Genomic DNA, 113869 nt, shown 5'->3' with positions numbered 1-113869 from the left:
CACCGAGGCGGTCCTGGCGCTGCGGGACTGGATGCGGGACGTGTACGCCCCGGCCGTCGCCGACGCCCCGAACACGGTGGGCCGCGAGCGCTACCAGCGCTGGACCCGCTACTTCAACGGCACCGACCTGGACCTCGACCAGGCGTACGCGTACGGCTGGACCGAGTACCACCGGCTGCTCGGCGAGATGCGGACCGAGGCCGAGCGGATCCTGCCGGGCGCCGGCCCCTGGGAGGCGCTCGCCCACCTCGACGAGCACGGCACCCATGTCGAGGGGGTCGACGAGGTCCGGGTCTGGCTCCAGCAGCTGATGGACGAGGCGATCGAGGCGCTCGACGGCACCCACTTCGAGCTCGCCGAGCGGGTACGGCGGGTGGAGTCCCGCATCGCCCCGGCGGGCGGCGCCGCCGCGCCGTACTACACCGGCCCGTCCGAGGACTTCTCCCGGCCCGGCCGTACGTGGCTCCCGGTGGACGGTACGACGCGCTTCCCGGTGTACGACCTGGTGTCGACCTGGTACCACGAGGGCGTACCCGGCCATCACCTCCAGCTCGCCCAGTGGGTGCACGTCGCCGACCGCCTCTCCCGCTACCAGGCGACCATCGGCAAGGTCAGCGCCAACTGCGAGGGCTGGGCGCTCTACGCGGAGCGCCTGATGGACGAACTCGGCTTCCTGCCCGACGCGGAGCGGCGCCTCGGCTACCTCGACGGACAGATGATGCGCGCGTGCCGGGTGATCGTGGACATCGGCATGCACCTGGGTCTGGAGATCCCGGCGGAATCGCCGTTCCACCCGGGCGAGCGGTGGACGCCCGAGCTCGCCCAGGAGTTCTTCCAGCGGCACAGCAGCCGCCCGCCGTCCTTCGTGGAGAGCGAGCTGACCCGCTATCTGTCGATGCCGGGCCAAGCCATCGGCTACAAGCTGGGCGAGCGCGCCTGGCTGCTCGGCCGCGCCAACGCGCGCGCGGCGCACGGTGACGCGTTCGACGCGAAGACCTGGCACATGGCGGCCCTCTCGCAGGGCCCGCTGGGCCTCGACGACCTGGTCGACGAGCTCTCGCGGCTGTGACGACCGAGCGCTGAGATCCCGGGCCGAACGCTGAGATTCCCCGGCCGAACGCTTGATCGGCCGGGGAATCCCCTGCTATCTCTCGTACATGACCTCCGAGTACACCCCCGATGCCACCGACTGGCGCATCCTCGAAGCCCTCCAGTCCGAGGGCCGCGCCAGCTTCGCCGAGCTCGCCCGTACGGTGTCGATGTCGCCGTCCGCGGTGACCGAGCGGGTGCGGCGCCTGGAGGAGGCCGGGGTGATCTGCGGGTACACGGCGATCGTCGACCAGGACCGGCTCGGGCTGCCGATCCTGGCGTTCGTCCGGCTGCGCTACCCCCACGGCAACTACAAGCCGTTCCACGATCTGCTCGGCGCCACGCCGGAGGTTCTGGAGGCGCACCACGTCACCGGCGACGACTGCTTCGTCCTCAAGGTCGCCGCGCGGTCCATGCGGCACCTGGAGGAGATCTCCGGGAAGATCGCCACGCTCGGCTCGGTGACCACCAGCGTGGTCTACTCCTCGCCGCTGCCGAGGCGTTCGCTCAGCCGCTGAGCGCGTCCCCGCCGGTGCGGAGCCGCACGGCCGAGCCGTGCCGCGCCTTGACGACCTCCAGTTGGGCAGGGATCCGGCGGCGCAGGTCGCCGACGTGGCTGACGATCCCGACGCTGCGGTCACGCTCGCGCAGCGAGTCGAGCACGTCGAGGACCTCGTCGAGCGTCTGCTCGTCGAGGCTGCCGAAGCCCTCGTCGATGAAGAGGGTGTCGAGCCGAACGCCGCCCGCCTCGTCCGTGACGACATCGGCGAGGCCGAGGGCGAGCGCGAGGGAGGCGAAGAAGGTCTCGCCGCCGGAGAGCGTGGCGGTGTCGCGCTCGTTGCCGGTCCAGGCGTCGACGACGTGCAGGCCGAGGCCGGCCCGCTTGCCGCCGGCCCGCGCGTCGGAGTGGACGAGGGTGTAGCGGCCGGAGGACATCCGCTGGAGCCGGGCGGTCGCGGCCGCCGCGACCTGTTCGAGCCGGGCGGCCAGGACGTACGACTCCAGGCGCATCCGCCGCTCGTTCTCGGCCGAGGTGCCGGCGGTGAGGGCGGCGAGGCGGGCCACCCGGTCGTACTCCTCGCGGAGCGGGCCGAGGCGACGGACCTCGGTGAGGGCCTGCCGGGAGAGTCCCGCGAGGCCGGTGGCCCGTTCCCGGGCGGCGGCCAGGACCGCATCGGCCTCGCGGAGCGCGCGTTCGGCCGCGGTGAGGGTGGCGCCCGCGGCCGCGGGGTCGGCCGGCGGAAGCGCGGCGGCGGCCGCGGTGCCGGGCTCGGCGAGCCGGTCCGCGACGGCGGCGGCCTCGGCCTGCCAGGCGTCCACGCGCTGCTGGTGGTCGCGGCGCTCGCCCTCCCGGAGGAGCGCCGCGGCGGCCTCGGCCGGGGTGGCGAAGCCCGCACGGTAGGCCGCGTCGGCCAGCCGGTCGTCGGCCTCCTTGAGGCGCTGGGCGGCGAGCTCGGCGGCCCGTACGGTGCCGGTGGCGTCGACCAGGAGGGCGATCCGCCGCTCCAGGCGGGTGGCGTGTTCGGCCACGGTGGCGAACGCGCCGCGTCCCCGGGTGAGTTCCTCGTCGAGCGCGACCTGTTCGCGGTCCAGGGCCTCGCGCCGCGAGGTCCGCGCGGCGACCCGCCGCTCGGCCTCCCGCTGGGCGGCGACCCGCTCCTCGTACTCGCGCTCGGCCCGCGCGAGCCGCTCCCGGGCGCTGTGGGTCTGTCCGGCGAGCGCGTGCGCCTCGGCGAGGAGTCCGGTCAACTCATCGACCTCATGGGCGAGTTCACCGACGGTGGGTTCGGGCGAGCCGGCCGGGGCACCCGCCTGCACCTCCGCGCGGGCCGTGGACCAGGACTCGTGGGTGACGGCGAGCGCACGCTCGGCAGCCGTACGGGCCTCCTCGGCGCCGGTGTAGACGGCGTAGGCGGTGTCCTCGGTGGCGCGGTCGACGTGGTCGGCGGTGGTGCGGGCGGGGGCCGGGTGGGCGGTGGAGCCGCAGACCTGGCAGGGGTCGCCCGGTGCGAGGGCGACCGCGAGTTCCGCGGCGATGCCCTCCAGACGGCGGGACTTGACGTCGAGCCAGCTCTCGTGGGCGGTGTTCCGGCGCTCCCGGGCGTCCGCGAGGCGCGCCTCGGCGGCGCGGGTGTCCTCGGCGAGGGCGTCACGGCGGCGGGCCGCGTCGCGGCGGCGGCGGGCGGGTTCGAGGCGGCCGGCGAGGTGCTCGGCGCGGGCGGCGGCGTCGCGGGCGGCCTCGAGGTGCTGGCTGAGCGCGGCGCGGCGCGGTTCCCAGCCGGCGAGCCAGTCGGCGGTGTCTCGGAGGACGTCGTCGTCGGCGCGTGCCTCGCGGGCGAGCGCGGCACGTTCGTCGGCGATCGTGGCGGCGCGGCGCTCGGCGCGGCGGGCGGCCTCCAGACCGCCGAGCTCCTCACGCAGCCGGTGTTCGAGGGCGGAGAGGTGCTCGGCCCCGGCGTCGGCGAGGTCGGCGGGCAGCTGGGCGCGGGAGCGGGCACGGGCGGCGTGCGCGGTGGTGTGCTCGCGCTCGGCGTCCTGGCGCAGTCCGAGCGCGGGGGCCACCCGGTCCGCCTTCAGGCTGCGGTCGAGGGCGGCCTGGAGGCGGTCCCGCTCGGGGGCGTGGGCGGTGAGCCGCTCGTGACGGAGGAGCGCGTCCGCGTGTCGGGCCTGGCGGGCGGCCAGGTCGTTCTCGGCGTCGAGCGCGGCGCGCGCCGCACCCTGCCGGGTCTCGGCCGCGTCGAGCCGTACGCGCGCGATGTCGAGCGCCTCGCGGGCCTCCGTACGGGCGACGGCGGCCCAGGTGAGGACGGCGTCGGCGACCCCGGGGTCGCCGGGCCGCCCGTCGACGGCGGTACGGGCGACGGCGAGGCCCCCGGCGGCCTGGCCCATCCGGTGGGCGAGGGCGAGGAGCCGCTCGTCGCCCTCCTCGACCTGCTGCTGTGCGGCGCGCCGCAGTTCGGCGAGCCGCTCCTCCACGGCCGCGAAGCGGCGGGTGTCGAAGAGCCGGCCGAGGAGCTTGCCTCGGGCCTCTGCGTCGGCGCGCAGGAAGCGGGCGAAGTCGCCCTGCGGAAGGAGGACGACCTGGCAGAACTGCTCGCGGCTCATGCCGACGAGCTGGGTGATCTCCTCCCCTATCTCCTGGTGGGAGCGGCTGACGCCGTTCCACGCGCGCGTGGCGGGGTCGTACTCGCGCAGCCAGGTCTGGGCCTTCTCGGTGGTGAAGCCGCCGCCGCGCTTCTTGGGGCGCTGCTGGGCCGGGCGCCGGGTGATCTCCAGGCGCCGCTCCCCCACGGTCAGTTCGAGCACGACCTCGGTGGAGGTGCCGACGGGTGCGTGGTCGCTGCGGAGCGAGGCGCCGGGGGTCTGCCGGACCCCGGGCACGCTCCCGTAGAGGGCGAAGCAGACCGCGTCGAGGACGGAGGTCTTGCCGGCGCCGGTCGGCCCGTGGAGGAGGAAGAGCCCGGCGGTGGAGAGGGCGTCGAAGTCGACGGTCTGCGTGCCGCCGAAGGGTCCGAACGCGGTGATCTCCAGACGGTGCAGCCTCACCGGCCCACCTCGCGCTCGGCCGTGTCGACCCGTACGTCGTCGAAGGCGCCGTAAAGGACGGTCCGCTCGGCGCCGTCGAGGGCCGAGCCGCCGCGCACATGGGCCACGAAGTCCTCCGCGATCTGCTGGTCGGTGCGGTCCCGGAGCCGTCGGGCGTAGGAGGCGCCGGGGTCGTCGCCCGTCCGCTCGGGGTCGAAGACCAGGTTCAGGGTGTGCGGGAAGCGTGCGGTGAGCCGGGCCATCGGCTCGGCGGGGCGCACCGGGTCGGTGAGGGTGGCCTCGACCCAGGACTGCTCGTGGCGCGCGTGCGCGGGGTCGGCGAGGAGGTCGTCGAGCCGCCCCCGGATCCGGGCGAGGGGACGCGGGACGGGGCAGTCGAGCCGCTCGGCGCCGGTGATCGCCCCGTCGGGGCCGGTCGGGCCCAGGTCGACGAGCCACATGGTCTTGCGGTGGTCGGCCTCGGAGAAGGAGTACGCGAGGGGGGAGCCGGAGTACCGGACGCGCGGGGTGACGGTCTGGCTGCCGTGGAGGTGGCCGAGGGCGACGTAGTCGACGCCGTCGAAGATCCCGGTGGGGACGGCCGCGACGCCGCCGACGGTGATGTCCCGCTCGCTGTCGCTGGGCGCGCCGCCCGCGACGAAGGCGTGGGCGAGGACCACGGAACGGGTGCCGGCGGGCCGGTCGGCGAGGTCGGCGCGGACCCGGCCCATGGCGGCGGCGAGCACGGCCTCGTGCCCGGCCTTCTCGGCGCCGAGCCGTTCCCGGACGAGGTGCGGTTCGAGGTAGGGCAGGCCGTAGAGCGCGACGTCGCCGTGGGCGTCGGTGAGGACGACGGGGGTGCCGATGCCGGCCGGGTCGGTACGCAGATGGATACCGGCGCGCTCCATGAGTCCGGCGCCGACGCCGAGGCGACGGGCCGAGTCGTGGTTGCCGGAGATCATCACCGTGGGCACCCCGGCCTCGGCGAGGCGGTGCAGCGCGGTGTCGAACAGCTCGACGGCGGGCAGCGGGGGCACGGCCCGGTCGTAGACGTCACCGGCGACGAGGACCGCGTCGACCTCGTACGCGTGGACGGTCGCCACGAGGTGATCGAGGAAGGCGGCCTGGGCGTCGAGAAGACCGACGCGGTGGAAGGACCGGCCGAGATGCCAGTCCGAGGTGTGCAGGAGCCTCACGATGCCGTCCCCACCCGCATGTGCGCCGCTCCTCGCCGCTGGTTCCCGTCCGGTGTGCGCCCACCACGCTATCCCGCCGGGGGGTGTGGTCGGGGCCGTACCGACCGCGCTCCCGAACTCCGTCCGGGCCTCCGCCTCAGGGGGCGAACGGGTCACGCGTCCCCGTACGCCTCGCCGCCCAGTTCGAAGGAGGCCGTTCCCGCCGTGGCGTCCGCGAGCCAGGCGCGGAAGGCGGGGACGTCCGAGTCCGGGAGGCCGATCTCGATCGTGACGGCGTCGGTGTAGCGCACGTCACGGACGGCGCGCCCGGTCGCCCGGAGGTCGTTCTCCAGCTTGCCCGCGCGCTGGTGGTCGACGGTGACGGTGGCGAGCCGGAAGCGCTGCCGGGTCACTGTGCCGAGCGTGTCGAGGGCCTCGCCGACCACCCCGCCGTACGCGCGGATGAGCCCGCCCGCGCCGAGCTTCACGCCGCCGTAGTAGCGGGTGACGACGGCGACGACGTATCGCATCTCACGGCGCAGGAGCATCTGCAGCATGGGGACACCGGCCGTGCCGCCGGGCTCGCCGTCGTCGCTCGCCTTCTGGACGGAGGCGTCGGCGCCGAGGACGTACGCGAAGCAGTTGTGGCTGGCGGTCGGGTGCTCCTTGCGGATGCGCGCGACGAACTCCTGCGCCTCCCGCTCGTCGGCGACGGGCGCGAGCGCGCAGAGGAAGCGCGAGCGGTTGATCTCGGACTCGTGCACGCCCTCGCGGGCCAAGGTGCGGTACTGCTCCTGCATCCGGCCAGCCTACGTTCCGTGGCGGGCACCCCACTCCGGCGGGCGCGGCGGCCCCCTCCGGCAGGCACGGCGGCCCCGCTACCTCGCTTCCGGCTCGCGCTCCCCGGCGGCCGGTTCGGGCGGGGTCGCGAGGCCCGCGTACGGCAGGGCGCGCAGGGCGAGGGCCCAGCCGAGCCGGGCCTCGCCCGACTCGCTGGACCGGCCGGTGAGCTCGGAGATGCGGCCGATGCGGTTGAGGACGGTGTTGCGGTGACAGTAGAGCTGGTCGGCGGCCCGCGAGGCCGAGCAGCCGTGGTCGAGCCAGGCGCGCAGGGTGGTGAGGAGCGCGGCCCGCTCGCCGCCGGTGGCGAGCACCGGACCGAGGTGGACGGTGACGATCCGCTCGGCGATGTCGGTTCGCCCGCTGAGGAGCACCTGGGCGAGCCGGTCGTCGAAGACGCCGACCTCGCCACTGCCGGCGGGGAGGGTACGGAGGGTCTGCTCGGCGAGTCGAAGTGCCCGCCCCGCCTGGGAGAGGCGGTCGAACTCCGGCGAGACCCCGGCGGTCGCCCCGGTCCGCTCGCGCAGGGCCGCGAGGAGCGCGCGGGTGGCCGGGTCGGCGCCGCCGCACGGGGCGGCGGCCGTGGCGCGCCCGGCGGGTCCGTCGCGGCGGGGCAGCCGGACGATGCCCGCGTACCGGCCGGAGCGGGGGCGCCAGTACGACCACATTCCCTGGGCCGCCAGGACCGGCGAGGGGTGCGGCGGGGCGGCCGGGTCCTGCGCGGCGACCACGACGACGTACCGGTCGACCGGGGGGACGCCGAGCGCGGCCGCGGCGGCCGAGGCGACGGCCGGGTCGTCGGCGCGCCCGTCGAGCAGCGCCTCGAAGAGGGCGACGCGCCGGGTGTCCTGGCGGCTCTGGAGCTCCAGCTGGGCGATCCGGTACGCATCGGCCATCACGACCGAGTAGCGGTCGATGGTCTCCCAGACGCCGCTCGCCATGTCGAGCTCGAGGTCCCGGCTGTCGGACTCGCGCCCGGCGCGGATCCGGAGGTACTCGGCCATGACCTGCCAGAGGACCCGGCCGCCGCGCCGGTAGGCCTGCAGCACGGTGTCGAGCGGCACGCCCTGTTCGGCGCGGCGGCGGCCGGTCTCGCGGGCCGCCCACTCGAAGTCGCCGCCGGTCGCGGCGAGCCCGCCGAAGTCCTCCAGGGCACGCAGCAGGTTGTCGCGGCAGATCTCCCAGAGGTCCTCGCGGGTGACGGGCGCGCCGGAGGCGTACGTACCGGAGTGGGCGCGGATGTCGTCGACGGCGCGGTCGGTGAGCCGGTCGATGTCGGCGAGCATCGCCGTGGCGAGCGCGCGGCGCAGCGCGCCGGAGCCGCCGGAGCCGCTCAGGGGCGTGTGGAACCCGCCGGCGCGGGGGGCGGAGCCGGAACCGGCGGGGGTCAGCGGCGGCCGAGGACCGCTGGAACCCGAGCCGGCCGCCGGCTGGCGCGGACCACCGGAACCCGAGCCGGACAGCGGCGGGGGCGGACCGGCGGAACCCGGCGCGGGCGCGCCGGGGCCGCCCGTGCGCCCGCGCCCCGGGGAGGTGCGGCTTCCGCCGGAGTGCGCCCCCGGGGGCTCTCCGGGTCCGGCCGAGCTGTGCGTCATGGCTCGCACCGTAGCGCCGGGATTTGGCGAATGCCACGGGTCGAGCGGGACGGCGGGGCCGCTGCCCAGCTCGGCGGGCCACATGGTGAGCATCTGCACATGGCGTCCGGGCGGGGCCACGGCGGATTCTGTGCCGTGTCACCGATCGTCAACAGAGCTGTTGACTCCGCGTCCCTGGAGCGTGTCATGTCACTGAGCGTCGCCGGCGTCCTCGGCGAGTCCGCCCGCCACTTCCCCGACCGGATCGCGGTCGTCGAGGGCGCGACCCGGCTCACCTACGGCGAACTGTGGACGGAGGCGCTGCGCTGCGCCGCCGGGCTGCGCGAGGCCGGGGTGAAGCCGGGCGACCGGCTCGCCGTCCTGCTGCCGAACACGATCGAGTTCCTACGGGTGTACTACGGCGCTCTCGCCGCCGGCGCGACGGTCGTCCCGGTGCACGCGCTGCTCGTCGCCGACGAGGTGCGGTACGTCCTGGAGCACAGCGGCGCGGTCGGCATCGTCAGCGGCGGGCCGCTGTGGGCGGTCGCCGACGAGGCGGCGCGCGCGGCCGGGGTGCGCGCCTTCCAGGGGGCGCCCTCGACGGCGCGGCCGCTGGCCGCCGCCGAGCCGGCGGCGCCCTCGGACACCGCGGTGATCCTCTACACGAGCGGGACGACGGGCCGCCCGAAGGGGGCCCTGCTCACCCATCTCAACATCGTCATGAACGCCTCGGTGACCTCGCAGGACCTGCTCGGGCTCGGCGCGGGCGACGTGGTCCTCGGCTGTCTGCCGCTCTTCCACAGCTACGGCCAGACCTGCGCGATGAACGGGACCCTCCGGCAGGGCGCGACGCTCGTGCTGATGCCCCGGTTCAGCGGTCCGGCCGCCCTGCGGGTGCTGGCCGACGAGGGCGTGACGGTCTTCATGGGCGTACCGACGATGTATCACGCCCTGGTGGAGGCGGCGGCGGGTTCCGACGTACGGCCGGAGGCCCTGCGCGCCGCCGTGTCGGGCGGCGCGGCGCTGCCGGTCGCCGTGCTCGAACGCTTCGAGGAGACGTTCCGTACGCAGGTCCTGGAGGGGTACGGCCTGACGGAGACCTCGCCGGTGGCGACGTTCAACCAGCCGCACATCGGCCGTCGGCCGGGCACGGTCGGGCACCCCGTGTGGGGTGTCGAGGTGGGCATCGCGGACGCGGCTGTGGACACGGAGATCCTGCTGCTCGCGGACGGCGAGATCGGGGAGGTGGTGGTGCGCGGGCACAACGTCTTCGCCGGCTACCTCGACAACCCGGAGGCGACGGCCGCGGCGATCGTGGACGGTTGGTTCCGCACCGGTGACCTGGGCGTACGGGACGAGGACGGCTTCCTGCGGATCGTGGACCGGAAGAAGGACCTGGTCATCCGCGGCGGCTTCAACATCTACCCGCGCGAGGTCGAGGAGGTGCTCGTACGCCACCCCGCGGTCTCGGAGGTCGCGGTGATCGGCGTCCCCGACGACGTGAAGGGCGAGGAGGTCTGCGCGGTGGTGGTACGCCGCGAGGGCACGGCCCCGCTCTCCGAGGACGAGCTGGTCGACTGGTCGCGGGAGCGGCTCGGCCGTCACAAGTACCCGCGGATCGTGCGTTTCGTCGAGGAGCTGCCGCTGGGTCCGACGGGCAAGGTCCTGAAGCGCGCGCTGGTGGCGCAGGCCGGGCCGCGGGCCTGATACTCCGACGTTCCGAGGAAGGGTGGCAGCGATGGTGGGGCGCGGACCCGAGGTCCTGACCCGGTACGGAGCCGTGCGCGGTTCCGCGAAGGGCGGGGTGGCCGCCTTCCTGGGCGTGCCGTACGCGCAGGCCCCGGTGGGCCCGCTGCGGTTCCGGCCGCCGGAGCCGGTCGAACCCTGGGACGGGGTGCGGGAGGCCACGGCCTTCGGGCCGACGGCGCCCAAGCGCCCGTACACCCCACCGCTCGACGCCCTGCTCCCCGACCCCGACATCGCGGGCGACGACTGCCTCAACCTGAATGTGTGGGCACCCTGGGACTACGCGGACGGCGCGGACCGCACAGACGGCACGGACGGCACGGACGGGGGTCCCGGTGAGGGCGGGCGCCCGGTGATGGTCTGGATCCACGGCGGTTCGCTCGTCCACGGCTCCTCGGCCGTCCCCGTCTACGACGGCACCGCCTTCGCCCGGGACGGAGTCGTCCTCGTCTCGGTCAACTACCGGTTGGGGATCGAGGGGTTCGGAGTCTTCCCCGACGCCCCCGCCAACCTCGGCCTGCGCGATCAGATCGCCGCGCTGACCTGGGTGCGGGACTCCGTCGCGGCCTTCGGCGGGGACCCGGAGCGGGTGACGGTCTTCGGCGAGTCGGCGGGCGCGATCTCGATCGCCGCGCTGCTCGCCTCGCCGCTCGCGAAGGGGCTGTTCCGCCGGGCCGTCGTGCAGAGCGGGGCCCCGATCGCCCAGCCGCTCGACCGGGCGCGCCGGACCACGGAGGCGGTGGCGGCCCGGCTGAAGATACCGGCCACGGCGGAGGCCTTCGCGCGCGTGGACCGGGACCGGCTGCTCGCGGCGCAGACGGAGGTGACCGGCAAGGGGTCGCCGCTGACCGGCGGGCACTCCTTCCAGATCGTCGTGGACGGCGAGGTGGTGCCGCGCGATCCGGCGGAGGCGCTCGCGGACGGGGCCTCGGCCGAGGTGGATCTGCTGATGGGCACGACCGCCGAGGAGTACCGGCTGTGGTTCGTGCCGAGCGGGGTCACGGACCGGATGGGCCCCGTGGTCCAGCGACTCCTGCTGTGGAGGACGAAGGTGCCGTCCCGGACGGCCCGGGTGTACCGCGCGGGCCGTCCGGGGGAGAAGCCGGGCGAGATCCTGGGCGCGCTCGCCACCGACAAGCTGCTGAGGATCCCGCTGAACACCCTCGCGGACGCCCGTCTCCGCCGCGGCGGTGGTGCGGGGACGGACGCGCGCCTGGGGTCGGACGCGCGCGTGGAGACAGACGCGCGCGTGGAGTCGGACGCGGGGACGTATCTGTACGAGTTCGGCTGGCCCTCCCCCGTCCTCGACCTCCGCGCCTGTCACGCGCTCGAACTCGGCTTCGTCTTCGACACGCTCGGCCTGCCGGAGACGCGCGCGCTGACGGGCCCGGACGCTCCCCAGGCGCTGGCCACGGCCATGCACGCGGCCTGGGTGTCCTTCGCCGCGACGGGCGACCCGGGCTGGCGCCGGTGGGATCCGGCCCGCCCGGTGATGACCTTCGGCCCGGGCCTCCCGTGCCTGGTCGAGGCCCCTCGTGAGGCGGAACGGCGCGCCTGGGACCGCTGAGGCCGGTGGCGGGAATCACGGTAGGTGGTGGCCGGTTGACGTGGGTGACGGGCCACACCGAAGAGAGGCAGCGAGCGCGATGAGCGTCGAGAGCACCACCGCCGAACCGACCGGCTACTCCGCGGAGGAGACGGTACGGCGGATCCTCACGTCCACCGGCGACACCTGGGCGGTGGTCGGCCTCTCCACGAACACACGGCGGGCCGCGTACGGCGTGGCGGCCGTCCTCCAGCGCTTCGGGAAGCGGATCGTCCCGGTCCACCCCAAGGCGGAGACCGTCCACGGCGAGCAGGGGTACGCGTCCCTCGCCGACATCCCGTTCCCGGTCGACGTCGTCGATGTGTTCGTCAACAGCGAGCAGGCGGGCGGAATCGCGGACGAGGCGGTCGCGATCGGCGCGAAGGCGGTCTGGTTCCAGCTGGACGTCATCGACGAGTCCGCCTTCGCCCGCACGCGCGCGGCGGGCGTGGACATGGTCATGGACCGCTGCCCGGCGATCGAGATCCCGCGCCTGGGCTGAGGCCCTCGGGGCCCTCGGGGCCCTCGGGGCCCTCGGGGCCCTCGGGCCCCTTCGGGGGCTCAGGCTACGGGGACACCGAGCCCCTCCAGGACGACGGCGCCCGGGAGTTGGGCGAAGGCCTTCCCCGGCAGGATGAGCTTGCCGCGCCTGCGGCCGCTGCCGACCAGGACCCACTCGGTGTCCACCACGGCGGCGTCCACGAGGAGGGGCCAGTCGGCCGGGAGGCCGATGGGGGTGATGCCGCCGTACTCCATGCCGGTCTCGCCGGTCGCGGTGTCCATCGGCGCGAACGAGGCCTTGCGGGCGCCGAGGTGCTTGCGTACGACCCCGTTGACGTCGACCCGCGTCGCGGACTTCACGACGCACGCGGCCAGGGTCGTCGTCTCGCCGCGCCTGCCCGCGACGACGACGCAGTTCGCGGACTCGTCGAGCAGCGCGGGCCCGTAGTGCTCGACGAAGACCGCGGTGTCGGCGATGGCCGGGTCGGTGTCCACGTACAGCAGCTGATCGGCCGGGACGGGCCCGGTCCAGGCCCGGACGGCGGCGGCGACGGGGCCGGTCAGCAGGTCCAGGCGGTCGGGGGCGGGCCGGGCGTCGTCGAAGGTTCCGATGGGTGCGCGCATACGCCTCACGCTAACAACGACCGCCCGGGGCCCGGCCGCTCGTCTCAGCGTACGGGCGGGATGGAGACGGCCATCGTCATCTCGGCGGGCTCGTCGCCGTCGTTGCGGTACTCGTGCCCCGTGTTGGCCTCGAAGACGGCGGAGGTGCCGGCCGGCAGGCGGTGTTCCTCGCCGTCGACGACCAGGGTGAGGACCCCCGCGGTGACGTTGAGGAGTTCGACCGTCCCGTCGGGGTGCGGGTCGGAGGCGCTGCCGTCGCCCGGCATGAGGGTCCAGGACCACAGCTCCAGGGGGCCGCGGGCCTCGGTGCCGACGAGCAGGGTGGTGTGGCTGCCGGTGGAGGTGGACCACATGCGGACGGCCTGGTCCGGCGGGACGAGCCGGACCTGGGGGCCCTGCTCGTAGTCGAGCAGCGTCGTGATGGAGACGCCGAGCGCGTCGGCGAGCTTCACGGTGGTGCCGACGCTGGGGTTCGTCCGGGCCTGTTCGATCTGGATGATCATGCCGCGGCTGACGCCCGCCCGCGCGGCGAGGGCGTCCAGGGTGAGTCCCCGCTCCTTGCGCCAGCGCTTCAGGTTCCGGGCGAGCGACTGCGTGAGCTGATCGAGGTCCGACACATTCCGTCCAATATTTTGGATGACAGAGTTCAATGCACTGAACTACGGTGGGGTGCACCCGATTGTTCACTGCACTGTACTGCCGTCCGTGACTGCGAGGACTCATGACCGCCCTGTTCGCCCTGGCCACCAGCCTTCTGTGGGGCCTCGCCGACTTCGGCGGCGGGCTCCTGACGCGCCGGATCCCCGCCCTCACGGTCGTCGTGGTCTCCCAGCTCCTCGCGGTCGTCGTCCTCGGCACCGTCGTCCTCGCGACCGGCGCGTGGAGCGAGGCGGGACCGCAGCTCTGGTACGCGGTCGGGGCGGGCGTCGTCGGCCCGGCCGCCATGCTCGCCTTCTACAAGGCGCTCGCGCTCGGCCCGATGGGCGTGGTCTCGCCGCTCGGTTCGCTCGGTGTCGTCGTCCCCGTCTCGGTCGGCCTGCTCGTCGGCGACCGGCCGGGGCTCGTCCAGTTCGCCGGGATCGGCGTGGCGATCCTCGGCGTGGTCCTCGCCGGCGGTCCGGAGCTGCGCGGGGCGCCCGTCCAGCGCCAGGCGGTCCTGCTCACCCTCGTCGCGGCCTTCGGCTTCGGCTCGGTGATGGCGCTGATCGCCGAGGCCTCCACGACGGTCACCGGCCTCTTCCTGGCGCTTTTCGTCCAGCGGGTCACGAACGTCCTGGTGGGCGGTGGAGCCCTGTACGCCTCCGTGAAGCGCGGGGGCCGGGCCCTGCCCGAGGGCGGCCCCCAGGTGATCCGCGCGGCCCTGCCTGCCCTCGCGTTCGTCGGCCTCGCGGACGTCGCCGCCAACGGTACGTACGCCATCGCCGCCCAGCAGGGCCCGGTCACCGTCGCCGCCGTGCTCGCCAGCCTCTACCCGGTGGTCACGGCCCTCGCGGCCTACGGCGTCCTCAAGGAACGCCTCCGCGCGATCCAGGCGGCGGGCGCGGGCCTCGCCCTGGTCGGCACGGTCCTGCTGGCGACGGGCTAGCAGCCGACGGGCCGGCAATCGACGGCCAGCGACCGACGGGCCGGCAGCCGTTCGCGACGAGCCGGCCCTAGCGCGCCTGCTCGACCTCCCACGCCGCGAGCGCCGCGAGCTGTTCCGAGGTCACGTGGTCCGGGATCGGAACGGGGGCCGGGGTCCGCAGCGGGGGCTGCCAGCCCTGCTCCTTGTCCCAGCTGCGGACGACCTTGGCCGGGGCGCCCGCGACCACCGAGTGGTCGGGCACCTCGCCGCGCACCACCGCGCCCGCGGCGACGACCACGTTCCGGCCGAGGCGGGCGCCGGGCAGAATCACGGAGCCCGTGCCGAGCCAGCAGCCGGGACCGATCGTGACGGGCTCGGAGCGGGGCCACTGGCGGCCGACCGGCTCCTCCGGGTCGTCGTAACTGTGGTTGGTCGAGGTGATGTAGACGTACGGACCGCAGTAGGTGTCCGAGCCGATGGTCACCTTCGCGTCGGCGATCACATGGCTGCCCCGGCCGAGGACGACGCCGTCGCCGAGCGTCAGCACCGTCTCGGTCCCCAGGTCGAGGCCCGGCAGCATCCCGGCCGTCAGCGTGACCTGCTCGGCGACGATGCAGCACTCGCCGATCTCGATCCACCGCTCGCCGAAGACCGTGCCCTGCGGGAAGGCGAGCCGGGTACCCGCGCCGAGCCGGCGGAAGCGGAGCTTCCCGGGGTGCTCGGCGGTGACGGATCCGGCCTCCTGCACCCAGCGCCAGCCGCCCTGCACGGCACGGTTGAGCATCCGGCGCCGCCAGGCGGCGAGGGATGAGAACGTGTTTCTGTTCCTGGGCACCCGGACACGGTAGTCGGCACCGTCGTGCCTGATCAGTGCGGTGCGCTGTGATGTCCGTCATGGGCACGGCATAGGCTGCGGCCGGGGGCAGCCCCGGGCGTGACATGACGGCTGACGATCAGGAGCGAACCATGACAGAGGCGTTGATCAAGGGTGTGGGCGGCAAGGAGCCGCAGATCGACCCGACCGCCTTCACCGCCCCGACCTCCGTGGTGCTCGGCGAGGTGACGCTCGGCGCCCGTGCCAGCGTCTGGTACCACGCGGTCCTGCGCGCGGACTGCGGCCCCATCGCGATCGGCGAGGACTCCAATATCCAGGACAACTGCACGGTCCACGTCGACCCCGGCTTCCCCGTCTCGATCGGTGACCGCGTGACCGTCGGCCACAACGCGACCGTGCACGGCTGTGTCATCGAGGACGACGTGCTCGTGGGCATGGGCGCGACCGTCCTCAACGGCGCGCGGGTCGGCGCCGGTTCGCTGATCGCCGCGCAGGCGCTCGTCCCGCAGGGGATGGAGATCCCGCCGGGCTCGCTCGTCGCGGGCGTCCCCGCGAAGGTCCGCCGCCCGCTGACCGAGGAGGAGCAGGCGGGCATCCGGCTGAACGCGGAGATGTACCTGCACCTCGCGAAGGGCCACGCCGAGGCCTTCGGGGGCTGAGCCCGGACGTACCAGGGGCTGAGTCCGGACGTACGCGGAGGAGGGCGGCACCCGTCATGGGTGCCGCCCTCCTCCACGTACGCGTACGGGCGGACCTCAGTCCGCGACCGCGACCGGCTCCGGCTCCCGCTCGGGGGTCTCGGACCGCTCCGCCGCCGCCTTCTTGGCGCGGTTCTTGATGATCAGCATCGAGGCGACGCCGATCAGCACTGCGAGGACGAGTCCCAGCCACGAGAAGCGCTTGAGCCAGGCCTCCGCGACGATGCCGACCGAGTAGATGACGGCCGTCGTGCCGCCGGCCCACAGGATGCCGCCGAAGACGTTGGCGATCAGGAACTTCCAGTACGGCATGTGCAGGACGCCCGCGAGCGGCCCGGCGAAGATGCGGAGCAGGGCGACGAAGCGGCCGAAGAACACCGCCCACATGCCCCACTTCTGGAAGGAGCGCTCGGCGAGCCCGATGTTGGCCTCGCTGAAGTGCTTGGGGAACTTCTTCCCCAGCCAAGCGAGCAGCGGCCGTCCGCCCCTGCGGCCGATCGCGTAACCGATCGAGTCACCGATGATCGCGCCGGCGGTGGCGCAGGCGCCGAGCACCCACGGATTGATGTCGCCGTGCTGCGAGGCGAGCAGCGCCGAACTCACGAGCACGATCTCGCCGGGCAGCGGGATGCCGAGGCTCTCCAGCCCGATCACCACCCCGACGAGGACGTAGACCGCGACCGCGGGGATCGTCTCCAGCCACTCCTGGACGTGCAACGCGGCTTCCTCCCGTTTCGACTGCCCTGCCGCGCCCGTCCCCTGGTCGGGGGCCCGTGGCGCCGGCGTGCACTGCGGCGGGCACGCCGGGGCAGCCTACCCGGTCGGGGTGGACGGCCCTCGCCGTCCGGCGACCGGAACGCGGTCGCCCCCGCACCCGGGAGGGGGTACGGGGGCGGTGCGCGACGTTCCCGGTCAGGCGGCGTTCGGGCGCAGGGTCCAGACGACGGTCATCTCGCCGGTCACGGCGCCGTCCTCGCGGGTGATGTCGATCCGCACCGGGAACTCCGGCCGCTCTCCGGCGTCGAGCTCGGCGACGACCTCGGCGGCCGGGCGGCCCAGGGTGGCGGTGGCCGTGACGACGCCCATCGCGAGCTTCTTGTAGCCGATCTCGGCCTTGACGGCGAGCGGGACGGCGCGGCTCAGCTGGTCGCCGAACGCGGCGAGCACGATGGCGCCGCTGGCGGACTCGGCGAGCGTGAACATCGCTCCGGCGTGCGGGCCGCCGACGTGGTTGTGGTAGGCGGGCTGGTCCGGCAGGCGCACGACGGCGCGCTCGGCGGTGGTCTCCAGGAACTCCAGGTTCAGGGTTCCGGCCATGGGCACTGTGGCGGCGAGCATCTCGCCGACGGTCATCTGGTCTGCGCTCATGGCCGTGATGTTACCCACGAGTAGCACGCTTGGCCATCCCCACGTGCCCACGGCCGAAGGGGGCGGGCGTGGTCGAGGTGCCTCCGCACCTCTATGGTTACTGGCCATGTGGCCAGGACAGCAGCCGCCCGGGGGCGAGCAGAACCCGCAGGACCAGAATCAGAACCCCTACCAGCAGTCGGGGTACCAGCAGCCGAACCCGTATCAGCAGCAGCCGCCTGCCCAGCCCGGGTACCCGCAGCAGCCGCCGACACAGCCCGGCTATCCGCAGCAGCCGCCGACGCAGCCCGGCTACGGGCAGCAGCCGCCCGCACCGCCCGGGTACCCGCAGCAGGGGTACGGCCAGCAGCCGGGGTACGGCCAGCCGAACCCGTATCAGCAGCCGACCGTTCAGCAGCAGTACGCGGTGCCGGGACCGGCGCAGCCCGGCGGGCCCGACGGCGGGAAGAAGAAGACGACCCTCGTGGCGATCGTCGCGGCGACCGCCGTGGTCGTCGCGGCCGGTGTCACCGGCTTCCTCGTTCTCGACAAGGACGACGACAAGAAGCCGCTCGCCGACCCGAAGCCGAGCACGACGCCCTCCGCGCCGGTGGACCCGTCCGCCGATCCGTCGACGATCCCTTCGACGGACCCGAGCGACACCCCGTCCGGGATCGCCAACCCGCGGGACGGCGCTGCCCAGCAGCCGACGATCCCCGGCTGGAAGGTCGTCTACAACCCGAAGTACGGCACCCTCTTCGACGTACCGCCGGAGTGGGAGGTGCTGAAGCCGGGCATGATCACCTTCTTCGAGGACGAGAAGAAGAACGACGGCAGCCCGCTCGTCACCATGTCGTCGCCCACGCGCCTCAAGAGCGAGTGGTGCACGTACGACACCGACAAGAACGGCTCCATGGAGACCTGGGGCCTGAGCACCGCCGGCACCAAGGGCGGCCAGGGCGCCAAGAACACCTCGGACGCCTCGCGCAGCGAAGCCGGCACCTGGGTGTGGGGCGGCTACGCCCAGCACATGCCGCAGAGCACCATCAAGATCACGAAGCCGGTGCCGTACAAGACGAAGTCCGGCCTCACCGGCCACATGGCGATGGCGACGGCGCCGGGCGTCAAGAAGCGCAACAAGTGCGAGTCGGACGGCAAGTCGATCGCCTTCACCTTCAAGAACGCCAAGGGCGACTTCTCGACCTGGGTGCTCTACGGGGCCGACGGCGTCAAGGACGAGCTGCCGGACGCCACCATCAAGCAGATCCTGTCGACGGTCCGGCTCGCGCCGGCGTCCTGACCGGAACCGATACGACGGGTCGACCCCGGCGCGTGGACCGTCCACGCGCCGGGGTCGACCCGTCCGTACCGCTCTCCGGCCCCCCAGGGCGTCCCGTCCGGATATCGGGTTGGCATACGAGCGGCCCGGCAGGGATAGTCCCGGGGTGAACAGTCCCGCCGCCGCTCCCCACCGCGCTCCCCTCGGCTCCCGCCGCCCCGAGTGGGCCGGGCGCAACTACGTCCTCCTCACCGCCGCCACCATCGTGACCAACCTCGGCACGCACGGCGCGCTGATCGCCACGACCTGGGCGGTGTTCGAGACCGGTGGCGACGCCGGCGACGTGGGACTCGTGGCGATGGCACGGTTCCTGCCGCTGGTCCTCTTCCTCCTGATCGGCGGCGCGGTCGCCGACCGGGTGCCCCGGCACCGGGTGATGGTCGCCGCGAACGTCCTCAACTGCGCCTCGCAGGCCGTCTTCGCCGCCCTCGTGCTCGCGGGTACGGCCCAGATCTGGCAGATGATGGTGCTCACCGCGCTCTGCGGCACCGGGCAGGCCTTCTTCAACCCGGCGGCCGAGGGCATGCTGATGTCCAGCGTCACCGGGGAGCAGGCGAGCCGCGCCTTCGCCGTCTACCGGATGGCCATGCACGGCGCGTCGATCGGCGGTGCGGCGCTCGGCGGCGCGCTCGTCGCGTTCGTCGGACCCGGCTGGGTCCTCCTGATCGACGCCATCGCCTTCGCGGTCGCGGGCGGGCTCCGCGCCTTCCTGGACGTCAGCGGCGTCCCCGAGCGCGCACCCGGCGGCGGGCTCTTCTCCGATCTGCGGGAGGGCTGGCAGGAGTTCATCGGCCGGCCCTGGCTGTGGTCGATCGTCGCCCAGTTCTCCGTCGTGGTGGGGCTGATCGGGGCCGTCGAGTCGGTGTACGGGCCGCTGGTCGCCAAGGCCGAGCTGGGCGGCGCGCGCCCCTGGGGCATCGCGCTCGCCGCGTACGGTGTGGGCACGCTCGCGGGCGCCTTCCTGATGGCCCGCTGGAAGCCGCGCCGTCTGCTGTTCGTCGGCACGCTCTGCGTGTTCCCGATCGCGCTGCCGTCGGCGGCACTCGCCGTGCCGCTCGACGCGGCGGGGCTCACGGCGGCGATGTTCGTCAGCGGTGTGGCCATCGAGGTGTTCGGCGTCTCGTGGATGACGACGATGCACCAGGAGATCCCGGAGGAGAAGCTGTCCCGGGTGTCGGCCTACGACTGGTTCGGTTCGACGGCCCTGCTGCCGCTGACGACGGCACTCGCGGGCCCGGCGGAGACCGCGTTCGGCCGGAGCACGGCGCTGTGGGGCGCGGCGGGGCTGATGGTGCTGGTCACCGCGCTCGTCCTGCTGGTGCCGGACGTACGGAATCTGACCCGGCGTCCGCACACGAAGGAGATCCCGGGCCCGAGCCCCTCCACGGCCCCGGCCCCCGTCCCGGCCTCCGTCCCGGCCGCCGCCTCGGCCTCCGTCCCGGCCCCCGCCTCGGCCTCCGTCCCGGCCCCCGCCTCAGCCTCAGCCGATGCCGAAGGCACCCTCCGGCGGAACGGGTGACGGTACGGCCCCGGCGTCGAGGACCGGTTCCGCGGCGCCGGTGAACCGCTTCAGGGTGTCCCCGTGCTCCACGCGCGCGGGGAACGCGTCCGCCGCCGCCCGGCGGGCGAGGCGGGCGGTGTCGATCTCACGGCCGGAGGCCACCAGGACGGCGTTCCCGAAACGGCGGCCGCGCAGGACGGCCGGTTCGGCGACCAGCGCGAGCTCGGGGAAGACGGTCGCGAAGGTGGCGAGCTGGGAGCGGAGGAAGGCGAAGGGCGCCCCGTCGGCCAGGTTGGCGGCGTAGACGCCGTCGGGACGCAGGACGCGCCGGATCTCGCGCGCGTACTCCACGGACGTGAGGTGGGCGGGCACGCGGGAGCCGCCGAAGACGTCGCCGACGACGAGATCCGCCGAGGCGGCGGGCGCGGCCTCGAGCCAGCGCCGGGCGTCCGCGCCGTGCACGGAGATCCCGGAGCCCTCGGGCAGCGGTAGGTGTTCGGCGACGAGCGCGAGCAGCCCCCGGTCGGCCTCGACCACGTCCTGGCGTGAGCCGGGACGGGTGACGGCCACGTAGCGGGGCAGGGAGAGCGCCCCGCCGCCGAGGTGCAGGACGTCGAGCGGTTCGCCGTCGTCGGCGGCGCCGTCGACGACATGGGCGAGCCGGCGCGCGTACTCGAACTCCAGGTACGCCGGGTCGTCGAGGTCGACGTACGACTGGGGTGCGCCGTCGACCGTCAGGAGCCAGGCCCGCTCCCGGTCCACATCGGGCATGAGGCGCGCGGTGCCCTGGTCGACCTCACGGATGACGGGAATCTGCTCGTTCACGCTCTCATTGTGCCGGTGGTGACCGCCTGGGCCGTCAGAGGTGCTTGAGGGCCTCGCGTACGGAGAGGGGCGAGAGCCGGGTGGTGTTCGCGGCGACGAAGGAGCGGACCTCGGCCGGGGCCGTCTTGGCGTACTCGCGCAGGCTCCAGCCGATGGCCTTGCGGAGGAAGAAGTCGGTGTCGGCGGCGCGGCGCAGACAGTGGGCGAACAGCCGGTCCGCGTCGGTGGCTTCCCTGAAGCGGAGCTGGTGGAGGATCGCCGTCCGGGCCACCCACGGGTCCTCGTCCTCGATCCACTCGTCCATCCGGTCCCCGAGGGCGGTATCGGCCGCGACCAGACCGCCGACGACATGGGCGGCGAGGTGGTCGACCGTGTCCCACCAGGAGACGGTGGTGACGAGCCGGCGGGCGACGGGCAGGAAGCCGGACGAGCAGCGCTTCACGTGGCGGCGCAGATAGTCGACGGCGAAGTAGTGGTACTCGCGCTCGGGCAGGGCGAAACAGCGCAGGGCGACGGCGGCGCAGTCGTGCTCGTCGGGGTGGGGAGTGCCGTCGAGGACGGTACGGGACAGGGCGCGGCGCTCGGGGGTGCGGAGCCCGAGGAAGGGCGCGACACCCTTCATGTACGCGACCATCTCCTGCGCCCGGAAGGGGTTCCCGGCGGCGGGGTAGACCGTGGTGAGCCGCTCGAGAACGGTGTCGGCGAGAGCACTGTCGGGGATGCCCGTCGGGCCGCTGCCCGCCGGCGCGGTCTCGTTCATGGGGCCCTCCCTGTCATGGGTGCTGCGGGGTCCGTTGCCCTGCGCGGCGTGTCGGGCCGGCCCGACACGCCGCCGACCCCGGCCGGGCCCAGCGGCTGCCCACCCGGGTGGACATGACGCGCATTACGGCGATCATACGGACGCGTCCGTTACTCTCCCCGAATGCTCGCTCCCGTGCCCCGGCCGCCGGGCTCTCTCGCCGTCCGCTGCTCCCGGGCCCTGCTCGCGCCCCGCGCACGGCTCTCGGCGCTCGCGCTGCTGCTGCTCACCGCGGCGGCCCTCGTCGTGCTGTACGAGCCGCAGCGGCTGCTCTCCTCGGGCTGGCCGCAGCAGACGGACGGCGCGGGCGCGGTGATGCTCTTCGGTCTTGCGTACGGTGTGTGCACGGCGGCGTTCGTCCCGCGTCCGGTGCTCAATCTGGCGGCGGGCGCGCTGTTCGGCTCGGCCTTCGGTCTGACGGCGGCGATCGCGGGGACGGTGCTCGGCGCCGGGATCTCCTTCACCCTCGGTCGTTTCCTGGGGCAGGAAGCGCTGCGGCCGATGCTGCGGGGCCGTTGGCTGACGGCGGCGGACGGGCAGCTCAGTCGGCACGGATTCCGTTCGATGCTGGCGATCCGGCTGTTTCCTGGGGTGCCGTTCGCGGCGGCCAACTACTGTGCCGCCGTCTCCCGGATGGGGTACGTGCCGTTCCTGGTGGCGACGGGGCTCGGCTCGGTGCCCAACACGGCGGCGTACGTCGTGGCGGGTGCGCAGGCGGACGAGCCCGGCTCCCCGGCGTTCCTGGTCTCTGCGGGCTTCATCGCGCTGTCCGCCTCGGCGGCCGCCGTGGTCGCCTGGCGCAAGCGGCACCATCTGCGGGCCCCGGCTCCGGCCGTGGCACCGGAGCCGGAGCAGACGCCCGAGACGGTGGGCATCCCCCGCTAGGGGTTTCCGAGCGGACGGGGTCGGAGTGGCCGGGGTGAGAGCGGCCGGGGACAGACCGGCCGGGGTCAGAGCGGCCGGGGTCAGAGCGGCCGGGGTCAGAGCGCCTCGACGATCATCGCGTTGGCCAGGCCGCCCGCCTCGCACATGGCCTGGAGTCCGTAGCGGCCACCCCGGGCCCGCAGTGCGTGGACGAGGGTGGTGGTGAGGCGGGTGCCGCTGGCGCCGAGGGGGTGTCCGAGGGCGATCGCGCCGCCGTGGACGTTGACCTTGGCCGGATCGGCGCCGGTCTCCTGCTGCCAGGCGAGGACGACACTGGCGAACGCCTCGTTGATCTCGAAGAGGTCGATGTCGGCGAGGGAGAGGCCCGAGCGCCGCAGCACCTTCTCGGTGGCGGGGATGACGCCGGTGAGCATCAGCAGCGGGTCGGAGCCGGTGACGGCGAAGCTGTGCAGCCGGGCGAGGGGCCGCAGGCCGAGGCGCTCGGCGGTGTCGGCGGCCATGACGAGGACGGCCGAGGCGCCGTCGTTGATCGGGCTGCTGTTGCCCGCGGTGACGGACCAGTCGATCTGCGGGAAGCGCTCGGCGTAGCCGGGGTCCTCGAAGGAGGGCCGGAGCCCGGCGAGGATCTCGGGGGTGGTCGACGGGCGCACCGACTCGTCGCGGCGGACGTCCTCGTACGGGGCGACCTCGGCGTCGAAGAGTCCGGCGGCCCACGCGCGTGCCGCCCGGGTGTGCGAGGCGGTGGCGAACGCGTCCATGGCCTCGCGGTCGATCGACCACTTCGCCGCGATGAGTTCGGCGCTGATGCCCTGCGGGACGAGGCCCTCGGGGTAGCGCTCGGCGACGCCGGGGCCGAAGGGGTCGGCGCCGGGCGGCACGTTGGACCACATGGGGACCCGGCTCATGGACTCGACGCCGCAGGCGACGGCGATGTCGTATGCCCCGGAGAGCACGCCCTGGGCGGCGAAGTGCACGGCCTGCTGGGAGGAGCCGCACTGCCGGTCGACGGTGGTGGCGGGCACGGACTCGGGGAATCCGGCACCCAGCCAGGCGTAGCGGGTGGTGTTCATGGCCTGCTCCCCGACCTGGTCGACGGTGCCGCCGATCACGTCGTCGACGAGGGCGGGGTCGATGCCGCTGCGCTCGATCAGGGCACGCAGGGTGTGGGAGAGCAGGGCGACGGGGTGGACGTGGGACAGGGCTCCGCCCGTCTTGCCCTTTCCTATCGGCGTCCGGACGGCTTCGACGATGACGGCGTCACGCATGACAGACTCCTGAGTTGGATAAATGGACCAACACTCATCGGTAACATAGCCCAGCAAGTTGGCTTTTCAAACCCACATGAAAGACTTAGTTGGTTTTCCAAACTGACCGAGCTCGCGCTGCCCTACCCTTGACCCCATGAAGGCCGCCCCCCGCCCCTGCTCGATCGCCGACACCCTGGCGCTCGTCGGCGAGAAGTACTCACTGCTCGTGCTCCGTGAGGTCTCCCTCGGTGTGCGCCGCTTCGACCGGATCGCCCGCAACACCGGCGCGCCCCGCGACATCCTCACCACGCGCCTCAAGCGGCTCGTCGAGGCCGGAATCCTGGAGAAGGTGCAGTACAGCGAACGCCCCCAGCGCTTCGAGTACCGGGCCACGACGGCCGGCGAGGAGCTCCAGCCGGTGCTGGTGACGCTGATGGCCTGGGGCGACCGCCACCTCAACGCCGACGACCGCCCGGTGGTACTCGAGCACCGGTGCGGCGAGGTCCTCAGCCCCCGGGTCGTCTGCGCCCACTGCGGGGACGAGGCCGACCGCGACAGCCTCACCGCCCACGTCCGGGCGCCCGGCTGGACGACGGCGGGCCCGACGGTCCCTCAGGAGGCCTGAGGGCGGGCCCGTCATCTGAGGACGGTACGCTGCGCACGACCTTCTGATCGCACACGTACATAACGGGACGGCCCTAGCCCCATGAGTTGGTTCGAATCGTTCATCCTCGGACTCGTCCAGGGGCTGACGGAGTTCCTTCCCATCTCCTCCAGCGCGCACCTCCGTCTCACGGCGGCGTTCGCGGGCTGGGAAGACCCGGGTGCGGCCTTCACCGCCATCACCCAGATCGGCACGGAGACCGCGGTACTGATCTACTTCCGCAAGGACATCGCCCGAATCGTCTCGGCCTGGTTCCGCTCCCTCACCGACAAGTCGATGCGCTCCGACCACGACGCCCAGATGGGCTGGCTGGTGATCGTCGGCTCGATCCCGATCGGTGTCCTCGGCATCACGCTCAAGGACCAGATCGAGGGCCCCTTCCGCGACCTGCGGCTGATCGCCACCACTCTGATCGTCATGGGCGTCGTCCTCGGCATCGCGGACCGGCTCGCCGCCCGCGACGAGATCGGCGGCCGCCACCGGGCGATCCGCGAGCGGAAGACGCTCAAGGAACTCGGCGTGAAGGACGGCCTGATCTTCGGCGTCTGCCAGGCGATGGCCCTGATCCCGGGCGTCTCGCGCTCGGGCGCGACGATCTCCGGCGGCCTGCTCATGGGCTACACCCGCGAGGCGGCCGCCCGCTACTCCTTCCTCCTCGCGATCCCGGCGGTGCTCGCCTCGGGCGCGTACGAACTGAAGGACGCGGGCGAGGGACACGTCTCCTGGGGCCCGACGATCTTCGCCACGATCATCGCCTTCGTGGTCGGGTACGCGGTGATCGCCTGGTTCATGAAGTTCATCACCACGAAGTCCTTCATGCCGTTCGTGATCTACCGGATCCTGCTCGGCATCCTGCTGTTCATCCTGGTCGGCACGGACACCCTGAGCCCGCACGCGGGCGAATCCGCCGACTGACCAGATGCACACATGTAGCGCTACCTAGCGCTTTCTAGCGTCGATCTGCATCAGCGCGTCATGATCGTCTCCCACTCTTCTCCCACTAATCTCCCACCCGGGAGACGGGAGACGCCCCACAATGGGGTGTGCATCCGCAAAGCGGAGATGACCTGTAAGGGCCCGCACAGCCTCCGCTGTGTGGGCCCTTCTCATGGCGGCCGGAGTGACCCAGGCCCCGTCACGGCGCGCGTTCGGGTCGGTCGTCCCCCTTGTGGCAGGCACGCCACAAGGTCTTCGAGCCGACCGCGCAGGCGATCGACGGACTGGAGCGGGCACTGGCCGGTCTCGGCCTGCTCGAGGAAGCTCTCTCTGGATCTGCGCCGACCCCAGGACTACTTCCAGCGCGTGTGGTCCACGGCCTTCCGGGCCTCAGACCTCGCCGCACTCGAATCGCCCGGCCAGGAGCCCTTGCCGGCTCTGCCCACGGAGGCATCGGCATGACCGCACCCGTTCCGCCCGCGCGCACCGCCCAGGCCCTGAAGGTCAGGCGAGACCGGAGCCGGCAGAAGATCGAGCACATCGGCGAGGCCCTGGAACGCGTGCTCAAGGCGCGCACGGCGATCACCGTGGCCGCATAGGAACGCAGCTGACTGCCGCCATCCGTGTGGTCTTCCCCCCAGCGGCTCCCACGCTGCCTCCCAGCTCGCGCTCAGCGTGCTGAGCTGAGCCGGTGCGCCATGCGCCGGGGCGTCAAGAAAGGGAGCGGATCGTGCTCAAAGGCTTCAAGAACTTCCTCATGCGCGGTGACATCATCACCATCGCCGTCGGACTGGTCATCGCGCTGGCCTTCTCGACGCTGATCAAAGCGTTCACCGACTATGTGATCAACCCGGTCGTCGCCCGGCTTCAGGGCGGCAAGTCCGTCGGGCTCGGGTGGCAGCTCGGCGAGGAGGGGAACGAAGCGACCTACCTCGACCTGGGCCAGTTCATCTCGGCCCTGATCTACTTCATCATCTTCATGGCGGTCATCTACTTCTGTGTCGTGGTGCCGTACAAGCACTACCAGGCCCGCCACGGCGTCACCGCCTTCGGGGAACCCGGTCCGGTCAAGACCTGTCCGGCCTGCCTCTCCGAGGATCTGCCCGCGGCGGCGAGCAAGTGCCGCTACTGCGCCACCGAGCAGCCCCCGACCGTCGGCGCCGGAGCTCAACGGGTGTAGAGAGGCGGGCCGGCCGGCCCACGCTTCCGCGGAGACCGTAGACAGGTACCGCTTCCCGCGGGTCGTGCGGGCTGATCTCCTCATTCCGGTCGTCGCCCTGCCGACCAACTCGTGGCGCCGGGCCACCGCGGCCACAGAACGCATCCCCGACCACCGCACCCAGGCGCCGACCACATCGGCCAAGGCCAGCTCGTCGCTCTCGGTTGAGCCCTGGACCTGTCACCGCTCACGCACCAGCCGCGGTGAGGATCGAACTCGAAAGTGCCGCCGTCTTCGAGCGCGCCACCCTCTCACGCGTCACGGCTGACGCCGATTGCACCCGTGCCCTGCGCCGCAGCGTCCAGACGATCCTGCGCGCACTCGCCGCGACAGTCGATGGGGGCGGGGTCCCGGTGGTTCTCGCCGAAAGAGCAACGCTAAGCGGTTGTGTCCCAGTTCAGGTAGCTCGGCGTCTGGTAGGCCCCGGGGCGTGGGCCTGATCACTCGCCGAGCGTGGTGACACGGTTCTCGTACTTACGGCGGGCCTTGCGCTGTACGGGACCTTCATGGAAAGGCCACCACATGCGGTCGAACAAGCTCGTGAAGGCACTCGCCACTGCCACGGCCCTGGCCGGTGTCACCGCCGGAAGCCTGGCAACCTCCGGTACCGCCTTCGCGGCAACGCCGGAGAGGTCCCAGAACGTGGTCTCCGGACCCGCCTCGGCCACCGAAGTGGTCAACCTCGGGCTGAGTACCTCGCAGGCGAAGAGGGTCCAGCTCTGGCTCGCCTACTCCTGGGGCTACACGGGAGCCCTCGACGGCCTGCTCGGCACCGGCAGCTGGCAGGCCATGCAGCGAATGCTGCGCCACTACGGCTACACCGGAGCCATCGACGGCATCGTGGGAACCGGGACGATCAAGGCCCTTCAGCAGTTCCTGAAGAACAACGGGTTCTACTCCGGAGCCATCGACGGCATCGCCGGGTCCGGGACCCAGGCCGCGTTCGCGGCGTTCGCCAACACGCTGCCCATGGACTAGCGGCGCAGGGGCCCACAGACGCCGAGGACCCCCGGGGCTGGTCCGCCGAAGTGCGGCCAGACCGGCCCCGCCTCGCTCTTTGCCAGGACGAGTACGGCCGCAGAGCGCGCACCGACCGCCTTCGCCCACCGCCCCCACAGCCGAACGGTCCTCCCGCGCCCGGTGCACAGCAGGAGATCGGCGGGGCCAGGGGCCTGGCCGCGCGCGTGCCACCACCAGCGCCGACCGCGTAGTCCCGGACCTATCAAGAAACGCTGCCCTTGCATTCGGCGCGGGGCTGGGCCCGCGCCCTGCGCTCAGCGGGTGGGCCAGGGGGATTGGCGGGCGAGGGGCGTCCATTCCTCGTCGTCCTGGCCGGGGATGAGGCGCCCGTCCGTCTGCCACTGCTGGGCGAGTTCGGCGTAGATCGGCTCCGGGGCCCGGCGGGGAACCGCTTCGCTGGCGTTTCGCTGCACGTTGACGGCGGGGGTGAGCCGCATCGTCGTGGTAGCCATGTCGGTTCAACGCCCCCGGGGCCGTCCGGGTTACCCACAACTGCCGTGTGGTCTGGGGTCCGTTATTCACAGTCGCTCCACCAGGCGCGATGAATGTTGTCAGCCCTCCGCCCGTAGCTGTCCAGGGTGATGTCGAACTCGACCCGCTCGCCAGGGTGCAGCGGCCACGCGCGACAGGCGTGAACAGCTGACTGTTCGATCGGGATGTCAGGTTCATCGCCTTCCTGGCGGATCAGCCCCGAACCGCGGTCAGGGTCGAACCACTGCACGACACCCTTGGGCACCACGACCACCCCCGTGAACGGCCACCCACGACTTGTCTCGCATCCCGAGACATGCACTGTCCGACCTGTCCCAACAGCGCGCAACGGCGCACGAGGGCGCGTGAAGGGAGGTGAAGCGTGAACGGAATCAGCATCCGCCGACGGATCTCGGTCGGCGGTGTCCTCGCCGTCATGGGGGTGATCGGCATCCGGTCCCGCGTCGAACGCGCCGGGGAAGTGGCCGGTCCATCGTCGGCCGCTTCCGTCGGGTCATTTCTCTTGTGACGAGATGACGTAGGGGACATCCGGGTGGATGTCCCCTTGTGTCGCAACTGTCCTCACTTCCCGAGCCGTCGTCCTTGGCAGTTGCACGACGACTGAGGAGGCACTCATGACTGGGTTCCAGGCGTTCGCCACGACTCCGACCGCGCTGTTGGATCTCGACCCGTACCGCTTCCCTGCCGTGTCCATCGACGACCGGCACGAGGAGACGTCGACGGCCCGCGGCACCATGGAGTTCGGCGACCACCCGCTGCCGGCGCCTGCGCCCTCGAGCCGCCTGCCCCTTCGTCTGGAGCCGGCCGACCGCCGCCGGCTGGAGCTGCACGCCGCTCTCACCGCGTCAGGTATCGCGCCCCTGCCGGGCGACCTCGACGCCATCGAGGCCCTGTGCACGCTCGACGACACCACTCATATCGCACTCAGGCGCTGGCTCAGCAGGGTTTGACAACCTCTGACACATCACAAGAGTCGGTCGGTTGAATCCGCCACGCTTCGCCTCCCTGCCCAGGCCGCTCTTGGCACGGGATAGTCGACCACTTCGTCGGCTGATCCCGGGAACGAGGTAGCAGATGAATCCCTCTTTGTGGTCGGCTCGGTGGCTGGCTTCTGCATGTGATGACCCCATCGCCTGTCTGCGTGAGTGGAGACTCAGCGAACGAGGTGTGGCACTGTTGCCGGCGGGCCGACTCTGGGACGCCCTGGCAGTCCCGGAGCCGCTGGGGCACAGCCTGCTGAACGCCTACTCCCGCTGCGGGCACCCCGCGACCGGCCCAGTGATTCGCGACAGCAGACGTCAGGAACTCGTACTCCTGATGACTCCAGGCAGCCCCGCAACGAGGCTGGAGCGGGCCGCTCGGTACCTGACGACCGGGACCTGGCTGGCGGTTCCCGACCCTGGCCGGAAAGTGGCCGGGCTTTCCTGGCTCGTCCCGCCCGACGGAAGCGGAACGCTCTTCTCACCAAGGGATGTATATCCCGCACTCGCGCCACGACCGTCAGCCAAATGAAGGAAGGAGCGAAGAAAGGGCGCGGCCGCGCATTTTCGAGACTCCCGAGGTTCCCCCACCTGCGGACTTACGGGTCTCGGCTGAGGGCTGCTCGTCTCGGATGCTTCTCCGCGCTCCTCCATACCCTGGTCTGGGGAGCCCGCCACGACGTCTACCGATTGAGAGGCCGGCTGCCTGACGCTTCAGAACCAGATGGCAAACGTTGCCGGATGCGGCACTAGAGCACTTCCGATACACGCCCTTGGAGAGCATCTGATCAACGTTCACGCCGTTGTGGGCGGGATATCCGTTTTCTCAGCCAGCCGAAGGTCCGCTCGATCACCCACCGCTTGGGCAGCGGCTGGAAGCCCTTCTCTTTCGGTCGGCGTTCTCTGGCACCGACCGCAGGGGGTGCGCTCCAGCTGGGGACCATGGCCTGCCGGGCGGGCGAGTCGGGCGGCTGACGAAGCCGCCGCACCTGGCCCACACCCAGCACCTCCGGTCAGGGCCGCTCGACCCGGAAGTCGCCGGCGGCCGGGTGGGGTTCCGCCAGGATGTCGCCCGAGGAGCCGAGTCTGGCCCGGAGGTGGAGGGTCGCCCCGAGCACCACGTCCTGGAGGAGCTCGCGCCGGATGCCGAGACTCAGCCGCGAGCCCATGAGGTTGGGTGAGATCAGGTCGGCCATGCCCGGTACGGGGAGTGAGGCGAGTACCTGACAGGTGGCGAGGTCCCACTCGTCCAGCCGTGGGTGGGTGGTCCGGGCGACGAGCCGGAGGGTGAGTGCGGTGAGGTTCTCGACGGCCTGGACCACGTGTTCACACCCCCACGGGAGCCGCGGCCCGGCGGCCGTCGAGGTACGCGACGAGCGCCGACGAGATGGACAGGCCGGTGTGCGCCTCGTAGTAGCTGTACGCCGGCATGGGGTTGACCTCGAAGCACACCCACGCGCCGTCGGGTGTGCGGCGCAGGTCGATGCCCGCGAGCGGCAGGTCGAGCGTGGCCGCGAGCTCCGCGCAGCGCCGCGCCGTGTCCGGGGGCAGGTCGTACGGGGCGAGCCGGGCGGACTCCCCGCTCTGTTCGGCGTAGCGGTAGTCGATCGCGTCGCTGTCGACGGCCGCGGCGTAGGTGTCCTCGCCGACGACGTGGACGCGTACGTCCTGGCCCGGCACGTAGGCCTGGAACTGCGTCGGGAGTCCGCGGACGAGGGCGAGGCGGTTCTCGTCGGCGGTGGTGAACTCCCTGACGATGGAGCGGATTCCGCTGACCGACTTGTAGACGATCCGGCCGTGCCGGGCGCGGAAGGCGAGAATCTCGTCGGGGTCGTCGCTGACCAGGGTCTCCGGTACGGCGAAGCCCGAGCGTCCGATGAGCTGGGCCTGGTACGGCTTGGAGGAGTTGGACTCCATGGCGCGCGGCCGGCTCACCACGACGGCCGGGGTCGTGTCGAGCCAGCCGACGAACCACTCCTGGAAGGCGGCCGCCCGCGCCCGGGCCGCCGGGTCCCCGTCGGCGGGCGGCTCCAGCGGCCGGGCGTACACGGCCGACACGTCGCCGAGCGGGACCCGCATCCCCTCGACGGTCAACCGGCCGTCCAGCGCGTCCGTTCCGACGACGAGGTCGTACCGGGCGGTGCGGGCCTGGTCGATCACCAGGTGCCGTAGACCGGCGTCCTGTGCGGCGCTGATCGCGCGGGTGAGGGGCGGGTCGTCCGTACGGCCGAAGAACAGGATCACTCGGGCCTCCTCGTGGACTGTTCGGCGACGGCCACCATGAGGGAGGCGGTGGCCTCGACGTGCAGTGGGTCGTGCAGGCTCGGGCACAGGTATACGTCCGTCACGACGGCGCCGGTCGCGCGGGGCGCGAACCGGAGCTCGAAGTGCCGTGTGCCGAGCGCGTCCGCGAGGCGTTCGCAGCTCTCGCCGTATTCGCCGGCTCGGGGGCCGATCACGCGGTCCCCGGCGACGAGCAGACTGTCGTGGTACGCCGTCGGCGCCTGGGGCAGCACGTCGACCGGGACCGGGGATCCGGGGCCGCCCGGCCACGCGAGGCGCGGCAGGTGCCGTTCCCCGGGTGCGGGCCGGCCCACCAGGCCGCCGCGCGTCGCCCCGCCCCGCCGGGCCACCGGCAGGCCGCACCGTTCGGCGTGGACGAGGGCCGTCGTGCGGGAGACGGTCCCGTGGGCGGTTCCGTACGCGTTGATCAGACCGATCACCCGGGGCGCGAGGGACAGCAACCAGCTGGCGACCAGGGCCTGCCGCTCGCTGTGCGTGTACAGGGCATCCTTGGCCCGAGGGCCGTTCTCTGCTCCCGTGGCGAGCGGCAGGCCCGGCAGGCGGTGCAGCACCGCGCCGATGGTCCGGTCGTCGAGGACCTGCCCGGTGGGCAGGGTGATCCGGGTGGACGCCTCTCCCCCGCCGTTCACCCGGTGGCTCCACCGGGCGCGGGCCAGGTCGGCGGGTGTGAGGGTCACGACGCCTCCGTGGCCGCCCCGGGGCGACAGCGCGCGGGCCACCGCCGCCGCGCCGCCGTCGCCGGGTGCGGCCAGGAGCAGGAGGGTTCCGCTCACTGCTGGGGGAGACTGTCGTACGACCGCTTGGCCTGCGCGTCGCCGCTCTCGACGGCTTCCCGCAGTGCGTCGGCGTCCGGTCCGTACTGCGGTCCGCCGATCAGGTCGGGCCGCAGTTCTGTACCGATGAACGGCTCGGCGTAGTCGCCCGCGCCGCCTGCCCCGCCCACGGTCTGCTCCAGCGTGGCGAGCCGGGTCTGCAGGTCCGCGATGGCGGCGGCGGTGGGGTCGCCCTCCCTGCCCGTCGGCCGCGTCGTCACGTCCGGAGGGTTGTCCCAGTCGTCCTTGATCTCCTTGTGCGGCGTCTTGTTCTCCCTCCGGTCCTTCAGGTCCTTGTGCTCCTTGAAGGGCTCCTTGGTCTTCACCTCCCCCTCCTTGCGGTCCTTGAAGTCCTTCACGTCCTTGGACGGTTCCTTCGACTCCTTGAACGGTTCCTTGCGGTCCTTGAAGTCCTTCACCTCCTTGGACGGGGTCTTTCCGCAGGAGACCGCCACCGAGGCCGTCATGGTGGCCGCCGACGGCGAGATCCGGGTGACGGAGACACAGGAACTGGCGCCCGCGTGGGACTTCGAGTCGGGTGCGCTGTTGGAGGTGAACGTGGTGTTGCCGCTGCTTCCGGGGTACGGATCGCCCTCGTCGCCACGGTTCTGGTGCAGTTCGAGGTTGCGCTGGTTGTCGGCCTGCACGAGGCCGACCTTGTAGTGGTTCTCGTCCCGGTTGTTCGGCTGACTCTCGTCGATGTGCCAGATCAGCAGCCCGTCTCCGGGCAGCGAGGCGTCGTACCCGGTCCGCTGGCGGTTCTCCAGGAGGAAGTACTCGCTGCCGCCCGCACCGTTCTTCCAGAGCCGGTGCACGGTGTGGCTGGATTTGACGTCCGGGAAGGACTCGTTGCCGCTGGTGGTGACGACCTTGGTCGTGGCCCAGCCCTGATTGACCTTGCACCAGGCGGACGGGTGCGTGGGGATGTCTCCGTCTCCGCCCCAGGAGCCGGCTCCCATCAGGCACCACGATCCGACGCCCTCGGAGCTGTCGTCCGTGTCGTAGAGGTCGGGGAAGCCGAAGAGCAGATGTCCGAGTTCGTGCGCGCAGACGCCGATCCTCGCGTCCTCGGAGATGGTCAGATAGCCGTAGACCCTGGTGCCGTCGGTCGAGTGCACGGCGGGCAGCGTCGCCTTGTGCGACCAGATGTGGGCGGGATTTCCGGTCTCGTCGGCGGCGGCCCCGGCGTGCACCACGATGAAGGCGTCGACGTAGCCGTTGCCGTCGTTGTCGAACGGCGCGAAGTTCACGCTCGGGTCCGCGGCCTCCACGGCGGACCTCGCCATCGCCGGTGACCGGAACGGCCCGCTGGGCCTGCCGATCCCGTAGTTGCCGGCCGCGTACCAGTCCATGGTCTCGGGCATGCGGTACGGGCCGTGGACCTCGCCGACAAGGTCCACCAGGCCGTTCGTGACCTCGCGGTAGTACTCGCGCACGCTGCCGTGCTGCATCACGCCGAGCGAGAAGAACAGCCTGTCGAGGTCGGCCACCGTCTTCGTCATCGGTTTGTCCGAGAAGTCGACCAGGATGACGACCGCCCTGATGGTGCCGCGCAGCGGCGCCCGGTCGGCCGCCGCCGCGCTGATGGTGTCGCGGGGGGTCCCGGGCGGAAACTCCTCCGGCGGGAAAATCGTTCCGTCGTCGAAGCCCAGGGGTGTGGGGGTGCTGGTGAAGCCGAGCAGGTTCGTGAGTTCGCTCGGACCACCGCGTACTCGGTCGAGTTCGTCCAGCATGCGCCGGCGTAGGTCCGGGCTGGGTGCGACGGCGCAGAACGAGGAAGAGACGGCGGCACGGTCGGCCATTTCGACTCCATGGAGTGATGATGTGTCGCTTACCGTAACCACGGTAGGCGCCGCCGGTTGAGGGTGCGCGTTGGACGAACCAGCCATCGGCATATGCGCTCCCCTGGGCGGCGCGCGCGGCACACGGGAACGCGCCCATGTGCGCCCTCGCGCCCCACGCGCCGAGCTGTACGCGGCCACTCGGCCACGCCGCCACGCGGCCACGCGGCCACGCGGCCACGCGGCCACAGCCTCATCGCGGCAGAGAGTCGTACGGGGCAGCCTGTTCGCAAAGCCCCCTCGTGGGCGAGGCTGACCACGAACTCTCCCGGCGCACACCCCTTGGCCCCTGACCCGACCTGCCCGACACTGATCCGATGACGCAGCGCGTGGACCTCGCGACCGTGATGGACCGACTCGCCGTCGACGACCTGATCACCGGGTACGCGGCGGCCGTGGACGACGCCGACTGGACCGCCTACCGAGCGCTGTTCGCCCCGGACGGCCGGGCCGACTACCGGGGCTCGGGCGGCGTCGAGGGGCCCGCGAGCGAGGTGGCCGACTGGCTCGCCGAGACGTTGACGCTCTTTCCCGTACGGCAGCACCTCATCGTGAACCGCCGCGTCCACTTCCGCGGGCCGGCCGGATACCCGGAGACCGGGGACACCGCGGACATCCGCGCCGACTACGTCAACCCGATGCGCTTCACCTCCGGCGAGGACTTCGTCTGCGGGGGCCGCTACGCGTTCGGGGCGGTACGGACCGTCGACGGCTGGCGGCTGACCTCGGTCGTGGTCGACGAACGGTGGCGTCGGCACAACTGACCGCCATGCCGGCGGCCACGCCGACGGCCACGAGCGGTTCCCCGAGCCGCGCCGAACCCGGTCACGCCCGACACTGAAGGCAAGGGCGGAGGCATGCCATGCGAAATCCGTTCGTACGACGGGACCGGAGCCAGGACCGGGGCCGAGGCCGAGGCAAGGACCGAGGCCAGGACCGGGCCCAAGGTCAGGGCCAGGACCCGGATCAGACACCGGGCCCTGGCCCCGCGCCTGCACCCGCCCGGGGCCCCGCCCGTCGGCGTACCCTCGGCCGTTCCCTGCTCGCCGTCGGCTGCGGCGCGCTGCCCGCGCTCGCCTTCCCCGCCCCCGGACTCTGGTGGTGGGCGTACCTGGCGCTCGTCCCCTGGCTTCTCCTGATCCGTACGGCTCCGGGAGGGCGTCGGGCCGCCCTGGACGGCTGGCTGGGCGGGATCGGCTTCGTGCTCGCCGTCCATCACTGGCTGCTGCCCAGCCTGCATGTCTTCCTCCTCCCGCTCTCTGCGCTGCTCGGCCTGCTGTGGCTGCCGTGGGCCTGGCTCGTGCGGTCCCTGCTCGGTGGTGCGCCGTCGGCGCTGCGGGCCACCGTCGCCCTGCTCGCGGTGCCCTCCGGCTGGCTGCTGATCGAGCTGGTGCGCTCCTGGGAGGGCCTGGGAGGACCCTGGGGGCTGCTCGGGACGAGCCAGTGGGAGGTGCCGGCGGCGCTGCGGCTCGCCTCGGTCGGCGGGGTCTGGCTGGTGACCCTGCTCGTGGTGGCGGCGAACACGGCCGTGGCCCTGCTGGTGGCCGCGCCGGGGCTGCGCGCCGTCGGGGTCGCGGGGATCACCGGCTGCGCGCTCGTGGCGGGTACCGCCGCCTGGGGGGTGGGGGCGCCGCGCGTGAGCGGGACGGTGCGGGTGGCCCTCGTACAGCCGGGGGTGCTCGACGGTGCGGACGGGGTGGAGCGGCGCTTCGACCGCGCCGAGGAGTTGACCCGTTCCCTCGCGGGGCAGCGCGTGGATCTGGTGGTCTGGGGTGAGAGCGGTGTCGGCGCCGACCCGGCGGGCCGTGCCGATCTGGCCGCCCGGCTCACCGACCTGTCACGGGCGGTCGACGCACCGCTCCTGGTCAATGTGGACGCGCGCCGGACCGACCGACCGGGCATCTTCAAGAGCGCCGTCCTGGTCGGCCCGGCAGGTCTCACCGCGGAGCGCTACGACAAGATGCGGCTCGTGCCGTTCGGCGAGTACATCCCCGCGCGCGGCGTCCTGGGCTGGGTGACGTCGTTCGGCAAGGCCGCCGCCGAGGACCGCCGGCGGGGCACCGCACCCGTCGTGATGACGCTGCCGGCCACGGGCGAGGGCAGCGGGGACAATACCGGCGGCAGCGCCCGGGGACCGCTGATCGGCCCGCTCATCTGCTTCGAGTCCGCCTTCCCCGACATGAGCCGGCACCTCGTGCGTGACGGGGCCGGGCTGCTCGTCGTCCAGTCGTCGACCAGCACCTTCCAGGAGAGCTGGGCGCCGGCCCAGCACGCGTCCCTGGCGGCGCTGCGGGCCGCGGAGACGGGCCGGCCCGTCGCACACGCGACGCTCACCGGGGTCAGCGCGGCGTACGGCCCCGACGGGCGCGGGATCGGGGCCGTGCTCGGTACGGACGTGAGCGCCGTCGCCGTCCGCGAACTGCCGCTCTCGGACACGACGACGGGCTACGTCCGCTGGGGCGACTGGCCCTTGTACGGGGCGCTCGCCGTGGTGGCCCTGGTGTGCGCCGCCGAGGGCGCGGGCGCGTTCAGGAGGCCTGGGTCAGCGCCTCGCGTACGACGCGCTCGCACAGCTCGTGGGTCAGCAGGGCGTCCCGGGCACTGAGCACCCGCCCGTCGCGTACGGCGTCGAGGAAGGCCAGTACGGCCTGCTCGATACCGCGTTGGCGGGGCACCGGCACCCAGTCGCCGCGCCGCCGCAGGGTCGGCTGGCCCTTGTGGTCGACGACCTCGGAGAGGTTGATGACCTGGCGCTTGGTGTCCTGCCCGGAGACCTCGAGGATCTCCTCGGTGGAGCCGTTCATCCGGTTCATCATGCCGATGGCGGTGAAGCCGTCGCCGGAGAGCTGGAGCACGACGTGGTGCATGAGCCCCCCGCGGATACGGGCCCGCACGTCGACGTGCTCGATCTCGCCGGGCAGGAGGAACCGCAGGGTGTCGACGACGTGGATGAAGTCGTCGAGGACGAAGGTGCGAGGGTCTTCGGGCAGACCGACGCGGTTCTTCTGGAGGAGGATCAGCTCGCGCGGATGCTCGGCGCACTGGGCGTACGAGGGGGCGAGGCGCCGGTTGAAGCCGACGGCGAGGCTGACCGAGCGCTTCTCGGCCAGTTCCACGATCTGCTCGGATTGGGCGTACTCGTAGGCGAGGGGCTTGTCGACGTACGTGGGGACGCCCGCGTCGAGGAGCCGGCCGGCGATCTCGGCGTGCGCGTCGGTCGGCGCGTGGACGAACGCGGCGTCGAGTCCGGCGGAGAGCAGCGAGTCGAGGTCGCCGTGGCGCTGTGCGGCGGGCAGGTGGAGGGTGTCGGCGACCCGGTCGAGCGTCGCGCGGGTGCGGGTCTGGAGGTGGAGTTCGACCCCGGGAAGGGTGGCGAGGACCGGAAGGTAGGCCTTCTGCGCGATGTCGCCGAGTCCGATGCAGCCAACCTTCACGGGTTCTCCCTTGTCGTGTCCACAGGCCCTGTACGGGGGGCCGTTCGCGCTGGTCAGCTTACGCGGACCGGGCCGGGGCCGACGGCGGCCGCCAGTCGGCGATGCCGTCGAAACCGCGCAGGACGAGCCCCGGACCGAACCGGGAGACCGCGCTGACGAGCGTGGAGCGCAGGGCGACGGCGGGGCGGGCCGAGAGCAGGGTGACGGCTCCGGTGCGGGCGGCCTTGCGGACGATGGCGGTGGTACGGGGAAGCCGGTCTGCGGTGTACGCGGCGAGGTCGCGGCCCGGGACGAAGGCGGGCTCGGGGCCGGTGCGGTGGCCGTCGGCCGCGGGGCCGATGTGGTGGGCGAGGACGACGGCGTCCTCGATCGCCTGGTTTCCGCCCTGCCCGAGGCTCGGCATCATCGCGTGCGCGGCGTCGCCGAGGAGGGCGACCCGGCCCCGGTGGAAGGCCGGCAGCGGGTCGGGCAGGTGGTGGACGTCGTGGCGGAGGACCTGCGCGGGGTCCACGGCGGCGAGGATCTCGGGGACGGGGTGGTGCCAGTCGCCGAAGAGGCGCAGGAGTTCGGCCTTCTCGTCGTCGGGCGCCCGGCCGTCGGCGGGGGCGGCGGCCATCGCGTACGCGTAGATCCTGCCGTCCTTGAGGGGCTGCGTCCCCCACAGGCGTCCGGCGCCCCAGGTCTCGTGCGGGGCGAACGGCCGCTCGGGGGCCGGGACGACGAGCCGCCAGGTGGTGCAGCCGGCGTACCGCGTCCCGGGGTGCCCGGGGAAGAGGGTGTGCCGCGTCGCGGAACGGATGCCGTCGGCGGCGACGACGAGGGCGGCCTCGATCTCGCCGTCGGGGGTGGTGAGACGGGCGGGGCGGTGGTCGTCGCCGGGGTCGACGAGCGTGGCGGCCGCTCCGGTGCGGACGGCTCCGTCGGGGAGGGCCGAGGTGAGGATGTCGACGAGGGTCGCCCGGTGGAGGAGGACGAGTGGCCCGCCGAAGCGCGCGGCGGCGGCCTTGGCGTTCGTACGGGCGAGCCAGCGGCCGTCGGGGGCGCGCATGCCGCCGTCGCCCTGCCAGGCGGCGAGGTCGCGGACGCGGTCGCCGAGGCCGATGACGTCCAGGGCGCGCTGGGCGTTGGGGGCGAGGCCGATGCCGGCACCGACGGGGGCGAGGTCGGGGGCCCGCTCCAGGACGGTGACCTGCCAGCCGTTGCGGTGGAGGGCGACGGCGGCGGTGAGTCCGCCGATGCCGGCTCCGACGACGACGGCGCGGTGCTGTTCCATGGCTTCTCCTCGGATCAGCGAACTACAGGTGTAGTTCGTCCGGTGTGGCGACCGTACTACAGATGTAGTGAGTCGGGAAGTGACGGCTGTAGGTTGTCCTCATGACCTCAGCGACGCCCTCCGCTGCCCCTCCCGGCTCCCCTGGCTCCCCTGGCTCCCCTGGCTCCCCTGGTTCCCTCGGCTCCCTCGACTCCCCCGCCTCCCGTGCGGACCGGATCGGCGACGCCGCCCTCGACCTCCTCGTGGAACGCGGCATGCGGGGCCTGACCCATCGGGCGGTGGACGAGCGGGCGGGGCTGCCGCAGGGGTCCACGTCGAACCACGCCCGCACCCGCCAGGCGCTCCTGGAGACGGCCGTACGACGTCAGGTACAGCTGGAGTCGCGGGTCCTGACCCCGGACGAACTGCCGGGCGCAGCCGGGCCGGGGGCACCGGAAGGGACGTCAGAAGGGACCCCCGACGGCGCGGTCATCGACACCGACGCCCTCGTGGACGCCCTCTCCCTCGCCCTCCACCGCTATCTCACCGACCACCGCGCCCTGCTCGTCTCCCGCTACGAGTTGGCCCTGGAGGCCACCCGGCGCCCCGAGCTCCGCGCCTTCTTCGACACCGCCGGTTCCGTCTTCCGCGGCCCCCTGGTCGCGATGACGGCGGCGGCCGGCTCACCCGAGCCCGAGCGACACGCGCTCTCCCTCATCGCCTGGTGCGAGGGGCTGATGTTCTCCTGCGCCGTCGGCTCCTTCCACGCGGCCGTGCCGAGCCGCGCGGAACTGCGCACCGGCTTCGACGAGTTGCTGCGGGGCATGCTCGACGGCGGCACCGGCCCGGGGTGCGGGGAAAGCAGTGGCACGGCCGGTGATCATGGGGGACGATGCCGCGCATGACCACCGAACGTACAGAAACCGCCCTCCGCGTGGACCCGTCCACCACCTCCGGCGAGCGCGAGGCGCTGGAGCAGTGGCTCGACTTCCATCGCGCGACCCTCGCGAGGAAGTGCGAGGGGCTCGACGACGCCCAGCTGCGCACCCCGTCCGCCCCTCCCTCGGAGCTCAGCCTGCTGGGCCTCGTCCGCCACATGGCGGAGGTCGAGAACGGCTGGTTCCGCAACGTCCTGGCCGGCGAGAAGGCGGGCTGGATCTACTCGACCGAGGAGGACCACGACCGGGACTTCCACGTCACCGACGAGGACACCTTCGAGGAGGCGCACGCGACCTGGCAGGCGACGATCGCCCACGCCCGCACCGTGGCCGCCGCGCGCGATCTCGACGACCTGGGCGAGGGCGGGCACCACTCGGGGAAGTCGTACAACCTGCGCTGGATCTATCTGCACATGATCGAGGAGTACGCCCGCCACAACGGCCACGCGGACCTCGTCCGGGAGCGGATCGACGGCGCGACCGGAGACTGAGCGCCCACGCGCCGCGGACCGTTCGGTATCCGGCCACGTGACCGCGTGACCGCCTACCCGCCTACCCGTCGGCTCACCGGCTCGCCGACGCGCCGACCGAGTCAAGGCCGGTCCCGCGTCGGCTCACCCGTGCGGGGCATTCCCCACCGGTAGGGGCGCGAAGATCACCGCCGGGACAGCAGAGTGGCGCGGGTGCATGGAACCCGAACCACAGCGAAGATCCTGGTCGGGGTGGCCGTGGCCGCCCTCGCGGGCTGCGTCTCGGTGGACACCCCGCCGACGGTGCCCGCCCCCGCGCCCGCCGCGGAGACCGTACGACCCGGCCAGGACGTGGCCCCGCAGATCGTCGAGGGACCGGCTCTCGAAGCCCTCGAAGCGGCGCTCCCCGCTCCCCCGCCGTCCGCCACACCCCGCGCGACACCCTCGCCCGAGGCGCGTCGACGGGAGGCGGCCCCGCCCCGCCCGGAGGCGCCGCGCCCCGAGTCCGTACCGCGGCAGCGTGAGCGTCCGCGCCCCGAGACCCGGCCGCCGCTGCCCGAACTGCCGCCGGAGCTGACCGAACTGCCGAAGAACTCGCCGGTCTCCCGCGCGGACGTCTGCGCCCTGGGCGAGCGGTACGGCGGCTGGGGGCCGGACAGCGACCCGTCGCGCATCTGCCACGGCACGTACGGCCGCTGAGGCCCCGGGGCGAGCGGGCCGCGCAGGCGCCCGGCCCTCACACTCCCCGAAGCCGCAGCTCCAGCCGTTCGATCGCGGCCCGCACCCCGTTCCCGTAGCCGTCGTCGTCGAGGTGGTCCGAGGCGGCGCGGGCCCGGTCCAGATGGACCCGCGCGGCGTCGGGCCGCTGGAGCTTGACGTAGTCGGCGGCCAGGTTGAGGTGGAGCGAGGGGTACAGCGCCCGGAGGGCGACCGCGGAGCCGTGCTCGGCGAGCCGCTCCTCGGCGAGGCCCTCGGCCGCGCTCAGAGCGCGCAGGTCCCAGGCCAGCTCGGTGTCGGGGTCGTCCTGGGCGTCCGCCATGTAGTGCGCGAGGGTGCACCGGTGCAGGGGGTCCCCGTCCGGGCCGATCTGCTGCCAGAGCAGCCCGAAGCGGTTGCGTGCCTCCTCGCGGTCGCCGCCGTGGAGCAGCATCATCGCCTGCCCGATCCTGGTCATGACCCCGTCGTCCGACACCTGCTGCTGCTCGGTCACCGCGACCTCCACCCGCTCACCCACTGGGAGAGCCGACGCTAGCCGCACCGGGGCCGGATCGGGCCGAGGCTCAGCCGAGGTCCGGGATGCGCCAGTCGATCGGCTCGTGTCCCTGGGCCGCTACGGCCGCGTCGATCTGGGTGAAGGGCTTCGATCCGAAGAACTTCTTCGCCGAGAGCGGCGAGGGGTGGGCGCCCTTGACCACCACGTGCCGCTCCTCGTCGATGAGGGGCAGCTTCTTCTGGGCGTAGTTGCCCCAGAGGACGAAGACGGCGGGGTCGGGGCGCGAGGCGACGGCGGTGATCACCGCGTCGGTGAACTTCTCCCAGCCCTTGCCCTTGTGCGAGTTCGCCTCGCCGGAGCGGACGGTCAGCACGGCGTTGAGCAGGAGGACGCCCTGCTCGGCCCAGGGCATCAGATAGCCGTTGTCCGGGACGGGGTGGCCCAGCTCGGCCTGCATCTCCTTGTAGATGTTCCGCAGGGAGGGCGGGGTCTTCACCCCGGGCCGGACCGAGAAGCAGAGGCCGTGCCCCTGCCCCTCGCCGTGGTAGGGGTCCTGACCCAGGATCAGGACCTTCACCTTGTCGTACGGGGTGGCGTCGAGGGCGGCGAACACCTCGTCCTTCGGCGGGAAGACCGGTCCCTTGGCGCGCTCCTCCTCGACGAACTCGGTGAGCTGGGCGAAGTACGGCTTCCGCAGTTCCTCGCCGAGAACACCCTGCCAGGACTCGGGCAGCATGCTGGTGTCGGTCACGGTCAACAACCTCCGGTGGACGTTCCTGTTACTCCGTCCACGAACCTACCGGGGGCCACTGACAGTGGCCCCCACAGGCTCCCGGCACCCGGCCCGCCCCGGTCCTACCAGCTGGCCCGGCGGCTCAGCTCCCAGAGCTGCATGACGGTCTGCGGGTCGAGTGCGCCCTCGCCGCCGCCGATGTCGTCACGGGCCGCGATGTACAGCTTGCCCTGCCACAGGGGCAGCAGCCGGACGTCCTGGACCATGATCTCCTGGGCCTCCACGAACTCGTCCGTGACGGTCCCGCGGTCGCTCTCGCGGCGGGACTTCGGAAGCAGTTCGCCGGTGATCCTGAGGCTCTCGTACGGCGTACCGAGGACGTTCTCCTTGCCGACGAACGGCGCCACGAAGTTGTCCGGGTCCGGGAAGTCGGGGAACCAGCCGCGGCCGAAGACCGGGTACTCGCCCTTCTGGTAGCCCGCCTGGAAGTCCTTCCAGGGCTTGCCCTCGACGGTGACCTTGAAGAGGCCGGTGGCCTCCAGCTGGCGCTCGAGCTCCTTGAACTCGGCGGCCGTCGAGGAGCCGTAGCGGTCCGTCGTGTACCAGAAGTTCAGCTCGACGGGCTCGGTGATGCCGGCCTCGCGGAGGATCTTCTTGGCCTTCTTCGCGTCCGGGTCGCCGTAGCGGTCGAAGAACTTGGTGGTGTGGGCGGCGATTCCCTTGGGCACCATGGAGTACAGGGGCTCGGCGGTGCCCTGGTAGACCTTGTTGACCAGTGCGTCGCGGTCGACGACCTGGGCGATGGCCTTGCGGACCGCGGGCTTGGCGATCGTGGGGTCCTGGGTGTTGAAGACCAGGTAGCGGATGTCGGCGCCGGTCGACTCGATGATCTGCAGGCCCTGGTTCTCGGGCTTGTCGTCCTGGAGTTCGATGACCTCCTCGGCGGTGAGGCCGCGGTAGGTGGCGTCGATCTCCTTCTTCTTGAGCGCGGCGACCATCGCCTCGGACTCGTCGAAGTAGCGGATGGTCACGCCGCCGTTCTTGCGGTCGGCGAAGCCCTTGTACGTGGGGTTCTTGGTCAGCTCCGCCGACTCGCGCTCGGTGTACGAGTCGAGGACGTACGGCCCCGAGCCGGTGAGCTTGCCGTCCGTGCGCAGCTGGTCGGCCGGGTACTCGGCCGGGTCCACGAGGGACATCGCCGGCGTGGCGAGGACCATCGGGAAGGTGGCGTCCGGCTTGTTGAGCCGGAAGACGACGGTCCGGTCGCCGACGGTCTCGATCTTGTCGAGCGAGCCGAGCATGCCGTTCGGGCCGCCCTTGTGATTGATCGTGCGGATGCGCTCGATCGAGTACTGCACGGCCTTGGCGTCCAGCTTGTGCCCGTTGGAGAACGTGAGGCCCTCCACGAGCTTGCACTCGAAGACCCGGCTGGAGTCGTCCGAGAACCTGCAGTCCGCGGCGTCGGAATCCGGGGTCGTGCTGCCGGTCGGGAAACTCACCAGGGTCTGGAAGACATTCCGGAAGAGCTCCCAGGAATTGTCCCAGGCAGCAGCCGGGTCAAGCGTGGTGGGAGAGCTCGTCGTACCGACGACGATTCTCTGTTCCCCGGCCGAATCACTGTCAGAGAAGACACTGCATCCGGTTACCAGGGATATGGACACAAGGGCTGCAGCCGCCTGCAGACTGGTCCGGTTGAACACGTGCACGCTCCTCGTTCAGCCACGGGTCGGCCGACGATACCGCAGCACCCCGCCAGGTCAATCTTCGAGCCTGACGGGGCACTTGAGGCATTCGACATACAACCGGGGTCAATCCGGACATGAAATCCGGGAAATGTCCGGTTATCGGTCACCCGACTCCGGCGTTCAGGAAAATCCCGCCGTCGACGACGAGGGTCTGACCAGTGATCCACTCCGACTGGGGCGAGGTGAGGAAGGCGGCCGCGCCGCCGATGTCCTCGGGCTCGCCGAGCCGGCCGAGCGGGTAGGCGGCGGCGGCCTCCGCCTCCCGTCCCTCGTACAGCGCCTGCGCGAATTTCGTCTTCACGACCGCCGGGGCAATCGCGTTGACCCGCACGAGCGGGGCGAATTCATGGGCCAGCTGAATGGTCAGATTGATCATCGCGGCCTTGCTGATTCCGTACGCGCCGATGAAAGGCGAGGCGGAGACGCCGGCGACCGAGGCGATGTTCACGATCGCCCCGCCGTGCTCCTTCTGCCAGGCGTGCCAGGTCCGCTGGGCGAAGCCGAGCGCGGAGACCACATTGGTCTCGAAGACCTTGCGGGCCACCCCGAGGTCCAGATCGGCGATGGGGCCGAAGACCGGGTTCGTACCGGCGTTGTTGATCAGGAAGTCCACCCGGCCGAAGCCGTCCATCGCCGCCTCCACGGCCGCGGCCTGGTGGGCCTCGTCGTGGGCCTTGCCGGGGACGCCGATGGCCCGGTCGGCACCGAGGCGCTCGACGGCCTCCTTGAGGGCCTCCTCGCCCCGTCCGGTGATGACGACCCGGTCGCCGCGGGCGACGAGCGCCTCGGCGATGCCGTAGCCGATGCCCCGGCTCGCGCCGGTGACGAGAGCGACCTTGCCGGACAATTCCGGCCGTTCCTGTGCGGTCATGTCTGCCGTGCTCCTCTCGATGCCGGTCGTCAGTTGAGCGGGCCGCCGGCCACGTACATGACCTGGCCCGAGACGAAGCCGGCGTCGTCGCCGGCGAAGAACGCGATCGCGTTGGCGACGTCCTCGGGGCGGCCGACCCGCTGCACCGGGATCATGGACGCGGCGGCGGCCTGGAAGTCCTCGAAGCCCATGCCGACGCGCTCGGCGGTCTGCGCGGTCATCTCGGTGACGATGAAGCCCGGGGCGACGGCGTTGGCGGTGATGCCGAACTTGCCGAGCTCCTTGGCGAGGGTCTTGGTGAGGCCCTGGAGGCCGGCCTTCACGGCCGAGTAGTTGGCCTGGCCGCGGTTGCCCAGGGCCGAGGAGGAGGAGAGCGAGACGATCCGGCCGAAGCCCGCGTCCACCATGTGCTTCTGGCAGGCCTTCGCCATCAGGAAGGCGCCCTTGAGGTGCACGTTCATCACGAGGTCCCAGTCGGACTCGGACATCTTGAACAGCAGGTTGTCGCGGAGCACACCCGCGTTGTTGACGAGGATCGTCGGCGCGCCGAGCTCGGCGGCGACGCGCGCGACGGCGGCCTCCACCTGGGCGCTGTCGGAGACGTCGCAGCCGACCGCGAGGGCGGTGCCGCCCGCGGCGGTGATCTTCTCGACGGTGTCCTTGCAGGCCGCCTCGTCGAGGTCGAGTACGGCGACGGCGCGGCCCTCGGCCGCGAGGCGGAGCGCCGTGGCGGCCCCGATACCCCGTGCGGCACCCGTGACGACGGCTACGCGCTGCTCGGTGGTGGACATGCTTGGTTCTCCTCGCCCTTGGATCGTCCCTGGTCGCGGTCGAACCGGTCACCCGCTCCTGCGTCCCGCACATGAGCGACCGCTTAGTATCGTCCGCAGAACGAGACGCTAGAAGCCCTGGCACCCGGTGTCAACGGCCCACCGGGTGCACCCGGTCACTCCCCGTCGCCGCACGCGGAACGGCAGCCCGCCCGGCCGCGCGACACGGGGACGCTCAGCCGGGCGGGCGGGAGCGCTCAGCCGGGCGGGCGGGCGCGCTCAGCCGGGCGGGCGGGGGCGATGCGCCCGGCGGGGGCGGGCGCGGTCAGCCGGGCGGGCGGGGCGGGGCGCTCAGCGCACGAGGAGGTCGAGCAGCCGCTCCACCTCGGCCTCCGGGTCGGCGGTGAGGCCCGTGTGGACCGGCCCCGGCTGCACGACCGTGGAGCGCGGCGCGATCAGCCAGCGGAAGCGCCGTCCGGCGTCGTCTCCCGCGGCCTGACCGGCGGCCTCGCCCCCCAGGCAGACCCCCTCGACCGCGCGCAGGGCGGCCCGTACCCCGGTCACGTCGGCCGCAGGGTCCAGGACCGACAGCTTCGCCTCGTCCAGGTGCGTACGGGCGGCCACGTAGGACCGGGCGCGGCAGTAGACGACCACGCCCGCGTTGAAGCACTCGCCGCGCTCGACCCGCGGCACCACGCGCAGCAGCGCGTACTCGAAGACATCACGGTCGGTCACGGGGTGCTGTCCTTCTCGGTGGAGTACGTCCGGGGAGCGAGGCGCTCGGCGAGCCAGCCCGGTGGCTGCTGCGGCCGGCTCTCGGTCCGCGGTCCGAGCGTGATCCGCTCGTGGACGGTGGCGGCGCGCGGCAGCAGCGCCCCCACGTAGGCGGCGCGCACCTCGTCCGTGCTGTCGAAGCCGGGCTCGTCGACGAGCCACTCGTCGGGCACCTCGGCGGCGATCTCGTCGAGCAGTTCACGGGTGACGAGCGGAGCCAGTTCGGCGGCCGCGGCGGTGATGTCCGGCGCGTAGCGGGCGAGCACGTGGTCGGAGGCGTCGTACGGCTTGGCGGCGGAGGCCTGGGCGCCGGGCCAGTTGTGGTGCCAGATCATGGTGGCGCCGTGGTCGATGAGCCACAGGTCGCCGTGCCAGACGAGCATGTTCGGGTTCCGCCAGGACCGGTCGACGTTGTTGATCACCGCGTCGAACCAGACGACCTTGCCCGCCTCGGCCGGGTCCACCTCGTACGCCAGCGGGTCGAAGCCCAGCGAGCCGGGCAGGAAGTCCATGCCCAGGTTGAGGCCGCCGCTCGCCTTGAGCAGCTCCTGCACCTCCTGGTCGGGCTCGGAGAGTCCGATGACAGGGTCGAGCTGGATGGTGACGAGCTCGGGCACCCGCAGCCCCAGCCTGCGGGCGAGCTGCCCGCAGATGACCTCGGCGACCAGGGTCTTGCGTCCCTGGCCGGCGCCGGTGAACTTCATGACGTACGTGCCGAGGTCGTCGGCCTCGACGATCCCGGGAAGCGAGCCGCCCTCACGCAAAGGCGTGACATAGCGGGTCGCTACGACCTCTTCCAACACTTTCCCAGGCCACCCATCTCTTCAGCCTTACAATCCACGGACGACTTCTCCGGGGCAAAGAGGCAGGAATCACCGGTCAACGGCGCTGGGGAGAATCTGGGGAGTTTCGGCCGGCGAGCCGGTCTCCCCGCTCCCCAAGCAGACCGTCGATGGTGCCGCGCCCCTTGCTGCCAGCTTCCGGCATGAAGTGAGCATAGTAACCGAGGGTGATCGCGGGTGAGGAGTGCCCGCACGAGGTTCCCTGGGGCTTCGGCTGCCGGCCACTGCCGCTCCCCTCCCCCACAGCGGAACGTCGCCGGCCGTCACGCGCATTCGCTGCCCCGGAGCGACGAACGAATCGATGTGTCCCTGTCAAAAACCTTGTACAGCCATGTGACATGTGCCATTTTACAGCGCAGCCCGTCGCGGACGGGACCCCTACTCCCATCCCCAGGAGTGAATCTTGCGCGCCATGGCCGTCGCCACCGCCCTGCTCATAGCCGCCGTCGCGGCCTCTCCCGCCCAGGCATCCCAGGCCCCCCAAGCCGACCCGAAGCCGGACCACGTCTTCGCGGACCCGGGCCAGCGCCCGGCCCACGGCAACGCCAAAGGCACTCTCGGCGCGACCGCCGGCGGCGGCAAGCTGGAGTCGCGCATCCTGCCGATCGTCCACAACTGCAGCCCGTCGCTGCGGATCCGCGCCCAGGAGATGACCGCCGACCAGCTGACGGCGACCTGCGCGAGCCTGGCCAACCAGGACGCCTACTTCCACAACGTGGTCAAGGACTCCGGGCCGGTCGCAAACGACTACAACACCACCCTGGAGGTCGATGTCTTCAACTCGAGCGCCGACTACAAGGCCTACGCGGGGAGGATCTACGGCATCGACACCAACAACGGCGGCATGTACCTGGAGGGAGACCCCTCCCGTACGGGCAACCAGCCGCGGTTCATCTGCTATGAGCGCACCGACGTCAGCCCCGGCTGGCAGATCTGGAACCTCAACCACGAGTACACCCACTACCTCGACGGCCGCTTCGACCTGTACGGCGACTTCAACGCCAGCCAGACCACCCCCACCGTGTGGTGGGGCGAGGGCATAGCGGAGTACATCTCCTACTCCTACCGCGGCGTCACCTACTCCAAGGCGCTGGCCGAGGCCGGCAAGCACACGTACTCCCTGCGCACGCTGTTCGACACCACCTACGCCAACAGCGACGTCAACCGCACCTACAACTGGGGCTACCTCGCCGCCCGCTACATGGTCGAAAGACACCCGGCCGACGTCGCCACCGTGCTCGGCCACTACCGCACCGGAAACTGGACCGCCGCGCGTTCCTTCCTCACCTCGCTGGACTACGAGAGCGACTGGAACGCCTGGCTGACGGCCGTGGCGGCGGGCTCCTGACCCGTACGCCTGCTACGGCCGGACTTCCCCGCACAGGCACCGAAGGACTCCGGAATCGATGAAGATCCCGACCGATCAAGAAGATCGGTCGGGATCTCGTCACCGTTCCTGATCTTCGTGCCGGGTCTGGGACAACGTCCGCATCCACCTGACCGCACCGCTGCGTGAGTTCATCGCCGCGAACGCCGACTGACTCACGGTGTTCCAGCTACCCACTTACGCACCCGGCCTGAACCCGCCGGAAGGAGTGTGGTCTCTGGTCAAGCGAGACCTCGGCAACCTCGCCGCAGCCGACCTCAGACACCTCACCCGAGCCGTCAAGCGCAGGCTCAAGACGCTGCAGTACCGGCCGCAAGTGATCGACTGCTGCCTCCACGGCACTGGCCTTGTCCTCGACGGTTGACCGGCCGGGACCGTCGCGCGGCAGCCCGCGACCGTCGCCACAATGGTCATGGGGCGGGCCACCAGAGGCGTTCATTCCGCCGTGGAGGACACGTCGTCGAGCGTCGGCAGATACAGGTCCCACACCACGTCGATCCCAAGCAGGCCGACCTCCCTCAACAGGTCAGCGGGCAGAACGCACCCGCCCTGACCGTTCTCGCTGCCGAAGCCGAGGATCAACTCCACCTCACAAACGGCGGCCAGCCGACCCAGTGCCTCGTGGCGCCCCTCCAGCAGCCTGATCAGCGCCGCAGCGTGCTCTTCAGGCCAGCGGTCACCGCCCAGGGCGCTTCTGCGGATCCACACGCTGGACTCCCGCCGGAAGCTCTCCGGATTGCATGGGATGGCCAGACTGCCCTGCTCGAACTTGTCGTGTGGGTCGATCCCCAACGCCTCTGAGATCTCGTCCGCGCTGATCGTACGACTCGTGATCCGCAACGACCCAGCCGACCACTTCGTGTCCGGCATCGGTGGCGGCGTCGTCAGTTCATCTGGCACGCGATCACCATGACAGGCCACCCGGCACAGGACCAGCGAGTTCTCCAACGGGGCTCCGAGGGGACCTCGGATCCGACGTTTGCCCGATCAGAGCCCCTGCCCGCCCCATCCACCGACATCACAAGTCAAGTTCAGTAGCCTAACCGGGGATTCTCCGCATGATAGGTATTCCACCGCCACGTCCTGCCCGTCGGCGAAAGGCAGTCTCGCGACCTCTCCCTACTGCGGGGCGAGCCCATCCCACAGGCTCTCGCATCATCGTCGGCGCCTCGGCCGAGGTGTCCGGGCTTGAGGCGCGTTGCGAGAACTCGCGCCCGGCTGATGTTCAGCCGCTGTTGGCGATGAGCTGCTGGAGGTCGGCGAGGGTGGGCTGGGGCACTACCGCACTACCGCCGTGTGGCGGACGGCGGAGATGCGGTGACCCGGCGGTCGGCCGCACTTACCTGCTCGGGGCAGCAAGGCGGCAGGAGCGGTCCCGGGCCTCGGGTGCAATCCGCCAAGGGTGTGTCGATCTCGCTCGTCCGTGACGTCGCGCTCTCAGCGCCGAATTTCGAGCCGTACCCTCTCGTTCGGCGTCGCGATGTCCCAGAAGCGAGCGATGCCCCGCGCGTTGCGGTACACGCCCGTACCGCCGGTGACGGCCATGTCCAGGGAACCCGCGCCCCCTCTGGTCCACAACGACTGGATCGTCAGAGACCCGTGTGCGACTTCCATTGTGAGCAGGCACTGCGACGTGAGTTCGTCGCCCTTCACATGGACGACCTGGCAGGTTCCGCCCCCGCGTCCGACACTCTGCCCGTCCTTCATGGCAGTGCCGGAGTAGACGTCCATGTCGCCCAGGCTCGGCCCCGCGGGGCCGAGATCGACAGCTGTGTACTGGTCGTTCCGGACCTTGAGTTCGAGGACCTCGACTCCCCCTTTTTCCGGGAGGCCGGCCTTTGCGCTGCCAACCGCCGAGACTCCCACCGCGACTGCGGCGATCGATGCGGCGGCGTACCTCATGAGCGTCGCTCGCCTGCGCGGACGCCGTCGTTCCCCGCGGCGCGCGGCTACGGCAGTGGACGCCGAACCGGTGGTGACCATGGTGGATGCTCCTCACTGTGATGTCATCGTGTGAAGGTCTTCGTCGTCGCCCGCCGGGCTGGGCCCGGCTCGGACGATCCGGCTGAGGGTCAGGCGGGCTGGTCCTTGTCGGACGGGAGCCAGACCGTCATGGTCGCCGGGTCGATCGGGATCGAGACGTGCTCGTGGGTGATCGACCACGTTCCAGTCGTCCGCTGGAGGCCGACGCTCTCCCGTACCCAGATCGACGCCTGAAGCCCGCCCTCACGCTCTCCCGAGTCCAGGTGGAGCATGTGCGCGAACGCGGTGTCCCCGCTGGTCACGAGGGTGAGGTCGTGCGTCTCCAGGCTGATGGGGCCGACGTACCCGTCGAACCAGCGCAGGAAGTTCCGGCGGATCTCGCCGGTTCCCGTGAACCGCAGAGGGGGGACGACGTCGTAGTAGACGGCGTCGGCGGCGTAGAACGACATGAGCCGGTCGATGTCCTTCGTCTGCTGGGCGTCGGCGCGGTTCGCCAGGAACGCCCGGATCTCGGACTCGTGGGTAGTCATTGCGTACTCCTTCGGTCGTGGTGTGTGCCGGGAACGGAAGCAGGCGGCCCGCGCCAGGGCGTACTCATCGCCGCCGGCCCTGTCATGGATGACCGTGACGTTCATGGGCTCCATGCCAGTGCACCGCCATTCGCTTCCGTTCCGAGCCGCTGTCAGTAGGACGAGACGGCCCGGCGGAATGTGAGGCGGGGCGCCGGTCTCACATTTCCGAGCCCTGTCCCGTCATGAAGGTGAGGGAAGATCCGACCGAGGGAGCCGCGGGATCATGACGACCAGTTCGAGCGCGCCGCGGGACCGCGGACTCGACCCGATGCAGAGCGCGTTCACCGGTGAGCGCCGCAGGCTGACCGACCTCGCCTACCGGATGCTGGGCTCTGTGGCCGAGGCCGAGGACGTCGTCCAGGAGACGTACGCCCGCTGGTACGCGATGTCCCAGCGGCAGCAGGAGGCGGTGGCGTCCCCCGGCGGCTGGCTGACCAAGGTCGCCGGCCGTATCTGTCTCGACGTGCTCCGCTCCGCACGGGTCCGACGAGAGCGTTACGTAGGGGCATGGGTTCCCGACCCGCTGCCCGCGCGCACCGAGTGGTCCACCGGCGCGATGGACGACAGCACGGCTGATCCGGCCGATCGCATCACGCTCGACGAGTCGGTCAGTATGGCCTTCCTCGTCGTTCTGGAAACGATGACACCGGCGGAGCGTGTGGCGTTCGTCCTCCACGACGTCTTCCGTTACCCCTTCTCCGAGGTGGCCGACATCGTCGGCCGCACCCCGGCGGCCTGCCGCCAGTTGGCGTCCTCGGCCCGCCGCCGTGTCGAGGCCACGCGGGCACCCTTGTCGCCGACGGCCCAGCGGGCCCGTGTCGTCAGGGATTTCAAGCTGGCGTGGGAGGCCAAGGACATCAACGCCCTCATCGGCCTGCTCGACACCGATGCCACCGCCGTCGGGGACAGTGGCGGACTCGTCTCCGCCCGGCTCCACCCGATCGAGGGCGCCGAGCACATCGCCCGCTTCTTCGCCGACCGGACCCTTCCGGGCCGGCTCGCGATCCGCGAGTGCACGGTCAACGGTCAGCCCGGTCTGGCGGCCCACCTGGACGGCGCCGCCCTGTCCGTGTACGCGTTCGATATTGCGGACGGCAGGATCCGTCGGATCTGGGCCGTGCTCAACCCCGCAAAGCTGCGGCCCTGGAAGACGGACTGACGTCCCCCTCGCTGATGGGCCGCTCGTGCCGCCCGACCACTCCACGAGCGGAGATCCGCTTTCGCAACAGGCCCCTGCGATGACGCCCTGTACGTATCTGCCGTACGGGGGAACACAGGGGAAACACACACCGGGCACCAGCCTCTGATGTCCCCGAATCACCGCGCAGTCCGCTACGGACTCCCCCGCCTCCTGACCCATGTACGCTCACTGCGCGCGGACACGTTCCGCAGCGCCGCACCTGCGAGCTCGGGCGTCCACACGCTGACGGTGACGACGCCCTCGGCCCCCGCCGACCGCGGGTGACCGAGCCGAAGGTCATACGGTCACAAGCCCCGCCATCAGCTGAGGCCGTCGAGTGCCGCGAGGATGTCTGCCGGTGCCTCGCTCCGAAGCACGGCCTCCTGGCGCGGCGCCCGCCGTCGAGGGGTGCCCGCAGCCCTCCACGCGCCGGAGCCCGCGCCGGAGGCGGCGGTGTAGGAGACGGTGCAGGAGACGCACGGGCAGCGAAGGCGAGTGGGGCGCCGCGAGGTCTCGCGGTGCCCCACTCGGCTCGGGACCTACGGAAGGTCGTAAGGGAGCGCCGGCACGATCTCCTCGGCACGTGTCTCGCGCAGCGGCGTCCAACGAGAAAAGGGGCCGGGCCGGACGGTGCCGTGGCTGCGACCACCGTCCGGCTCGGAGTGTGCGGGGCTGGGGTTCAGGCCGCCTGCTCGTGTTCGCAGGCGTCGTCGATGCCGTACATCTCCCAGACGGGGAAGCCGTCGTCGGCGGTAACGGCCTCACCCGGCATCAGCAGGCAGGCGTCCAGGGCCGCGCGGAGGGCATCGGCGCGCAGGCCGGTGCCGATGAAGACCAGTTCCTGGCCCTGTGCGGTGTCGGGGCCGCGGGCGCCGGAGGGCTCGAAGCGGGCGACCGCTCCTGCCTGGGACCACAGGCCGGTCACCCGGGGCCGGCTGGCGAGCCAGAAGAACCCCTTGGAGCGCAGAACGCGCCCGAACGTACCGCTGTCGAGCCCCTTGGTGACGAAGGCCCACAGCCGCCCGGGATGGAAGGGCAGGTCGGAGCGGAACACGACCGACGAGATGCCGTACTCCTCGGTCTCGGGCACGTGGTCGCCATTGAGCTCCTTCACCCAGCCGGGAGCCTGCTGCGCCTTCTCCACGTCGAACAGGCCGGTGCCCAGGATGTGTTCGAGGGGAACCTGTCCGCGTACAGCAGGGACGATCCGGGCCTCCGGGTTGAGCCGGGAGAGCGTGGCGCGAAGCCGCCGGGCCCCTTCGGTGTCCACGAGGTCGAGCTTGTTGAGGACGATGACGTCCGCGAACTCGACCTGGTCCATGAGGAGGTCGCTGACGGTACGCTCGTCGTCCTCGTACGGGGCGAGGCCGCGCGCGGCGAGTTCGTCGCCGCCGTCAAGCTCGGACAGGAAGTTCGCGGCGTCCACCACGGTCACCATCGCATCCAGGCGGGCGAGGTCGCCGAGGGTGGCGCCGTCGTCGCGCGGGAACGAGAAGGTGGCGGCCACGGGCATGGGCTCGGAGATGCCGCTGGACTCGATCAGGAGGTAGTCGAACCGCCCTTCGCGGGCGAGCCGGTCGACCTCCTCCAGGAGATCGTCGCGCAGGGTGCAGCAGATGCACCCGTTGGTCATCTCGACCAGACGCTCCTCGGTGCGGGACAGCGCCGCCTCGCCACCGCGCACCAGCGCGGCGTCGATGTTGACCTCGCTCATGTCGTTCACGATGACCGCGACCCGCAGGCCCTCGCGGTTGCCGAGGACATGGTTGAGCAAGGTGGTCTTCCCCGCCCCGAGGAACCCGGACAGGACGGTCACGGGAAGTCGGTCGCTCGGTGCCATGGGGGGTCAGCCCTCGGGCTGGATCAGGCCGCGCTCGTACGCCTTCACCAGCCGCTGCGGGACCTGGTGGACGACGCCGTCGACGGTGACGGGTACCAGCTGGGGCGTGGTCGCCTTCCACTGGGCGCGGCGGTGGCGGGTGTTGCTGCGGGACAGCTTCCGCTTGGGGACGGCCATGGTGAGACTCCTCGGTCGGTTCTGACCCGGAGAGGCTATATGAAAATGGTTGCCATTATCAATTTAGCCTCACGTCACGACCTCAGGCGTCCGTGCGCGGCACTCTTCGGTCCCCCTCGCGGGCCCACAGGGTGCCGCACACGGACGGGAGCGACCCTAAATGCTCATGGCATCCATTTTCAATGACGCGGGCGCGGTTTCGCGCTCCCGGGTGCCGCCGCCCAGCCGGGCGCGTCTCGATGCCCTGAGGGGCCCGATTCCGCGCCGAAGAGTCCCGCGCCTTCCCCCCTCAGGCGGGCGGCGGTCAGAGCAGTGACGGGATGCTGCGGGGCGGCGCTGATGCCGGGGGCGTTGAGCGCCGTGCCGAGTGGGCACTGTCGACGACTTCGGGGCGCACGGCCTCGTTCAAGATGCGCCCCGTTCAAGGTGCCGGTGGAGTTGGACGGGCGGTCCGGGCAGGTGGCGGCCCGCCCGTCCGGTAGTTCTCAGGTCAGACGTTCACGCCAGCCTCTGCGGCGAGGCCGGAGACTTTGGCCTCGTGGGGTTCAGGCGTGCTCCGTGGACGTGGCCTTCACCGGCCCGGTGACCTTCACGGGTTCCGTACCGGCGGTGCTGTGCCGTTCGGCCCAGGTCTCCAGGGCGGTGCGGCAGGCGTGGTCGAGGTGGTGCAGGCCGGACAGGTCGACCACGACAGGTCGGTCCTGGGGCAACGCCTCCAGGCTGTCGAGTATCTTCGGCAGCCGCAGGAAGGTCGCGTTGCCCGAGAGGTACGCCTGGATCGGGCCCGCGCCCTTGTCTATGACCTCCAGCTTGATGTGGGACGTCTCCCAGGCGGTCTTGATCACGGACAGGGCAAGTCCGATCAGCACGCCTTCGAACATGTTCACCGTGACGATCGCCACGGCTGTGACCACGAGGATCATTGCCTCGCCCCGGTGCGCCCGCCACAGCGAGATGACCCCACGGAAGGGGATCAGCTTCCAGCCCGCGTGGACCAGGATGCCGGCGAGTGCGGGCAGCGGGATCAATGCCAGGGCCCAGGGCAGCATCGCCGCGAACAACAGCAGCCACACGCCGTGCAGGACCCGGGACGCCTTGGTCTTGGCACCCGCCGCTACATTGGCGGAGCTGCGCACGATGACGGCGGTCATCGGCAGGGCGCCGAGCATGCCGCAGATCGCGTTGCCCGCGCCCTGCGCCATGAGCTCCTTGTCGTACTGGGTGCGCGGTCCGTCGTGCAGCCGGTCTACCGCGGCCGCGCTGAACAGGCTCTCGGCGGAGGCGATCAGGGTGAAGGCGAGGATGGTGCCGATGACAGCCGGGGCGGCGAGCTCACCCAAGGCGTCGGGCCCGGGCAGCTGGATGGAGTCGATCAGGCCGTTCACCTCGACGGTGGCCACAGGCAGGCTGAACGCCAGGGTGGCCGTTGTCGCCAGGATCACCGCGGCGAGCGCGCCCGGCACGGTCTGGGCCTTCTTCGGCAGCTTCTTCCATCCCACCATCACGGCAATGGTGCCCGCGCCGATCGCCAACGAGGCCAGCGCCTCGGTGCTGCCGAGCGCGGTGGCGGCGGCCCCGGGCAGCCCCAGGATCTTGTCGATGCCGGAGGAGGGGGCCTTCAGGCCGGCCGCCGCGTAGAGCTGACCGGCGATGATCACCAGCCCGATACCGGCCAGCATGCCCTCGACGACCGAGACGGAGATCGCCCGGAACCAGCGCCCCGTCTTCAGGACGCCCATGACGAGCTGGAGCACCCCGGCGGCCAGCACGATCACACCGAGCAGGGGAAGCCCGAACTCGCTGACGGCCTCGAAGACCAGTACGGTCAGGCCCGCGGCGGGCCCGGACACCTGCAGGCTGCTGCCCCGCATGAGACCGGTGACGATGCCGCCCACGATGCCGGTGACGAGTCCGAGCTCGGCCGGGACACCGGAGGCGACGGCGACCCCCACACACAGGGGGAGCGCGACGAGGAAGACGACGAGAGAGGCGGCGAAGTCCTGCCGCAGGTAAGGGAACCTGGTCATGTCGGCCTCCCTCACAGAGCTTCGAACGCGTCGCTGTCCGGGCGGTGTTCGCGCACGGACCCGGTGTGGACCTCGTAGTACCAGCCATGCAGGCTCAGCCGACCTGACGTCAGGCGCTTGTCGACGCAGGGGTAGGAGCGCAACCGCAGCAGCTGGGTCAGGACGTGGTGTTGTACGGCATCGGCGACCGTCGGGTCGTCGGGGTCCGAGCACGTGGGCTCCTCCGCGGCGTGCGCGAGCCAGTCGCGTACGGCGGGGACGGCGTTCAGGTCGTCGCCGCGCACCACCGCGCCCACGGCGCCGCAGTGCGAGTGGCCGCAGACCACGATGTGCTGGACGCCGAGGACCTCCACGGCGTACTCGATGGTGGCGGTCTCGCCGGTGGGGGTGCCGGAGCCGTACGGCGGGACGATGTTGCCCGCGGTGCGCAGCTCGAAGAGCTGGCCGGGCCGGGCTCCGGTGATCAGGGCGGGTACGACCCGGGAGTCGGCGCAGGTGATGAACAGGACCTCGGGTGACTGGCCTTCGGCCAGTCGGGCGAACTCCTCAGGGCGCTGTCCGAACGTACGGGCGTTGTCGATGAGGGGTTGCATGGCGTGGTGGCTCCTCCTGGCGCGTCGTGGGGACGCGTCCGGTATGCAGGGCAGGTGCGTGGAAGTGGGGGGCTGCTCTGCCGATCAGCAGCGGAACACCTGGAGTGCGGTGAGAGAGTGCGCTATCGACGACCCCGCCGTAGAGGAGTCTGCAGAACCGGTCGTAGCCGGTCGGAGCGTGGTCGAGGCGCGGTCGGCTGGCAACGGGTGTTCGGACACCCCTGGGTTGCCGGAGGTGCGTTGCCGGTCGCGGGTGCGCACGGGACCGGTCGAGTCGCCCGGCGGCTCGGTGTCGTGACAGGTGATGACCGTGTCGCGCGAGGCCACCCCGGAGGGCCTTGATCCGGATTGAGTCTTGGCCACGACATGACCGGTCGTGTGCGCAGACGCGAAGGAGGCGGCAGGGGCAAGGAGCTGAAGGATGATCAGGAGGGCAGCGAGGATCGAGAACGCGGGCAGCGCCGCCGGACCTCGGTTCATGCGCCTCCCTCCAGGCGGTTCTCAATGTCTAGGGAACACCAAGGGTTGGTCAACGACCAGTCAAGTGCGACGATAACTCGGCAAAGCCGTTTGCAAAGTTAACCGAACGTTACGAGTGGAAGTGAGCCCGAAAACCATCGGCTCGTTGACGCGGACCGTCTCTTGAACGACGGATGCCAACCGTGTATGGAGCGTGCGGTTCATCGCCTCAGCGCCCCGAGCGTCTGAGCCGATGCGTCTACCCGAGTGACCCTTCAGCCATGTGGTTCCGCAGGCGGTCGGCGGTGAGAGCCGCACCAGGACGCTGCGTGGCCGCACGGACGTCGGAGCGTCGAGCGCCTCGCGGATCACGCGCAGCTGCGGCACGCCGCGCCTCCCTGCTCAGCGTCCACTCATGGAGCAGTCGCGCGGCGATCGGGCCGGCGCCGTGTCTCATGCACGAAGTCGATCAAGATGCGGACTGTGACATCGCGGCGTGTCGCTCCGGCTTCGATGAGGTCGAGCTGGTGGCGGGCGCCGTCGACGAGGAAGAGCCAGGGCCGGTGACGACCGGGGTCGCGGTTGCCTGCCTGGGTGAACGCCTCGGCGATCACGTCGTCCGGATCGTGGACCTGATCCACGTACCACCGAAAGTCCGGCTGGTGAGGGCCGCTCCCCCGGCACATGGGGAAGCGGCCCTCACCGCGTGGCCGAAGCCCGCCACCGGAAGGATTCATCGGCCGGACGTCACGTACACGGACTGTGGCGGTGCGCCCGAAGCGCCGGCAGGGGAAGGGAAAGCAGCACCCCGGAGGATGGCCTGTTCGGCGGGGGTGGCCCGGCGGATCCATGCGGGCGCGAGCGCCGCGTAGGTGGTGACGTCGTGCCACCGGCCCTGAGTGTGGAACAGCTCCCGCAGCGTGGCCTCGGGCTGCAGCCCGGCCGCGAGCATCACCTCGCGCATCCGGGTGTGATCCGCGCGGTGCCCGGCCCAGATGCGGTGCAGCCCCAAGTGTCCGAACCCATAGGCCATCAGGAGGCGCCCCGCTTCGTGCCCGTGGCCCCGCACAGGTGCGTCGGGGAGCAGGACCAGGCTGGTGAGCATGGCGTTGCGCCCGTAATCCTCGACGAGCAGGCCCATGGTGCCGACCATGACGTCCTGGCCGGGTGGACAGACGGCCAGGGTGTGCTTGCGCCGCGGATGTGTGTAGGGCTGGGCGAGGTGCTGGGCGAACGCGTCCTGGGCCTGACGGGCATCCATCCGGTCGACACCGAGGTAGCGGGTGAGCACAGGGTGGGTGTGGATGCGTTCGAAGGGAGCCAGGTCGGTGGCCCGCAGCTCGCGCAACCACAGGTGCTCACCGTGGAGTTCGGGCAGGTGGTTCATCGGGCTGCTCCCACGGGGACACGTTCGGCCTCGACGGCGCCGATGATCTCTTCGAGGTCCGTGTAGTAGCGGCCCGAGGCCACGGGCGCGCCGAGCAGGATGCGGCGCGCGGTGTCGGTGACCAGGGCGCCGCCCAGCATCACCCCGCTGGCCAGCTGCGGCCAGCTGGACAGGGAGTGCCCGATCCGGCCGAGAGCATCTTTCATGGCGGGACTGAGCCGGCTCTCGTCGCAGATGCGGAGCAGGTAGGCCAAGGCGTCCGCCGGTGCGAGGCGCCGTACATCCTCGGCACTCAGGTCGCCGCCGCGGCCGTGGAACAGAGGCCGGTCCGGCTCCAGGTCGAAGCGCTCGACGTCCAGCAGTCCCCGGTCGTTGGTGTCCATCAGGACCGGGACACCGTGCCGTCGTGCGTGCTCGCGGGTAGCGGTCTTCACCCAGGGGGTGTCACATTCCTCGATCACGAGGTCGAGCGGACGGTCCGCAGCGCCGAAGAAGGCGTCGATGGTGTCCTCGGTGAGCCCCTCCTGCCACAGCTCGATGTCGAGGTAGGGGTCGATCTCGTACATGTGCCGTGCGCACAGCACTGTCTTGGGCAGGCCCAAGTCGTGTACGCCGGCCCGCAACCGGTTGAGGTTGCTGAGTCCGAGAGTGTCGAAGTCGGCCAGGCGAAACGATCCTGCGACACCCTCCATGGCGCAGGTGAGCGCCGCAGTGCTGCCCACCGACAGGCCGATCACCCCGATCCGCCGCGCGAGCAGACGCCGCTGCTCAGCAGCGGTGATCTTGTCCCGGTTGCGGTCGGTACGAACCCGCCGGAACTCCTCACGGGGCAGCACATGTACGAGGCGCCCGGACCACGGGAACCACGCCCATGTTCCGTAACGGCTGAGCTGGGCGCCACCGGTCACCTCTGCCACGGCCCCCGCCAGTCGACGTCCCGCGAGGGCTTCGTGAGGGCGCTCGCAGCGCACCAGTTCGGCAAGCTGCTCGTCGATACGGTCATGCCGCTCGCGTACGCGGCCGGAGGCGAGCAGAGCGTCGAGGACGGCCCGGTCGTCCTCCTCGGCGGGTCGTAGCAGGGTGGGCCGGACGGAGACCTCCCGCCCCAGGAGCATCGGCATGGAGTCGTGCGGGTTACCCGGACTTTCGGGAAACGAATTGATCACGAGGCCGGAAGCTACCAGCGCGCGATCTTGGAATCCCTCGGCGCGAGGGGGGGTACGTGGTCGAATTCGTGCGCGGGTCTTCACCACCTCACGCCCCCACGCGCCAACATGCCCCCGAAGACGACTTCGGCCGGGTGGCACAACGCATTTCACCACCCGGCACCAGCGGCGTCGAAAATCACACCGGGCGCAGCAAATGGGTGACCGCCGAGGAAAGTCATCTCTTACGATCGCGCCCCGCCCGCGCCCTACGCGCCGTGCCCTACAGGGGCGGCTCACCGCCGGCCGCCCAGGCGAGCATCTCGCCGGGGTCGGCATGGGCGGCCTCGCTGCGGTACGACTCGTAGGTACCCGAACCCACCAGCCTGCGCGCAATGTCCTCGCCCGCCTCGCGCAGCGGCGCCACGTCCGGAGCTCCACGCTGCGGATGCCCCACCGCATCCCACAACCGCTGGCCCGCGCCGGATGCCAGCGCCGCGGAATGACCGTTCCCGTTGGCGGAGAAGGCCGCAGCCAGCATGTCGAGCCCCAGCGCGATGCCGAAGGTGTCGCCGATCTGCTGCTTCGCGTGCAGCATCGAACGGGCGTAATCCAGGGACAGTTCACTGTCCCCCGCACGCAGCGCAATCACACACATCTGGTAATCGGCATACGAGCGGATCCAGTGCTCACCCATCGCGACACACTCCGCGCGCAGCACCATGGCCGACTCCCGACTCTCCTCCAACTCCCCGAGCCCGGTGAGGGCGAACAGACGCAGCATCCGGCACATCATCACGGCCTGGCGAGCGGGCTCGTCGCCCGTGCCCGTGCTGTGTGCGTCCGCGTTCCACAGGGCGTGCTCCAAAAGCTCCAGGCCCGGCCCGGGATTGCCCTGCAGAAGGTCGCTCATGGCCTGCAGATAGGCGGCCCGCAGCAGCGCCGTCGCGTCCCCAGTGACACGGGCGCTCTCCAGGCACTGACGCGCCAGGTGCGTCCCCGTAGCGTGATTTCCCTGCAGGAGATAAGTCAATCCGAGCGCCCACACGGCTCGCTGCCGCACCGGCCCCTGGCTGTCGCAGGCCTTCAGCGTGCGCGAAAGATAGAGCTGCGCGGTGTGCGCATGTCCGCAGCAAGTCCAGTAGAAGCCCGTCAACGTGGCCAGCTCGAGCGCCGCATCGACGTCATGGGCGATCAAGTGGTCCAGGGCCGCACACAGATCGGGATGCGCCTCCTTGATGGTGCGATACCAGCCGGTCTGCTCAGCGCTCGTCCACGTGGCGTCCGCCTGCTGCGCCTGCGCCAGGAAGTACGACGCGTGCCTGCTCGCCATCGCGTCCAGCTCACCGAGCTCGGCGAGCCACAGGCGCCCGTATTCACGCACCGTGTCGAGCAACAGACAGCGCCCGCGGCGGCGAGTCACGACGGACTTGTCCACCAGCCCGGCCAGAGCGTGGCCCACGTCGAAGGCGGAGAGCGGCCCACCGGCACACAAGGCCACCGCCACGGTCTCGTCGAAATGCCCGTGGACAATGGACAACCGGGCCCACAACAGGCGCTCCGCAGGCGTGCACAGTTCATGGCTCCAGCCCAGGGCGGTCCGCAGCACGTCGTGCCGGCGGGGCGCCAGCGGACGCTCCTCATCCTCCCCCCGGCTCAACTCGTGCCGCGGGCGCCGCAGAAGATCCTCGATGCTGCAGTGCCGCAGCGCCCCCGCAGCCAACTCCAGCGCCAACGGAAGCCCGTCGAGGTAGGCACACAGCTCGGTGACCTGGTTCAGATCCCCGGGCTCAGGCACGTGCCCCGATTCCGTGGCACGCTGCAGAAACAACTCGGCGGCATCCGTGGCACACGGCAGCGGCTGGACAACAGCGACGAACTCCCCGTCCAGATAGAGAAGTTCGCGACTGGTGGCCACGATCCTCAGATGCGGACACTTCTCGAGCAGCACCTGCACCAGGCTCCGGCACGCGGTCAGCACATGCTCACAGGAATCAAGCACCAGCAGCAGCTCGCGATCGCCGATCCACTCGCAGATCACATCCACCGGCATCCTCGGCGTGTGATCGGACAGACCGCACGCATCAGCCACGAGCGCCGCGAGCAACCCCTCATCGCGCAACTGCCACAGATCCGCCCAGCAGGAATCCTCCGCAGCGGCCACCAGGCCGAGGTCCACCACCTGCCGCGCAAGCCGCGTCTTGCCAACGCCCCCGACACCGGTCAAGGTCACCAGCCGGTGGACCTTCAACGCGCCCTGCAGCTCGGCCAGTTCCCGCTCGCGTCCTACGAACACGGATCCATCCTCCCCATACCTTTGAACAGGCTTCCGGCCCGGCGCAACGGCCTCCTTCATGCCGACGGGCTGCACAGGGACACGTACCGTGTGCCGTGCAGCAAGGCTCCGGAGCCTGGGCCGCGCCGAGAACGAAAGCGTGCACGCATCCTGGCAGCCTCGGCCTGATCACGGAGTACGAATGGCGAAGCGCGAACCGGCCCTGACGACGGTGGCTCCAGTGGGGGCTTGACCGAGCTGGCGGACGCCCATCCGAGCGTGACCAAGGCGCGGGCGGACGGCGGCTACCAGACCAGCGTCATCCAGCACGGCGCCCGCCTCGGGATCGATACGGAGCGGGCGTGAAGTGCACCACGGTGCTCTCGCAGGCGCCCGCGTACACGGTCAGCGCGTTCAGTTCGCCCTGGTCGACCGCGAGGCCCCAGCGCAGCTTCGTCGCGGTCCACTCGCCGACGTACCGGCAGTGGGCATCGGCGCGCGGCGGCATCGGCTGACCGTGGAGCAGCTGGCCGACCACCTCGTCGAGAGCGGCTGCTGAGGCGAGGTCCGGCCACCCCCCTTTGCCGGCCGAGCTCTACGACGACGTGGTCAACGGATCGCGGGCCGACGCCACGCCGTGACGCCAAGGCGGCGTGACGTCACCGGCGTTCGTATCCGGCGAAGGGGCTCATGTCCTCGTCCTTCGCCCGTTCCTACGCGGCGCGTCACGGGCATCTCGCTGTTCCCAAGCCTCCCCGATCGCCGAGGGCGCCGCACAGTAGACGGCGTGGGTGTCGAGGAGATCGCGGAGGAGCTGTACGGGCTGAAGCCGTCCTAGTTCACCGCGGCGCCGGACGCGTACGCGGGGCGCGCGATCCTGGAGACCCGGTGCCGGCCGCCCCGGAGCGGGAGCGGCCGGCACCGCGTTTCCTACTGGGCGTAGAACGTCGCGTCCGCCTTGGCGGTCGGCGTCTTCGCCGGCTGTGTCACGAGCAGGTAGTCGTAGTGGCGGAGGTAGCGGCCGGGGAAGTTGTACGACTCGAAGGAGACGCCGGCGGCCGTGTCCGCGAGGCCCGGACGGCGGTGGAAGCTGGCGTCGTTCTTGAAGACCGTACTCCCGTCGTTCTTCTCGACCCATACCTCCTGGTTCTTGTGGCGCAGGTAGTAGCCGGGGAAGTTGGCCGATTCGAGGGAGACGGTTCCGGTGCCGGCGAGGCCGGGGACGACGCGGAACTGGGAGTCCGCGAGGTTGGTGACGTTCGCTTCGATCTTGGCGCGGAATTCCCAGTGCCGGATGAACCGGTCGGGGAAGTTGAAGGACGAGAAGCGGACGGGGGTGACCCCGTCGGCGACCGGGATGCCGAAGTTCGGGGTGCCGTCGGCGTTCCAGTAGAGCTTCTGATAGCGGGTGCGGCGGTTGGGGTCGTTGAGCGGGTCGCCGGTGATGTCCTTGTAGTTGCGGTCGTGGTAGACGAGGACGTCCGACTTCCCGTCCTCGGACGTGGTGAAGGTGTTGTGCCCGGGGCCGAACTGGCCGGTCGCGGTGTTGCTGGTGAAGACCGGGTTCGGGTTCTTGGCCCAGGAGGCCGGGTCCATCAGGTCCGCGTCGGCGGCGGCCGTCAGCAGGCCGAGGCAGTAGTTGCTGTCCGTTGCGCTGGCGGAGAAGCTCATGAAGACCTTGCCGCCCCGCTGGATGACCGCCGGGCCCTCGTTGACCGTGTGGCCGACCGTCTCCCACGCGTGGGTCGGCCGGGAGATCATCACCGGACTGCCGCTGATCGTCCAGGGGTTGGACATCCTGGCCAGGTAGATGTTGGTGCCGGCGCCGACCGCCGGGTCGTTCTGCGCCCAGGAGAGGTAGCGGGTCGAGCCGACGACGAAGGTGGTGGCGTCGAGCGAGAAGGTGTCCAGCGGCAGGGCGATGCGGCCCTTCTCCGTCCAGGTCCCCGTCAGCGGGTTGGCCGCGCCGGTCTCGAGAACGTACGGCCGGATCCTCCAGATGTCGCCGGTGGATCCGGCGGCGAAGTAGACGTACCACTTGCCGTCGATGAAGTGGACCTCCGGCGCCCAGATGTGCGCGCCCATCTCACCGCTGGCGTGTCTGCTCCAGATGGTGGTCTCGGCGGCGGTGGACAGGCCCTGGAGGGTGGTGGCCCGTCGCATGACGATCCGGTCGTACGCGGGGACGGTCGCCGTGAAGTAGTAGTAGCCGTCGGTGTGCTTGAAGATGTGCGGATCGGCGCGCTGTTCGGCGACCGGGTTGGTGAAGGTCACCGCCGGTGAGGCGGGGGCCGCCGCGTGGGCGGGGGTTCCGGTGGTCAGCACTGCCAGTGCGGCGAACAGAGCCAGGACCGCCCTTGCGATGTCGCGTCTCACGATCTTCCTCTTCTCCGTCACGGCGCTCACGCCGCAGGCTTGAGCTGCCACTGCTGGCAGGCGTTGTTCAGCCAGGTCCACTGCCGTATGTCGGCGCCGTTCTCCGTACCGCAATCGGCGACGTCGGCGACCTTGCCGCTGCTCTCGTTGACGATCCGTACGTAGTCGCCCGACGCCGTGTGCACGAGGCGGAACTTCTGGCAGTCGTTGTTCAGCCACGACCACTGCCGCAGATCGGCGCCGTCGGCGGCGGAGCAGTCGGCCGTGTCCATGACCTTGCCGGTCGCGACGTTGACGAGCCGGCTGGTGTCGTTGCCGAGGTCCTCGATCCGCCACTTCTGGTTGGCGCCGCCGTTGCAGGTCCACTGTGCGATGTCGGTGCCGTCCGCGGTGTTGCCGCTCTCGACGTCAAGGCACTTGCCGCTGTTGCGGTTCACGAGCGTGTACGCCGTCGGTGTGGCCGCTGCCTCTCCGGACGGGCCGGGCCGGGTGGTGCCGAGGGCGACCGGGGCGCCGAAGTCCGGGGTGCCGTCGGCGTTCCAGGTGAACTTCTGGGCGCGGGTGGTGCGGCCGTTGTCGCAGCCGTCGGAGGCCGAGTCGTTGGCGTGGTAAACGATCCAGTTCTCGGTGCCGTCGGGCGAGGTGAAGAAGCCGTTGTGGCCGGGTCCGTAGACGCCGGCGGAGTCGTTCCGCGAGAAGACCGGTGTGGACTTCTTGGTCCACGAGGAGGCCAGCAGCGGGTTGCTGCCGGTCAGTTCCAGCCGGCCGAGCTTGTAGTCCGGTCCCCAGCAGGCGCTCGCGGAGTAGACGACGAACGTCTTGCCGTTGCGGTAGAGCGGCTCGGGTCCTTCGTTGACCGAACCGCCCTGGGTCTCCCAGCTCAGGGTGGGGCTGGAGATGACGGTGAAGGCGGAGCCGCTGACCGTGTACGCGTTGCTCATCGGGGCGATGACCAGACTCTGCTTGCTGCCGTTGATGGAACCGCTGCCCATCAGGTACAGCTTGCCGCCGTGTCTCAGCACGCTGGCGTCGATGAGCCAGCCCCCGGGGTTGAGGTTCGAGCCGGTGAGCTGGTTCTTGTAGGTGTACGGGCCCATGGGATCGCTGCCCGCGCTCTCCAGGACGTAGGTGCGCTGGGAGTCGCAGCAGGCGACACCGCTCTGCCCCGCGGAGTAGTAGAGGTACCAGCGGCCGTCGAGGAAGTGCAGCTCGGGCGCCCAGAAGTTGGTGTTGCGGGTGGAGGTGGTGTCGCTCCAGACCTGGACGCTGGGGGCCGTGGCGAGACCGGCCAGGGTGGGCGACTTCCGCATGGTCAGCACGCCGGTGAAGGACGTGGTGACCAGGTAGTAGTGGCCGTTGTGGTACTCCAGCCAGGGGTCGGCGCCCTTCACCGACTTGACGGGGTTGGTGTACGGACGCCCCTCGGCCGCCGCGGCCGGCTGCGTGGCGACCGCGGCGAGCAGCATGAGCAGCGCTGTCATGAGGGTGAACCAGTAGCGGGTGCGGAACACGGCGAGTCCCCTTCGACAGCTGGCGGCTGACAGCCACCGGCCCCAGTTGTTCGAAATATCAGACACTGTGCGTAACTTCGACCAGAACCTAGGCACGCGGCCTGTACACGTCAACGGTTCAAGCGGGTTTGGTTACGACGACATTGCCCTCGGGTGACGCGGCACGCGACGGACACCGTGGATTCACCGGGCAACGTTGTCCGACGCGTCGATCAGGGCATCACCACGCACCCCACCTGCGGTTATCGACGACACACCGAACACGTCGTCCGACCCGTCGCACATTTCCCCCCGCCTCTTGACGCTGCGCTCCGCGCCGATCAACACTCGCGCAACACGACGTCCCACCGCCGAAACGGCAGGGCACCCACTCCTGGGGGCCTGCCGTCCCGTTTCCGGTTCTCCGGTTCCCCCACGTTCCGATTCCCCCCGACTCCCCCCCAGCAGCCTCATCAAGGGAAATTGAAACGATGCAATCCGCTCGACCACACAGCCGCACGCAACGGCGGGCCGGGCGTCTCGCCGGACTCACCGCCGCGTCGATCCTCCTGAGCGTCACCGGCCCCGCCGCCTCCGCCCACGCGGTGGAGAGCGCGGAGACCACCGGCAGTGCGACGACCACCGGCAGTGCGGAGATCACCGGCAGTGCGGAGATCACCGAAGGCCTGGCCCTCTGGTACAAGCTCGACGCCCCCTCCGGCACCACCGTGGCCGACGCCTCCGGCAACAAGCGCGACGGTACGGTCAACGGCACCGCAGCCTGGTCCGGTACCGGCGAGGGGCTGAGCTTCAACGGTTCCGACACCTTCGTCAAGATGCCGGACGGCATCCTCAGCGGCATGACCGCGATCACCGTCTCGATGGACGTCCGGATCGATGCGGCCCAGGCCACCCCGTACTTCCTCTACGGCTTCGGGAACACCAGCGGCACTGCCGGCAACGGCTACCTCTTCACGACCGGCGACACCTTCCGTACCTCGGTCGCCTCCGGCAACTGGTCGACGGAGCAGACCACCCGGCCCTCCCCGGGGCGCGCCCTGGCCCGCTCCGTCTGGAAGCACGTCACGTACACCCAGACCGGCTCCACGGGCGTGCTCTTCGAGGACGGCGTGGAGGTGGCCCGCAACACGGCCCTCACCCTCACCCCCGGCTCCATCGGCTCCGGGATCACCACCGCCAACCGCATCGGCAAGTCGGTGTACCCCGGCGACAAGCTCTTCAAGGGCCGCATCCGCGACTTCCGGGTGTACGAGCGCGCGCTGACCGGCCCGGAGGTCGAGCAGCTCTCCCTCCCCGTCGCCACCCGGGGGGTCGCCGACGACAAGGCCGCTCTCGGCCTCGGCGACACCGGCGCCGTCGTCTCCGACCTGACGCTGCCGACCGCCGGCACGGCAGGCGGTTCCACCATCACCTGGTCGAGCGACGCTCCTTCCGTGGTGTCGGCCACCGGCGCCGTGACCCGCCCCGCCGCCGGTGAACCGGACGGCCGCGCGCGGCTCACCGCGACGCTGAGAAAGGGAACAGTGACCGACACCAAGACCTTCGACATCAGGGTCCCCGCCGCGTTCGACGACGCCACCGCCGCCGGGGAGGCGGCCAGGGCACTGACCGTCCACGACCTCGATGACGTGCGCGGCAACCTCACGCTGCCCACGACCGGCGCGTACGGCACGCACGTCACCTGGTCCTCGGCGAAGCCGGCGGTCGTCTCCGCCGACGGTGTGGTCCACCGCCCGGCGCACGGCGCCGGCGGCACCACCGTCGAGCTGACAGCGACCGTCACCAAGGGCGAGGCCCGGGCGACCCGCGTCCTGACCGCCGAGGTGCCCGAACTCCCCGCCCGGGAAGCCCTCAAGGGCTACATGTTCAGCTACTTCACGGGCGAGGGCACCGCTGACGGCGAACAGCTCTACGCGGCACTCAGCAAGGGCAACGACCCGCTGAAGTGGCGGGAGTTGAACGGCGGCAAGCCCATCCTGACCTCCACGCTCGGCGAGAAGGGGCTGCGCGACCCGTTCATCATCCGCTCCCCCGAGGGCGACAAGTTCTACCAGATAGCCACCGACCTGCGGATCTACGGCAACGGCAACTGGGATGCGGCCCAGCGCACCGGCAGCAAGTCGATCATGGTCTGGGAGTCCACCGACCTCGTCCACTGGACCGACCAGCGCCTCGTCAGGGTCTCACCCGACGCGGCCGGCAACACCTGGGCGCCGGAGGCCTTCTACGACGAGAAGCTCGGCTCGTACGTCGTCTTCTGGGCCTCGAAGCTGTACGCGAACGCCGAGCACTCCGGCGACACCTACAACCGCATGATGTACGCCACCACCCGCGACTTCCGCACCTTCAGCGAGCCCAAGGTCTGGATCGACCGCGGTTACTCGGTCATCGACTCGACGATGATCAAGCACGGCGACACCTACCACCGTCTGTCCAAGGACGAGCGGAACAACTCCTCCTCGACCCCGAACAGCAAGTTCATCTTCCATGAGAAGAGCGACTCGATCCTCGATCTCTCCTACGACTTCGTCGCCGAGGGCATCGGCAAGGGGGCGATGAGCGCCGCCGAGGGACCCCTGGTCTTCAAGTCCAACACCGAGGAGAAGTGGTACGCGTTCCTCGACGAGTTCGGGGGCCGCGGCTACATCCCCTTCGAGACGACCGACCTCGCCTCGGGCCGGTGGACCCCGTCCACCGGTTACGACCTTCCCGCCAAGCCCCGCCACGGCACGGTCCTGCCCGTGACGCAGAGGGAGTACGACCGGCTGCTGCGCGCCTACCAGCCGGACCAGCTCGTCGAGTCGGTCGAGTCCGTCTCCGTGACGACGGGCATCGGTGACGCCCCGGTCCTCCCGGGAACGGTGATCGCCACGTACGCCGACGGCGTCGAGCGCCCCGTCTCCGTGGTCTGGGACGCCGTGCCGGCCTCGGCGTACGAGCGGGCCGGGACGTTCACGGTGACGGGCAGCCTGTCCGACGGCGCCGCGCCGCGGGTCCACGCCCAGGTCACGGCAGCGGCGGAAGGCCCCGAGGTCCCCGCCGACCTGCTCCTGCGCTACGCCTTCGACGAGACCGGCGGCAGCATCGCCCGTGACTCCAGCGGCCACGGCTTCCACGGCACGTACGTCCGTACGCCCGGCTTCGGCACCGGCGTCGACGGCGGATCCTTCCGGATGGCCGGCGGTGCCGCCGCCTCCACCACCGCGCCGTACGTCCGGATCCCGAACGGCGTCCTGAAGGGCGCCGAAAGCGTCACCGTCTCCACCCACGTCAAGTGGAAGGGCGGGGACAACCTCCAGTGGCTCTTCGGCCTGGGCCCGGACCGCGACACGTACCTCTTCGCCTCACCGTCGAACGGCGGCGGAAGGCTCTTCTCAGCAATCACGAAGGCCACCTGGTCGGGCGAGAAGCAGCTGACGGCGGGCTCCCCGCTCATCGCGGGCCGGTGGCAGCACGTCACGGTCACCGTGGACGGGGCGGCCGGCACGGCGGTCCTCTACGTGGACGGTGCCGAGGCGGCCCGGGCGACGGGGGTCACCGTCAAACCGTCCGAGCTCTACGACGCCTCCAAGGGCTACTCCGGTCACATCGGCAAGTCCCTCTACTCCCCCGACCCGTACTTCGGCGGCGAGGTCGACGACTTCCGGATCTACGGCCGGGCCCTTTCGGCCACCGAGGTCCTCTCACTCAGCGGCAACACCGCCGGCGTCGCGACGGCGACCCATCCCGCGCTGAAGGTGGACGCCCTCGTCGACAACGCGGCCGGCAGGATCACCCTGCCACTGGCCGAGGGCAGCGATCTCACCTCCCTGGCACCGGAGTTCACCCTCGCCGAGGGCGCCTCCATCAGTCCGCCCTCCGGCACGCTCCACGACTTCACCACGCCCGTGGCGTACGAGGTCACCGGCTCCGACGGCAAGAGGCGCACCTGGACCGTCACCGCCCTCGCAATGAAGAGCCCGGTCCTGCCGGGGCTCACCGCCGACCCGGACATCTCGCGGTTCGGCGACACCTTCTACATGTACCCGACCACCGACGGCTTCCCGGGCTGGAGCGGCACACGGTTCACGGCGTACTCCTCCAAGGACCTGGTGCACTGGAAGGACCACGGGGTCATCCTCGACCTCGGTCCGGACGTCAGCTGGGCCGACAGCAGGGCCTGGGCGCCGGCGATGGAGGAGCGGAACGGTAAGTACTACTTCTACTTCTGCGCCGACACGAACATCGGTGTCGCGGTCTCCGACTCACCCACCGGCCCGTTCGAGGACGCGCTGGGCAAGCCGCTGATCAAGGCCGGCCAGTACCCGGGCCAGATGATCGACCCGGCGGTCTTCACCGACGACGACGGAACGCCGTACCTCTACTGGGGCAACGGCGGGGCGTATGTGGTCCCGCTCAACGACGACATGATCTCCTTCGACGCGTCGAAGGTCACCGACATCACTCCCGGCGGGTACAGGGAGGGCACCTTCGTCATCAAGCACGGGGCCACCTACTACTTCATGTGGTCGGAGAACGACACCCGGGACGAGGACTACCGGGTCGCCTACGCGACGGGCTCCTCGCCCACCGGCCCCTGGACCAAGCGGGGCGTGATCCTGGAGAAGGACCTCTCCCTGGGCATCAAGGGACCCGGGCACCACTCGGTCGTCCAGGTGCCGAACACCGACGACTGGTACATCGCCTACCACCGCTTCGCCGTTCCCGGCGGTGACGGCACCCACCGCGAGACCACGATCGACAGGCTGGAGTTCGACGCCGCCGGCCTGATCAAGAAGGTCGTTCCGACACTGACCGGCATCGACCCCGTCACCGTCGTCCGCGCCGGTCCGGACGCCCGGGGCGCCGAGGGCGGCACGATCCCCGTCTCCGGCACCCTCTCGGGAGCCGGCGGAGCGAAGTGGACGGTGGAGGACGGGGCGCCGTGTGTCGTCGCCGACCCCGGGGCCCTGCTGACCTCGGTCACCTGCGCCGACGACGGTACGTACGAGCTGCAGCTGACCGGTGGCCGTAGCAGCGACACGCTCAGCGTGAGCGTGGACAACGCGGCCCCGGTGATCACCTCGGCCACGGGCCCGGGCGCGCCGGTTCCGGCCGGCCGGAGCACAGCGGTCACCGCGCACCTGACCGATGCAGGCTCCAGGGACACCCACAGCTGCCGGGTCGACTGGAAGGACGCCACGGAGCCCGCTCCCGGCACGGTCACCGGATCCGTCTGCGAAGCGCACCACACGTACACCGCGGCCGGCATCCACCGTCCGGTGATCACGGTCACGGACGACGACGGCGCCTCCGTCAGCACCCGGCTGCCCGAGCTGGTCGTCCACGACGGTGCGGCGGGCCCCGCGGCCGGCCGCGGTGTCATCGTCTCCCCGGCAGGCGCCTACCGCGCCGAGCCCGGCACGTCCGGGACCGCGGTCTTCTCCTTCGCCGCCCACTACAAGAAGGGCACCACCGTTCCCTCCGGTGAGGCCGCCTTCCTCTTCGGGGCCGGCAAGCTGAAGTTCCGTTCCACCTCTTCGGACTGGCTGGTCGTCACCGGTTCCGAAGCCCACTACCAGGGCTCCGGCACGGTCGACGGAACGGGTGGCTACGCCTTCCGTATCACTGTCACCGACGCCCCGGACACCTTCCGCATGAGGATCTGGAAGAAGTCCACGGGAGACGTGCTCTACGACAACGCCCCCGGCACCGCCACGAAGGGCATCACGCTCGGCACCTCTGAAGGTTCCTGACCCGGATCCGCCTTCCAGAGCTGCTGACGGGCGCCCCGAGCCGGAGCCGCCGCTTGCCGCGCCCTGGTTCTCCGCCGGCGCAGCTGGGTCCGGACCTGGCTGGTAACGGTTGCTGCGTGGGAGTGAAGAAGATCGAACACGGTCAGATGCCGGCGCGGGCGTTGCGAGACTGCGCCGGGCGTCACCCAGCGCCCGTAAGACCGTGAGGACAAGGACGTCATGGTGAACGGCAGTGTTCTGCTTGCCCTGCGCGAGAACCCGCTCCAGGGAGGAGTCAGCACCGAGCAACTACGTCGGATCGGCAAGGAACTGGAGGGGCAGGGACTGCAGCCCCGATGGGCGGCCGACGCCCGCGACGCCCGCGCGACACTGCGGACCGAGTCCGCTCTGGCGGCGGCCGTGGTCGCATGGGACCTGCCGGCAGACGGATCCAGCGGTCCGGGCGAGGGCGGGGCCGCAGTGCTGCGGCTGATCCAGAGCCGTTTCAAGGACCTGCCGGTCTTCCTCCTCATGGCCGACGACGGCGACCACGACCTGGAGCAGCTGCCGCTGTGGGTGTCGGAGGCCGTCGTCGGCTACATCTGGCCGCTGGAGGACACCGCCGCCTTCATCGCCGGCCGGGTCGCATCCGCCGCCCGCAGCTACCACCACGAGGTACTGCCGCCGTTCTTCAAGGCACTGAAGCAGTTCGACGACGCACACCAGTACTCCTGGCACACCCCCGCCCACGCCGGTGGCGTGGCGTTCCTGAAGTCCGCAGCGGGTCGCGCGTTCTTCGACTACTTCGGCGAGCGCCTGCTGCGCAGCGACCTGTCGATCTCGGTGGGCGAACTCGGGTCGCTTTTCGAGCACAGCGGCCCGATCGGCCTGGCAGAACGCAACGCCGCCCGCGTGTTCGGCGCCGACCGCACGTACTTCGTGCTGCACGGCAACTCCACCGCGGACCGCATGGTCGGGCACTACAGCGTCACCACGGACGAGATCGCCCTGGTGGACCGCAACTGCCACAAGTCCGTCCTGCACGGCCTGGTGATCTCCGGTGCCCGCCCCGTGTATCTGGTGCCGACCCGCAACGGCTACGGCCTGGCAGGCCCGCTGCCACCCGCCGAGATCGAGAAGGCCGCCGTCGCCGCCCGGATCGCCGCCAACCCGCTCACGGCCGGGGCGGTTTCGGACCAGGCGCAGTACGCGGTGGTGACGAACTCGACGTACGACGGCCTGTGCTACGACGCCCTCGCCACCACCCGGGCGCTGGCGCCGAGTACACCGCGCCTGCACTTCGACGAGGCATGGTTCGCCTACGCCCGCTTCCACCCCCTGTACGCCGCCCGCTACGGCATGGCCGTCGGCCCGGACACCTTCGACAGCCCCGAGCGGCCCACCGTCTTCGCCACCCAGTCCACTCACAAGCTGCTGGCCGCCCTGTCCCAGACCGCCATGGTCCACGTCAAGACCTCGCCCAGGGCCCCCGTCGAGCATGAGCGGTTCAACGAGGCGTTCATGATGCACGGCACCACCTCGGCCCTCTACCCGGCGATCGCCTCCCTCGACGTGGCCGCCGCCATGATGGACGGCCCGCAGGGCCAGTGGCTCATCGACGAAGCGGTCACCGAAGCCGTCCGCTTCCGCCAGGCCGTCGTCCGCACCGCCCGACGCATCACCGACGCGGGCGACCGACCCGACTGGTTCTTCGGAGTGTGGCAGCCCGACGAGATCACCCATCCGACCACCGGCGAGCGCGTCGCCTTCGCCGATGCCCCCGCCGACCTGCTGCGCAGCGACCCCGACTGCTGGCTGCTCGAGCCGGGGGCCGCATGGCACGGCTTCGAGGGACTCACCGACGGCTACTGCATGCTCGATCCGATCAAGGTCACCCTCACCTGCCCCGGCGTCACCGCGAGAGGCGAGACCTCTTCCTGGGGCATCCCCGCGCGCGTGCTGACGGCCTACCTGGCCCGACGCGGCATCGTCGTGGAGAAGACCGACAGCTACACCGCACTCGTCCTGTTCTCCATGGGCATCACCAAGGGCAAATGGGGCACACTCATGGACGCCCTGATGGACTTCAAGGCCCTCTACGACACCGACGCGCCCCTCGAACAAGTCCTCCCCGGCCTCGTCCAGGAGCACCCCGCCCGATACGAGGGCACCACCCTGCGCGATCTGTGCCAGACGATGCACGAACACCTCACCCACGCCGAACTGATCACCGCACTCGACACCGCTTTCCAGCAGCTCCCCGTGCCCGTCGAACCACCCCAGCGCTGCTATCAGAAACTCATCCGCGGCGGCACCGAACGCATCCCGCTGAGCCAGGCCGCCCATCGGACCGCAGCCGCCATGGTCACCGTCACACCGCCCGGCATCCCCGTCCTGATGCCCGGCGAATCCACCGGCACCCCCGACGGCCCCCTCCTGCGCTACCTACGCGCCCTCGAGGGCTTCGACCGCGCCTTCCCCGGCTTCCACAGCGAAGCCCACGGCGTCACCATCAACCCGGACACCGGCGACTACCTCATCGAATGCGTCCGCCTGCCGCAGTAGCCTGCTGATGGACGCTCTGGCCCAGGACTTCGCCGGGCCGTCGGCGGTGCTGGGGCTGCTCGGGCCGACCGACATCTGATCCGGCACACATCAACACCCCCTCTTCCATGGGCTACCTGAAGAGGGGGCGCGGTGCTGTCCATCAATTCGACGGCGTCGCGCCGAGGGGCACGACATGAAGGACGAGGACATCGCGCGCCCCTCCCGGCTCAAGGACCGGCACATCAACATCTATCTGGACGATTTCTGGGCCGGTGATGGCCTACTCGTAGAAGTAAGCCGCTCTCAACATGTCGGCGGTCAAGCTCCACTGGGGCTGATCGGGAACGGGCTCTCCTCGGTTGATGAAGTAGCCGTCCATGTCGTTGGTCCAGGCACTGAGCGCTTCGAGGTAGCCATGCAGCGACTGGTTCTCCCAACCACTTGCAGGGGCCTCGGCTTCTTGGCTGAGCTGTCTGACGTATGAGACGAGGTCCGCCCGCGTTCTCACCCAGGTGGTGTCGTTGAGCGAGTGCATAGCGAAGATCTTGCACGGGGCGAGGCGCTGACCTCTCGGTGGGGGCTGATTGGCTTCCCTCTGTTGAGAGGGAGGCCGTCAGCAGTGGTCGTCAGGGCCGGGTTCGGTGCTCTCGCCAAGGTCTGCGAGGAGGCCGCGGATCCGTTCGGCGATGGCGTTGTGCCGTTCGACCTCGCGGGGCCAGCCGCGTTCGACAGCGTCCTGGGCGAGCTGCTGTTCGCGGGCGAGCCGGGACCGCAGGCGTGGTGCGTACTCACTCGTGGTGAGGAACTTCGAACAGCGCAGGTAGAGGTCGCACTCACAAGGGCCTTCGGCGGGTGCCCGCAGGCAGTGGCCGAGTTCGAGTTCGGTCTTGAAGAAGTCGGTCTTGAGCCGGTTAAGGGTGTCCTCGCCGATCTGCCTGGTCAGCAGTTCCTCCGCGGCCGGGCCTGCGATCCGTCCGCCAGCGGCGATGACCTTTTCGTACTGCTCCTTCAGGACGGGGTCGCTGGTGTGGGAGTACGTTGCCGACATCTGCGCGTTGCGGTGCCCGAGGATCGCCATGATCGTCTGGATCTGGGCTCCGCCTTCGGCGAGCTGGGTGCCGACCGTGTGGCGAAACCGGTGGGCGGTCACGGTGGGATTGCCATCGCCGTCGACGAGCCCGGCGGGCCTGTACGGGAACGGGCGAGGCCACCGTTGATCATCGTCGATGTGTGCACTGACGACGAGACGGCGGCCACTCCACAGTGTCGATCCCGCGCGTTCACACGGTCGGCCGGCCTGCCGCCGGGCATTGGCAAGCGGTCCGGGCCTGCCCTCGGACGGGACCGCTCACCGCGTGCTACTCCTCGCTAGGCCGCTTGGCCCGCCGGGTGGAAGTTGATGCGTTCACGGATGACGGGGAAACCGGCCTTGGCGAAGTTCGCGGCCATGGGGAAGTTGGCCTGGTCCGTCGCTCCGCTGATGAACTCCGCGCCCTGCTCGACGAGGAGGTGGGTGCACTCCGCGAGGAGGTCGTAGGCGTAGCCACGACCGCGCTGTTCCGGGATGACTCCGATGAAGCCGATGGTCGGGCCGGAGGGGTTGTGGGCCGGGATGTGGATGCCGGCCAGGTCGCCCTCCGGCGTGTGTGCGGTCTGCCACCATTCCCGCGGGGAGGGGCACCAGTGGAAGAAGTCGAGTTCCTCCTGGGCGGCCTGGTCGAGGCCGCCCTCCTCGATGGCCCTGAGCGCGTGGGCGTCCAGGGTGGCGGAGTGGATGCGGCGCAACGCGTCGAAGAACACGGTGTCGTCGGGTTCGGCGCTGAAGCGCAGGCGTCCGGGCCGCTCGGGCAGACCTCGCTCCGGGGTCCAGCGGTACAGGAAGCGTTCCACCAGGAGTTCGTACCCTGCGGCTCGTGCGGCGGCGAAGCGCGCCTCGGCGCCGGCGCGCAGGTCGGTCTTCTCCCGCCAGCCGCCGGGTAGGTTGATCTCGAGTTCGACCTGCCAGGGAGCGGAGCGCAGGAGTTCGGCCCCGGCCTCCTCCTCGCCCTCGGCCACGTCGAACCAGTTGATGTTGACGGGCTCCGAGTCGTCGGGACCGCCCCACCACGCGCCGCGTGCGACGACCTCGCCGTCGCGCAGGGCGACGCGCTTCCAGTCGGGGCGGAACTGGGTACGCCGATGGCCTTCACGGGCGCCCAGGGGGTCGGGGAGTGCGTCGAAGAGATGGGCGTCGCTCGCGGAGAGCGCGCGGATGACCGGATCGGTCATGGATTCCTCCGGGATACAGGCTGCTTGGAGCGCCCCCGGTCAGAACTGGTGAACCACGCCGGGAGAGCGGAAGAGGGAGCGCTGGAAAGGTGTGAACTGCATGGCACTCGCCTCCTTCCGTCCGTCTCAGGGCGTGAAACCACACCGTACGTGATCTCCTGTGGGTCCGTCCACGGATTTCCGCGCCCCGTGAAGGAGGGGTTCGCGGACGATGCAGAGCTCCCTCAAAGGCCCCGGGGGCCTACTAAGCGGACCGTAGTGCTCCAGCTGTGTGGATCGCGATCTTGCTGGTGGGGGCCGGTACAGGAACATGTGCGGCCGCCCTTGATGATCGTGGGTGTGTGGACTGACGACGAGATGGTGGCCACTGGCCACAGCCTTGATCCCGCACGTTGGCGGGAGGCGTTCGAGGTGGCCATGGGCCGGATCGCCGGCCACTTCAGCCGCTATGAACCTCGCCTGCGGGCCGGGCGGTTGATGCTCAGCTCGCTGTCGGACCTGCCACGCAAAAACTGCTGGACGATCGCGGAGTGGGCCGGGGAGGCCCGCCCGTACGCCATGCAGCACCTGCTGTCCCGGGCCGTGTGGGACGCCGACGCGGTCCGCGACGACGTGCGGCGAATACGTCGTCGAGCACCTCCACGACGAGGCGGCGGTGCTGGTCGTCGACGAAACCGGCGACGTGAAGAAGGGCACCCACACCGTCGGGGTCCAGCGCCAACCGGAACGGCCGGGCGAAGAGAAAACTCCCAGGTCGCCGTCTACCTCGTCTACGCCGGCGCCCGGGAACACGCGGCGGTGGACCGGGAGCTGTACATCCCGCGCTCCTGGACACACGACCCGGACCGCTGCCGAGCAGCGGGGCTCAGCGAGGGCACCGTCTTTGCGACCGAGCCTGAACTGGCCCGCACGATGATCGAACGGTTCCTGGACGCCGGACATCACGTGGGCTGGGTCACCGGGGACGAGGTCTACGGCGGCAACCCGAAACTGCGCACGGCTTTGGAGGGAGGCGGCATCGGCCATGTCCTCGCGGTGGCTTGCTCGGCCGAAGTGGCCACCGGTGCGGGCACGTTCCGCGCCGATTCCCTGGTGAAGAAGGTGCCGAAGCGGGCCTGGCAGAAGCTCTCGGCCGGACGCGGCGCGAAGGGACAGCGGTTCTACGACTGGGCCGTCATCGATCTCACCGAGCGGACGCCGGGCCGCCGGCAGCTCCTGATCCGCCGCAACCGCACTACCGGCGAACTTGCCCACTACCGATGCTTCTCACCCCAGCCGGTGCCGCAACTTCTGTAAGCATTCGCCCAAGCTAGGCGCTCCGGGTCGGCCGGGGGTCGCCCAGGGCCCGCCCGGTGTGGACCGGGGCGCGCGCGAGCGGCCGCGCGGCGGTCGGAAGCCGTGCGGCGACCCGCCCCGCCGAGAGCGAACATCCTTGGAGCGGGGCCGTGTTGTGTGAAAGCTGGCAGGACACATCCCGAATCCGGAGGCCCTCCATGACCGCCGAGCACACGAACACCCTGTACGAGGCCGTGGGCGGCGCCGACGCGCTGCGCCGGCTCTCCGAGACGTTCTACGAGGGGGTCCTGGCCGACCCCCTCCTCGCGCCCGTCTTCGCCGACTTCACCGCCGCCCATGTGGAGCACGTCGCCGTATGGCTGGCGGAGGTGTTCTCGGGTCCCGCCGAGTTCACGGCGGAGCTCGGCGGGCACCAGGCTCTGCTCCGCGCCCATCTCGGGCTCGGCATCACGGAGGAACAGCGGCTGCGCTGGATGGAGTTGATGACGGCGGCCGTGGAGAAGGAACTGCCGGACGACGCCCTGCTGCGCCGCCGGGTGGTGGAGTACTTCGACTGGGGCACACGGATCGCCAAGGACGTCTCGGCCTCCGCGCCCGGCACGGACCTCGGCGAACCCGGCCCCACGCCGCGCTGGGGCTGGGACGGCCTCGCCTGATCCACAAGCACCCCCTAGGGTGCGGGGGTGCCTACGCGAACCCTCCTGACCAGCGCGTCTCTCGCCGACGCGGCCCTGCTCGCCCACACGGAGCAGGGTCGTGCGTGGCCGCTACTGGTGTGGGCCCCGGGGCCGGGCGTCCGCATGGTGTCGAGCGCGGTGCTCGGCGGCGGCATCGGTGAGCGGGAGTGGGTGATCAACGCCCAGGTCCCGCCCGGCTACGACCGGCTCGATCCCGTCGCCCACCTCCGCGACCTGGCCGCCGGGGCGGGGCTCACCGGCGCGGGCGTGGGCCTGATGACGGCGGCCTCGGTGGCGGACCGGTGTCACGCCGAGGACGGCGGGGTGCGGGCCGTGGTCACCGCGGGGATAGGCGTACGGGGCTGGGCGGCCGAACCGGGCGTCGGTGGCGTCACGATCCCCCGCCCCGGCACGATCAACATCATCGTGTCGCTGCCGCTCCCCCTCACGGACGCGGCCCTCGTGAACGCGGTCGTGACCGCCACCGAGGCGAAGGTGCAGGCGCTGGTGGAACTGGGCGCGGACGCCTCGGGCACCCCCACGGACGCGGTCTGCGTGGCGGCCCCGGTGCCCACCGGCACCGAAGCCGAACCCTTCGCCGGCCCGCGCTCCCTGTGGGGCGCCCGCCTGGCCCGAGCGGTCCACGGGGCGACCCGGGCGGCATGCGCGGACCTGATCACCACCTAGGACCCAGCCGCCTCCCGGCGCACGCGTCCCCTCACCCGTGCGACAGCAGCGCCGCCGTGAGTTCGGCCGCTCGGCGGTGCCACAGGTGGGCGCCGCGCAGCATCGCGTGGCCGCCCACCGGCATCGGGATGCCCGCCGCGTCCGCGCCCGCCGCCCGGGCCCGGCGGACGAAGTCCCAGGACGCGCGGGCCGAGGTGACGCGGTCGCTCTCGTCGTGGAGCAGGTAGAGGCGCCGGCCGCCCAGGTGGTCGACGGGCTCGTCGGCGGGGCACCAGGGCGCGAGGGCGACGACACCGCGGACGGCGGCGTCGCCCGCGGCGGCGAGCGCCGCGCGGCCACCCATCGAGTGGCCGAGGAGGACGACGGGGACGGGACCGGCCTGTTCCCGGAGGCGTACGAGCGCGCTCTCGGCGTCCCTGGCGGCGTCCGCGCTCGCGCCGTTCCAGCCGCGGTGGCGGTAGCGCACCTCCGCGATCAGCACGTCCCGGCCCCGGACGGCGCGGTTCACGGCCGCGGCGAAGGGCCGCATGCGCAGCGCGGGCAGGTTGAGGGCGGGCGGCGGCTCGGGACCGTCGGCGCGTCCTCCGTGGAGCAGCAGCACGGCCGCGGTCGGCACGGCGGGCGCGCTCCGGACGACGAACGCGCCGGGGTCGGCACGCCGGGTGGGGCACAGCGTCATCGGGCGCTCGCCCCGCTCCCGGGCAGGTGCGGTGGCCGGCGGGGCCGTCCGCTCGTGCGGACCGCCCGCTGTCCGGGCTGCTGCGCCATGGGGCCTCCAGGAGTCTCTTGCCGCTTCCCCGATGGAGCGGTCCGCTCACGACACGGGGGAGACGACCGTGAGGCCCGCAGTCTGCCAGGTCGCACGACCCGTCAGACACGGCCCCCGGGCGGAGGGTGGACCGTTCGATCGTTGAAGGGGCGGGATCCCGGATCGGATGCTCGCGTCAGAACCGAAAGGAGGCGAACGCTCGATCCTGTGAACGGGACACAGCTCACAGCCGTACCTTCAGGCAGGAGCACAAGTCACCGAACGCACAAGGGAAGAGGGGCAGCACATGAGCGGAGTGGCACGCCGGACCGTGGTCGCGGCAGCGGGCGGCACGGGGCTCGTAGCGGTACTCGCCGCTTGCGGGGGCGGTGACACCAGCGACAAGAACAGCGGCACGACGGGGGGCGCCGCCGACACCGGCGGGGCCGCGAGCGGCGGAACGGGCGACACCGACACGGCACCGGAGGCCGAGACCCTCGCGCTGACCGCGGACATCCCGGTGGGCGGCGGGAAGATCCTCGCCGACAAGGGCGTGGTGATCACCCAGCCGAAGGCCGGCGAGTTCAAGGCCTTCTCCTCGAAGTGCACCCACGCGGGTTGCGCCGTGAGCAGCGTCAAGGACGGGGTCATCGTCTGCCCCTGCCACCAGAGCCACTTCGACGTGTCGGACGGCAGCGTGAAGTCCGGCCCGGCCGGCTCCCCCCTGCCGCCGACACCGATCCAGGTGGTCGGCGACGCGATCAGCTTCGGCTGACGGCCTCCCCGGAGTTCCTGGACCGGGACCGCCGGGGGAGCTTCCAGCAGGCGAGTATCTCGTCGGTGGTGGTGATCGTTGCGACGAGAGCGAGGGTGTGACGGATCATCGCGGGGGTGTAGTCGGCCGGCACCCCCGCGATGGCGTCCCCGGGCACGACCACCGTGTAGCCGAGGTTGACGGCGTCGAAGACGGCGTTGGGCACGGCCACGTTGGCGGAGACACCGCTGACGATCAGGGTCCGGCAGCCGAGGTTGCGGAGCAGCGGGTCGACATCGGTGCCGGCGAGCGGCGAAAGCCCGTGCAGCCGCCGTACGACGAGGTCCTCCTCGGCGACCTGGATCGGTTCGGCGATCCGTACCGCCGTGCTCCCGCTGTGCTGCTGTACGGGAAGCCGGGCGGCGGCCCGGAAGAGCCGGGCGTTGCTGTTGGCACCCCGCCCGTCGGGACGCCGTTCGGCGACGGCGTGGATGACCTGGACGTCCGCCTCGTGCGCGGCGGCCACCAGCCGGGCGACGTTCCGCAGGGCCCCCGACGCACGGGCGACGGCCGCCAGCTCGGGCAGTGCGCTCTCCGGCCCGACGACCCCCTGCTGACACTCGACGGTGAGCAGCACGACCCCACCGTCCGGCCGGATCCGCTCCCCGAGCCGCTCTCTCGCCCTCTGCTCCATGGTCCCTCCCCTTGCACACGCTCGAATGGCCCCCCATGCTTTCTGACGTCTCATCAGAAATCCAGAAGGGTGCGGACGATGACCGTCGCACAGCGCCGTGGACGCCGGATCATGATGACCCCGGCGGAGCTCGACTCCTTCCTCGCCGAACAGCGCACCTGCCGGGTCGCGACCGTCTCCGCCGACGGCCGCCCGCATGTGAGCGCACTCTGGTTCACCTGGGACGGCTCCTCGCTCTGGCTGTACTCGCTGACGCGCAGCCGCCGTTGGGCGGAACTGCGCGCCGACCCGAGGATCGCCGTCGTGGTGGACGACGGCGAGGACTACGGCGAACTGCGCGGCGTGGAGCTGTCGGGCACGGTCACCTTCATCGGTGAGGCACCGCGTACGGGCGAGCCGTGCCCCGAACTCGAGGTGCCGGAGCAGCTCTTCGCCGCCAAGAACTTCGGCCTCGACGCGATGCCGCACGACGGCAGGCACGCCTGGATGCGACTGACGCCGGACGCGATCGCGTCCTGGGACTTCCGCAAACTCGCGGGCCTCTGACGGGAGACGGGGTCGGGCGTGGGGAACGGGACGAGCCCCGGGTCAGCTCCCCAACGGCTCTGCCGCCGCCCGCAGCGCGCCGACGACCGCCCGTACGGAGGGCCGGCGGCCCGCGTCGGCGCGCCAGGTGGCGTAGATGTGGCGCCGCACCTGCTGCCGTACGGGCACGAAGACGACCCCGTCCGGCACCGGCCGCCCGAGCCTGGGCGTGACGCACACGCCGAGTCCCGCCGCGACGAGCGCCAGCTGCGTGTGATGCTCCCCCGCCAGGTGACCGATCCTCGGCTCGATGCCCTGCGAGCGCAGCGTGAACATCAGCCAGTCGTGACAGAACTCGCCCTCGGGCCAGGAGACCCACTCCTCGTCGGCGAAGTCCACCAGGTCCACGGCATCCCGCCCGGCGAGCCGGTGGCCGGCGGGCAGGGCCACGTCGGCGGTGTCGTCGAGGAGATGGGCACGCTCCAGGCCGCCGGGGACGGGCGCCCGCTTGTTGCTCCAGTCCAGGACGAGCGCGAGGTCCGCGTCGCCGCGCAGCACCGCGCGCACGCCGTTCTCGGGCTCCAGTTCCGTCGTACGGACCCGGAGGTCCGGGTGCCCCTCGCGCAGGGCGGCCAGCGCGGCCGGGAAGAGGCCCCGGGCGGCCGTCGGGAAGGCGGCGACCCGCACCTCGCCCACCACCTGACCGCGCTGGGCCTCGATGTCGGCCTGGGCCATCTGGACCTGGGAGAGGATCTGCGCGGCGTGCTCGGCGAGCAGCAGCCCGGCGTCGGTGAGCCGTACGCCCCGGCCGTTCTTGGCGAGCAGCTGCTGGCCCACCTCGCGCTCCAGCTTGGACAGCTGCTGGGAGACGGCGGAGGTGGTGACGTGCAGTCCGTCGGCCGCGCCGCTGACCGAACCGTGCCGGGCGACGGCGTCGAGGGTGCGCAGGCGCTCCAGATTCAACATGTAAGCGATACTAAGGGAAGGGGTCGAGAAATTCTCGCTTGTTCTAAGAGATCGCGGCGGTCACCCTGAGTGCATGAGCCCCGCAGCCCCACCCACGACGTCCCTCTCCGCGTCCCCCGCCTCCCGTCTGCTCGACTGGCGCGTCCGCTTCGGCGTACTGGCCCTGATCTGGGGTTTCAGCTTCGTCTTCATCAAGGTCGGCACGGAGGGCTTCGCACCGTTCCAGGTGACCTTCGGGCGACTTCTCTTCGGTACGGCCGTGCTGGCCGTCGCCCTGATCGTGAAGCGCGACCGACTGCCGCGCGGCGCCCGCGTCTGGGGTCATCTGACCGTCGCGGCCTTCCTCCTCAACGCGCTGCCGTTCTCCCTCTTCGCGTACGCCGAGCTGACCATCCCGTCGACGCTCGCGGGCATCTGCAACGCGACGACCCCGCTGTGGGGCATGCTGCTCTCCCTCGTGGCGCTCTCCGAGGACCGCCCGACCCGGGTCCGCGCGGCAGGCCTGGGCATCGGCTTCATGGGGGTGCTCACGGTCCTCGGCGCGTGGCAGGGCTTCTCGGGCGTCGACGTGACGGGAACGGCACTGGCCCTGCTGGCCTCCTTCAGCTACGCGGTCGGCTGGATCTACGTCCGCAGGACACTGAGCGGCACGGGCGCCTCGAACCTCTCGCTCGCCGGGTCCCAGGTCGGCCTGGCGACCTTGCAACTGGCGGTCGTCACCCCGCTGTTCACCTCGCTCCCGAAGTCGGTGGAAGTACTCCCGCTGCTCGCCGTGATCGCGCTCGGCGCCCTCGGTACGGGGTACGCGATGCTGCTCCAGTACGGGGTGGTCGCGGAGGTCGGCCCGACGACGGCCGCGATGGTCACGTACTTCATCCCGGTCATCGCCACGGCGGCGGGAGTGGCCCTCCTGAACGAACAACTCACCTGGAACACCCCGGTCGGCGCGATCATCGTCCTGGCCGGCGCGGCCCTGACCCAAACCCGCACGTCACCCCGACCCAAGGTGGGCACCCCGGACGGCACCCCCACCCATCCCGTGGTGGGCAATCGTTCCTCCCCCGAGGACTTCGTCCAGGGGGGACCCCCAGGGACGGAACGGGTGGGCACAACGGACGGCGCCCCGTGCCGGGCCTAGGCTTCCGCGCCCTGACCCGCACCCGGTGCACGGCGCACTGAGGGTGCGGGTCCAGGCACAAGGGGCGGAGGCGCCGCCAAGCGCGCCGTCCCGTGTGCCCACCCGTCCCGCCCTGGGGGTCCCCCCGGACGAAGTCTGCGGGAGGGACGATTGCCCACACGGCGGGTGGCGGCGGGCCCAGCCCTCACCGGCAAGGGCGCGCAGCGGCCCGCGCCGCCCAGGGCGCGCGGCGACCCGCACCGGCCAAGGCGCACAACGCCCCGCACCCGCAAAGGCGCCCACCCGGCCACCCCTCACCCATAGCTCCGCGCCACCACCGGCCCCACCGCCCCCGCCACCCCCTCCGCAAGCGCCTCGATGTCCGCAACCGCGAGCCCCGACACGGTGAGCCGGACGGCCGGCCCCGCCTCCATCCGGAAGCGCGCCCCCGGAGCGACCGCCCAGCCCGCACCGAGGAGCCCGGCCACCGCTCCGGTCTCGTCGGGCACCGGCACCCACACGTTCATGCCACTGCGCCCGTGGGCCTCGACGCCCCGCCGGGCCAGGGCCCGTACGAGTCCGTCGCGCCGCTTCCCGTACGACCGCGCGACGACCGCCGGATCCACCGCGTCGGCGGCCCAGAGGTGCGCGACGGTCCGCTGGAGGAGCCGGCTGACCCAGCCGGGCCCGAGCCGCTGCCGTCCGAGCACCCGGTCGACGGTCTCGGCGTCACCGGTGAAGGCGGCGATCCGTAGGTCAGGGCCGTAGGCCTTGGCGACCGAGCGGATCAGCACCCAGCGGTCGGTGTCCCCGGCCAGCGGGTGGAGCGGCTGCGCGACGATCCCGTGCCCGTGGTCGTCCTCGATGAGCAGCACACCGGGGTGCCCCGCGAGCACGCGCCGCAACTCCCCCGCGCGGGCCTCCGTCACGCACGCACCGGTCGGGTTCTGCGCCCGGTCCGTCACGATCACCGCCCGCGCCCCGTCCTTCCTGATCGCGCGCTCGACGGCCTCCGGCAGGGGTCCCTCGTCGTCGACGGCGATCGGCACGGGCCGCAGCCCGAGCGCGGGCACCAGGTCGAGCAGACTGCCCCAGCCCGGGTCCTCGACGGCGACGCCGTCGCCGGGCCGGAGGTGCACGGCGAGCACCCGCTCGACGGCGTCGAGGGACCCGGACGTGACGCCGATGGGCCCGTCCGGCACCCCGTCCGCGTCGAAGGCGGCGCGCGCGAGGCGCCCGAACTCCTCGTCGACGGGAGCCTCTCCGTACATGCCGGGCCGTTCGGCGTAGCTCCGCGCGACCTCGGCGAAGGCCTCGTCGAGAGGGGGCAGCAGGGCGGGGTCGGGGTTGCCCTTGCTGACGTCCCGGACCCCGGCGGGGGCCTCCACCCGGATCGAGCCGCGCGCGGTCGTGGCGGGCCGCGGGCGCACCCGGCTGCCGCGCCGCCCGTCGGTCTCGATGACCCCGCGTTCACGCAGGGTGCGGTAGGCGGCGGCGACGGTGTTCGGGTTCACGCCGAGAATGCCCGCCAACTCCCGCATCGGCGGGAGGAGTTGACCGGGTTCCAGAGCCCCGAGCCCCACCCCCCGCTCCACACTCGCGGCGATGTCCGATGCGCGACGACCTTCGATCCGATACTCTCCTAGCACAAACGCAAGTATGCACTAGTGCAATGGAGAACGCAATGAGCACCGCCGCCGACACGGCCGCCGACAGGACCTCCGCCGAGGCCTCCGAGACCGCTGCCGTCGCCGACACGTACACGCCGACCGACCGGACCGTCCCCACCCGCTCCCGCCAGCGCGCGTCGTACGACAAGGCCCTGGCCCACTCGATACTCGACGAGGCGTACGTCTGCCACCTCGGGTTCGTACGGGATGGCGCGCCGGTCGTGCTCCCGACACTCTTCGGCCGCGTCGACGACCGCCTCTACGTGCACGGTTCGACCGGCTCGCGGCCGCTGCGCGCGGCCGGCGACGGTGTGGCGGCTCCCGGTCTGCCCGTCTGCCTGACCGTGACCCATGTCGACGGCCTCGTGCTCGCCCGCTCCGCCTTCCACCACTCCCTCAACTACCGCTCGGTCGTGGTCTTCGGCACCGCCCACCAGGTCACCGACCCCGAGGAGCTGCGCATCGCGCTCGACGCCCTGGTCGACCACGTCGTCCCCGGCCGCTCCGCTGACTCGCGCCCCGCGAACGCCAAGGAACTCGCCGCCACGGCCGTGATCCGCCTCGACCTCAACGAGGTCTCGGCGAAGGTCCGCACCGGCGGTCCCAACGACGACGCCGAGGACCTGGGCCTCCCCCACTGGTCCGGTGTGATCCCGGTGCGCGGCGGCTACGGCGCACCGGTCCCGGCCGACGACCTCGACCCGGCCGTCGCCCTGCCGGACTACCTGGCCGCGCTCTAGAAAAGCCACGCACAGCTACGTAAAGCCACGAGCCGCCACGCCGGACGAAGGGACGGACGGACGATGCTGATACACCCCTGGGACGCCCCCCACGACGAGGACGAGTGGCGCGACTGGCTCTCCCGGCACGACTTCGGCCAGCTCGCCGTCAACGGCCTGCCCGGAGACCCGCCGTGGGTGCAGCCCGCGCACTTCCGGTACGAGGCCGATCCCGGCCCGTACGGCCGGGTGCTGACCCATCTGGCCCGCCCGAACCCGCTGTGGCGCGCTCTGGAGGCGAACCCGACGGTGCTCCTCAGCGTGGTCGACGACTACGTCTTCGTGCCGGGCACATGGACGGCCCCCGAGGACACGCCGACCGCGCACGGCACGCCCACCTCCTACTACGCCGCCGTCCAACTGCGCTGCACCGCGCACGTGGTCGACGATCCGGCGGAGAAGGCGGAGCTGCTCAACCGCCAGGTCGCCCACTTCCAGCCGGACGGCGGCACGGCCCCCGCTGTCCCCGGCGAGGCCCCGTTCGGCCGCTTGCTGTCCGGAATCCGGGTGCTGTGCCTGGAGGTGACCGAGGTGCGGGCCAAGTTCAAGTACGCGGGGAACAAGCCGCAGGAGATCCGGGACCGGGTCATGGATCGACTGGCAGAACGCGACGGCCCCCGTGACCGGGCGGCGCGGGGCCACCAACTGCGCCGCCGCACCACCGGCTGATATCGGCGGGGGCGCGAACCCCCACCGATCTCAGGCGACGGCGTAGGCCGCGGCCCCACGCCCCCACCTACACCGCCACGGCCTCCCGCCGCCGTTCCGCCGTCGCCGTCCGCGCCTCGGCGAACGCGAGGCCCGTGACGGCGGCGAGCAGCAGCAGCGTGCCGAGCACGATGGCGGCGGTGAGCCGCTCACCGAGCAGCGAGACGGCGATCACGGCAGCGCTCACCGGCTCCAGGAGCATGATCACGGAGACAGTCGCCGCCCGGACGACGGCCGCCCCCGCGAAGTACAGCGCGTAGGCGAGCGCGGTCGGCACGGCGGCCACGTAGACGAGCAGGAGCAGCACGCTCACCGGCGCGTCCGTGTGCGGTACGACCCCCTCCGCGAGCGCCGCGGGCAGCAGCCCGACCGCCCCGATCGCGAAGGCCCAGGTCGTGGTGGACAGCGCGTCCGTGCGGCCGCCGTCCCGGCCGAGGTAGCGCGTGAGCAGGGTGATCGCCGCGTATCCGGCGGCCGAGACGACCGCGAGGACGACACCCAGCGGCCGGACCTCCGCCGCCCCGCCGCCGAGGACGAGGACGAGGAGCCCGGCGAGCGCCCCGGTGACGGCGGTGATGCCGCCGCGGCCGAGGCGTTCGCCCATGGTGAGCCGGGCGCCGACCGCGATGAGGATGGGTCCGGCGCCCAGTGTGACGACCGTGCCGACCGCCAGGCCGGTGGCCTCGACGGCGGCGAAGTAGGCGCTCTGGAAGATGGTGAGCCCGACCCCCGTACCGAGGATGCGGACCGTCCGACGGCGGCGCGACTCCCCGGCCGTACGGGCCGTACCGGCCGCCCCGCGGCCGCGCGACTCCCCGGCCGTACGGGCCACTCGCCGCCGGGGACGCAGGGCGAGCGCCCCGAGCAGCAGGACGAGACCGCCGACGCAGCGCCAGAAGGACAGGGCCAGCGGGCCCATGTCGCTGATGCGGAAGATCAGCGAGGCGGCGGCACCGGCCGTGCCCCAGGCGATCCCGGCGACGATCAGATAGAGCAGGCTCCGCCCGACGGACAGGGCGGATTCCGAAGAGTTCGACACGTGACTTCTCCGTGGAAGACAGGAGGGAAAGGTGGTCGCTCGGCTCCGCGCGCGGGCAGCGACGAACCGCTCGGGGGCGAGAGGTCGCCCGGCCGAGCCCGGTCTTCGTCGAGGAGAGTCTCCGCGCGCGCTAGGCGGCGGGAGGCGGAAGCACGGTCGAATGCATGATCCGCACCTTAGGGCCCGGTCCGCCCGGCGGACAACTCGGTGTCCCGCCCTCCGGCCGCGCCGTCGTCCGCCGCCGAGCCCGCCACGGGTCCGGAGGCGGGCGCCTTCGGCGTCGACGACTGGGCGATGAAGGCCCCGACCAGGACCACCGCGCCGCCGATGATCTGCGGCGCGTCGAGGTACTGCCCGAGCAGCACCCAGGCGAGCACGGTCGCGATGACGGCCTCGAGACAGGCCACGACACCCGCCACCTGCGGCGAGAGCCGGCGTACCGAGACGACGCCGGTGACGTACGCGAGCACGGTGGCGATCAGCACGATCCAGCCGAGCAGCAGCCACGCGGGCACGGAGGTGCCGTCCATGTCGGCGCTGCCGCCGAGCAGCGCCCAGTCCATGCCCCACGGGCGGGCGACGACGGTGAGGACGAGCGCGCCGATGAGCAGCCCGTACGCGATGACGCCGATCGGGTCGGCCTGTTCGGCCTCGCCCGAGCCCTGGTCGGAGAGGACGAAGTAGCCGACCTGGCAGCAGGCGGCGGCGAGCGCAAGGAGGAGTCCGACGAGGTCGAAGCTGAGCCCGGACCAGACCTGGACGACGGACGCGAGACCGCCGACGGCCAGGACGACGCCGAGGGCGGCGGCGCGGGTGACGGGCCGGCGCTGGACGAAGCGGACCCAGCCGAGGACGAGGGCCGGGGCGAGGTACTCGATGAGCAGCGCGACGCCGACGGGGATACGGGAGATCGAGGCGAAGTAGAAGGCCTGGACACCGGCGACGGCGAGCAGCCCGAAGCCCACGAGGAGAGCGGGTTTGCGGCGCAGGAGGTCACGGCGGCGCCAGGCCACCGGAAGCATGACGAGTGCGGCGCCGGCGACCCGGAGCCACACCACATGGAGCGGGTCGAGTCCCGCCTCGATCAGCGGCTTGGCCGCCACTCCTGAACCACCGAATGCGAAGGCCGAGGCCAGGGCTAGTCCCAGGCCGGCGCTTCTCCCCTGAGACGCGTGCATCGGGCCATGATGACAGGACGCGGTCAGGGGCGTAACCCCCGTTACACCTGTTGAGACGGCTCTCCGTCACGCCACGGAACGGACCCTTCCGCCAGGGCGGCCGCACCGGCGTCGAAACGGGCTTCGGCCGGGGCTCCGGCACGGGCGCTCAGCGCGCCCGGATCGACCCCTGCGCGGCGCAGCACCTCGGCGGCCCGGCTCTCCGGATCGGCGGCGACGACGGCGAGGAGGTCGAGGCCGCGCGCCCGGGTGTCCCCGCGTTCGGCGGCTCGCCGGAAGGCCTCCTCGAGGGCCGCGGCCGCGGCCGGCGACCAGCCGGAGGTCCGGCCGTCCTGAGCCTCGGCCCCGCGCGTGGCGGGCAGCAGGCGGCCGGCCCCCGACTCCTCGACCGAGCGCTGCCAGCGCAGCCCGTATCCGATGGAGCGCTGCACCAGGTAGCCGAGGACGCGGGCGAGCTGCTGACCGCCCTCGAAGGCGGCGCCGACCTCGGGGTCGGACTCGATGAGCGCGTGCAGAAGGTGCGCGGTGTCGATCTGGCGGTCGCCGTCCCGGAGGGCTCTGCGGCGCGCGCCGGTCACGACCGTCATGAGGGACGGCGTCAGAAAGGGCGCGAGTTCCGCGCGCGGGGCGACGGGCTGCCGGAGGGGCTGCTGGGGAATCGGGACAGGACGGTGCACCCTCCCACCTCATCAGGCTCGGGCCGCCGGGGCATCGCCGGGGAGAAGCATGTCCGCATCCCACCGGAGTTGGGCACGCGCGCGCGATTCCTCCTCCTTACGGATGAGATCGCGCGCGATGCCCTCCCAGGGCGCGCGCCGCCTTGATTTGCGCCCCCGACGCAACCACAGGCCCTGCCCCCAACGTCTTCCGTATGTGTTCTGGATGGTGGCCCTGCTCGCGCGCGACGGGCGGCAGTACGTCTACCGGGTGTACGCGCCCCGGGAGGCGCTGCCGGCCGATCTGTTCTGGGCGGCCTTCCACTGTCACGAGGAGGACGGGGCGCCCCGCGCCTCCGACAGCTTCGACGCGTCCGAGATCTGGTGGATCGGTGACGGGGCCGGACCGGCCGCCGCAGAACTGACGGTTCATCAGTATTGAATGTTCACGGCCACCCGGCTACGTTCCGCGACACCGGAACCCAGCAGGCACGCGTGAAGGGGTGGTCTCATGGCCGAAGTCAGCGCGGAGGCACGGATCGATGCACCGCCCGGAAAGGTCTGGGCGCAGCTCGTGGACTTCCCCTCGTACGGCGAGTGGAACGCCACCCACACCAACTTCCCGAACGGCGGCCCGGCAACGCTGGAGGCGGGTGCCACCTTCACGGAGAACATGAAGCTGATGGGCTTCCCCGCAGAGGTGCTCTGGACGGTCGAGGAGCTGGAGGCCGAGCGCGCCTTCGCCATCAAGGGCAAGGGCCCGATGGGTGTGCTCGTCACCACCCGCTACTCGCTGACGCCGGACGGGGACGCCACGACCGTACGGATCGACGGCGCGTTCACCGGCGCGGCGGTCTCCCTGATGGCGGGCAAGCTCAAGGACTCGGCGACGGCGGCCCTGACCGAGTCGCTGCGCAAGCTCTCGGGCCTGGTGGCCTGAGAGCCCCCTCACGCACACCGAAGGGCCCCGCGGCAGGCGCCGCGGGGCCCTTCGTTCGATCCCGGCCGTCACCGGGCACCGGTCAGTGCTCGTCGGCCAGGATCAGGTACAGCTTCTTGCGGGCTTCGTTGATCACGCCGACCGCCTTCTTCCGCTGCTCGGCGCTGCCGGCCTTCCAGACCTGCCCGAACGCCTCCATCAGGCCGAAGCCGGCCTGCCGGATCTCGTTCATGGCCTCCCAGTCGACGCCGCGCCCGGCGTCCGCCCAGGGCGCCTCGGGACCTTCCTCGGCCTCGGCGCGTCCGGTGTCGGTGAGCGTGAACAGCTTCTTGCCGCCCTCGCTCGCACTGGTGATCAGACCCTCGTCCTCCAGCATCTGGAGGGTGGGGTAGACCGAGCCGGGACTGGGCCTCCAGGCCCCGTCGCTGCGCTCGCCGATCTCCCTGATCATCTCGTAGCCGTGCATCGGGCGGTCCTTGAGGAGCGCCAGGATCGAGGCACGCACGTCGCCGCGCCGCGCCCGTCCCCGGCCGCCACCGTGACCGCGTCCGCCCCCGAAGGGGCCGCCACCACCGAAGCCCGGACCGAAGGGGCCGAACGCCGCGCGCCGTCCCTCGAAGTCACCACGAGGCCCGGGGCCGCAGCCTCCACGGCCGGCTCCGTGGCCGTTTCCGTACTCGTGTCCATGTGAACGCATCGCAACGCTCCTTCCATCGGGTTTCATTCTCTGAACTGTCGCGATGCGTCAACGATATATCGGAACTGTTCGCCGAGCAAGCATTCCGACTGAACCGCCGCCGACCTGCGTGTCCGGATGGTGCAAGGTGGGGGCCATGCCTGCCGATCATGAGAAGCACGACGGTCTCGTCGAAGCGCTGACGCTCCTCTGCCCGCCACCCGCCGCCGTACGGACCGTGCGGTGGGCCGCCGTCGAAGAGGCACTGGGCACCGCCCTGCCTGCCGACTACAAGCGGCTGGTCGAGACCTACGGGGGCGGGGTCTTCGCGGGGACCATCTGGCTGCTGGAACCGGACTGCCCGGATGCGATATACGACCTGGTCGCCCAGACCGCCGAGCGCGACGAGATCCTCGCCGACCTCTGGGCGGGCGGCGAGAAGAAACCGGCGGAGATCGAGGAGGGCGACGTCAGGCTGGTGCCCTGGGGGTACGTGGAAGGCGCGGGGCACTTCCTGTACTGGCTGGTGCGGCCCGGCGCGGAGCCCGATGAGTGGACGACCCTCCTCAACGAGGGCCGCGGACCTCTCTGGGAGGCCCATCCCGCCTCGTGCAGCGCGTTCCTCCTCGACGTGGTGTCCGGCACGGCGAAGTCGTACTACTTCACCGACATCGACGACATGGCCGACCCGGAGGACAGATACCGCTTCAGGTCCACCTCCGAGTTCCCCGCCTGACGGACGCGGGATCGGCGCGCGGCGTCCGCCCAGGTCACCGGCCCCATGCCGAAGGAGTGCCGTCGCGCGCCCACACGGTCCAGTTCTCCGCGATTGGCCTTGGCCCGCCCGATTCCGCCCCCGGTACGGTCGGCGCCATGAGGATCCGAATCGTCGACGCCTTCACCGACCAGCCCTTCTCCGGCAACCCGGCCGGAGTCCTGCTCCTGGACTCCTTCCCGGACGACGCCTGGCTCCAGCGGGTCGCCGCGGAGGTCAACCTCTCCGAGACGGCCTTCGCCCACCCGCTGCCCGCCGGCGGCGAGGCCGACTGGGCCCTGCGCTGGTTCACCCCCACCACCGAGGTCGACATGTGCGGCCACGCCACGCTGGCCACGGCCCACGTCCTGCACTCCACCGGTACGGCGAGCGGCCCGGTCCGCTTCGCGGCCCGCTGCGGCATCCTCGGGGCCACCGCCGAGGCCGACGGCACGATCACGATGGACTTCCCGACCTCCTCCCTCGCCCCGGCCCCCGTCCCCGACGGCCTGGAGAAGGCACTCGGCGCCGAGGTCGTCGCGGTCCACGACACGGCCGACCACATCGGCGACCTCGTCGTCGAGCTGCGCGACGAGCCCACCGTGCGCGCGCTCGCGCCGGACCACGCCGCCCTGAAGGCCCTCTCCACGCGCGGCATCATCGCCACCGCCGCCGCCCAGAGCCCCGACAGCGGCTACGACTTCGTCTCCCGCGGCTTCTTCCCCGCCGTCGGCATCGACGAGGACCCGGTGACCGGCAGCGCCCACACCGCGCTCGCCCCCTACTGGTCGGCCCGGTTCGGCCGCGACGACCTGGTCGGCCTGCAGGGCGGCGCCCGCACGGGCATCGTCCGGACGCGCCTGCGCGGCGACCGCACCCTCCTGAACGGTCACGCGGTCACGGTCATCGAGGGCGACCTGCACGCCTGACCACCGGGGCCCGGAACACGCGAAGGGGCGTACGGAGAACCCGTACGCCCCTTCCGCACACCCGCGTCACGCGGTGGGCAGCCACCCCACCTTGCCCGCGAGCAGCCCGTATCCGACGAAGGCCACGATGTCGAGCAGCGCGTGCGCCACGACGAGCGGCCCGACCCGCCCCCAGCGCCGGTACAGCAGGACGAAGACCACACCCATCACCACATTGCCGAGGAAGCCGCCGATCCCCTGGTAGAGGTGGTACGAGCCACGCAGCACCGAGCTCGCCACCAGCGCGGCCATCGGCGTCCACCCCAACTGCCCGAGCCTGCGCAGCAGGTACCCGACGACGATGACCTCCTCCAGAACGGAGTTCTGGATCGCCGAGAGGATCAGCACCGGGTACTTCCACCACACCTCGGGCAGCGACTCGGGCACCACGGTGAGGTTGAACCCGCTCGCCCGCGCCGCCAGGTAGAAGGCGAGCCCCGCGCTGCCGATGCCCGCCGCGACCAGCGTCCCGCGCCCCAGGTCGGGCCAGGGCCGGGTCCGGTCGAAGCCGATGGCACGCAGCCCCGAGCCCTCGCGCAGCAGCAGATGGGCGACCAGGAGGACCGGTACGAGGGCGGAGGCGATACCGAAGAGCTGCCAGGACAGGTCGAGCCACGGCCGACCCGGCGCGTACGAGCCGTTGAGCGTGGCCGCCTGCTCCCTCAGCGCCCCGGACTTCGTGAGCGAGCCGATGAAGCTGATGAGGGACGACACGGCGCTCGCCCCGAGCGAGAGCGCGAGGACGATGAGCGTCTCGTTGCGCAGCACCCGGCGCGACAGTCCGTCGGGGGGCAGGGAAGCGTCACTCACTCGTTGCTCCGACACCACACCTGTCTCCACTTCCCGGTCGCGGACGGACGCCGTTCCGGCGGCATCCCGATCACTGTGCCATGATCGGCCACCGCCCCCGCCCGCGACCCCGGGAGCCGCGCTCAGTCGATCCCGACCGGCCAGGTGTGCACCGGCTCCCCCGCGTGCATGAGGGTCCGGTAGCGACGGGTGGTCGCCGCGAGCGCCGCCTCGCGGTCGAGCCCTGCCTCCAGCGCCTTGTGGAAGGTGTCGGCCTGCCAGGAGGCGCCGTTCACCCGCCGCAGGCAGCGCTGTTCGATCACGCCGAGGTAGAAGTCCCGGTCGGCGGGTTCGATGTGCCAGGCGTCGAGCCCGGCCGCCGCGAGCGGCAGCAGTTCGTCGAGGACGAGCCGTACCGCGGGGACGGTCGCGATGCCGCCGGCCCGGCCGGAGCGGGGCCAGCGCAGCTCCGCCTCGATGCCGTACCGGCAGGCCGTGTCGAAATTGGCCTCCGCGTCCTCGAAGGCCAACCGCTTCCAGACGGGCCTGGGGTCGTCGGCGAGGGAGCGGACGAGCCCGTAGTAGAAGGCCGCGTTGGCGATGACGTCGGTGACGGTCGGCCCGGCCGGCAGGACCCGGTTCTCGACGCGCAGATGCGGGACGCCGTCGACCCAGCCGTACACGGGCCGGTTCCAGCGGTAGACCGTGCCGTTGTGCAGGACGAGCTCCTGGAGGCGCGGCACCCCGCCCTGGTCGAGGACGAGGAGCGGGTCCTCCTCGTCGCAGATCGGCAGCAGCGCGGGGAAGTAGCGGAGGTTCTCCTCGAAGAGGTCGTACACCGAGTCCACCCACCGCTCCCCGAACCAGGTGCGCGGCCGCACGCCCTGGGCCTGGAGCTCGGGCGGGCGGGTGTCGGTGGCCTGCGTGAAGAGCGGCGGCCGGGACTCGCGCCACAGTTCGCGGCCGAAGACGAAGGGGGCGTTGGCGCCGAGCGCGATCTGGATGCCCGACACCGCCTGCGCCGCGTTCCACACGGCGGCGAAGCGGGCCGGAGTGACCTGGAGGTGGAGCTGGACCGAGGTGCAGGCCGCCTCCGGGACGATCGACTCGGACGTGCAGAGGAGCCGTTCCACCCCGTGGATGTCGAGGGTGAAGTCCTCGCCCCTGGCGGCGAGGATCTGGTCGTTGAGGAGCGTGTAGCGATCCGCGGACGAGAGGTTCTCGGGGACCAGGTCGTCCTGTGTGAGGGTCGGCAGTATGCCGATCATGACGACCCCCGCGTCGAGTTCCGCGGCCTTGCGGTCGGCGTATCCGATTCCGGTGCCGATCTCCTCCGCGAGCCGGTCGAATACGTGCCCGTCGAGCTGGTGGGGCGCGATGTTCACTTCGAGGTTGAACATTCCGAGTTCCGTCTGGAAATCGGGGCTGGCGATCTTTTCCAGAACCGGCCCGTTCAGCATGCGGGGCAGTCCGTCGGCACCGGCGAGATTGAGTTCGATCTCCACGCCCATGAGATTTCGGGGACGGTCGAACCTCTTCTCCGCCAGAAGCCTCGCGAGTCCCGCCAGACACTGCTGGAGCTTTCTCCGGTACTGCTGCCGGTCGGACGGGCCGAACCCGTCGGCCACGACCTTCTCCCCCATCGAAGCGTCCCTCCGCGAGTGGGCGGCCGCCAGGACGGCCGCGCGTCACGGACGATGATGCCCACCCCGCTGATCCACAACGCCTGCGAAGCAGGGCTGTCGGAGGATAGGCTGGATGCTGCGCTCCACCGTCACATCCCGATGGCAAGGAACAATCGACATATACCAATGTCCTATTGTCCCGGGACCAGGGGAATGAATTCAGCCGTCCGGCTCTGCGAGGAATACGCAGGTAGGAGTACCGGCAACCACTCGATTCCGCTTCTACGACCCTTGTTTTTCGGCTTGATGACGCCTTGTCAGGAATATTGGCGACGTCTAGCGGAAACACTCCGTGAACACGTGTCGTATAAACTCCGCGGACGAGGCAGAGTGTTGGCGCCCGGTCATGGCCTCATGGCCCTCCTCTGGCCCCGCCGCCGACAGCGCCGTCGTACCTGCCCACGCATCACCGTGTCTCCTGAGTGAGAGGCGACCCATCATGCTCCGACCCTCCCCGGCCCCTGCGCCGGCCCTCCGCAGTGTCCTCGCGGCCCTCGGCTCACCGACCGCCGTCCGCGAGGCGCCAACTCCCGCCCTGCGGGCCGCGCAGGGACCACTGAGCCCCGAACTCCCGCTGCCCGTACACGTCCTCGGCGTCGCCGGAACACCCGGGCAGGCCCCCTGCATCCGCCTCGCCGGCTGGCGCTTCCTGATCAGGAGCGGGGGCCGGGCCGTCGCCGCCGCGGACACCATGCTGACCCCGGACGGCTGGTCCTTCTCGCACTTCTTCGAGGGGCCGTACGTCACCGCCACGGAGCGGGCGCTGCTCCAGGCCGAGGCACTGCCCGGCCTGTACCAACCACGGCTGCTCTCCGTACCGGAGCTCTACATGCTGACCCTCTGGCTGCACGCCGAACCGGAGGCGGACGGCGCCGGCACCACCCCGGCCGCGGCGGATCTGATGGTGCCGCTCGCCCCCGCCCCGCCGGGGATCGCGGCCCACCGGCCGTACCAGGTCGCCGACCTCCTGCCCGTGCTCAGTACGCGCCTCGCGCCGCCGCCCCTCCTGGGCTCGGCGGCGCCCGCCTGATCCACCGCACGAGCGTCACCGCCCCGTGACCCACCCGGGTCACGGGGCGCACTGCTGTCCGAGAACCTGGCCCGAACGCCTCGCCCGAACACCGTTCCCGGACGGACTAGCCCACTGGGACCACTCCGAACCACCCAAAGAGACGGTGCACTTGACCTGAACCGCCCCTGCGGGTGATGCGTCTTCCCAGGAAAGGACGAGCTGCCGCGAAATCCCTGCGGAAGACCGTCCAGGGGGCAAGACTGGGATCGGAACCGAACCGACCGACGGGGGCGGCGATGAGCGCGAACAGCCGCAGGACATCCACTACGACGCAGCGAAAGAACCCACCCATGTGCCAGCACCAGCCTGCCTGTCCCACCGCCGACTCCGCCGACCGCGAGGCGGCCCGACTGACGGCACACCACCCGGAACAGGGCTGGAGCCTGCTGTGCAACGGCGTCCTGCTCTTCGAGGACACCGGTGAACTGCTGCCGGACGGGCAGATCATCGCCCCGCACCGGCCGTTGTCGGCGGGCCAGGTGACGACCGCCGCCTGAAGGCACGCGCAACGCCGAGGGCCGGCCCGGAGACATCCTCCGAACCGGCCCTCGATTCACGCTCGGCCCTCGTACGCGGCCGACGTCCTGCTCAGTTGTCGTACTCGTCCAGCGGCGGGCAGGAGCAGACCAGGTTCCGGTCGCCGAAGGCACCGTCGATGCGGCGCACCGGCGGCCAGTACTTGTCGGCCGCCGAGACACCGGCCGGGAAGACCGCCTCGTCACGGGTGTACGCGTGGTTCCACTCGCCGCCCAGCGCGGCCGCGGTGTGCGGGGCGTTGTGCAGCGGGTTGTCGTCGGCGGGCCACTGGCCCGAGGCGACCTTCTCGATCTCGGCCCGGATCGCGATCATCGTGTCGCAGAAGCGGTCGAGCTCGGTCAGGTCCTCGGACTCGGTCGGCTCGATCATCAGCGTGCCGGCCACCGGGAACGACATCGTCGGCGCGTGGAAGCCGTAGTCGATCAGGCGCTTCGCGATGTCGTCGACCGTGACGCCCGTCGCCTTGGACAGCGGGCGCAGGTCCACGATGCACTCGTGGGCGACCAGACCGGCCGGGCCGGTGTAGAGCACCGGGAAGTGCGGCTCGAGGCGCTTGGCGATGTAGTTCGCCGCGAGGACGGCGACCTGGGTGGCGCGCTTGAGGCCCTCGCCGCCCATGAGGCGCACGTACGACCACGAGATCGGCAGGATGCCCGCGGAGCCCCACGGGGCGGCCGAGATCGGGCCGACGCCGGTCTCCGGGCCCGCGGTGGGCTGGAGCGGGTGGTTCGGCAGGTACGGGGCGAGGTGCGCGCGGACACCGACCGGGCCGACACCCGGGCCGCCGCCGCCGTGCGGGATGCAGAAGGTCTTGTGCAGGTTCAGGTGCGAGACGTCGCCACCGAAGTGCCCCGGCTTGGCGAGACCGACCAGCGCGTTGAGGTTGGCGCCGTCGACGTACACCTGGCCGCCGGCCTCGTGGACCTCGGCACAGATGTCGGCGACGTGCTCCTCGAAGACGCCGTGCGTCGACGGGTAGGTGATCATCAGCACGGACAGCTCGTCGCGGTACTGCTCGATCTTGGCGCGCAGGTCCGCGACGTCGACCTCGCCGTCGTCGGCGGTCTTGACGACGACGACCTTCATGCCGGCCATCACCGCGGAGGCGGCGTTGGTGCCGTGGGCGGAGGACGGGATGAGGCAGACGGTGCGCTGCTCGTCACCGTTGGCGCGGTGGTAGGCACGGACGGCGAGCAGACCGGCAAGCTCGCCCTGCGAACCGGCGTTGGGCTGGATCGACACCGCGTCGTACCCGGTGACCTCGGCGAGCCGCTCTTCCAGTTCCTTGATCAGCGTGAGGTAGCCCTGCGCCTGCTCGACAGGCGCGAAGGGGTGCATCTGACCGAACTCGGGCCAGGTCACCGACTCCATCTCGGTCGTCGCGTTCAGCTTCATCGTGCAGGAGCCGAGCGGGATCATGCCGCGGTCGAGCGCGTAGTCGCGGTCGGCGAGCTTGCGCAGGTAGCGCAGCATCGAGGTCTCGGAGCGGTGCGCGTGGAAGACCGGGTGGGTCATGTACGCGTCGGAGCGCAGCAGCCCGGCGGGCAGCGTGTCCTCGGTGGTGGCGTCCAGAGCCTCGACGTCGGCGGTCACACCGAAGGCACCCCACACGGCGGCGAGCTGGGCGCGCCCGGTGGTCTCGTCGCACGACATGGACACGTGGTCCGCGTCGACGCGGTAGAGGTTCACACCGGCCTCGCGGGCGGCGGCCACGACCGCGTCGGCCTTGCCGGGCACCCGGGCGGTGAGGGTGTCGAAGAAGGCACCCTGGGTGAGCTCCACGCCCCCGGCGGTGAGGCCGGCGGCCAGGATCGCGGCGTACCGGTGGGTACGGCGCGCGATGCCCTGGAGGCCCTCGGGGCCATGGTAGACGGCGTACATACCGGCCATGACGGCGAGCAGCACCTGCGCGGTACAGATGTTGCTGGTGGCCTTCTCGCGGCGGATGTGCTGCTCGCGGGTCTGCAGGGCCAGGCGGTACGCGCGGTTCCCGTCGGCGTCGACGGAGACACCCACGAGACGGCCGGGCAGGGAGCGGGCGTGCTTGTCCTGGACGGCCATGTAGCCGGCGTGGGGACCGCCGAAGCCCATGGGAACGCCGAAGCGCTGCGTCGTACCGACGGCGATGTCGGCCCCGAGCTCACCGGGCGAGGTGAGCAGGGTGAGCGCGAGCAGGTCGGCGGCGACGGTGACGATCGCACCGAGCTCGTGAGCGGCGTCGACCAGCGGCTTGATGTCCCGCACGGCACCGGAGGCACCGGGGTACTGGAGGAGCACACCGAAGACACCACGCTCGGCGACCTCGGCGGGGATGCCCTCGCTCAGGTCGGCGACGACGACCTCGACTCCGGTCGGCTCGGCGCGGGTCTCGATGACGGCGATCGTCTGCGGCAGGGCGTCGGCGTCGATGAGGAAGACACCGTTCTTGACCTTGCCGACGCGCCGGGAGAGCGCCATGGCCTCGGCGGCGGCGGTGCCCTCGTCGAGCAGCGAGGCGCCGGACGTGGGCAGCCCGGTCAGGTCGGCGACCACGGTCTGGAAGTTGAGGAGCGCCTCGAGCCGACCCTGGGAGATCTCCGGCTGGTAGGGCGTGTACGCCGTGTACCAGGCGGGGTTCTCCATCACGTTCCGGAGGATCACCGGCGGCGTGAAGGTCCCGTAGTAGCCGAGACCGATCATGGGCGCGAGGACCTGGTTGCGGTCGGCGAGCGTGCGCAGCTCGGCGAGCACCTCGGCCTCGGTGCGGGCGGCCGGCAGGCCGAGCGCCTCGGTGTTCTTGATGACGTCCGGCACCGCGGCGGCCGTGAGCTCGTCGAGGGAGCCGTAACCGACCTGGGCGAGCATCTTGGCGCGCGCCTCGGCGTCGGGCCCGATGTGCCGCTGCTCGAACGGGATGCCCTGTTCGAGTTCGGAGAGCGGAATGCGGTTGGCGGTCATGTACGGAGGCCTCCTGGTCGTCACGACCTGCGAGGGGCACCACGGCGCGGGTACCCGGACGGCCTCCCCCTCTGTCATCTCAACCTGAGAGTTTCACCGGCACGCCTCACGGCACGCCGGCTTTCACCGTCGGTGAGAGCGCATGCCGTCGGACACCGCTCTGCTTTCCAGAGTGACCTCGTCCGCGCGGTACAGGGGCCTGAGAGATTCCGGGGAGGATTTGCTCCTTCGGCGCCCACCGGAAGGTTTCTCCGGGGGACTCTCCCGCACAGGGTCGACAGCCACAGCCAGCCTACCAGCGAGGTTGCGGCTCCCATCGCTCAAGTGGCCGACATCCCACTTGTGCACTTTCGTAGGGTGTAGAGCAGTTGCGACCAGTTGGAGGGACCGTGCAGACCGATATCGATCCGCGCAGCCTGATCGGCCGCAAGGCGTACGACCGGAACGGACACAAGATCGGAACCGTGGACGAGGTGTACCTGGACGACGCGACCGGCATCCCGGAATGGGCAGCGGTCCGAACGGGCCTGTTCAGCCGCGACGCCTTCGTCCCCCTGGAGCCGAGCGAACTGATCGACAACGGCCTCCACATCCCGTACGAGCGGGCCCTCATCAAGGACGCCCCCGACTTCGGCGTGGGCCGCCACCTCTCCCCGGAACAAGAGCTCCAGCTCTACCGCCACTACAGCCTGGCCCTCCCCCCACCCCCCACGGACACCCCGGACACAGACTTCGGCCACCTGGCAGGCCAGTAACCCACCCGCAGAGGGGGCCGGCCGACAGCCCCGGGACCAACCCCGACAGCAAGCCAGAGACCCGCCCGGCCGACGAACACCGGTCCACCGAGCCAGTCCCCCAGGGCCTGGCCAACCGGACAGACACGGGGCCAACCCCGACACACGGCGCTGCCCCACCGACCGGACCGCCGAGGCGACCCCCCGGCCCGGCGCAGGCCCTACCGGCCGGACGTCGGGCCAATCTGCACGCCCGGCGCAGGCCCTGCCAGCCGGACGTCGGGCCAGGCTAACCGCGACAGCCCCCACGGGCCCGACAACCAGACAGGCCCGGGGCCAACCGCGACAGCAAGGCGGCGGTCCGGAGGGGCAGGCGCCGGTCCAACGGGGACAGCTCGGCAGAGGCCCGCCCGGCCGACAGACGTCGGCCCAACCCCGTCAGCCCCGCGGCGGCCCGACCGGCCGGACGTACACCGCCAAACACCCCAAGTCCGAGCGTGGGCGCGCCTGCGTGCTCGGCCGGGGGCACCGCCGCGCGGCTGCGGAGCCACGGGCCCGCCGCCAGGCGGGGGCCACCAGCCCCGGCCCCAACAGCCACCGAATCCACAACCGCAGCCGCCGACGGCGCGCTGCCACCCCCGGGAAGACCCGCACCTCTGCCCACTCAGCAGCACGGGTGGTGCGGGTGGGAGCCACCGCCCGGCCGCCAGGCCGGGCGTGCCACCCACCGACCCGCACCCTCCACCGGACCGCACCCACCCACCGGCCAAGCCGCCCCTACGCCCCGCCCTCCACCAACGGCAACGCCTCCCCCGGCTCCAGTTCCGGATCGTCCACGGCGAAGGTCCGCACCCGCCCCGGCTCCGACCCCGGCTCCTCGAACCGCACCGTGACGCGCCCGACCCCGCTCCCCTGCACCCACCCGGCGCCGTACACGGCATGCCGCACGTCATTCCCGGGCGCCCAATGCCGCTCCACAGGCTCATCGGCCCCAGGCTCCACAGCAGAAACAGCAGGAACAGCAGCCACCCCAGCCACGGCGGACCCAGCAGCAGCCGCAGCCACACTCCCGTCCCCTACCGCCCCTGCCACCCCCGGCGCCCCCGAACCCCCCACCGACCCCTCCGCCAACGCCGCAGCGACCTCCGCCTGCGCGAACAGATCCTCCTGCGTGTAGTCCGCGAGCCCACTCACCCCGACCCCCAGCAACCGCACACCCCCGGTCGTGTCCACCGCCTCGAGCAGCCGCCCCGCCGCCTCCCGCACCACAGCCGGATCGTCCGTGGGCCCCCGGAGCGTCTCGGACCGCGTGAGCGTCGAGAAGTCGAAGCGCCGCACCTTCAGAACGATGGTCCGCCCGGAGTGCCCGGAGGCCCGCAGCCTCCCCACGCACCGCTCCGCGAGCCGCTCGACCTCACCCCTGATCCGCACCCGGTCGTGCAGGTCGACGTCGAACGTGTCCTCGACCGAGACCGACTTGGCGTCCCGCTCGGCCACCACGGGCCGATCGTCGTACCCCTGGGCCATCAGGTAGAGCGAGGCCCCGTGCGCCCGCCCGAGGAGCCTGACGAGCTCGTCCTCACCCGCCTCCGCGAGGTCGGACACGGTGGTCATCCCGGCCCGCCGGAGGTGCTCCCCGGTCGCCGGCCCGACACCGGGCAGGATCCGCACCGAACGCGGTGCGAGCAGCTCCCGCTCGGTCCCGGGTTCGATCAGCACGAGGCCGTCGGGCTTCGCCTCCTCGGAGGCGATCTTCGCGATCATCTTGGATCCGGCGAGCCCCACGGACCCGGTGAGCCCCGTCGTGGCCAGGATGTCGACCCGTAGCCGCTCACCGGCCGTACGCGCGCTCGCACTGTCGTCGGCCACGCCCCCGGCCTCGAGGTCCACGAAGGCCTCGTCGAGGCTGAGCGGCTCCACGAGCGGGGAGAGACGTCCGAGCAGTTCCATGACCTGCTCGGAGATCGACCGGTAGAAGGAGAAGCGGGGTACGAGGTAGGCCGCGTTCGGCGCGAGCCGCCGCGCCTGACCCATGGGCATGGCCGAGTGGACTCCGAAACGGCGCGCCTCGTAGGACGCGGTGGCGACGACGCCCCGGGGCCCGAGGCCGCCGACGATCACGGGTTTTCCACGCAGGCTGGGCTTCGACGCCTGCTCGGCGGCGGCGAAGAAGGCATCCATGTCGAGATGGAGGATGGTGGGCGCGGCTCTCACACTTCCGATGCTGCCTCACACCACTGACAACAAGCCCCACACCACACAACCCAAGCCCCGGCCGGCCCACGAGGCCCAGGCCCGAACCCAAAGCCACGCCCCAAGGCCGAAGCCCAAAGCAAGGCCCAAAGCAGGACCCAGGCAAAGGCCCCGCCCCTCAGACGGCCCTGTCCCGACGCCTCCGCGCCAGCTCGTCCCCCGGGTTGTGCCCCACGAGCGTCTCGCCCGTGTCGACCCGCTCCCCGTGCAGCTGCGAGAGCGCCGCCTCGACGTCCCGCCAGACCACGCCGACGGCGATGCCGAAGACGCCCTGCCCGCCCTGGAGCAGATCGACGACCTCGTCCGGCGAGGAGCACTCGTAGACGGTGGCCCCGTCGCTCATGAGCGTCATCCGCTCCAGGTCGCGGAAGCCCCGCGCGCGCAGGTGCTGCACGGCGGCCCGGATGTTCTGGAGGGCGACCCCGGTGTCGAGGAATCGTTTGACGATCTTCAGCACGACGACGTCGCGGAAGCTGTAGAGCCGCTGGGTCCCCGACCCGTACGCGGGCCGGACACTCGGCTCCACGAGCCCCGTACGCGCCCAGTAGTCCAGCTGGCGATACGTGATCCCGGCCGCCGCACAGGCCGTGGGACCGCGATAACCGACCGTCTCACCCGCCGCACCGGGACCGGCACCGGAAGCGCCCCCGGGCCCCGTGACCGCGCCGCTCCCCGCACCGGCGTCCGTACCCGTACCGAAGTCGCCCACACTGCCGTGAAGCGGATACGGACCGCTCTCTCCGGACACGCGTCCGAGCGAGCTCCCTGCCGTACCGTCCGCGCTGCTCATCACGCCGACCCTCCGTCCTTGACCTGCCCACACGAAGGTAGGCAGTCACTCGGGGTGCGTCAACGATCGCCACACTCGGCACGCCGAGTGATAATCACCCTGAGAGTGGTTTCCCGTCTCTCTCGCCGGGGAAAGGCTACTCGAATGCTCTGACAGCACCCCGCGAACGGCCTGCGGCCGCGCCGCTTCGACTCACTGACTGTTGGTCCCGAAATCCTCCGGTGAGATCTGGTCGAGGAACTCGCGGAACTTCTCCACCTCGTCCTCCTGCTCGTCCGGAATCGCGATGCCGGCATCGTCCAGCACACCGTCACTGCCGTAGATCGGCGTTCCGGTCCGGAGGGCCAGTGCTATCGCGTCCGAAGGCCGCGCGCTCACCTCGACGCCGCTGGCGAAGACCAGCTCGGCGTAGAAGACCCCGTCACGCAGATCCGTGATGCGGACTTCGGTGAGTTCCTGTCCCACGGCCTCCAGCACGTCCTTGAACAGGTCGTGCGTCAGCGGCCGCGGAGGGGCCATCCCCTGCTGGGCGAAGGCGATCGCGGTCGCCTCACCCGGTCCGATCCAGATGGGGAGGTACCGATCGCCTCCCACTTCACGCAGGAGCACGATCGGCTGGTTGGAGGGCATTTCCACCCGGACACCCACAACGTCGAGCTCGTTCACACAGCAACCCTAGGACGTGCCCGACCGGTTTGGATAGTCGGGCCCTCCCAAGCCCACCCCGAGCCCACCCTGGACCCAACCCCGAATCCGCCCCAAGCGCACCCTGAACCCCAGCCCCGAACCCGGCCCACACACCACCCCGAGCCCGCCCCGAAAGCCCCTCACGGGCTCAGACGGGCTCACACGGGCCCACACGGGCTCACTGCAGCCGAATCCCCAGCGCGGTCTGTACGAGCGCGGCGTGCAGCCGCACCGACTGTGCGGCGAGCTCCTGCGCGGTGGCCTCCGCATGGGCCCTGGTCTGCGGATTACGGTGTCGGCGCAGCGGCGCGACGACCTGCTCGATCAGTCCGGCCTCGCGGTCCGCGGCGGCCTTGACGGCCCGCAGGTGCCGGGGTTCGAGTCCGAATCGCCCCAGATCCGCGACGAGCCGAGCGACGGTCACGGTCTCGGGCTCGTAGCCGCCACCGTCCGTCTCGGAGATCAGACCGTACGACTCCCACTCGAGGAGTTCCGCCTCGGTGACCTCGGCCGCGGCCAGCAGTTCGGCCCGCCCGATCCGCGCGGCGGTGGGGGGCTCGGCGTCCTGCTCCCAGGCTCCTTCGAGCAGGTCCCGCCGGCGGCCGGGGGTCGGGAGCTTGATCTGCTCTCCCCTGGCGAGGGCGTCGAGGTGCTCGCGGATGACCTTCAGCGGAAGGTAGTGGTCCCGCTGCATCCGCAGGATCTGAGCGAGCCGCTCGACATCCTGCGGGCTGAACTTCCGGTACCCGGAGGCCGTACGCCGGGGCTCCACGAGCCCCTCGGCCTCCAGGAACCGGATCTTGGAGATGGTCACTTCGGGAAATTCGTCGCGCAGCTGGTTCAGCACCGTGCCGATGCTGACCAGCCGGTCGCCCGCGGTGGCGGTGCCGGATCCGGCACCGCCCGTCGGTGTTCGCAGCATGGACCTTCCCTGAAGGCTTCTCCGAGGCGCTACATGCCCCGCTGGCTCGAGTAGAAGACCAGGCGGTACTTACCGATCTGCACCTCGTCGCCGTTGGACAGAACGACCGAGTCGATCGGCTCGCGGTTGACGTACGTGCCGTTGAGGCTGCCGACGTCGGCGACGGTGAAGCTGCCGTCCTGGGCCCGCCGGAACTCGACATGGCGCCGGGAGACCGTGAAGTCGTCCAGGAAGATGTCGCTCTGCGGGTGACGGCCGGCCGTCGTCAGCTCACCGTCGAGCAGGAACCGGCTGCCGGAGTTCGGCCCACGACGCACCACGAGGAGCGCGGAACCGGACGGCAGGGCCTCGACGGCGGCCAGCGCCTCGGGAGAGAGCGAGGGCAGCTGGGTCTGGCCGGTGACCTCCGCGTCGTAGGCCTCGAGACCCGAGATGGAGATCGTGGACGTCGTCTCGGAAGCACGCTCGGGAGCGACTCCGCCCCGCAGCGGCGTGCCGCAGTGGGAGCAGAAACGACTGTCGGCCGCGTTGCGGTGACCGCACCTCGTACACACCGGCATGGACGCACCCTCCTGCCGCGGCTGCCCCGCCGAGGTCTGTGTGGCGTACGGGTCGGCGGCAAACCCTCCACCCGTACTTGAGGTTGATGGTTCTCCGAAACCTATGCGGGCAGCCCCGGCAGGGTCAACAGACGACGCGCCGTACGCGCCCGGAACGTCACCGCCCTGGCCGCCGACCTCATCGCGGAAGAGCGGGCGTTCGCCGCTCTGCTCCTCGCTCTGGGCGTGGCGCGACGCGCGGTGCTTGGCGTTACCGCCGTCCTCGCGTCCGCTCTTGCCGAACAACTTCGAAAAAAAACTCACGGGCGATTCCCCTTGACCGAAACAGACCCGCCCGTGGGGCAGGACGAACCGAGATCCATCACACCTGCCGACCCGGACACCTTCACAACGTCCGTATCCTCCGGACAGTTTCCACCACGCACCACCGATGTGGTGCGCCGACCCCCCGCAACGTCTTGCCCTTGTCGCGGGACCCCCGTTGTCTCCCTCTCACTACGAGGACGACTGAGCGTAGTCAGGCCGCTTCGCGGGTCGCAAGGCATCGACGATGATCTTCGCCGACCGCTCCACCGTGGCTGTGGCCTGCTCCTTCTCCAGGGTCTGCACGACACCGCCGGGGATGTTGAGCGCGGGCTCGAGATCCTCCGGCTTGCCGATGACCTTGAAGACGTACGGAGCGGCCACCTTCGTTCCATCGATCCGCATGTCATCACCACTACCGGTGAAATAACTGTCCGCGACCACCCGGACACCGTTGACCTGGATCGCCTCGGCTCCGGCTGCGCGCAGCTCCTGGATGGCGTCGAGGAGCATGTCCGACTCGACGGCCCCGCTCGGGTCGCCGACGGTGAGCGTGATGCCGGGCCCCTCGGCCGCGACCGTGCCGGCCAGGATACCGAGCTGCTGCTCCTTCTCCTGGGTCTGCTTGCGCGCCTCCTCGGCCTGGTCCGAGCTCGACTCCAGCTCGGTGCGCTGCTTCTCCAGGCGGGACTTCTCGTCCTCCAGGCGCTGCGTACGGTCGTCGAGCTCGTCGAGGATCCGCACCAGGTCCTCCTGGCGCGCCCCCCGCAGGGCGCTGTTGTCGCTGGTCGAGGAGACCTGGATGGCAAGGCCGAGACCGAGGACGAACAGCAGCAGCGCGACGACGAGTTGGGCCCGGGTCACCCGGGGCGGCCACAGCGCGGAGGCAAGCCGCCGACGCCCGCTCGGCTCGGCCGCGGGGGCCGCCGGCGGCACGGGTACGCGGATGTCGTGGTCCGCGGTCGTGTCATGGACGGAATCCGTGGGAGCCTCGGACTCCCCCACCCTGCCGCCACGCACGGGCTCGCCGACGCCCTCCGGCTTCCCGACGCCCTCCGGCCTGCCGGCGCCCTCCGACTTCCCGACGCTCCCGAACTCCCGCTCGCTCTCGGAGTTCCGGGGGCTCTCGGGGTTCAGCGGTTCCTGCCGGTTCTGCGGGTTCTTCCGGCTCTCACGGTTCTCAGGGTTCTCGGGGTTCTCAGGGTTCTCGCTCATCGGCCTCACGCCCGGAAGACATGGCGCCGGATGGCGGCCGCGTTGGAGAAGATGCGAATACCCAGCACGACGACGACGCCGGTCGACAGCTGCGCGCCCACGCCCAGCTTGTCGCCGAGGAAGACGATCAAGGCGGCCACGACCACGTTGGAGAGGAACGAGACGACAAAGACCTTGTCGACGAAGATGCCGTCGAGCATGGCCCTGAGGCCGCCGAAGACCGCGTCGAGGGCGGCGACCACGGCGATCGGAAGATAGGGCTCGACCACCGCCGGAACCTCGGGGCGGACCAACAGTCCGACCACGACTCCGACGATCAGGCCCAGTACGGCGATCACGATGTGCCCTTCCCTGTGTCGGCCGTGGCCCGACCGGACGGCGTCGCCGCCCCGGCCCCCCTCGGCTCTGCGGTGCGTACGGTCAGGCTCGGCGCGGCCGGCAGGCGGACGTCGCCCTCGGCCGTGATCCCGCTCCTGATCCCGAAGTTCTCCACCAGCGCGTGCAGATACTGCCCGTCGGCGCTGTCCTGGAACGTGGTGCTCAGCCGCTGCCCGTCCCCGATCGCGAGGATGGTGTACGGCGGCACCAGCGGCTTGTTGTCGACCAGTATGGCGTCGCCCGCGGCCCGGATCGCGGACAGCGAGGTAAGCCGCTGACCGTTGATGGCGACGGCCTCGGCGCCGGACTCCCAGAGCCCGTTGATGACGCGCTGCATGTCCCGGTCGCGTACCCGGCCGGTGTCGGAGAAACCGCTGCTCTCCCGCGGCCCGCCTCCCCCGGTGTCGGTGCCCTTGGCGTCGTTGACGACGAGCTTCACGCCGGGGCCGTGCACGGGTGTCGCGCCCGAGAGCAGCCCCACGAGCTCGGCCTGGTCGCCGCCGTGCTGCTGGAGTGCCTGCCGCTGGCGTTCGGCGACCTCGGACCGGATCCGCTCGACGTCCTGCTCCAGCTGGTCGGCCGAGGACGTCTCCGCCTCGATCCGGTCGATCAGCTCCTGCCGCTCCTTGGCGACGACAGGCGCGGAGATCCGCGCCTCGGCCGCACCCACGGTCACCACGGCGGCGGCGAGCACCAGACCCGCGGCGACGCCCAGCTTGGCCCGCAGGCTACGGGGCAGCCCACCGCCCTCGGCAGCGCGCCGGGCGGTCGCCTCCGCGTAGCCGTCGTCGAGCGCATGGTCTATCACGTTGTTCAGCAGCGACATGGACGCGTCCGGGCGCGGCGGCGGTGATCCGGTGCTCCGAACGGGGGGCTGCTGCGACATGCCGCACATCGTCGCACGTCGCACGGCCTACCGCCGAATGGCCCCTCCGGCCGACGGGGAGGCACCCAGGGGGTGCTCCCCGCCGACCGGTCCGATCCGCTCAGCTACCTGCGCTGTCGACCACTTCGGCCCATTCGTCGAGCAGGGCCTGGGCGGAGGTGTCGTCGGGTCCCTCGGCCCACAGATGGGTGACGGCCTCTGCGGGATCGGGCAGCACCATCACCCACCGCCCGTCGGCCTCGACCACCCGCACGCCGTCGGTGGTGTCCACGGAGCGGCTGCCCGCCGCCTCCACGACCCGGCGCATCACGAGCCCCTTCACGGCCCACGGCGTCGCGATGTCCCTCTTGAGGACATGCGCCCGCGGAATCCGCGCGTCGATCTGGCTCAGCGTGAGCTGTGTCCGCGCGACGAGACCGATGAGCCGCACGAAGGCGGCGGCCCCGTCGAAGACGCTGCTGAACTCGGGCACGATGAACCCGCCGCGCCCGTCACCGCCGAAGATCGTCGACTCCTCGCGCCCGACCCTCGTGAGGTCGTCCGGCGAGGTCGTCGTCCACTCCACCTGCGTGCCGTGGTACGCGGCCACCTGCTCGGCGATCCGGGTGGTCGTCACGGGCAGCGCGACCCGCCCCGAGCGCCGCTCGGCGGCGACCAGGTCCAGCATCACGAGGAGCGCCCTGTCGTCCTCGATGATCCGCCCTCGCTCGTCCACCAGCGAGAGCCGCTCACCGACGGGGTCGAACCGCACCCCGAACGCGGCCCGCGCCGAGGCCACGATCTCCCCGAGGCGTACGAGCCCGGCCCGCCGGCTCTCCGCCGACTCGGTCGGTCTGGACTCGTCGAGCCCGGGGTTGATCGTCAGCGAGTCGACCTGGAGCCGCCCGAGGAGGCTGGGCAGTACGAGCCCGGCGCTGCCGTTGGACGCGTCCACGACGACCTTCAGGCCGGCCTCCGCGATCCCGGAGGTGTCGACGTTCCGCAGCAGGGAGCCGGTGTACGAGTCGAAGACGCTCGCCGGGAAGGAGAGGTCACCGATCTCTCCGGGGAACGCACGCCGGTACTCCTGCCGCGCGAACACCCGGTCGAGCTTGCGCTGCCCGCCCTGCGACAGGTCGGCACCGCGCTCGTCGAAGAACATGATGTCCACGGAGTCGGGCACGCCGGGCGAGGTCCGCACCATGATGCCGCCGGCGCTTCCCCGCGCGGTCTGCTGCCGCGCCACCGGCAGCGGCACGTTCTCCAGATCCCGTACGTCGATGGCGCTGGCCTGCAGCGCCGAGATCACCGCCCGCTTCAGTGCCCGCGCACCTCGGGAGTGGTCACGAGCCGTGGTGACGGTCGCGCCCTTTTTCAGGGTCGTGGCATACGCCCCCGCCAGCCGGACGGCCAGCTCCGGGGTGATCTCCACGTTGAGGATGCCGGAGACTCCTCGGGCCCCGAAGAGGTGGGCCTGTCCACGGGACTCCCAGATGACCGAGGTGTTGACGAAGGCTCCGGCCTCGATCGTCTTGAACGGGTAGACCCGGACGTTGCCCTGCACGATCGATTCCTCACCGACCAGGCACTCGTCCCCGATGACGGCTCCGTCCTCGATCCGGGCGGCCCGCATGACGTCGGTGTTCTTCCCGATCACACAGCCGCGCAGATTGCTCTGCTGCCCGATGTAGACGTTGTCGTGGACGACGGCCTTGTGCAGGAAGGCACCGCTCTTCACGACGACGTTCGAGCCGATGACGGTGTGCTCACGGATCTCGGCGCCGGCCTCGACCTTGGCGTAGTCACCGATGTAGAGCGGTCCCCGCAGCACGGCTTCGGGGTGTACCTCGGCACCTTCGGCGACCCAGACTCCCGGCGAGATCTCGAAGCCGTCGATGTCGACCTGGACCTTGCCCTCAAGGACGTCCGCCTGGGCCTTCACATAACTCTCGTGGGTGCCGACGTCCTCCCAGTAGCCCTCGGCGACATAGCCGTAGATCGGCTTGCCTTCCTTCATCAACTGCGGAAAGACATCACCCGACCAGTCCACCGGAACGTCTGCCTGGACGTAGTCGAAGACCTCGGGCTCCATCACGTAGATGCCCGTGTTCACGGTGTCGGAGAAGACCTGGCCCCAGGTGGGTTTCTCCAGGAAGCGCTCGACCTTGCCCTCTTCGTCGACGATCGTGATACCGAATTCCAGCGGATTCGGCACCCGGGTGAGGCAGACCGTGACGAGGGCGCCCTTCTCCTTGTGAAAGGCGATGAGATCGGTGAGATCGAAATCGGTGAGCGCGTCACCCGAGATCACGAGGAAGGCATCGTCCTTCAACGCCTCCTCGGCGTTCTTCACACTTCCCGCTGTACCGAGTGGCTTCTCCTCGTTGGCATACGTGAGCTCCATCCCGAGCTCCTCGCCGTCGCCGAAGTAGTTCCTGACGAGAGAGGCGAGAAACTGCACGGTGACGACGGTCTCGTTGAGACCGTGCCTCTTGAGCAGTCGTAGGACGTGCTCCATGATCGGCCGGTTCACCACCGGCAGTAGAGGCTTGGGCATGCTCGAGGTCATGGGGCGAAGTCGGGTTCCTTCGCCACCGGCCATCACGACGGCCTTCATGTCGGAAGCGTCCTCCTTGAAGAGACGACGGTCCTGCCGACTTCGCCTGTCCGTTCGGGGCCCTCGGACGTCCTCGTCGTTGCCGGCGACGCTGCTCGGCACAGGACGGACGGGCTCAATCGGCCGCGGTATCCGCCTTCACGAGTCGACGGACCTGGACCACGTAGAGGATCCCTGCCCACCAATACAGAGTTGTACCCCATCCGGCGAAGGCCCACCCGAAAACTTCGGCGAGTGACGAAAGCCAGCCCGTTCCGTCACTGAGAAGCAGCAACGGGAACGCGTACATCAAGTTGAAAGTCGCAGCTTTGCCGAGGAAGTTCACCTGCGGCGGCGGGTAACCGTGCCGGCGGAGGATTCCCACCATCACAAGAAGCATGGCCTCGCGCGCCAGGAGGGCGGCGGTCAGCCACCACGGCAGGATCTCGCGCCAGGTGAGACCCACGAGAGTGGACAGGATGTACAGCCGGTCGGCGGCGGGATCGAGCAGTCGGCCGAGGTTGCTGATCTGGTTCCAACGCCGGGCCAGTTTGCCGTCGAGATAGTCGCTGACGCCACTGAGCATCAGGACAAGAAGCGCCCAGCCGTCACTGTTGGGGCCACCGAACTCCGGACGGAGAATCAACCACAGAAACAGCGGCACGCCGGCAAGACGCGCCATGCTGAGAATGTTGGGGATGGTGAGGACCCGGTCGGTCTGAACGCGAGTCTCCTGGACCTCCACCCGGGGGCCTCCTGCTGGGAACGTACGGACGATGCCCCCCGACCTTACCCTCAGCCACAACACCCCGATGCACAGGGGGCGCCGGCCGGGCCCGGAACGCAAAAATGCCTCAACCCCCGGACAGAGTCCGGGGGTTGAGGCTAAAAATTGTTCGGCGGCGTCCTACTCTCCCACAGGGTCCCCCCTGCAGTACCATCGGCGCTGAAAGGCTTAGCTTCCGGGTTCGGAATGTAACCGGGCGTTTCCCTAACGCTATGACCACCGAAACTCTATGAAGTTAACCAACCGGTATCGGCACAGTTCGTTACTTCAGAACTAACACAGTGGACGCGAGCAACTGAGGACAAGCCCTCGGCCTATTAGTACCGGTCAGCTCCACCCATTACTGGGCTTCCACATCCGGCCTATCAACCCAGTCGTCTACTGGGAGCCTTACCCTCTCAAGGAGGTGGGAATACTCATCTCGAAGCAGGCTTCCCGCTTAGATGCTTTCAGCGGTTATCCCTCCCGAACGTAGCCAACCAGCCATGCCCTTGGCAGGACAACTGGCACACCAGAGGTTCGTCCGTCCCGGTCCTCTCGTACTAGGGACAGCCCTTCTCAATATTCCTACGCGCACAGCGGATAGGGACCGAACTGTCTCACGACGTTCTAAACCCAGCTCGCGTACCGCTTTAATGGGCGAACAGCCCAACCCTTGGGACCGACTCCAGCCCCAGGATGCGACGAGCCGACATCGAGGTGCCAAACCATCCCGTCGATATGGACTCTTGGGGAAGATCAGCCTGTTATCCCCGGGGTACCTTTTATCCGTTGAGCGACGGCGCTTCCACAAGCCACCGCCGGATCACTAGTCCCGACTTTCGTCCCTGCTCGACCCGTCGGTCTCACAGTCAAGCTCCCTTGTGCACTTACACTCAACACCTGATTGCCAACCAGGCTGAGGGAACCTTTGGGCGCCTCCGTTACCCTTTGGGAGGCAACCGCCCCAGTTAAACTACCCATCAGACACTGTCCCTGATCCGGATCACGGACCGAGGTTAGACATCCAGCACGACCAGAGTGGTATTTCAACGGCGACTCCACCATGACTGGCGTCACGGCTTCAAAGTCTCCCACCTATCCTACACAAGCCGAACCGAACACCAATATCAAACTGTAGTAAAGGTCCCGGGGTCTTTCCGTCCTGCTGCGCGAAACGAGCATCTTTACTCGTAGTGCAATTTCACCGGGCCTATGGTTGAGACAGTCGAGAAGTCGTTACGCCATTCGTGCAGGTCGGAACTTACCCGACAAGGAATTTCGCTACCTTAGGATGGTTATAGTTACCACCGCCGTTTACTGGCGCTTAAGTTCTCAGCTTCGCCACACCGAAATGTGACTAACCGGTCCCCTTAACGTTCCAGCACCGGGCAGGCGTCAGTCCGTATACATCGCCTTACGGCTTCGCACGGACCTGTGTTTTTAGTAAACAGTCGCTTCTCGCTGGTCTCTGCGGCCACCCCCAGCTCACGGAGTA

Annotated in this window: 102 protein-coding genes, 2 rRNA genes, 3 pseudogenes and 1 riboswitch (2 of these 108 cut by a window edge); of the genes and pseudogenes, 40 read left to right on the top strand and 67 right to left on the bottom strand. The window is 71.0% G+C overall.

Annotation, left to right across the window (positions count from 1 at the left end):
- Positions 1 to 1069: the 3' portion of a DUF885 domain-containing protein gene (locus tag N5875_RS32955; protein ID WP_318206605.1), read on the top strand. The gene continues 635 nt to the left of window position 1, outside the view; the window shows 1069 of its 1704 coding nt (coding positions 636–1704); its start codon lies beyond the left edge, outside the window; it ends in the stop codon at positions 1067 to 1069.
- An 88-nt stretch (positions 1070 to 1157) separates the two neighbouring features.
- Positions 1158 to 1607 (top strand): Lrp/AsnC family transcriptional regulator, encoded by a 450-nt coding sequence (locus N5875_RS32950; protein ID WP_318206606.1) that lies wholly within the window; start codon positions 1158 to 1160, stop codon positions 1605 to 1607.
- Here N5875_RS32950 and N5875_RS32945 read toward each other — a convergent pair.
- The 4 genes from N5875_RS32945 to N5875_RS32930 form a co-directional block, all read right to left on the bottom strand.
- Entirely contained in the window at positions 1597 to 4635 is a 3039-nt protein-coding gene (locus N5875_RS32945; protein WP_338497850.1) for an SMC family ATPase, read from the bottom strand. The genes N5875_RS32950 and N5875_RS32945 overlap by 11 nt on opposite strands.
- The gene (locus N5875_RS32940) at positions 4632 to 5810 is read right to left on the bottom strand and encodes an exonuclease SbcCD subunit D (protein ID WP_338497849.1); all 1179 of its coding nucleotides are present in this window, start codon (positions 5808 to 5810) and stop codon (positions 4632 to 4634) included. The genes N5875_RS32945 and N5875_RS32940 overlap by 4 nt, the downstream gene beginning before the upstream one ends.
- Before the next feature lie 152 nt (positions 5811 to 5962).
- Complete coding sequence (locus N5875_RS32935) at positions 5963 to 6589, bottom strand: YigZ family protein (protein WP_318206608.1); 627 nt, start codon at positions 6587 to 6589, stop codon at positions 5963 to 5965.
- 78 nt (positions 6590 to 6667) lie between these two features.
- Complete coding sequence (locus N5875_RS32930; protein ID WP_338497848.1) at positions 6668 to 8224, bottom strand: helix-turn-helix domain-containing protein; 1557 nt, start codon at positions 8222 to 8224, stop codon at positions 6668 to 6670.
- A 186-nt stretch (positions 8225 to 8410) separates the two neighbouring features.
- Between N5875_RS32930 and N5875_RS32925 the strand changes: the two genes are divergently transcribed.
- From N5875_RS32925 to N5875_RS32915, 3 genes are all read left to right on the top strand, one after another.
- Positions 8411 to 9910, top strand: a complete 1500-nt coding sequence (locus N5875_RS32925; protein ID WP_318206610.1) for a long-chain fatty acid--CoA ligase — start codon at positions 8411 to 8413, stop codon at positions 9908 to 9910.
- A gap of 31 nt (positions 9911 to 9941) precedes the next feature.
- On the top strand, positions 9942 to 11516 hold the full coding sequence (locus tag N5875_RS32920; RefSeq protein ID WP_338499329.1) for a carboxylesterase family protein: 1575 nt from the start codon (positions 9942 to 9944) through the stop codon (positions 11514 to 11516).
- A gap of 79 nt (positions 11517 to 11595) precedes the next feature.
- A complete protein-coding gene (locus tag N5875_RS32915; RefSeq protein WP_318206611.1) occupies positions 11596 to 12036 on the top strand; it encodes a CoA-binding protein in 441 nt (146 codons plus the stop codon).
- 59 nt (positions 12037 to 12095) lie between these two features.
- On the opposite strand, the gene N5875_RS32910 is transcribed toward N5875_RS32915, so the two are convergent.
- Both N5875_RS32910 and N5875_RS32905 read right to left on the bottom strand, forming a co-directional pair.
- The gene (locus N5875_RS32910) at positions 12096 to 12659 is read right to left on the bottom strand and encodes a YbaK/EbsC family protein (protein WP_318206612.1); all 564 of its coding nucleotides are present in this window, start codon (positions 12657 to 12659) and stop codon (positions 12096 to 12098) included.
- A 44-nt stretch (positions 12660 to 12703) separates the two neighbouring features.
- Positions 12704 to 13276, bottom strand: coding sequence for an XRE family transcriptional regulator (locus N5875_RS32905; protein ID WP_318206613.1), 573 nt, complete (start codon positions 13274 to 13276; stop codon positions 12704 to 12706).
- Positions 13277 to 13380: 104 nt separating this feature from the next.
- On the opposite strand from N5875_RS32905, the gene N5875_RS32900 reads away from it, so the two are divergent.
- Positions 13381 to 14244 (top strand): DMT family transporter, encoded by an 864-nt coding sequence (locus N5875_RS32900; RefSeq protein WP_338497846.1) that lies wholly within the window; start codon positions 13381 to 13383, stop codon positions 14242 to 14244.
- A gap of 67 nt (positions 14245 to 14311) precedes the next feature.
- Here N5875_RS32900 and N5875_RS32895 read toward each other — a convergent pair whose 3' ends face one another.
- On the bottom strand, positions 14312 to 15058 hold the full coding sequence (locus N5875_RS32895) for an acyltransferase (protein ID WP_318206614.1): 747 nt from the start codon (positions 15056 to 15058) through the stop codon (positions 14312 to 14314).
- 131 nt (positions 15059 to 15189) lie between these two features.
- Here N5875_RS32895 and N5875_RS32890 point away from each other — a divergent pair, with 131 nt between their 5' ends.
- Positions 15190 to 15717: a gamma carbonic anhydrase family protein gene (locus N5875_RS32890; RefSeq protein WP_318206615.1), complete on the top strand. Its 528-nt coding sequence runs from the start codon at positions 15190 to 15192 to the stop codon at positions 15715 to 15717.
- 96 nt (positions 15718 to 15813) lie between these two features.
- Here N5875_RS32890 and N5875_RS32885 read toward each other — a convergent pair whose 3' ends face one another.
- Both N5875_RS32885 and N5875_RS32880 read right to left on the bottom strand, forming a co-directional pair.
- Entirely contained in the window at positions 15814 to 16473 is a 660-nt protein-coding gene (locus N5875_RS32885) for a DedA family protein (RefSeq protein ID WP_318206616.1), read from the bottom strand.
- 195 nt (positions 16474 to 16668) lie between these two features.
- On the bottom strand, positions 16669 to 17109 hold the full coding sequence (locus N5875_RS32880) for a DUF4442 domain-containing protein (RefSeq protein ID WP_318207350.1): 441 nt from the start codon (positions 17107 to 17109) through the stop codon (positions 16669 to 16671).
- 121 nt (positions 17110 to 17230) lie between these two features.
- On the opposite strand from N5875_RS32880, the gene N5875_RS32875 reads away from it, so the two are divergent.
- Together N5875_RS32875 and N5875_RS32870 are read left to right on the top strand one after the other, a co-directional pair.
- Entirely contained in the window at positions 17231 to 18403 is a 1173-nt protein-coding gene (locus N5875_RS32875; protein ID WP_338497842.1) for a hypothetical protein, read from the top strand.
- A gap of 145 nt (positions 18404 to 18548) precedes the next feature.
- A complete protein-coding gene (locus tag N5875_RS32870; protein ID WP_338497841.1) occupies positions 18549 to 19961 on the top strand; it encodes an MFS transporter in 1413 nt (470 codons plus the stop codon).
- Here N5875_RS32870 and N5875_RS32865 read toward each other — a convergent pair.
- A complete protein-coding gene (locus N5875_RS32865) occupies positions 19923 to 20768 on the bottom strand; it encodes a fused MFS/spermidine synthase (RefSeq protein ID WP_338497839.1) in 846 nt (281 codons plus the stop codon). The two genes, N5875_RS32870 and N5875_RS32865, sit on opposite strands and share 39 nt — an antisense overlap.
- Positions 20769 to 20802: 34 nt before the next feature.
- Positions 20803 to 21528, bottom strand: coding sequence for a DNA alkylation repair protein (locus N5875_RS32860; RefSeq protein WP_338497837.1), 726 nt, complete (start codon positions 21526 to 21528; stop codon positions 20803 to 20805).
- A 162-nt stretch (positions 21529 to 21690) separates the two neighbouring features.
- On the opposite strand from N5875_RS32860, the gene N5875_RS32855 reads away from it, so the two are divergent.
- Complete coding sequence (locus N5875_RS32855; RefSeq protein WP_318206621.1) at positions 21691 to 22452, top strand: TVP38/TMEM64 family protein; 762 nt, start codon at positions 21691 to 21693, stop codon at positions 22450 to 22452.
- A gap of 95 nt (positions 22453 to 22547) precedes the next feature.
- On the opposite strand, the gene N5875_RS32850 is transcribed toward N5875_RS32855, so the two are convergent.
- Positions 22548 to 23717 (bottom strand): thiolase family protein, encoded by a 1170-nt coding sequence (locus tag N5875_RS32850; protein ID WP_318206622.1) that lies wholly within the window; start codon positions 23715 to 23717, stop codon positions 22548 to 22550.
- Between the two features lie 136 nt (positions 23718 to 23853).
- On the opposite strand from N5875_RS32850, the gene N5875_RS32845 reads away from it, so the two are divergent.
- From N5875_RS32845 to N5875_RS32825, 5 genes are all read left to right on the top strand, one after another.
- The gene (locus N5875_RS32845) at positions 23854 to 24324 is read left to right on the top strand and encodes a helix-turn-helix domain-containing protein (protein WP_318206623.1); all 471 of its coding nucleotides are present in this window, start codon (positions 23854 to 23856) and stop codon (positions 24322 to 24324) included.
- 81 nt (positions 24325 to 24405) lie between these two features.
- Positions 24406 to 25278 carry an undecaprenyl-diphosphate phosphatase gene (locus N5875_RS32840; RefSeq protein ID WP_318206624.1) on the top strand — a complete coding sequence of 291 codons (873 nt, stop codon included), beginning with the start codon at positions 24406 to 24408 and terminating at the stop codon, positions 25276 to 25278.
- A 479-nt stretch (positions 25279 to 25757) separates the two neighbouring features.
- Positions 25758 to 25898 carry a hypothetical protein gene (locus N5875_RS32835; RefSeq protein ID WP_318206625.1) on the top strand — a complete coding sequence of 47 codons (141 nt, stop codon included), beginning with the start codon at positions 25758 to 25760 and terminating at the stop codon, positions 25896 to 25898.
- Between the two features lie 131 nt (positions 25899 to 26029).
- Positions 26030 to 26479 carry an MscL family protein gene (locus N5875_RS32830; RefSeq protein WP_318206626.1) on the top strand — a complete coding sequence of 150 codons (450 nt, stop codon included), beginning with the start codon at positions 26030 to 26032 and terminating at the stop codon, positions 26477 to 26479.
- Between the two features lie 561 nt (positions 26480 to 27040).
- Positions 27041 to 27496 carry a peptidoglycan-binding domain-containing protein gene (locus N5875_RS32825; protein ID WP_318206627.1) on the top strand — a complete coding sequence of 152 codons (456 nt, stop codon included), beginning with the start codon at positions 27041 to 27043 and terminating at the stop codon, positions 27494 to 27496.
- A gap of 296 nt (positions 27497 to 27792) precedes the next feature.
- Here the strand turns inward: N5875_RS32825 and N5875_RS32820 are convergent, their stop codons facing one another.
- Entirely contained in the window at positions 27793 to 27990 is a 198-nt protein-coding gene (locus N5875_RS32820; RefSeq protein ID WP_318206628.1) for a hypothetical protein, read from the bottom strand.
- A gap of 62 nt (positions 27991 to 28052) precedes the next feature.
- A complete protein-coding gene (locus N5875_RS32815; RefSeq protein ID WP_318206629.1) occupies positions 28053 to 28259 on the bottom strand; it encodes a cold shock domain-containing protein in 207 nt (68 codons plus the stop codon).
- Positions 28260 to 28644: 385 nt separating this feature from the next.
- On the opposite strand from N5875_RS32815, the gene N5875_RS32810 reads away from it, so the two are divergent.
- Complete coding sequence (locus N5875_RS32810) at positions 28645 to 28980, top strand: hypothetical protein (RefSeq protein ID WP_318206630.1); 336 nt, start codon at positions 28645 to 28647, stop codon at positions 28978 to 28980.
- A gap of 1043 nt (positions 28981 to 30023) precedes the next feature.
- Here N5875_RS32810 and N5875_RS32805 read toward each other — a convergent pair.
- The 4 genes from N5875_RS32805 to N5875_RS32790 are packed head-to-tail and all read right to left on the bottom strand — an operon-like array spanning position 30024 to position 33928.
- Complete coding sequence (locus tag N5875_RS32805) at positions 30024 to 30332, bottom strand: hypothetical protein (RefSeq protein ID WP_338497833.1); 309 nt, start codon at positions 30330 to 30332, stop codon at positions 30024 to 30026.
- 4 nt (positions 30333 to 30336) lie between these two features.
- Positions 30337 to 31254: an alpha-L-glutamate ligase gene (locus tag N5875_RS32800; RefSeq protein ID WP_338497832.1), complete on the bottom strand. Its 918-nt coding sequence runs from the start codon at positions 31252 to 31254 to the stop codon at positions 30337 to 30339.
- Entirely contained in the window at positions 31251 to 32087 is an 837-nt protein-coding gene (locus N5875_RS32795; protein WP_338497831.1) for a hypothetical protein, read from the bottom strand. The genes N5875_RS32800 and N5875_RS32795 overlap by 4 nt, the downstream gene beginning before the upstream one ends.
- Positions 32084 to 33928: a M6 family metalloprotease domain-containing protein gene (locus N5875_RS32790; protein WP_318206634.1), complete on the bottom strand. Its 1845-nt coding sequence runs from the start codon at positions 33926 to 33928 to the stop codon at positions 32084 to 32086. The genes N5875_RS32795 and N5875_RS32790 overlap by 4 nt, the downstream gene beginning before the upstream one ends.
- A 356-nt stretch (positions 33929 to 34284) precedes the next feature.
- Here N5875_RS32790 and N5875_RS32785 point away from each other — a divergent pair, with 356 nt between their 5' ends.
- Positions 34285 to 34731 (top strand): nuclear transport factor 2 family protein, encoded by a 447-nt coding sequence (locus tag N5875_RS32785; protein ID WP_318206635.1) that lies wholly within the window; start codon positions 34285 to 34287, stop codon positions 34729 to 34731.
- Between the two features lie 98 nt (positions 34732 to 34829).
- The gene (gene lnt, locus N5875_RS32780; protein ID WP_338497830.1) at positions 34830 to 36572 is read left to right on the top strand and encodes an apolipoprotein N-acyltransferase; all 1743 of its coding nucleotides are present in this window, start codon (positions 34830 to 34832) and stop codon (positions 36570 to 36572) included.
- Here the strand turns inward: lnt and N5875_RS32775 are convergent.
- Both N5875_RS32775 and N5875_RS32770 read right to left on the bottom strand, forming a co-directional pair.
- The gene (locus N5875_RS32775; protein ID WP_318206637.1) at positions 36496 to 37401 is read right to left on the bottom strand and encodes a Gfo/Idh/MocA family oxidoreductase; all 906 of its coding nucleotides are present in this window, start codon (positions 37399 to 37401) and stop codon (positions 36496 to 36498) included. The genes lnt and N5875_RS32775 overlap by 77 nt on opposite strands.
- Positions 37402 to 37459: 58 nt before the next feature.
- Positions 37460 to 38674: an FAD-dependent oxidoreductase gene (locus N5875_RS32770; RefSeq protein ID WP_318206638.1), complete on the bottom strand. Its 1215-nt coding sequence runs from the start codon at positions 38672 to 38674 to the stop codon at positions 37460 to 37462.
- 101 nt (positions 38675 to 38775) lie between these two features.
- On the opposite strand from N5875_RS32770, the gene N5875_RS32765 reads away from it, so the two are divergent.
- From N5875_RS32765 to N5875_RS32755, 3 genes are all read left to right on the top strand, one after another.
- Positions 38776 to 39558 carry a TetR/AcrR family transcriptional regulator gene (locus N5875_RS32765; RefSeq protein WP_338497828.1) on the top strand — a complete coding sequence of 261 codons (783 nt, stop codon included), beginning with the start codon at positions 38776 to 38778 and terminating at the stop codon, positions 39556 to 39558.
- Positions 39555 to 40082, top strand: coding sequence for a DinB family protein (locus N5875_RS32760; protein WP_318206640.1), 528 nt, complete (start codon positions 39555 to 39557; stop codon positions 40080 to 40082). The genes N5875_RS32765 and N5875_RS32760 overlap by 4 nt, the downstream gene beginning before the upstream one ends.
- A gap of 192 nt (positions 40083 to 40274) precedes the next feature.
- Positions 40275 to 40760: a hypothetical protein gene (locus N5875_RS32755; protein ID WP_318206641.1), complete on the top strand. Its 486-nt coding sequence runs from the start codon at positions 40275 to 40277 to the stop codon at positions 40758 to 40760.
- Between the two features lie 37 nt (positions 40761 to 40797).
- Here N5875_RS32755 and N5875_RS32750 read toward each other — a convergent pair whose 3' ends face one another.
- The 7 genes from N5875_RS32750 to N5875_RS32720 all read right to left on the bottom strand — a co-directional run bounded on the left by N5875_RS32750 (position 40798) and on the right by N5875_RS32720 (position 46970).
- A complete protein-coding gene (locus N5875_RS32750) occupies positions 40798 to 41271 on the bottom strand; it encodes a hypothetical protein (RefSeq protein ID WP_318206642.1) in 474 nt (157 codons plus the stop codon).
- Positions 41272 to 41341: 70 nt separating this feature from the next.
- Complete coding sequence (gene ung, locus N5875_RS32745; protein WP_318206643.1) at positions 41342 to 42025, bottom strand: uracil-DNA glycosylase; 684 nt, start codon at positions 42023 to 42025, stop codon at positions 41342 to 41344.
- Positions 42026 to 42129: 104 nt separating this feature from the next.
- Complete coding sequence (locus N5875_RS32740; protein WP_318206644.1) at positions 42130 to 43707, bottom strand: ABC transporter substrate-binding protein; 1578 nt, start codon at positions 43705 to 43707, stop codon at positions 42130 to 42132.
- 148 nt (positions 43708 to 43855) lie between these two features.
- Positions 43856 to 44623 carry an SDR family oxidoreductase gene (locus N5875_RS32735; protein ID WP_318206645.1) on the bottom strand — a complete coding sequence of 256 codons (768 nt, stop codon included), beginning with the start codon at positions 44621 to 44623 and terminating at the stop codon, positions 43856 to 43858.
- A 29-nt stretch (positions 44624 to 44652) separates the two neighbouring features.
- Complete coding sequence (gene fabG, locus N5875_RS32730) at positions 44653 to 45414, bottom strand: 3-oxoacyl-ACP reductase FabG (protein WP_030316526.1); 762 nt, start codon at positions 45412 to 45414, stop codon at positions 44653 to 44655.
- A gap of 330 nt (positions 45415 to 45744) precedes the next feature.
- Positions 45745 to 46128, bottom strand: a complete 384-nt coding sequence (locus N5875_RS32725; protein WP_318206646.1) for a DUF3037 domain-containing protein — start codon at positions 46126 to 46128, stop codon at positions 45745 to 45747.
- Positions 46125 to 46970: a HipA family kinase gene (locus tag N5875_RS32720; protein ID WP_338497821.1), complete on the bottom strand. Its 846-nt coding sequence runs from the start codon at positions 46968 to 46970 to the stop codon at positions 46125 to 46127. Before N5875_RS32720 ends, N5875_RS32725 begins: the two co-directional genes overlap by 4 nt.
- Positions 46971 to 47589: 619 nt before the next feature.
- On the opposite strand from N5875_RS32720, the pseudogene N5875_RS32715 reads away from it, so the two are divergent.
- A pseudogene (locus N5875_RS32715) lies at positions 47590 to 48354 on the top strand (collagenase); the annotation flags it as partial.
- Between the two features lie 477 nt (positions 48355 to 48831).
- Here the strand turns inward: N5875_RS32715 and N5875_RS32710 are convergent.
- From N5875_RS32710 to N5875_RS32700, 3 genes are all read right to left on the bottom strand, one after another.
- The gene (locus N5875_RS32710; protein WP_318206648.1) at positions 48832 to 49296 is read right to left on the bottom strand and encodes a DUF4279 domain-containing protein; all 465 of its coding nucleotides are present in this window, start codon (positions 49294 to 49296) and stop codon (positions 48832 to 48834) included.
- Positions 49297 to 49833: 537 nt separating this feature from the next.
- Complete coding sequence (locus N5875_RS32705) at positions 49834 to 50298, bottom strand: hypothetical protein (protein ID WP_338497819.1); 465 nt, start codon at positions 50296 to 50298, stop codon at positions 49834 to 49836.
- Between the two features lie 170 nt (positions 50299 to 50468).
- Positions 50469 to 50909: a nuclear transport factor 2 family protein gene (locus tag N5875_RS32700; protein ID WP_318206650.1), complete on the bottom strand. Its 441-nt coding sequence runs from the start codon at positions 50907 to 50909 to the stop codon at positions 50469 to 50471.
- 265 nt (positions 50910 to 51174) lie between these two features.
- Here N5875_RS32700 and sigJ point away from each other — a divergent pair, with 265 nt between their 5' ends.
- Positions 51175 to 52110 (top strand): RNA polymerase sigma factor SigJ, encoded by a 936-nt coding sequence (gene sigJ / locus N5875_RS32695; protein ID WP_318206651.1) that lies wholly within the window; start codon positions 51175 to 51177, stop codon positions 52108 to 52110.
- A gap of 700 nt (positions 52111 to 52810) precedes the next feature.
- On the opposite strand, the gene N5875_RS32690 is transcribed toward sigJ, so the two are convergent.
- The 11 genes and pseudogenes from N5875_RS32690 to N5875_RS32640 all read right to left on the bottom strand — a co-directional run bounded on the left by N5875_RS32690 (position 52811) and on the right by N5875_RS32640 (position 65891).
- Complete coding sequence (locus N5875_RS32690) at positions 52811 to 53971, bottom strand: GTP-binding protein (protein WP_338497815.1); 1161 nt, start codon at positions 53969 to 53971, stop codon at positions 52811 to 52813.
- Between the two features lie 6 nt (positions 53972 to 53977).
- Entirely contained in the window at positions 53978 to 54148 is a 171-nt protein-coding gene (gene rpmF / locus N5875_RS32685) for a 50S ribosomal protein L32 (protein WP_338497814.1), read from the bottom strand.
- A gap of 545 nt (positions 54149 to 54693) precedes the next feature.
- Positions 54694 to 56175, bottom strand: coding sequence for a SulP family inorganic anion transporter (locus N5875_RS32680; RefSeq protein ID WP_338497812.1), 1482 nt, complete (start codon positions 56173 to 56175; stop codon positions 54694 to 54696).
- Positions 56176 to 56186: 11 nt separating this feature from the next.
- Complete coding sequence (locus tag N5875_RS32675) at positions 56187 to 56768, bottom strand: carbonic anhydrase (protein WP_318206654.1); 582 nt, start codon at positions 56766 to 56768, stop codon at positions 56187 to 56189.
- Positions 56769 to 57682: 914 nt separating this feature from the next.
- Positions 57683 to 57841: pseudogene (locus N5875_RS32670) on the bottom strand (ISKra4 family transposase); the annotation flags it as partial.
- 119 nt (positions 57842 to 57960) lie between these two features.
- On the bottom strand, positions 57961 to 58614 hold the full coding sequence (locus N5875_RS32665; RefSeq protein WP_318206655.1) for a GNAT family protein: 654 nt from the start codon (positions 58612 to 58614) through the stop codon (positions 57961 to 57963).
- Positions 58611 to 59735: a ThiF family adenylyltransferase gene (locus N5875_RS32660; RefSeq protein ID WP_338497810.1), complete on the bottom strand. Its 1125-nt coding sequence runs from the start codon at positions 59733 to 59735 to the stop codon at positions 58611 to 58613. Before N5875_RS32660 ends, N5875_RS32665 begins: the two co-directional genes overlap by 4 nt.
- Positions 59736 to 60042: 307 nt before the next feature.
- Positions 60043 to 62055: an NB-ARC domain-containing protein gene (locus N5875_RS32655; RefSeq protein ID WP_338497808.1), complete on the bottom strand. Its 2013-nt coding sequence runs from the start codon at positions 62053 to 62055 to the stop codon at positions 60043 to 60045.
- Positions 62056 to 62353: 298 nt separating this feature from the next.
- Positions 62354 to 62542: pseudogene (locus tag N5875_RS32650) on the bottom strand (hypothetical protein); the annotation flags it as partial.
- Between the two features lie 422 nt (positions 62543 to 62964).
- Positions 62965 to 64383, bottom strand: a complete 1419-nt coding sequence (locus tag N5875_RS32645; RefSeq protein WP_318207351.1) for a family 43 glycosylhydrolase — start codon at positions 64381 to 64383, stop codon at positions 62965 to 62967.
- A 53-nt stretch (positions 64384 to 64436) separates the two neighbouring features.
- On the bottom strand, positions 64437 to 65891 hold the full coding sequence (locus N5875_RS32640; protein WP_338499328.1) for a family 43 glycosylhydrolase: 1455 nt from the start codon (positions 65889 to 65891) through the stop codon (positions 64437 to 64439).
- 500 nt (positions 65892 to 66391) lie between these two features.
- On the opposite strand from N5875_RS32640, the gene N5875_RS32635 reads away from it, so the two are divergent.
- A complete protein-coding gene (locus tag N5875_RS32635) occupies positions 66392 to 71656 on the top strand; it encodes a family 43 glycosylhydrolase (protein WP_338497807.1) in 5265 nt (1754 codons plus the stop codon).
- Positions 71657 to 71875: 219 nt separating this feature from the next.
- The gene (locus N5875_RS32630) at positions 71876 to 74200 is read left to right on the top strand and encodes an Orn/Lys/Arg decarboxylase N-terminal domain-containing protein (protein ID WP_338497804.1); all 2325 of its coding nucleotides are present in this window, start codon (positions 71876 to 71878) and stop codon (positions 74198 to 74200) included.
- Between the two features lie 262 nt (positions 74201 to 74462).
- Here N5875_RS32630 and N5875_RS32625 read toward each other — a convergent pair whose 3' ends face one another.
- The 3 genes from N5875_RS32625 to N5875_RS32615 all read right to left on the bottom strand — a co-directional run bounded on the left by N5875_RS32625 (position 74463) and on the right by N5875_RS32615 (position 76450).
- Positions 74463 to 74717: a hypothetical protein gene (locus N5875_RS32625; RefSeq protein WP_338497803.1), complete on the bottom strand. Its 255-nt coding sequence runs from the start codon at positions 74715 to 74717 to the stop codon at positions 74463 to 74465.
- Positions 74718 to 74795: 78 nt separating this feature from the next.
- On the bottom strand, positions 74796 to 75332 hold the full coding sequence (locus N5875_RS32620) for a tyrosine-type recombinase/integrase (protein ID WP_318206661.1): 537 nt from the start codon (positions 75330 to 75332) through the stop codon (positions 74796 to 74798).
- 218 nt (positions 75333 to 75550) lie between these two features.
- Positions 75551 to 76450 carry a GNAT family N-acetyltransferase gene (locus N5875_RS32615; RefSeq protein ID WP_338497801.1) on the bottom strand — a complete coding sequence of 300 codons (900 nt, stop codon included), beginning with the start codon at positions 76448 to 76450 and terminating at the stop codon, positions 75551 to 75553.
- A gap of 339 nt (positions 76451 to 76789) precedes the next feature.
- Between N5875_RS32615 and N5875_RS32610 the strand changes: the two genes are divergently transcribed.
- From N5875_RS32610 to N5875_RS32600, 3 genes are all read left to right on the top strand, one after another.
- A complete protein-coding gene (locus tag N5875_RS32610; protein ID WP_338497800.1) occupies positions 76790 to 77746 on the top strand; it encodes a transposase in 957 nt (318 codons plus the stop codon).
- 197 nt (positions 77747 to 77943) lie between these two features.
- Positions 77944 to 78402 carry a group II truncated hemoglobin gene (locus N5875_RS32605; protein WP_318206663.1) on the top strand — a complete coding sequence of 153 codons (459 nt, stop codon included), beginning with the start codon at positions 77944 to 77946 and terminating at the stop codon, positions 78400 to 78402.
- A 27-nt stretch (positions 78403 to 78429) separates the two neighbouring features.
- Positions 78430 to 79110 (top strand): adenosylcobinamide amidohydrolase, encoded by a 681-nt coding sequence (locus N5875_RS32600; RefSeq protein WP_318206664.1) that lies wholly within the window; start codon positions 78430 to 78432, stop codon positions 79108 to 79110.
- A 31-nt stretch (positions 79111 to 79141) separates the two neighbouring features.
- Here the strand turns inward: N5875_RS32600 and N5875_RS32595 are convergent, their stop codons facing one another.
- On the bottom strand, positions 79142 to 79789 hold the full coding sequence (locus N5875_RS32595; protein ID WP_318206665.1) for an alpha/beta fold hydrolase: 648 nt from the start codon (positions 79787 to 79789) through the stop codon (positions 79142 to 79144).
- Positions 79790 to 80165: 376 nt separating this feature from the next.
- On the opposite strand from N5875_RS32595, the gene N5875_RS32590 reads away from it, so the two are divergent.
- Entirely contained in the window at positions 80166 to 80633 is a 468-nt protein-coding gene (locus N5875_RS32590; protein ID WP_318206666.1) for a Rieske (2Fe-2S) protein, read from the top strand.
- Here the strand turns inward: N5875_RS32590 and N5875_RS32585 are convergent.
- On the bottom strand, positions 80620 to 81306 hold the full coding sequence (locus N5875_RS32585; protein ID WP_318206667.1) for a cysteine hydrolase: 687 nt from the start codon (positions 81304 to 81306) through the stop codon (positions 80620 to 80622). The two genes, N5875_RS32590 and N5875_RS32585, sit on opposite strands and share 14 nt — an antisense overlap.
- A gap of 78 nt (positions 81307 to 81384) precedes the next feature.
- Here N5875_RS32585 and N5875_RS32580 point away from each other — a divergent pair, with 78 nt between their 5' ends.
- The gene (locus tag N5875_RS32580) at positions 81385 to 81852 is read left to right on the top strand and encodes a pyridoxamine 5'-phosphate oxidase family protein (protein ID WP_338497797.1); all 468 of its coding nucleotides are present in this window, start codon (positions 81385 to 81387) and stop codon (positions 81850 to 81852) included.
- 42 nt (positions 81853 to 81894) lie between these two features.
- On the opposite strand, the gene N5875_RS32575 is transcribed toward N5875_RS32580, so the two are convergent.
- Positions 81895 to 82797, bottom strand: coding sequence for a LysR family transcriptional regulator (locus N5875_RS32575; RefSeq protein ID WP_318206669.1), 903 nt, complete (start codon positions 82795 to 82797; stop codon positions 81895 to 81897).
- A 73-nt stretch (positions 82798 to 82870) separates the two neighbouring features.
- On the opposite strand from N5875_RS32575, the gene N5875_RS32570 reads away from it, so the two are divergent.
- Entirely contained in the window at positions 82871 to 83935 is a 1065-nt protein-coding gene (locus tag N5875_RS32570; protein WP_338497794.1) for a DMT family transporter, read from the top strand.
- A gap of 293 nt (positions 83936 to 84228) precedes the next feature.
- Here N5875_RS32570 and N5875_RS32565 read toward each other — a convergent pair whose 3' ends face one another.
- A complete protein-coding gene (locus tag N5875_RS32565; protein ID WP_338497792.1) occupies positions 84229 to 85563 on the bottom strand; it encodes an aminotransferase class I/II-fold pyridoxal phosphate-dependent enzyme in 1335 nt (444 codons plus the stop codon).
- Between the two features lie 35 nt (positions 85564 to 85598).
- On the opposite strand from N5875_RS32565, the gene N5875_RS32560 reads away from it, so the two are divergent.
- Positions 85599 to 86324 (top strand): pyridoxamine 5'-phosphate oxidase family protein, encoded by a 726-nt coding sequence (locus tag N5875_RS32560; protein WP_318206672.1) that lies wholly within the window; start codon positions 85599 to 85601, stop codon positions 86322 to 86324.
- 63 nt (positions 86325 to 86387) lie between these two features.
- Positions 86388 to 87032 (top strand): FMN-binding negative transcriptional regulator, encoded by a 645-nt coding sequence (locus N5875_RS32555; RefSeq protein WP_338497791.1) that lies wholly within the window; start codon positions 86388 to 86390, stop codon positions 87030 to 87032.
- Between the two features lie 67 nt (positions 87033 to 87099).
- On the opposite strand, the gene N5875_RS32550 is transcribed toward N5875_RS32555, so the two are convergent.
- The 3 genes from N5875_RS32550 to N5875_RS32540 form a co-directional block, all read right to left on the bottom strand.
- On the bottom strand, positions 87100 to 88110 hold the full coding sequence (locus tag N5875_RS32550; protein ID WP_338497789.1) for a DMT family transporter: 1011 nt from the start codon (positions 88108 to 88110) through the stop codon (positions 87100 to 87102).
- Between the two features lie 176 nt (positions 88111 to 88286).
- A complete protein-coding gene (locus N5875_RS32545) occupies positions 88287 to 89288 on the bottom strand; it encodes an EamA family transporter (RefSeq protein WP_338497786.1) in 1002 nt (333 codons plus the stop codon).
- A 41-nt stretch (positions 89289 to 89329) separates the two neighbouring features.
- A complete protein-coding gene (locus N5875_RS32540) occupies positions 89330 to 89875 on the bottom strand; it encodes a Clp protease N-terminal domain-containing protein (protein ID WP_338497785.1) in 546 nt (181 codons plus the stop codon).
- A gap of 286 nt (positions 89876 to 90161) precedes the next feature.
- On the opposite strand from N5875_RS32540, the gene N5875_RS32535 reads away from it, so the two are divergent.
- Together N5875_RS32535 and N5875_RS32530 are read left to right on the top strand one after the other, a co-directional pair.
- Positions 90162 to 90386, top strand: a complete 225-nt coding sequence (locus tag N5875_RS32535; RefSeq protein WP_055604039.1) for a hypothetical protein — start codon at positions 90162 to 90164, stop codon at positions 90384 to 90386.
- A gap of 69 nt (positions 90387 to 90455) precedes the next feature.
- Positions 90456 to 90884: an SRPBCC family protein gene (locus N5875_RS32530; protein ID WP_318206677.1), complete on the top strand. Its 429-nt coding sequence runs from the start codon at positions 90456 to 90458 to the stop codon at positions 90882 to 90884.
- Between the two features lie 82 nt (positions 90885 to 90966).
- On the opposite strand, the gene N5875_RS32525 is transcribed toward N5875_RS32530, so the two are convergent.
- Positions 90967 to 91581: a PadR family transcriptional regulator gene (locus N5875_RS32525; RefSeq protein WP_318206678.1), complete on the bottom strand. Its 615-nt coding sequence runs from the start codon at positions 91579 to 91581 to the stop codon at positions 90967 to 90969.
- Positions 91582 to 91717: 136 nt separating this feature from the next.
- On the opposite strand from N5875_RS32525, the gene N5875_RS32520 reads away from it, so the two are divergent.
- Both N5875_RS32520 and N5875_RS32515 read left to right on the top strand, forming a co-directional pair.
- A complete protein-coding gene (locus tag N5875_RS32520; RefSeq protein ID WP_338497781.1) occupies positions 91718 to 92296 on the top strand; it encodes a hypothetical protein in 579 nt (192 codons plus the stop codon).
- 137 nt (positions 92297 to 92433) lie between these two features.
- Positions 92434 to 93243: a PhzF family phenazine biosynthesis protein gene (locus tag N5875_RS32515; protein WP_318206680.1), complete on the top strand. Its 810-nt coding sequence runs from the start codon at positions 92434 to 92436 to the stop codon at positions 93241 to 93243.
- Between the two features lie 66 nt (positions 93244 to 93309).
- Here the strand turns inward: N5875_RS32515 and N5875_RS32510 are convergent, their stop codons facing one another.
- Positions 93310 to 94092 (bottom strand): CPBP family intramembrane glutamic endopeptidase, encoded by a 783-nt coding sequence (locus N5875_RS32510; protein WP_318206681.1) that lies wholly within the window; start codon positions 94090 to 94092, stop codon positions 93310 to 93312.
- 122 nt (positions 94093 to 94214) lie between these two features.
- Positions 94215 to 95714 carry a glutamate--cysteine ligase gene (locus tag N5875_RS32505; RefSeq protein ID WP_318206682.1) on the bottom strand — a complete coding sequence of 500 codons (1500 nt, stop codon included), beginning with the start codon at positions 95712 to 95714 and terminating at the stop codon, positions 94215 to 94217.
- Between the two features lie 481 nt (positions 95715 to 96195).
- Between N5875_RS32505 and N5875_RS32500 the strand changes: the two genes are divergently transcribed.
- Both N5875_RS32500 and N5875_RS32495 read left to right on the top strand, forming a co-directional pair.
- Positions 96196 to 96786: a hypothetical protein gene (locus N5875_RS32500; RefSeq protein ID WP_318206683.1), complete on the top strand. Its 591-nt coding sequence runs from the start codon at positions 96196 to 96198 to the stop codon at positions 96784 to 96786.
- A gap of 332 nt (positions 96787 to 97118) precedes the next feature.
- The gene (locus N5875_RS32495) at positions 97119 to 97325 is read left to right on the top strand and encodes a DUF5999 family protein (protein ID WP_030316472.1); all 207 of its coding nucleotides are present in this window, start codon (positions 97119 to 97121) and stop codon (positions 97323 to 97325) included.
- Between the two features lie 91 nt (positions 97326 to 97416).
- On the opposite strand, the gene gcvP is transcribed toward N5875_RS32495, so the two are convergent.
- Positions 97417 to 100302 (bottom strand): aminomethyl-transferring glycine dehydrogenase, encoded by a 2886-nt coding sequence (gene gcvP, locus N5875_RS32490; protein ID WP_318206684.1) that lies wholly within the window; start codon positions 100300 to 100302, stop codon positions 97417 to 97419.
- Positions 100303 to 100479: 177 nt separating this feature from the next.
- Positions 100480 to 100579: riboswitch (glycine riboswitch) on the bottom strand.
- 112 nt (positions 100580 to 100691) lie between these two features.
- On the opposite strand from gcvP, the gene N5875_RS32485 reads away from it, so the two are divergent.
- Positions 100692 to 101057: a PRC-barrel domain-containing protein gene (locus N5875_RS32485; RefSeq protein ID WP_073901970.1), complete on the top strand. Its 366-nt coding sequence runs from the start codon at positions 100692 to 100694 to the stop codon at positions 101055 to 101057.
- 756 nt (positions 101058 to 101813) lie between these two features.
- On the opposite strand, the gene N5875_RS32480 is transcribed toward N5875_RS32485, so the two are convergent.
- The 12 genes from N5875_RS32480 to N5875_RS32425 all read right to left on the bottom strand — a co-directional run.
- Positions 101814 to 103250, bottom strand: coding sequence for a DNA polymerase IV (locus N5875_RS32480; protein ID WP_318206685.1), 1437 nt, complete (start codon positions 103248 to 103250; stop codon positions 101814 to 101816).
- A 157-nt stretch (positions 103251 to 103407) separates the two neighbouring features.
- Positions 103408 to 104079 (bottom strand): MerR family transcriptional regulator, encoded by a 672-nt coding sequence (locus tag N5875_RS32475; protein WP_318206686.1) that lies wholly within the window; start codon positions 104077 to 104079, stop codon positions 103408 to 103410.
- Between the two features lie 192 nt (positions 104080 to 104271).
- A complete protein-coding gene (locus N5875_RS32470) occupies positions 104272 to 104745 on the bottom strand; it encodes a bifunctional nuclease family protein (RefSeq protein ID WP_015032172.1) in 474 nt (157 codons plus the stop codon).
- A gap of 199 nt (positions 104746 to 104944) precedes the next feature.
- A complete protein-coding gene (locus tag N5875_RS32465; RefSeq protein ID WP_318206687.1) occupies positions 104945 to 105688 on the bottom strand; it encodes a MerR family transcriptional regulator in 744 nt (247 codons plus the stop codon).
- 29 nt (positions 105689 to 105717) lie between these two features.
- The gene (locus N5875_RS32460) at positions 105718 to 106680 is read right to left on the bottom strand and encodes an FHA domain-containing protein (RefSeq protein ID WP_318207353.1); all 963 of its coding nucleotides are present in this window, start codon (positions 106678 to 106680) and stop codon (positions 105718 to 105720) included.
- Positions 106681 to 106743: 63 nt separating this feature from the next.
- Positions 106744 to 107775 carry a DUF881 domain-containing protein gene (locus N5875_RS32455; RefSeq protein WP_338497773.1) on the bottom strand — a complete coding sequence of 344 codons (1032 nt, stop codon included), beginning with the start codon at positions 107773 to 107775 and terminating at the stop codon, positions 106744 to 106746.
- Positions 107772 to 108104, bottom strand: coding sequence for a small basic family protein (locus tag N5875_RS32450; RefSeq protein ID WP_015032176.1), 333 nt, complete (start codon positions 108102 to 108104; stop codon positions 107772 to 107774). The genes N5875_RS32455 and N5875_RS32450 overlap by 4 nt, the downstream gene beginning before the upstream one ends.
- The gene (locus N5875_RS32445) at positions 108101 to 109030 is read right to left on the bottom strand and encodes a DUF881 domain-containing protein (RefSeq protein ID WP_318206689.1); all 930 of its coding nucleotides are present in this window, start codon (positions 109028 to 109030) and stop codon (positions 108101 to 108103) included. Before N5875_RS32445 ends, N5875_RS32450 begins: the two co-directional genes overlap by 4 nt.
- A 100-nt stretch (positions 109031 to 109130) precedes the next feature.
- Entirely contained in the window at positions 109131 to 111626 is a 2496-nt protein-coding gene (locus N5875_RS32440) for a mannose-1-phosphate guanyltransferase (protein WP_318206690.1), read from the bottom strand.
- A 115-nt stretch (positions 111627 to 111741) separates the two neighbouring features.
- The gene (locus tag N5875_RS32435) at positions 111742 to 112350 is read right to left on the bottom strand and encodes a CDP-alcohol phosphatidyltransferase family protein (RefSeq protein WP_189831299.1); all 609 of its coding nucleotides are present in this window, start codon (positions 112348 to 112350) and stop codon (positions 111742 to 111744) included.
- Positions 112351 to 112499: 149 nt separating this feature from the next.
- Positions 112500 to 112616, bottom strand: a 5S ribosomal RNA gene (gene rrf / locus N5875_RS32430).
- A gap of 73 nt (positions 112617 to 112689) precedes the next feature.
- Positions 112690 to 113869 (bottom strand): 23S ribosomal RNA (locus N5875_RS32425) (it continues 1940 nt past the right edge of the window).

Source organism: Streptomyces sp. SJL17-4 (assembly GCF_036826855.1).
Taxonomy (GTDB): domain Bacteria; phylum Actinomycetota; class Actinomycetes; order Streptomycetales; family Streptomycetaceae; genus Streptomyces.
The sequence above is the reverse complement of the archived record's forward strand: the minus strand, read 5'-3'. Positions and strand labels throughout refer to the sequence as shown.

Excerpts from the sequence above, each read along its gene's own strand:
- N5875_RS32820 (WP_318206628.1), bottom strand. The coding sequence starts at position 27,990 with ATGGCTACCACGACGATGCGGCTCACCCCCGCCGTCAACGTGCAGCGA.
- N5875_RS32545 (WP_338497786.1), bottom strand. The coding sequence starts at position 89,288 with ATGCACGCGTCTCAGGGGAGAAGCGCCGGCCTGGGACTAGCCCTGGCC.
- gcvP (WP_318206684.1), bottom strand. The coding sequence starts at position 100,302 with ATGACCGCCAACCGCATTCCGCTCTCCGAACTCGAACAGGGCATCCCG.
- N5875_RS32555 (WP_338497791.1), top strand. The coding sequence starts at position 86,388 with ATGCTGATACACCCCTGGGACGCCCCCCACGACGAGGACGAGTGGCGC.
- N5875_RS32860 (WP_338497837.1), bottom strand. The coding sequence starts at position 21,528 with ATGAACGAGACCGCGCCGGCGGGCAGCGGCCCGACGGGCATCCCCGAC.
- N5875_RS32640 (WP_338499328.1), bottom strand. The coding sequence starts at position 65,891 with ATGACAGCGCTGCTCATGCTGCTCGCCGCGGTCGCCACGCAGCCGGCC.
- N5875_RS32585 (WP_318206667.1), bottom strand. The coding sequence starts at position 81,306 with ATGGAGCAGAGGGCGAGAGAGCGGCTCGGGGAGCGGATCCGGCCGGAC.
- N5875_RS32570 (WP_338497794.1), top strand. The coding sequence starts at position 82,871 with ATGAGCCCCGCAGCCCCACCCACGACGTCCCTCTCCGCGTCCCCCGCC.
- N5875_RS32950 (WP_318206606.1), top strand. The coding sequence starts at position 1,158 with ATGACCTCCGAGTACACCCCCGATGCCACCGACTGGCGCATCCTCGAA.
- N5875_RS32705 (WP_338497819.1), bottom strand. The coding sequence starts at position 50,298 with ATGAGGTACGCCGCCGCATCGATCGCCGCAGTCGCGGTGGGAGTCTCG.
- N5875_RS32810 (WP_318206630.1), top strand. The coding sequence starts at position 28,645 with ATGACTGGGTTCCAGGCGTTCGCCACGACTCCGACCGCGCTGTTGGAT.
- N5875_RS32660 (WP_338497810.1), bottom strand. The coding sequence starts at position 59,735 with ATGCCGATGCTCCTGGGGCGGGAGGTCTCCGTCCGGCCCACCCTGCTA.
- N5875_RS32575 (WP_318206669.1), bottom strand. The coding sequence starts at position 82,797 with ATGTTGAATCTGGAGCGCCTGCGCACCCTCGACGCCGTCGCCCGGCAC.
- N5875_RS32910 (WP_318206612.1), bottom strand. The coding sequence starts at position 12,659 with ATGCGCGCACCCATCGGAACCTTCGACGACGCCCGGCCCGCCCCCGAC.
- N5875_RS32630 (WP_338497804.1), top strand. The coding sequence starts at position 71,876 with ATGGTGAACGGCAGTGTTCTGCTTGCCCTGCGCGAGAACCCGCTCCAG.
- N5875_RS32505 (WP_318206682.1), bottom strand. The coding sequence starts at position 95,714 with ATGGGGGAGAAGGTCGTGGCCGACGGGTTCGGCCCGTCCGACCGGCAG.
- N5875_RS32515 (WP_318206680.1), top strand. The coding sequence starts at position 92,434 with ATGAGGATCCGAATCGTCGACGCCTTCACCGACCAGCCCTTCTCCGGC.
- N5875_RS32690 (WP_338497815.1), bottom strand. The coding sequence starts at position 53,971 with ATGGCACCGAGCGACCGACTTCCCGTGACCGTCCTGTCCGGGTTCCTC.
- N5875_RS32665 (WP_318206655.1), bottom strand. The coding sequence starts at position 58,614 with ATGAACCACCTGCCCGAACTCCACGGTGAGCACCTGTGGTTGCGCGAG.
- sigJ (WP_318206651.1), top strand. The coding sequence starts at position 51,175 with ATGACGACCAGTTCGAGCGCGCCGCGGGACCGCGGACTCGACCCGATG.
- N5875_RS32855 (WP_318206621.1), top strand. The coding sequence starts at position 21,691 with ATGCTCGCTCCCGTGCCCCGGCCGCCGGGCTCTCTCGCCGTCCGCTGC.
- N5875_RS32500 (WP_318206683.1), top strand. The coding sequence starts at position 96,196 with ATGCTCCGACCCTCCCCGGCCCCTGCGCCGGCCCTCCGCAGTGTCCTC.
- N5875_RS32530 (WP_318206677.1), top strand. The coding sequence starts at position 90,456 with ATGGCCGAAGTCAGCGCGGAGGCACGGATCGATGCACCGCCCGGAAAG.
- N5875_RS32770 (WP_318206638.1), bottom strand. The coding sequence starts at position 38,674 with ATGGAACAGCACCGCGCCGTCGTCGTCGGAGCCGGCATCGGCGGACTC.
- N5875_RS32635 (WP_338497807.1), top strand. The coding sequence starts at position 66,392 with ATGCAATCCGCTCGACCACACAGCCGCACGCAACGGCGGGCCGGGCGT.
- N5875_RS32675 (WP_318206654.1), bottom strand. The coding sequence starts at position 56,768 with ATGCAACCCCTCATCGACAACGCCCGTACGTTCGGACAGCGCCCTGAG.
- N5875_RS32900 (WP_338497846.1), top strand. The coding sequence starts at position 13,381 with ATGACCGCCCTGTTCGCCCTGGCCACCAGCCTTCTGTGGGGCCTCGCC.
- N5875_RS32475 (WP_318206686.1), bottom strand. The coding sequence starts at position 104,079 with ATGAGCAGCGCGGACGGTACGGCAGGGAGCTCGCTCGGACGCGTGTCC.
- N5875_RS32735 (WP_318206645.1), bottom strand. The coding sequence starts at position 44,623 with ATGACCGCACAGGAACGGCCGGAATTGTCCGGCAAGGTCGCTCTCGTC.
- N5875_RS32875 (WP_338497842.1), top strand. The coding sequence starts at position 17,231 with ATGTGGCCAGGACAGCAGCCGCCCGGGGGCGAGCAGAACCCGCAGGAC.
- N5875_RS32790 (WP_318206634.1), bottom strand. The coding sequence starts at position 33,928 with ATGGCCGACCGTGCCGCCGTCTCTTCCTCGTTCTGCGCCGTCGCACCC.
- N5875_RS32680 (WP_338497812.1), bottom strand. The coding sequence starts at position 56,175 with ATGACCAGGTTCCCTTACCTGCGGCAGGACTTCGCCGCCTCTCTCGTC.
- N5875_RS32845 (WP_318206623.1), top strand. The coding sequence starts at position 23,854 with ATGAAGGCCGCCCCCCGCCCCTGCTCGATCGCCGACACCCTGGCGCTC.
- N5875_RS32445 (WP_318206689.1), bottom strand. The coding sequence starts at position 109,030 with ATGTCGCAGCAGCCCCCCGTTCGGAGCACCGGATCACCGCCGCCGCGC.
- N5875_RS32925 (WP_318206610.1), top strand. The coding sequence starts at position 8,411 with ATGTCACTGAGCGTCGCCGGCGTCCTCGGCGAGTCCGCCCGCCACTTC.
- N5875_RS32605 (WP_318206663.1), top strand. The coding sequence starts at position 77,944 with ATGACCGCCGAGCACACGAACACCCTGTACGAGGCCGTGGGCGGCGCC.
- N5875_RS32760 (WP_318206640.1), top strand. The coding sequence starts at position 39,555 with ATGACCACCGAACGTACAGAAACCGCCCTCCGCGTGGACCCGTCCACC.
- N5875_RS32825 (WP_318206627.1), top strand. The coding sequence starts at position 27,041 with ATGCGGTCGAACAAGCTCGTGAAGGCACTCGCCACTGCCACGGCCCTG.
- N5875_RS32840 (WP_318206624.1), top strand. The coding sequence starts at position 24,406 with ATGAGTTGGTTCGAATCGTTCATCCTCGGACTCGTCCAGGGGCTGACG.
- N5875_RS32595 (WP_318206665.1), bottom strand. The coding sequence starts at position 79,789 with ATGACGCTGTGCCCCACCCGGCGTGCCGACCCCGGCGCGTTCGTCGTC.
- N5875_RS32700 (WP_318206650.1), bottom strand. The coding sequence starts at position 50,909 with ATGACTACCCACGAGTCCGAGATCCGGGCGTTCCTGGCGAACCGCGCC.
- lnt (WP_338497830.1), top strand. The coding sequence starts at position 34,830 with ATGCGAAATCCGTTCGTACGACGGGACCGGAGCCAGGACCGGGGCCGA.
- N5875_RS32920 (WP_338499329.1), top strand. The coding sequence starts at position 9,942 with ATGGTGGGGCGCGGACCCGAGGTCCTGACCCGGTACGGAGCCGTGCGC.
- N5875_RS32890 (WP_318206615.1), top strand. The coding sequence starts at position 15,190 with ATGACAGAGGCGTTGATCAAGGGTGTGGGCGGCAAGGAGCCGCAGATC.
- N5875_RS32520 (WP_338497781.1), top strand. The coding sequence starts at position 91,718 with ATGCCTGCCGATCATGAGAAGCACGACGGTCTCGTCGAAGCGCTGACG.
- N5875_RS32935 (WP_318206608.1), bottom strand. The coding sequence starts at position 6,589 with ATGCAGGAGCAGTACCGCACCTTGGCCCGCGAGGGCGTGCACGAGTCC.
- N5875_RS32765 (WP_338497828.1), top strand. The coding sequence starts at position 38,776 with ATGACCTCAGCGACGCCCTCCGCTGCCCCTCCCGGCTCCCCTGGCTCC.
- N5875_RS32440 (WP_318206690.1), bottom strand. The coding sequence starts at position 111,626 with ATGAAGGCCGTCGTGATGGCCGGTGGCGAAGGAACCCGACTTCGCCCC.
- N5875_RS32615 (WP_338497801.1), bottom strand. The coding sequence starts at position 76,450 with ATGACCGATCCGGTCATCCGCGCGCTCTCCGCGAGCGACGCCCATCTC.
- N5875_RS32915 (WP_318206611.1), top strand. The coding sequence starts at position 11,596 with ATGAGCGTCGAGAGCACCACCGCCGAACCGACCGGCTACTCCGCGGAG.
- N5875_RS32580 (WP_338497797.1), top strand. The coding sequence starts at position 81,385 with ATGACCGTCGCACAGCGCCGTGGACGCCGGATCATGATGACCCCGGCG.
- N5875_RS32560 (WP_318206672.1), top strand. The coding sequence starts at position 85,599 with ATGAGCACCGCCGCCGACACGGCCGCCGACAGGACCTCCGCCGAGGCC.
- rpmF (WP_338497814.1), bottom strand. The coding sequence starts at position 54,148 with ATGGCCGTCCCCAAGCGGAAGCTGTCCCGCAGCAACACCCGCCACCGC.
- N5875_RS32850 (WP_318206622.1), bottom strand. The coding sequence starts at position 23,717 with ATGCGTGACGCCGTCATCGTCGAAGCCGTCCGGACGCCGATAGGAAAG.
- N5875_RS32835 (WP_318206625.1), top strand. The coding sequence starts at position 25,758 with ATGACCGCACCCGTTCCGCCCGCGCGCACCGCCCAGGCCCTGAAGGTC.
- N5875_RS32465 (WP_318206687.1), bottom strand. The coding sequence starts at position 105,688 with ATGCTGCGAACACCGACGGGCGGTGCCGGATCCGGCACCGCCACCGCG.
- fabG (WP_030316526.1), bottom strand. The coding sequence starts at position 45,414 with ATGTCCACCACCGAGCAGCGCGTAGCCGTCGTCACGGGTGCCGCACGG.
- N5875_RS32785 (WP_318206635.1), top strand. The coding sequence starts at position 34,285 with ATGACGCAGCGCGTGGACCTCGCGACCGTGATGGACCGACTCGCCGTC.
- N5875_RS32880 (WP_318207350.1), bottom strand. The coding sequence starts at position 17,109 with ATGACCGTCGGCGAGATGCTCGCCGCCACAGTGCCCATGGCCGGAACC.
- N5875_RS32590 (WP_318206666.1), top strand. The coding sequence starts at position 80,166 with ATGAGCGGAGTGGCACGCCGGACCGTGGTCGCGGCAGCGGGCGGCACG.
- N5875_RS32930 (WP_338497848.1), bottom strand. The coding sequence starts at position 8,224 with ATGACGCACAGCTCGGCCGGACCCGGAGAGCCCCCGGGGGCGCACTCC.
- N5875_RS32625 (WP_338497803.1), bottom strand. The coding sequence starts at position 74,717 with ATGCACTCGCTCAACGACACCACCTGGGTGAGAACGCGGGCGGACCTC.
- N5875_RS32525 (WP_318206678.1), bottom strand. The coding sequence starts at position 91,581 with ATGCGTTCACATGGACACGAGTACGGAAACGGCCACGGAGCCGGCCGT.
- N5875_RS32495 (WP_030316472.1), top strand. The coding sequence starts at position 97,119 with ATGTGCCAGCACCAGCCTGCCTGTCCCACCGCCGACTCCGCCGACCGC.
- N5875_RS32540 (WP_338497785.1), bottom strand. The coding sequence starts at position 89,875 with ATGACGGTCGTGACCGGCGCGCGCCGCAGAGCCCTCCGGGACGGCGAC.